Origin of the sequence: Desulfotruncus arcticus DSM 17038 (assembly GCF_900113335.1) — a bacterium.
GTDB lineage: Bacteria > Bacillota > Desulfotomaculia > Desulfotomaculales > Desulfallaceae > Desulfotruncus > Desulfotruncus arcticus.
The window spans coordinates 115,343-230,685 of sequence record NZ_FOOX01000003.1 but is presented as its reverse complement, the minus strand read 5'-3'; the positions used below and the strand labels follow the sequence as shown (position 1 = coordinate 230,685).

Sequence of the window (115,343 nt, the reverse complement as noted above, 5' to 3'; positions counted from 1 at the left end):
TTCGGGAAATACTTGTCAACCAGCACTTCATAGCACTTGGTACGTACTTCACCCGGAATATCACCAGGCTTCAGAGCACCAACAATGGCGTGGATAAAGCAACCGTCAACAAGACCACTTTCCATGGCAAACTTGCAGAGATATTCGTGGGAGCGGTGCATCGGGTTCCTGGTCTGGAACGCAACAACATTGGACCAGCCTTTTTCTTCAAACAGTTTCCTGGCTTCTGCCGGATACAGGTAGTATTTGGGGTACTTTTGAGGATATATGCCTTCGTTCAGAACCTTGATGGGGCCGCCCAGATTGAATTCGCCCTGCTTCATAACACTGGCCACACCGGGGTGTCCTTCGGCATCCAGAGTTGTGAATACTTCGCGGCACTCAGCTTCTTTGTCATAGGTGTAGATTTCTTCTACCAGCATGGTTGCATAAAGCTCTTCAGAAGCCCTGTCATAAAGGGCAACTTCCATGCCTTCTTTAAGGCCAATGGCATCTTTTTCTTCACCGGTGATGGACAGGGTAACCGGCATTGGCCACATGGTGCCATCACTCATTTTAAGGTCAAATACACACCCGGTGTAATCGTCTTTTTTCATGAAGCCTTTTAGAGGTGTAAAAGCACCAATACCAAGCATAAGGACATCTGATGTTTCCCTGGAACTCATGTACACCTTGGGCAGACCTTCCGCCCGCTTAATTTCAGCTTCTCTTGCCTCGCCATTAAGCAGCAGGGGCATAAGTTTCCCTTCCGGGCCGTGTGGTTTGGGTAATGCCATAAATGTTTTCCCTCCTAATTGTTTTTTATTTTAATTTTGCAACCAAGGAACAATAATGTTCCTAATGAAAACCCAATCTCCCAATTTGAAAACTTTTCTCCCTAATTGCTATCTAATTATTTTAAATTAAGGAATCCGGCTTTTTTTATTTTTGTCAGCCGGTTGCTAATTAGTTTTACAAATTGCTGTTATAATAAGATGTTGTTACTATAAAAACCTTATTAAATGAAATTAGACACAAATTCATATGTTCCTTCTTTTTTATTCAGGAAAAAATTTATAATTTTTTGTGGCGAAAAGCACAACCAATACCATTGTGAATCTATGCACATATAAGGCGCAAACCTTTTCTTGATTTTATTTTTTTGTATACACATTCACATCACTTTAAATATAGCATGAATCTATATTATTGACAAGCCTTAACAGCCCTCGCCAGTAAGCAAACCAAGATTCACGAGGACATCAAAATGATGTCCTCGCATACTTTTCAATATAGCCCTGTAATAATTCACTTTGGCCGTTTTCCAAAAATTCTTTCATCACTCTGGGACGACGAATCCTCGCACCTTCACTCACAACGCTTAAAACAAGATGGTTTACGTAAGGCACAAAGGTATATTGGCTTTCAACTATATCCATCGGCACAAATAACGTTTCAAGCTGGCCGATATCAGCAGACAATAAATGAATTAACTCGGCAGGCTTTTTATTTTGCCCACTTTTTACCTGTACCCGGTCACACTCAGGCATTTGATATTCCACTATTTCAGCAGGCAGTTCAATGCCATGCTGATTGCGGTAATTCTCCGCCAGATTTCTCATATTACGAAGTGCCTGTTCATTTGATTTCGGCTTACCCATTAACCCAAATATACGACAGGTAAAAGGCCTAACTTCATATACACTGCATTCATTATGCTCATCAAGAAACGGGCACCGCTGGTTAATATCCACAAGTTCCAGAAAATAATACCGAACAGCAGCAGACAATATTTCAGGCCATTTTTCCGGCATATTCTTGTTAACATGACGGAACATGTTAAGGTATTCTATAATGTAGGCCGGCTGCGGCACAGTACAACAGGTGGCACAGCGGTCACATTCGGTTTCCGGAACTTGTTCATAAACCTTGTTCAATTGGTCAAACAAGCCGTTTTCCTCGGCCTGGCTTACAGCTTGATGCAACTTAATCAGCGGCAGCATTTTATTAACACCATCCTTTCTACAATCACTGGATTATCTATTGCAACAATAACAAGTTTGAGGAAAGGAGACACACCTCCGCCTCTTAGGTCGTCGAAGACATGTCCCCAATTAGATGCACAACTTGTCCTTTATACATTATATAATAAAGTGTACAATAAAAAACACCCCGAAAGGGTGTTATTTATTTACATGCTTTACGGAATATTTTAGCTGCATCTTTATACTATTGTTATAAACCGGTGGAATAAGTTATTATTATTGTAATCTAATTGCAATTTATTTTTGGCAATTTGGCGAGGGCTAAACCGATGATTTTATTTAGTTTTTTGTTTATTATCTCCGGCCTCGGTACTGTAACCACCGGAGCATTACTATTGACGCTGCATATAGCCGGTACAGGAAAATGGCCTGGCGTTAGACCTCAACACTGGGATGCCAGAGTGAAAAAAATTGTCCTGGCAACAGGTAGCGGCATGCTATTAACTATAATTGGCATCCTGGCAGGCTATGGTATTTAATTATGATGGCAGCCGCCTTCATGATGGTGATCATCTCCATGGTGATGATTGCAACCCTGCGGCCGGCCCGTCAACTCGCCCCGGGCGAATCTGGCCACAACATCACTAATTTTACCACTGCCACCGCTGACAACATTTAAACCCGATTCCTCAAGCGCACTTAAAGCGTGCGCTCCAATGCCACCAACGATAACAGCATTTACAGCCTCGTCTTTCATTAAGCCGGCAAGACCGGAATGATTGTGCTGCAGGTTGTCTGCGGACACAATCTTTTGTGACACAATTTTATCTCCATCCAACTCAACAATAGTAAATTCCTTGCTCATGCCAAAATGCTGGTTAACATGGCCATATTCGGACGGAATAGCTATTTTCACTACCAATACAACTCCTTCTGTCAAATATTGAGCTATAGTTCATTATCATTTTAATTGTCGCCCCCCCCTTTTGTCAATAGAAAAAAGCGCACTTACCTACAGGCCACTGACAACCTATCTAATTACACTTTATTAAAGTATAAAAAAAATCCCACCCTTTATTTTGGGGTGGGTTGTTCTTTATTATACGCAACCGGTCGGTTTGGGTAAACCAGCTAGTTTACAAGCGCCCTTGGCTGGGCCGGACGGAAAGAGTTCATAGATCTGCTTCAGGCTGTATCCGGTTTGTTTGCACATTTTCCTTACCATCGGAGCTACCTGGAACTGCTTATAGTAATCACGCAGATAACGGATTACTTTCCAGTGATCTTCAGTAAGTTCCTTGATACCTTCACCTTCTGCAAACATAATAGCAACATCATCAGTCCACTCATCCGGGTTAACAACAAAACCGTCTTCATCAAGCTCGATTTGCTTTCCACCTATTTCGATAAAAGCCATAATCTCACCTCCGCATAATTTTGCATATAATTTTCTTATTCTCCCCTAAAAAATCTCTAATTATAATTTTTAGGGTTAAAAGCTTTTTGGCACTAGCAATATATTATCATTCTAGCAAGAGGAGTGCAACACATTCATGCACGAAAAACATCGTCTAAATTACTACTTGTTTTTTACAGTTTCATACTGTTGACCGAGGTTTAATCAGCATGTAATACTTTAAGACAATCCTCCTGTAGAACAACTTAATACGCGGGCAACTGGTAAAATATATACCCTGCCCGTTAGCTACTGCCCGTTAGCTACTGTCATGTTATGATAATTTCGACGCTCAATTTGATTTTTCCTTCAGATTGTGAAAAAAGCAGCTGCATATTTTTTCTTCAGCTGGTGAAAAAACAGCTACATTAAAATACAACTTTTCTTTAATATATAAATAAGGTACACTTTATACATGTGGGAGTGATTCATAAAAGTGATAGTGTTACAAGCAGCTCATATTGATAAATCTTTTGGCAGCGTTGACGTATTAAAAAACGCCACATTATCTGTGCGGGAAGGGGAACGGGTCGGCCTGGTTGGCCGTAACGGAGCAGGGAAAACCACCTTACTTAAAATTATTACCGGCAACCTTCAGCCCGATACAGGTGAGATAATTCGCCCCAGGGGCATTAGTATAGGGTATCTGGCCCAGGGCGGAGGACAGGAATCCAATCGCACAGTTTGGAATGAAATGCTGGACGTATTTGCCGGGTTAATTCAGCAGGAAAACCGGTTACGAGCGCTGGAAGCAAACATGAGCGCGCTGGATGTTTCATCCAACCAGACTTTATTCAATAAAGTTACCGAGGAATATACCCTCCTCCGCGAAAGTTTTAGTCGAAACGGCGGCTATGAATATGAGGCTGCCCTCCGCAGTGTTCTACACGGCCTTAAATTCACTGAAGAATACTATCAAATGATGGTCAATAATTTAAGCGGCGGTGAAAAAACCAGGTTGGCGCTGGCAAAATTGCTTTTGACCAAGCCCAATGTGCTGATTCTGGACGAACCAACGAACTATCTTGACCTTGAAACAATGGGCTGGCTTGAAAGATATCTTCAGTCTTATCCAGGCGCAATTCTTGCAGTTTCCCATGACCGCTACTTTTTAGATGCCTTGGCGCAGACAATATACGAACTTGAATTTTGCAGCCTGACGAAATATAACGGCAACTATTCCCGTTACCTGACAACTAAAGCAGAGGAACTGGAACGCCGGGCGAAACAATACAAAAAACAGCAGGAAGACATTGCGCGCCTGGAAGATTTTGTGCGCCGCAACATTGCCCGGGCTTCAACAACCGGCAGGGCCAAAAGCAAACAAAAATTACTTGAGAAAATTAAACCACTCGAAAAACCATCGTCGGATAATCATAAGATCTCATTAGCTTTGGAAGCAGCTCGCCATAGCGGCAAGGAAGTCCTTATTGCCAAAGAATTAAGTGTAGGCTACAACGGGAAGCCGGTTAGCCGCAATATCAATTTCACCATTTACCGTGGCGAACGGGTTGCCCTACTGGGACCTAACGGAACTGGCAAGACTACACTTTTAAAAACTGTAGCCGGTGTTTTAACACCGCTAGCAGGAACAATCAGAAAGGGATATCATGTTCTGGAAAATTACTACGACCAGGAACAAACCAACCTGAATTACGGCAATCAGGTTATCAATGAATTATGGGATGATTTTCCGGATTTTAATGAACAAGACATACGCGCGGTACTGGGTAGGTTTCTTTTCACGGGTGACGATGGTTACAAATTGGTCGGCGACTTAAGTGGCGGTGAAAAATCAAGGTTAGCCTTAGCCAAGCTTATCTGCGGGAAAGCCAATTTATTACTGCTGGACGAACCCACCAGTCACCTGGACATATTAAGCAATGAGGCACTGGAAGAGGCACTGTCAGGTTTTGAGGGCACACTCTTATTTATTTCTCATGATCGTTACTTTATAAACAAAATAGCAACTAGGGTTTTCGAATTAACTGAAACCGGAATTCAAAGCTTCCAGGGTAATTTTAACTATTATCAAAGTAAAAAAGCAGATTTGACCACATTGCACTCTACAGAAGGGAAAACGGTAACCGAGGGGAAAAGCACTTATCTCCGCCGCAAAGAGGTTCAACGTGAGGAAAGAAAAAAACTGCGCCGGTATGCAGAATTAGAAGCTTTGATCTGCTCATTGGAAGAAGAAATTAAAGCTTTGGAAAATGAATTATACGAGCCGGAAATATACAACGACCATGAAGCATATAGGCAAAAAAATAGTACCATGGAAAAACTCCGCCAGAAACTGGAAAACTGTATGGGTGAATGGGTTAAGCTGTCGGATACGATTACAGACGGATAAAAGGGACATTCTTCAAAGAGCTGTCCCTCCAACTTACTTTATTTCATTGAAAACAGAAATAAGCTGGCTCCAGGAGTCCACCACAAAATCAGAGCCGGCAGCTTCCAATTCGCCTCGTTCCGCCATACCCCAGGTTACCCCTACCGTAACCACTCCGGCATTATGTCCTGATTCTATATCAAAGTAACTGTCACCCACAAAAACCGCCTGACGGGGGCTTGCCCCAAAGTATTCCAGACAGCGCAGCACCGGCTGAGGGTCCGGCTTTGGTTTATCCACATCTTCCAATGACACAAGGTGGTCAAAATAACGATCCAAGCCTGTTACTTCAGTACCTCGCACCGCCATGATCCGACGTTTGGAAGTAACAACCCCCATACCTTTCACTAAAGGCTTAATTTGTGCCAGTGCCGGTATTGTATCTGGAAAAACACTTATAAAATCATCATGAATTTGCAATTGGTATTGGATATAACAATCAAAAAAATCCCGCCATTTTTCCCCTGCAAATTGCATGCAGGCCTCTCGTAACGGCAGGCCTACTGTCTTCATCACCGCGCCGTTTTGCCAGGGTATACCAAACTGCTTAAAAGCATGCCTGAATGAATTTTCAATAAGCGGCAGCGAATCAAGCAAAGTTCCGTCTAAATCAAATAACACATAATCTCTGGGCATAATTCATCTCCTGAAACAAGTTTTAACATATCAATTATATCAGAATGTTATCCCTTATTAACCCTTAAAACCCTTATCTGATAAAAAAAACACGCTCATTCAACTCCCTTAATGCATCGGCCGGATATAGCTTTCTCAAGCGCAAAATCACAACTCAACTTTGGACAACACACTTTTACATGTTATAATACAATTGTGTGCAATAATTGGATATTCGGACAAATTGTCCTTACATTTATCACAATGCATACAGAACCCTAAGGGAGGCGGTATAATTGTCTAAGTTGGTTTACGAAAAAGCAGCTGAACTCGGTAAAAGCATCATGGAATCCGACGAACTTAAAGAAGTTAAGCGAGCAGAAAATGCAATGATAGGGGACCCTAATGCCCAGGCCTTATTGAAAAGATTTCATGAACTACAACAGCTACAGAAAGAAAAGCAGAAAAAGGGGCAGACTCTGACCAAAGAAGAAACCCGTGAATATGAGGGTGTTCAGTTAAAGTTTATGGAAAACAAAACAATTAAAAATTTCTCTGAAGCCCAAAATAATTTTCAAGAAATGATGAATCAGATCATGAAAATAATTAAGGAATCAGGCCGCGAAACCGAAAAAGACAAGGAATAATTTTCTGAAATATAAAAGCCCCGCCATATCCCGGCAGGGTTTTTATATTTTAAAAAAGGCAGTTATTTATTGGCACTTTTTGCAGTATTAGTACTACCGTCCTGCCGCAGCAGCGGCTGACAGTATTTATATAGCACCTGATTAAAAAGCGTAATGTGGTGCAGTTCATCAACGATTATTCTTTCCAGTATAGTCTTAATATATGGATCATCAATGATGCTTTGGTGCCTCCGGTAGTTGGCTATAGCTGCCCATTCGCTGGCAATATCAGCGGAAATACGATCACAAAGGGCTGTGCCGTAGATTATAAATGATGCGCTCCAGTATGTTTCCACGTTATTTTGCCCTATGGTTCTAAACCGTGGGTCAACTCCCAGCTTGACAATGGTTTCGGCAAGCATTTCCTGGTGATGCATCTCTACAAGAGCTATACAGGACAACAGATCAGATATTTCTTTATACTCCTGCTCCAGTACGTAGTGGTGATAAAGGTACTGGGTAATGGCGGTAGTTTCGCTAACCTGACCGGCATAATCCTCCAATAACAATTGAGCATAATATGCATTTGGCTTTGTCACCCGGACCTCGGGATACGGCGCCTGATAGGCGCATTTAACAAGGGCCGGAGTAACACAGCCGCCATCTTTGACTGCAATGTTTGACATACCAAGATTCCCCCAATAATTGTTTTACAAAATACATATTAAGAAGAGTCCGTTGTTATACCGTTGGCTTATTACGATTAAAAAAGCTGCTGCACTATGAACTATTTAGCTCGTTTTGCAACAACTTCTTTTATTTGGTAAATAATGAAATTTCAAAGGCTTTCAATTATTCCGCCGGTCCATAAGGACGAAAAACCCTTTTATTTTTGTGCTACAAACTTTGCCCAAGAACACCTTGACAATCAACTCTAATGATGCTACCTTTATTTCGGACCTATGTTCAAAATAAAGGTGATGATAAGTAATGTTTTATATAGATGAACCGAAGTGTGCGGGTTGTGGAAAATGCATTAAAACCTGTCAGCAGGGAGCAATTAAATTTACCAATCAAAAAGCTAATATTAACAATAAACTATGTAGTGAATGCGGTATGTGTTATGAAATATGTCCTAATGGCGCTGTTGTTAAGGTTAAACTACCCGAAAAAAAATATCAAGAGGCTTCAAAAAATGTTCAAACCAAAACAAACACAGGTGTTTCAATAGGATCAAGACATACCGGCATCGTCACCAATCTTGCGGATATGTTTCAGGTGATTTATGATTTATTTGTTTCAAGGGTACAAAACCGGGCTTCAAACAAAAGCGGTCAATATAATCAATGTGGTTACCATCGCGGAAAAGGTTTGGGTCAAAAAAGGCGCGGGCGTAGAAAAGGGAGATTCTTTTAGGGTCATGACACCCATGAATATATACCTTTAACCTAACTGCGGTTATTACAACTTAATTATGGACATATGTAATTTTTTTGTTTTCATAAATTTAAGCTTGGGAACAATTCCAGATAGGTATGGAGGATAAACAATGCTGACACAAATTCGTCCATAAAGTCGTTACCCACACTTAACTCAAGATAAGTTATTTTCTCAGCCAGCATTTCAGCGTCGTCCCGCAACTCCCTTGAAAACAGGATCATTTTGGCACCCATTACTGAACTGTTACTGATGTATTTGTACCTGTCCATGGGAAGTCGGGAAACATGCCTATTCTTATAGCATCCGGCAGAATTATATACCGGCCGAACCCGCCGGCTATATATACCTGTTCAATTGCCTTCATTGGCAGCCCGACCATTTTTAGCATCGCCATGATACCTGCAAACGCAGGCCCAGCTTTTAAAGACCCGGCTGGGTGTATTGAAAAACACCTGGAACAGTTGGGAAAATAAGATACTCAGAATCAAGGATAACCAAAATGGAGCAGTGACTATAAGTGACTATGGTTTTTTGTAACAAGCTGCCCGATTTTTTACGGCGGCTTGTTTACATGATACCCCGCACCCTTTATCCGAATCGGTAAACTGGCGCTGGATCAACACACCAGCCCCGAAAAGATTGGAACAAATTTTATAGGAAAACCCTACGCCAGGGAGTAAAAAAAGATGAAAATCAATTTCAAATTAACCGGCAAACGAACCAATAAAGTCAAACAAAACGGGCCCCAAATACCTTGTTCAGGAATAACGCAACCAAGTAATAAAGACGAAGAAAAACTTAAACACTTACTGGATATGATCAACTGCTATCATAAATCTAATAGAACTAAACAACAAAAATAGTTCCAGGTTTGAATTGCATTAATCCAATTGAGAATAAACCGATTGAGGATCAACTTAATATTTCAATTTTAAAAAAGGAGTTTTGAGATAAGAGACGAATATTTATTTTGAACAAATGTTAAAAAAACAGGAGGGATAATTCAAAATGTCAAAGCTTATTGATAATGTTAAAGAGGTATTTAACAAAACAGCTATTTATGCTGTGGCAACAGCTTCTAAGAATGGGTTGCCAAATGTGGTACCAATCCATTATGTCAAATTATATGATGAAGAAGATACTATCTTACTGGTTGATAATTTTATGAATAAAACTACAAAAAATCTAAACGAAAACCCTTGGATTGCCATAAGTGTATGGGATTATGATAGAAAACAAGCTTTTCAAATTAAAGGCGAAGCGAATATTATCACGTCGGGAAAAGTCTTTGATGATGCAGTCTCCTGGGTTCAAAAAACTATGCCTCAATTGCAGCCTAAGTCTGCAATTCTTCTTAAAGTGACCAATGTATTTAATTGTCAACCGGGACCGGATATCGGCAAGGAACTGTAAATAATTACTCAATTAGCAAAGGCCTGGACAATTCACCAGGCCTTTGCTAATTCGCTTCCCCCTGCACGGGCGGGGTAACCGGCCCGGCCCGTAGAAACCACCATTGTAGCGATCAGTACCAATAATATGCAATCAATGAGTGCATATTAAAATAGATAAGGGCCCTACCACAAAACTTACATTTTGTAGCAGGACCCTAATTTCTATTATTATTGTTATTTTACACAAATTATGGTACCAAAGCCGGTATTCCCATTAAAGGCCAAACCACCAGTGCGAATATAGCCACTGTCACCAGGGCCAAAATAGTGAAGGGGATACCTACCATAAAGAACTGACCGGGCGTAAACTGCTTAGACTGGTACGCAATGGCGTTGGGAGCAGCTCCCACCAGCAGCATATAAGGCAATGCTGCCATGGCCAGCGAAGAAAAAAGAATCAGGTATGGGTTAACGTGCAGGTATCCGGCAATAACCAGCGCTACCGGCATCGTTATAGCGATAGCCGCCACGTTCATAATAAAGTTGGTCAGCATAACCACCAGGAAAGCGATTGCAGTTACAAATACCAGCCAGTGCGCATTTTGGAACATAGCCAGCCAGTGAACCGCCATCCACTCAGCCGCGCCGGTTTCCCACAGAGCGGTACCGATACTCATTGCGCCACCGAACAGCAGTACTATATTCCAGGGTACGTTCTTTTCCAGGTCTTCCACGGTGAACAACTTGGTCAGGAACATAATCAGTACCGCTACCAGCATGGGAATGCACCTGCTCATATCTTTGATAGCCGGTACAAATTGCTGTACCGCCAGGACGGCTATTACAGCAAGTGCCAATGCTATGACAAAAATCTCTTTCCCTGATACCGGACCCAGCTGTACATACATTTCATTCACTCTTTTGCGCAGCCCGGCAATTTGTTTCTGCTCAGGCTTATAGAACACAAAGCATAGCAGGAACCAGGTTACTATCACCATGGCATACCCAAAAGGCGCCATGGTCAGAGAGTACTGCATGAAACCAACTGAATTTCCGGTAAACTGCTGAAAAAATCCCAGGGCCACGGGGCCGCGGGCAGCGCCCAGCAGAGTAACCATACTGCCGGCGCCGGCAGCATAAGCCATACCTATAAACATTGCTTTACCAAAGTTGCTTGGCTCATCTTCCTTGCCATACAGACTCATAACCACAAGCATCAGCGGGAACATGGTGGCCGCTACAGCTGTGTGGGCCATTAAGTGCGTTAGCGCAGCTGTTACCAGAAACACACCCAGCAGTATTTTTCTTGAATCTTCACCAGCCACTGAAAGCATTTTAAAGGCCAGTCGAGTTGTTACACCGGCTTTGGTAAACGCCAAACCCAACAAAAGCGAACCAAGAATAAACAAAACAGAAGTATCCATAAACGGTGCAAACGCCTGTGTTGCTCCACGAATGGAGAAAGCGGCCTGGATAACGCCGATGGCGATACTTGTTACCCCTATGGGCACTACCTCGAATACCCACCAGATTCCCGCCAGCAGGAACAGCCCTATGGCTAATTGACCCTGCCGGGAAAGATCGAATACCTTACCCATTGGATCCACTGCCGAGGGCAACTGTGGCAAGAAATAAAATAAAGCAAAAAGTCCTATTCCCAGCAAAGCAAATGCTATTCTGCGCCACTCTTCGGACAGGCTATTGATCTTAGCCACCTCAACGGGTGCACCAACGGTTGCTTGTGTGGTGTTATTCATTATCACACCCACCCTTCCGAAAAAAAATTTTAAAATTATTAGTTCGTTAAATAATTAACTTGCAATCTTATAGTGAAATAGATCACTTGCATTTCTAAGTTTTGCACTACGTTTTTATATTTGCCTGTTATGTATTACCCCCCTTTCACCATTAAATATCTTTGAACCACATAATTGCCGGTACGGGAAGCTCTTTTCGCTTGTGCAATATGTAACTTTCCTGTATTATATTCTAATCCCGGCTCCATTGCAACTATTTTTTGTCACCACCAGTGAAAAATTACACAAATGTTTTTTCCATACATACCCAACGCAATTAAAGCAATGATATTCAGGAAGGAAATTAACCAAACTTACTGAAATAAACCTTGGAGGCTTTGCTTTTAAGCCAAAAAATTTATAGGGAGTAATTTAAAAATGAATAAAAAAGTTCTGGCTCTGCTTAGTACAGGTCACGTCGTAACTGATCTCAACCAGGGTGCATTACCAATGATGCTGGCTTTTTTGCAGCCAGCCTTTTCACTCACCCAACTGCAGGTAGGCATTGTGATGCTGGCGTTTAATCTGAGTTCATCCGTAATTCAACCCGTTTTTGGTGTTTTGAGCGATCGTTTTACTGCTTACTGGTTAATCCCAACCGGCTGCCTCCTGGCAGGCCTGGGCATGTCTCTGACAGGTTTTAGCCCCAATTATCACATGCTGCTTTTAGCAGCTCTCGTCAGCGGCCTGGGAATTGCAGCCTTCCATCCCGAAAGTTCAAAGTATTCTCGTTTTGCCAGCGGGCCGCGCAAGGCTACCGGCATGTCCCTATTTTCCGTAGGAGGTAACGCCGGGTTTGCAGCCGGACCGGTGCTGGCTACGTATTTCTTTGGATTAGCCGGGTTAAGGGGCTCAAGCGGCTTCTTGGCATTAAACGGTCTAATGGCTTTAATACTCTTGTTTTACCTTTCCACAATAACTGGAACTGGACCCCAAAAAACCAGGGTAACAGCTACAGATTATCATCAGGATAACTTACCTGAACCGGCGGACCCGTTAACCTTTAAATTGCTTTTACCTGTAATACTTTTGGTGCTGGTTGTAATTATGCGGTCCTGGGTTCATTTTGGACTTGTTACTTACTTGCCCCAGTATTATGTTCATTACTTGCACAGAAGCGAAACATATGCAGCCACACTAACCTCAGTATTCTTATTTGCCGGAGCTTTCGGCACACTGACAGGAGGCCCGCTGGCCGACAGGTGGGGTCTTAAAAATGTTGTAGTTACTTCCATGGCTTTAATGATTCCTTTATTATACCTTTTCGTTAGGCTTGGCAGTGACTGGACACCTGCCGTGGTAGCAATGCTGGGCTTTATTATCATATCCACATTTGCCGTCACCGTTGTTTTCAGCCAGGAGCTCTTGCCTAATAACGTAGGCCTTGCATCTGGATTAATCATGGGGTTTGCCATCGGTATGGGCGGAGTAGGTGCCACGTTGCTGGGTTACATCGCTGACCTATGGGGATTGCCCGCGGTTTTCCAGGTGATGATGGTTTTTCCCGTAATAGGCTTAATTCTGGCCCTTTTTTTACCGGGAAAAAAAGAAATTACCCGAAGAAACCTCGCAGAGGGGTAAAATTTTTTATTTTCACCTTTCAATTAGGGGCATTCCTCAAAGAGGATGTCCCTTTTCCTTAGTATCATTAAAATAATTAAATACCCGACAGTTAATCTGGTGCTTAGTTTTATAGTTTGACAGTTTAGCTTGATAATTAAGAGTCACTTAATACATCTACAATATAATTTTCGCTTTCAATATATCTGCACATATCCCCAATGGTTATATTATTGGGGTCGTAATCAACTTTAACCTTTTCCTCATGCATATTTACATCTATAAATAGAACCCCTGAGTATTTGTGGATAGCGTTCATCACATTTATCCGGTCCTCCGGGGTATTCATACCTTTAACTTCAAAAAGCACAGATTTCACAACCGGCACCCCCATGTGGTTATATTCTGACATGTTATTAATAGCTTTCTCATATGGATAAACCTTATACAGCATTTTTTATTTACTATGCAGGAAATGCCGGAAGGCTTGTCAAATAAAACTAAAAATGAATATCTATTCATTAGTTAAGGGAAGGTGTAATTATTGAGCTTTAAAACAATACTTTATGAAGTTAATGAAAACAAGATAGCTACTATTACGCTAAACAGGCCGGAGAATTTCAACGCCATCAGCAAAGAACTGGCAGGAGAGTTTGGTCGGGCACTACAGCTTGCCGGACAGGATGAGACTGTTAGAGTTCTGATCATAACAGGCAGCGGTAAAGCTTTTTGCGCAGGAGGAGATTTAGCCTGGCTTATGTCTTCGGACGATAATCTGAAAAAGAGGGAAATATTAGATCACGCCAGCCGTGTGGCCACCCTATTGGACAGTTTCACCAAACCGGTTATTGCTGCAGTTAATGGTACAGTTGCAGGCGCCGGAACAGCCATAGCACTGGCCTGTGACATAGTTATAGCGTCAGACCAGGCTAAATTCGCGCCCAATTTTGTAAATATCGCGGCGGTGCCGGACAGTGGTGCTTCGTGGTTCTTACCCAGAAAGGTGGGCTACCATAAGGCGGCAGAATTAATGCTGACAGGGCAATTATTGGATGCTCAGGAAGCATTAAGGCTTGGCATATTTAACCGGGTGGTGCCGGGTGCAGAGTTTGCCGGTTACGTGGAAAAACTGGCCTTAAGGCTTGCCACAGGACCCCAAAATGCCATTAGTTACATAAAACAAATGTTGAAACTGAGCTCCCGGAATACGCTTGCTTCTCAATTGGAGATTGAGGCTTCTCTACAATTAATGGCTTTGTCGGACAGCGATTTTCAAGAGGGTGTTCAGGCGTTTCTGCAAAAAAGAAAGCCTAACTTTAAATAAAGCAGGCCTTAAAAGTTTTTAGCCCGCTGCATCTAAGCGGGCTTATTTTAATCTTACCTCTGATTATATCTACTGAGTATACCTTCATATTATTGGGGACATACCTCGTACCTAAAACCACGACCACCAAGAAGAGGTGTGTCCCCTTTCCTTTATACCTTCATAGAAAGTGAAATTCTGCCGCTGCCGGCCTCCACTGACAGCACCTTTACTGTAACGGTGTCACCAACGGACACTACATCCAAGGGATGGCGCACATATTCCCGGCTCATTTCAGATATATGAACCAAACCGTCATTTTTAACCCCTATATCAACAAAGGCCCCGAAATCTACAACATTGCGCACTGCCCCTTTTAAAACCATCCCTTGTTTGAGGTCATCAATGTTTAGGATATCTGTTCTAAACAACGGTGGCGGCAATTCTTCACGAGGATCACGTCCGGGACGGGATAAAGCGTCCTTCACATCCTTTAGGGTGGGAACACCGGCATCCAGCTCTGCGGCAATTTCTTCTACGTTTAATCGCGCCAGCTTAGCCCTCAGGGATGTGCTTCCAATCATTTCCGGACCTGCTTCAATTAATTCAAGCAATTTGCCGGCCAGCTTATAGGACTCCGGATGAATAGGCGTGGCATCCAGCGGGTTTTTACCGCCTCTAATCCTTAAAAAGCCCGCACACTGTTCCATTGTTTTGGGTCCCAGCCTCGGTACTTTGGCCAACTGCCGTCGATTGATAAACTTTCCTTCCAATTCCCGATATTTTACTATATTTTCCGCAACAACAGCGTTAATTCCAGCCACATATTTAAGCAGGGCAGTGGAAGCAGTATTTAAATCCACCCCCACGTAATTGACCGCTGATTCAACAACTTTGGCCAGGTTCTCATCCAGCTTTTTCGGAGCCACATCATGCTGGTACTGACCAACGCCTATGGCCCTGGGCTCGATTTTTACCAGTTCGGCCAGCGGGTCCTCCAGGCGTCTCGCGATGGAAACCGCGCTGCGGGCCGTAACATCAAGCTGCGGAAACTCACCCGCGGCAAGCTTCGATGCCGAGTAGACGCTGGCTCCGGCTTCACTTACAATTACATAAGCCAGTGCTTCTCCTTGCCGCTCCTTGATAAAATCGGCTACAAATTGCTCGGTTTCGCGGGAGGCAGTACCATTTCCTATTGCAATAGCCTGCACTGCGTATTTATCTACCAGGCGGGTAAACTCAGCCTTGGCCTCTACAACCTTTTTTTGGGGTGGTGTGGGGTAAACCACTCCGGTTTCCAATAGTTTGCCGGTTTCATCCACTACAGCCCATTTACAGCCTGTACGGTAGGCCGGGTCCACCCCCAACACCACTTTGCCCGGAACAGGCGGCTGCAGCAAAAGGCTGCGCAGGTTGCGGGCAAACACTACCAGAGCCTGTTCTTCAGCCCTTTCAGTTAACTCATTGCGGACGTCCCGTTCCACAGCCGGAGCCACCAGCCTTTTATAGGCATCCACCACAGCCCTTTCCGCCAATACGGTTGTAATGGAATTTTGCTTAATAAAGCGTCGCTGCAGCCAGGTCAGGACTTCTTCCTGGTCCAACTCAATTGAAACCTTGAGTATGTCCTCTCTCTCCCCGCGGTTAATGGCAAGCACTCTGTGCGGCGCGACATTTAAAACAGGTTCCCGGTAATCATAATACATCTTGTAAACGGAATCGGAGCCGGAGTCCTTGGCCCGACTGACCAAGTACCCTTTTTTCCTGGTATAATTGCGCAGCCAACCACGCACATCGGGATCATCGGCCACTTGCTCCGCCACAATGTCCAGAGCCCCCTGAAGGGCTTCCTCAACAGAAGGAACGCCCTCTGACAGATATAGGGTTGCTTCATGCTCGGGGTTGCCTGATGCAGGAAAAGATAGAATGTATTCCGCCAGCGGCTCCAGACCCTTTTCCCTGGCCAGTCCGGCCCTGGTCCTGCGCTTTTGCCTGAACGGGCGGTAAATATCTTCAACTTCCGCCTGCTTAGCGGCAGTCATTACCCTCTTTCTGATTTCATCAGTGAGCTTGCCCTGCTCTTCAATAAGCCTAAGCACTTCGGTCTTGCGCTGCTCCAAATTCCTGTAATAGCTGACCAGTTCTTCCACACGCCTGATCTGCACTTCGTCCAGTTCTCCGGTAACTTCTTTGCGGTAACGGGCGATAAAAGGGACTGTGTTGCCTGCATCAAGCAATTTGACAGTGCCTTCCACTTTTTTACGGGGTAATCCAGATTCCCGGACTATTATTTCCAAAATACCTGCAGGTAAAGAATCCAACTAATGTCACCTCTCGAAACCAAACTACCTAATATTTTAATGTTTTTGGATCATGTTTAAAACCAGTATATTATAAAAAACAAGAAAACGCTTGTTTTTATCCTCCCGCCGGTACTTACCGCAGCAACATGAGGATCTTGCCATATTTGTGGTAAAAACCTCCCAAAGTCAAACAAACCCGGGTAGGAAAACCCCGGGAACTGATAAATGAGTATTGTGCTATTGCTTTTCATCATTTTCAGCCAGCAGCTCGGGCGGAAAGTTCCGAAAAATTCGGGAAGCGTTTATTGTTCCCGAAGGGTTTTCCATACTATCAACAATCCCCGGGCTGTCCTTCTTGATATCCTGATTAGAACTGCTTTTCTTTTTGTTCATATGAATCCCCTCTCGTATTTTTTAATACTATAGCCCAATAGTTTTTTTGTATTCTATTTAAACTTAGAAAATTATTTATATATTATCTAATGTTAGCGCCCCAGCCAACCAAGCCGCCGTATAACTTTGCCCAACAACCCGTATTCCAGGCTTACCGCTGCTTCCGGGCACATTTCGTGGCAGCAGTAACATCTGATACAAGCCCGGTCGTTAATAACAGCACGACCACCAACAATTGTCACCGCACCCTGGGGACAAGCACGACGGCAGGTTGCACACCCCGTGCAACGCTCACCCGGAACCGGACGGGGTGACAATGCCTGCTTAACCACAGGCGCCCACATCGATTGGTACCAGGCCAGCCTGTCCAAACCTCTGGCATCTCTGGAGACACCCTCAGGTTTTTTAAAGTCATCGACAGCAACATCCTCAACCGGTACCCCTGCAACAGCAATATCTTCAGCCCGCCCGGTCCACCAGGACCTCGCTGCCGCGGCACGCAACATCGGCACTGTCATAGGATCCATACCGGTAATTCTACAGGCAACAACATCCATAGCAACCGGATCTGCTGATGCCATGACTATTCCCAGCGGCCTGGGTTTCCCGTGCAGGCCGGGGCCGTCACCCTCCAATGCTAATATACCATCCATTAGATAAAGCACCGGCTTCAGGGCCCCAATAATATCAAGCAGCATTTCTGCAAACTGGTCACCGGTCTGCAGCTTGGCGTGGTAACCTGCTTTGGCTAATCCAGGTATGACCCCGAACATAATCTTGGTTGCCCCGGTTAAAGTGGTAAACATATGTGTCTTTAATTTAGGGACGGCAATGATAACGTCGCTCTCTATAACTGGTTTGATGACTTCCAGCCGCTTTATCAGTTTTCCTTCAGGATGGGGTAGCCCCACCACGGCAGGATCCCGGTTCAACGCGACAATACCCTTTCTTTCAAGTTCAGCCAGACCGGCTGCTTCATAAGCTCTGCTTAAGCCTGAAACAGTATAAGGTACCGGCCCGGGACTGTCCGCCACCACAGGCCTGCCTCCCGCCTCTTTGACGAGCAAGGCCAGCGCCCGAACCACAGACGGGTGCGTAGTAACAGCTTTTTCCGGCGGGGTAGCGCTAAGCATATTGACTTTCAATAAAACTCGCATACCTGGTTTTACAAACCTGGTGATCCCACCCAACAAATCTATACAGCGCCGAACCTCATCCTCCACGCGTCCCTCTTTATAACTGTTGCACCTGGCAATTCCGACCATCCCACTCACTAATAACATCCTCTCGTAGGCATAATTTCTACCCTATAATAACTCAAATTAGCTTAAGTTCTTTGTTAAATTTCATGTGATTGTATTTACATTACCAGCAAATCCATGTACAATTCTTGGAAACCAGTTTGACTGATAAATTACAAAGAAGGGGGCATATGATGAGCGTAAGGATTGGTATTAACGGCTTCGGTAGAATAGGAAGAAACGTTTTCAGGGTGTGCCAGCACAGGAAGGCGGAATTGGAAATTGTAGCAGTCAACGACCTTACCTCACCGGCAACCCTGGCCCATCTTTTAAAATACGATTCAGTGCACGGGAAGATAAACGCGGCGGTTTATGCTGATGAAGTAAATTTAATGGTTAATGATCAAAAGATTAAAGTATTTAATTATAAAAATCCTGCAGATATTCCCTGGGGGGAACCGGGGGTTGACATTGTTATTGAAGCCACCGGCAGATTTGTAGATAGGGAAAACGCAAGCTTGCATTTAAAATCCGGTGTCAAAAAAGTAATTATCAGCGCCCCGGGGAAAAAAGTTGATGCAACCATTGTTATGGGAGTAAACCAAAACATTTACGAGCATGAAAAACATGATGTAATATCAAATGCATCCTGCACAACCAATTGTCTGGCACCAATTGTAAAAGTTTTATACCAGAATTTTGGCATCGAGTACGGTATGATGACCACAGTGCACTCTTATACCAACGACCAGCAAATTTTAGATCTTCCCCACAAGGATTTAAGAAGGGCCAGGGCAGCAGCGCTTTCAATTATCCCAACTACTACCGGTGCCGCAAAGGCTGTGGGGAAAGTGCTGCCGGAGCTGGCGGGAAAACTTAACGGCTTTGCCATCCGGGTGCCAACTCCCAACGTGTCCATGGTAGATTTTGTAGCCCAGATTGAAAAAGCAACCGAAGCTCCTGAAGTAAACGCAGCGTTGCTTAACGCGGCAGAAGGAGAACTTAAAGGTATCCTGGGCTTTTCCGATGAACCCCTGGTATCCAGGGACTATTATGGAGACAGCAGGTCCAGTATCGTTGACGGGCTGTCAACTATGGTCATGGGAGGCAAACTGGTTAAGGTAATGGCCTGGTACGATAATGAGTGGGGTTATTCCTGCAGAGTAGTGGATCTGGCAGAATACTTGGCTGATTTTTTTTAATACTAAGTGAGAAAATAGTTCTGTAAGCACGGGGGAATAAAAAAAATGAAATACAGGCAGGGAACTACAGGGCGGGTTTTCGTAGCCCGGGTCGATCATGGAGAAGATCTTTTAGCTGAATTGAAAAATTTAGCTGATCATGAAAAAATAGAAGCGGGAATACTTTACGTCATCGGTGCGGTTAAAGAAGCAGCACTGGTGGTTGGACCCGCTGAATGCACCAAACCACCTGTTCCGGTTTGGCGCAAAATTGATGATTGCCGTGAAATGCTGGGCGTTGGAACTATGTTCCGCGACAACGGTGAGCCAGTGTTCCATTTACACAGCAGCTTGGGTAAAGGTGATACAGTATTAACAGGTTGTATTAGAGACGATTCGGAAGTATACCTGGTATGTGAGGTTATTATTGTCGAAATCACAGGAACGGGGGCAATAAAAACTTTTGACGCAGCCTCAGGCTTTAAAATGTTGGATTTTTAAAATAATGTGACTAACATAACACCGGCGACGTGGGCAGACTCACAGCTTACCCCATTGATTATAGATATAATTAAACCAGGTCAACTAACCAGGGGGGTGCTCATATGGATTTTTTTACCATTAAAAAGTGTTTTAATTGCCCCAATCGCCTGTTTGAATTAGATTTGCTGGAAGATGAATTCAGGAAAGTTATGTCTGCGTTAAAAGTAAATGAACGTTTGGCTGCCAGAGTAAATTCTTCCAGGCCAATGCACCACCAGATGTTTCACCTGGCTCTGGCCGGGTGTCCCAACGCTTGCAGCCAACCACAGATCAAAGATTTTGGTATTATAGGACAAGCTGTTCCTGAGGTTGATGGCAACTGCAACGGTTGCGGAACTTGCGCCAATGTCTGTCCGGAAAACGCTATATCAATTGAGGATCAAAAAGCCGGCATTAACCGAAAACTATGTTTAAATTGCGGACAATGTATCCGAGCCTGCCCAATAGAAGCAATGCTGGCTACAAAGTCCGGTTTTCAAGTATTGGCCGGCGGTAAGCTTGGACGTCATCCTCGCCTTGCTTCCAACCTGATTAATTTCACTAACGATGCCGGGGCGACAAAATCCCTGGAATTATGTTTAGATTTACTGTTTAATGAGGGACAGCCGGGTGAGCGTTTCGGTGATGTAATTGAAAGAACCGGTTTTAAACTTACCCCTCATCCTAATTAGCTGTCATCATAGCTTTAAAAACTGGCGGCAATCTCTTTAAATAGCAACCAATCATTCCCGCTGACTTGAGCGCCGCGCCTGGCCATCAACATATTGGCCGGATGCGCGGCGATGTCATACAGCGTGGTGAAAGCGGGCATAAAATCTACCCGCGTCATTAGCCTGTGCAGCATATCGCGGTATTGCCACAGGCTTAAATTGGTTCCCTTCAGATCCCAGTGCCGGTAACAGTGGAAACCAATTACAATGTATTTACCCCATATACTGTGGTCAAAGATATATTGTAAAAGATCGGTAGCGATGTGGCAGCGCCGCCATTTTTCACTCACTTCTATGGCTCCCATTTCCACCAAACTATCATGAAAACCCCAGTAGTGTTCATCATCCGGCTTATGGAAAGCTATATAACCAACAATAGTATTGTGACAGCGGGCAATATAAACCCGTCCCAGGGGAAGCCCACAAATGCGCAGCAGGGCTTGCAGCTGTATATCAGGAGGACGAAAATTACCCAACTGCCGGCATATTTGCAAGGTTTGCAATTTTTCACCTTCCACAGGACCTTCGATAACCGCACCGCGCCGGAATATAGGAAAAGCCGGCGCAGTGTTATACAAAATCTTTGTCTGATCAACCAAGGCGGTATTTTTCAACAGGATACCCAATGCCACAAGCCATCCCTTCTTTCCCCAAATTATAATATTATTTGCATCACCAGCTATTCATCTGTTAATTTTTCATATACAAACCTTCTCCCAAGGAGCGGTGGAATGATACCACCAGTTCAATCATTTCTTCACTGGAAATTTCCTTTAAAACCACCCATTTGTAAACAGCGTATTTAATAACGGACAGTATGGAGTGGCAGATGGGCTCAAGGGGTAGATTGCGAAAAAAACCGTACTTGATGCCGTAAGCAATGTTTTGTTCCACAAACTTCAAATACCGGTCGTCAAATTCCTTTAAACACTGGTCAACCGCCGGGCTAATGCCCACCACCCGGACATAAATTTCCGACAGCTCAGGATGACTTGCAAATACCTGCATAACCACTCGCTTGCTTTCCACAAATCGTTTATTAACATCCTGCTCCCGGTGGAAATAATCATTGACGTGATCAATTATTTGGTCCAAAAAATCTGTCAGCAGCGTCTTTAAAAGATCTTCCTTGTCAGTAAAATAACGGTAAAACGTGCTGGTGCCATAGCCCGAAGCGTCAATAATATCCCGAACCGGTGTATTAATATAGCCCTTTTGCGCAAATAACTCCGCAGCACAATCAATAATCCTCTGCTTTTTTGCTTCCATTTTTAAACGTACTTTTTTTGATGGCATAGGTACCATTAACAGTCCAGTCCCTTTTGGTAAAGAAGGAATATTCCTTCCGTTTTTAATTATATTATAGCATCGTTATTTTAAGGTCAATATATAATTGATGCTAATAGTTTAATTTATTCTTTTTTTTATCACGGCAACTATTTTTTAAAAAAAGGATTTTTACCGGTAGAGAGAAATATTAAGATAAAGGCTTCCTGATTAATCTCGTTAACCGCCGCTAAGACTCCCGCCTCTACAGGCGGGAGTTAAGCGGCGATAAACTCGAAATAAGTGCGACTAAGGTTCAGGTGGGGTTAAAACCCCACCTGAACCAAGTCTTCTTTATTGGAAAGAGGGTACCCCATGCAGCAAACCAAAGAAGAACGGGTGCACGAAGTTTTTGAAACAATTTATAACAAATATGACTTTATGAACTCGGTTATCAGCTTTCAGCGCCATAAAGCCTGGCGGAAAGATACAATGCGCCGCATGAACGTAAAAAGGAACCAATGGGCGCTTGATGTCTGCTGCGGAACAGCGGACTGGACTATTGCCCTAGCTGACGCCGTAGGACCCAAGGGAACTGTTTACGGGTTGGACTTCAGCCGGAATATGCTTAAAATAGGCCAGGAGAAAGTTAACGCTGCACAGCTACGCCAGGTAGAACTCATCCACGGCAACGCTATGCAATTGCCTTTTTCCGACAGCATCTTTGATTACGTTACCATCGGTTTTGGGCTCCGCAACGTTCCTGACTATATGCAGGTATTAAAAGAAATGAGCCGTGTGGCCAAACCTGGTGGCAAGGTTGTCTGCCTGGAAACATCACAACCCGGTTTGCCGGTGTTCAAGCAGGTTTACTATGCTTACTTCCGGTTTGTTATGCCGCTGCTGGGGAAGCTTTTTGCAAGCAGCTACGACCAGTATTCCTGGCTGCAGGAATCAGCCAGGAATTTTCCGGACAGCAAGGAGTTAGCTGAAATGTTCCGTTTGGCCGGGCTCGAAAAAATTGAAGTCAAGTCTTATTCCGGCGGGGTTGCAGCCATGCACATGGGCATTAAACCTTAGCTGCGATATTACTAATTTTTACCACTTATTCAAAGGGTATTTTGACTTTTTAACGGGTACCATACACCATAAGAGGGGAATTCAAATTGCCCAAACCAAAAAAGAATACTATGACCAACAAAGAAAGTGAAACCATCAACCAGGGCTTAACCAGAAAAGAGGAACTGAACAGAGTAAGGGGTTACACTAAAATTGTGGATCCGGAACGCAGTCCGGAAAACAAATAAGGCAAAGCGCCCGCAGCAGGGCGCTTTAATTCGAGTTTTTGATCAAATCTTCTATCTGTGCTAAAATTTAAACATATGTACAAAACTAAAAGATTGGCAGGTGGGATCTATGAGTTTTTTTGATGAAATCAGGGAGAGTATTTTATGGGACTTCCGTCTGGAAGACGAATTTAAAAACAGGCGAATTGGCTATGCTTTTGTGATTGATGTTTGCAATAAAAACCCTGTGTTAGCCATCTACATGATTAAAGAACATCTTAGCAAAACTCAACCGCTGTTGGACCAACCACCCGTGGAATTAATGATTAAGGCTATAGAGGAACAGGGCGGCAACATTAATCAGGACCGCTTATTCAATATTAATTCCGAGCTGCGAAACTGGCTGGAAGAAAATATTTTTAGTTAATAAAATCGTAAAATATGGATTTTGCGATAAAGTTTATGTTATAATTAATTTGTTAATAGTTTATTTATTAAAAAAATGGGGCGATGTTTTATGAAACTAACCGAAGAAGAAAAAAAAGCGGCAGCTGAAGCTACCCAAACAATCTTGCAAGGACTTGACCAGGGCGATAAGGGACACATCATACCCGTGTTGCAGCAGGTCCAGGGTAAGCTGGGTTACGTTCCACAAATCGCCATGGAAGAGGTGGCCGCCCATTTCGGTGTGCCGCCCGTAGACATTTACGGAATAATTACATTTTATAACCAGTTCCGTCTTACACCTCCCGGCAAAAACCAGGTAAAGATTTGTATGGGTACCGCCTGTCACATGAGAGGCGCCCACATTATTCAGGAGTCCTGGGAACGCCGGCTGAATATTAAAGTTGGAGAAACCACCGAGGACCGTGAATATAGTTTGGAACGGGTGGCCTGTGTGGGCTGCTGCACCATGGCTCCGGTAGTTGTCATCAACGAGGAGGTACACGGTAAGATCACACCTACCAGGGTTGACGGGTTGTTGTTCTCCCATCAACTGGATAAGCGGAAAATGAAAGAAGGCGATGCCAACAATGGGTAACAATAATAATGCTGCTGTTGTTTCGGCCGCTTTTGAACAATTAAAAGCCGCCGCCCAACAAAAATGGGAACAATTGCACTCCAAGCCACTTATTTTGGTGGGCGCCGCCACCTGCGGCCGCGCCGCCGGAGCGTTAAGCCTGCTTGAAGAAGTACAAACCGAACTCCAAAAACTTCAGTTGGAGGCCAATGTACTGGAAGTGGGCTGTATGGGACACTGTTACGCCGAGCCGGTGATGGTTATTTATAATGAAGGATTCCCTACCATTTGCTATGGCTACGTTAAAGAGGGCGTTGGCGCCAGGATAATCCGCGACTACCTTACCGAAGGCGACCCGGGCATCGAGTTTGCGCTGGCGGCCATTGAACCCAACGATTTTTTCCCAACCTTCCAGGACTTCCCCCGCGGCGTCTATGAAAATAAAATAGTCATGGAACAGTGCGGTTTTATTGACCCCCGGGATATTGACCATTACATTGCCACGGGCGGATACAGCGCACTGGTTAAAGCGCTGGAAACTACACCTGAAGAAACAATCGAAACTGTAAAAGCTTCCGGGCTGCGGGGGCGCGGTGGTGCAGGTTTTCCCACCGGAGTCAAGTGGGAAACTTGCCGCAGTTCCGCGGGCGATCAAAAATATGTCATCTGCAACGCAGATGAAGGTGATCCCGGCGCATTTATGGACAGGACTATCCTTGAATCCAACCCGCACCTGTTAATCGAAGGCCTGGCTATTGCCGCCCGGGCCACCGGTGCCGAAAAAGGCTATGTATATATCAGGGCCGAGTATCCCCTGGCCGTAGAGCGGGTCGCCCTGGCAGTCCAAACAGCCAAAGAAAAAGGTCTGCTGGGCGAATCAATCCTGGGCAGTGATTTTAACTTTAACATTGAGCTGTTCCAGGGCTCAGGTGCTTTCGTTTGTGGTGAAGAAACCGCACTGATCGCATCGATGGAAGGCCAGCCCGGCATTCCCAGACACCGTCCGCCATTTCCGGCAATATCCGGGCTCTGGGGTCAACCAACCGTTATCAACAACGTTAAATCACTGTCTTACGTGCCTCATATTATTAACAGAGGAGCCGAGTGGTTTAGGAGTAACGGCACGGAAAAGAGCCCGGGCACGGCTATTTTCGCACTGGCCGGAAAAGTGGTAAACACCGGCCTGGCTGAAGTGCCTATGAGCACTACCTTGCGCGAGCTCATTTTTGATGTGGGCAGCGGCATAGCCAACGGCAAGAATTTTAAAGCTGTGCAAATCGGCGGGCCGTCCGGTGGCTGCCTGCCCGAAGAGGCCATGGATACACCTATTGACTTTGACTCTTTAACCAAAGCCGGTGCCATGATGGGATCAGGCGGCATGGTGGTGCTGGACGAGGATGACTGCATGGTGGAAATCGCCAGGTTTTTCCTTGATTTCACCCAAAAAGAATCCTGCGGCAAGTGTACTTTCTGCCGTTTAGGCACCAAGCATATGCTGGACATTCTGGAGAGAATCACCAAGGGACAGGGCAAACCTGAGGATATTGATATGCTGATGGAGTTGGCTTCCAAAGTTAAGGAAGGGTCACTTTGCAACCTGGGTAAAACAGCACCTAACCCGGTGCTAAGCACCCTTAAATATTTCCGTGCGGAATACGAAGCCCACATCAATGAAGGCCGGTGTCCCTCGCTGATGTGTAAAGATTTAATAGCCTATTATATACTGCCGGACAAGTGCGAACGCTCCTGCGACGCCTGCGTGGGAAGCTGCCCGGTGGAAGCAATATATGACAACGAAGACCGCATCAAGGTTATCAACCAGGAGAAATGCGTAAAATGCGACAGCTGCATGGTAGCCTGCCCGCCTCAATATAAGGCCGTGATCAAAGTTTCTCCCCCTTATAAGGTAACTGAAATGGATCAAGAGAGGGGGAAAAAATAATGAGAGAAATAACTATTACCATTGACGACAGGCTAATAAGCGCCCGCGAGGGTGACATACTATTATGGGCAGCCCTGGACAACGGTGTATACATCCCCCACCTGTGCGCCCACCGGGAAGAGCTTAAACACCCTTCAGCATCCTGCCGGCTGTGTTTCGTGGAGGTGCAGGGACGCCCCATGCCGGTTCCGGCCTGCACTGTAAAGGTATCCGACGGGTTAGTGGTCAATACCCGCAGCGAAAGGGTTGACGCTCTAGTGGCGGCCGGGTTTGAGCTAATTATGTCCAACCACCGGCTGGATTGCAAAAATTGTGCTGCCAACGGCAACTGCGGGTTACAGCGAATTGCCAAAGAACGCAAATTAAGATTAAAGCCGAAAAACCTGCCGGTTCTGGAAAGAGACCTGCAGGTAGACAGCAGCGCCGACGGCATCGTTTACGATCCCAATAAATGTGTCCTTTGCGGGCATTGCATACGCTCCTGCCGCAGCGACGGAAAAGGTATTTTAGGCTTTACCCGGCGCGGCTATGATCGAATCGTCACCACCTTCGGGGACGTACCGTTGGGAGAAAGCGGCTGCAACAGCTGCGGTGCATGCGCCAGCGCCTGCCCCGTGGGAGCCTTTGCCCCAAAATAATAAATAGAGCCCTCTGCTGAGATTATATTGCAGAGGGCTTTCCTTATAGTTCTTACTTGGTTATTACTTAGTTTTTACGAACGCTAAAGCATTTAAGTGTATCGATTTTCCAGCAGGTCATGCCTACCTTTCCGTCATACTGCCCTTGTGTTGGAGCAAGCTCAAGCACTAGTGGAATATGATCCGTGACAACTTTTTCTTCCTCACTTGTTGCGCTAACCGGAACCACGGCGTGGTGACTGTCGGTATATTGCAAATCACCGACCCGGGGGCCGTCTAATATAGCCACAAGACTTGTTTTTAAATCCTTGATAATCTGATTCAGCGCGTCTTTTAAAAAATTTTCATCTTCCGCTAAAAGTGAAATGGCCCCAAGATCAGCATTTCCCAGAGCAAAAAACCACATACCAAGGAAATAACCTTTTCCCCTGCTATCCAGCAAGTTCCAAAATGTTATAGCATCTTCGCTTGCTATAGCTACCAAGAAATTATTAACAACCCCTGCGCCATTATCGGAATACGTCAAAAACTTCACCCCGTAAAATATCATTTATAGTTACAAATCTTATATGATGTTAAACTATAAAGCAAGCGTTATTTACTCCTGGCGAGGCTGTATTATTTTACTCACAGCGGGGTTAAGTTCGGGCAAGTCTACATACCGCCTAACTGTAGGAACCATCCGCCGGGAAATGGACGTCAGCAGCTCGCTGGGGGGAGCATATGCATTAGCCCTCTTTTTAACTTTGGCTTTTTTTTTCCGGACCTTTTTTACTTTTACCTGCTGAGCCGGTACCGCAGAAATGACTTCCACAGGTTCAAGGGCCGCTGCAGCTTCAAAAACAGCCTCAACTTCCAAGGAAGTTGTTTTAGTTTCCAAACCGACCGTTAAGTCATTAGCCTTAGCGTCTTCATCACCTTTTCGGTCATTGTTATCCGCAATGTTATTATTAATAGATAACTTCTTAAGTTGTTCCCGCAGGCTGCCTGCTTCCGACATCACCAGTTTCAGTCTGAGGACATCATCAGGCCTGCCGCCCTGTTCAGCGGCCCGGTCAATTAAATCCGAACTTAACACCATCCAATCAAACAAGCTCTCAAAATTTTTGTCTATATCTTCCATCAATGACCTTGCCTTTTTGACCAATGTCAAGCCAAGCCAGGCCTGCTCCTCCAATAAGCTTTGCAGTTCCTGTCTTTCGCTGTTACAAAGCTTACCCATCCGGGTCCCCAACTCCTCAAGGCGAAGAATGACTTCTTCATACCTTCTAAACAACATCCCAGCACCTCCGTTAGCGTTTCTTCAATAACCATATAATAGTAGATTTTAGACATTTTTACATAATTTACCTGCCTATGCAAAAAAAATTATGCTAAATTATTTTTTTTCTTAATCTCTTCCTCGTCACCAATGCGCTTATTATTAAAAAAACCACGCAGCAGAACAACCCCTAACCAAACTCCTGATATGCCTGTAACCACCGGATCAGCAAAAAAGCTAAAGGGGAAAGCGTTTCCGCCGGACTGCAGCCAATAGGGACCCGGCACTATGCTTAAAATGGCCGCGGGTATACCCTGCAGCACCAGCAAGTCCTTGTTGATCTTAACCTCAATCACCCAACCCCAAAAACGTCCCAGTTCAATTAACATTCCCGCCAGTACTGCGGTGGCGGATAAGAATATAGAAATCCCCCATTCACCTTCTCTGCCGGGAATACTCATATATTTGCTATAATAAAAAAAAGTATATACAAGCAAGAAAACTGCAACTCCTATTATTAGCTGCCCAGCGGCATATCGCTCTTTTTTCAACTATCATCACCCTGCCTTGGTACTAGTTATAGGTCAGGCATTGGTCTGCGCCTAACCATAGGAGGCCAAAGATTTTTTGAATCTAGTGTTTGAAATGCAGTTAAGAAACGGGTTCTAAGTTCAGGATACTGCTGGCTTAATCCTGAAACCAAACTTTTCATCTCTTCCCTTTTTGTTTCACCATTTACCGGGCAAAGGCTCTTTACAACCGGCAAATTCTCTCTGCCAGCAAAAGTCTCTACTGTCTGCCCTGTAAGGTAAATCATCGGTCTGATTAAAGTAATTCCACTCCTGTCCATAAATGTAACAGGTGAAAAAGTCCTGAATTGGCCGGTAAAGATCAGGCTCATAAAAAATGTTTCAATGGCGTCGTCCAAATGATGACCCAGGGCCAATTTGTTTAAGCCAAGGTCCCGGGCGGTATTATTTATTGCACCCCTGCGTAAATTTGCACACAGCGCACACGGGTTTTTTTCATTACGATCATAAAAAACCACTTCACCAATATCTGTTATTTTATTAGTAAAGGGCACGTCCCGCTCCTGACAGAATCTTTCCATTACATCAATTTCCACCGGCCATCCCGGGTTTACATAAATGGCGTGGAGCCGGTAGTCTACAGGCACTTCACGACGGATTAAATTTAGCACATGGAGAAGCGCCATGCTATCTTTTCCACCGGACAGCCCTACGGCTATTTTGTCCCCGTCTTCAATCATACCATAATTAGTAATAGCTCGTTTAACTTTACCTTTGAACCATTTTAAATAAGAATCTTTCATTTTTAAAGCCACCTTTATAAAACCGGTAATTTTCGCCCGCCCCACGGACATTATTGGCGAAAGGCCCTGCAGTGATAACTGATTTAGGATATCTACCGGTTGTCTGGGATGCTGGTTGGGGAAAAAAGGTATATAATAATGATGCCAATAAAGAAGACTTGGTTCAGGTGGGTTTTTGACCCCACCTGAACCTTAGTCGCACTTATTTCGAGTTTATCGCCGCTTAACTTCCGCCTATTGAGGCGGGAGTCTTAGCGGCGGTTAACGAGATAAACTGGTAAAAAGATTACTCTTTATGGTAACATAACTGCTTCAAGCATGTTAAATTAAAAGGATGGAATAACAATGAATTATAATCTATGTGTTGTGCAATTTGACCGCAGTACCCGCGAACCTGACATAAACGCACATAAAATGATACAAATAATCAAGGAAGTCAAGGAAGCCGATTTTATACTGCTGCCGGAAGACTGGCTTGGACCTCTTGTCGTTGATGAAGACTACCACATGTCGGTTATTGATCAACTGCAAAATTCATTGCCCTCCGAGGATACTTTATTAGTATCTGGAGCACAATACCTTCGGCAGCCGGAAGTAATTATATCCACAGGTGCGTTTGTTACTAAAAAAAGAACAGTTTTTTACGATAAAATCTTTCCTTCCCATGCCATCGGTGAAAGAAATTTTGTCACTCCCGGAACAAAACAGCCTGTCTTTGAACACAGGGGTATAATAGTATCTGCAGTTGTTTGCGTGGATTTATTTTACCCTGAAATTGCAAGGGAAATGGCACTCAGGGGAGCACAAATTATTTTTAATCCCGCCAACATCCCTGCCGGCCGCATGGACCTCTGGCAGCACATAGGTATCACGCGGGCTGCGGAAAATACTGTTTTCCTGGCTATGGCCAACAACACTCGGACCAGTTACCCCGACGGTCGCAGGGTAGCAGGCGGAAGCTTTGTTGCCGGTCCTGACGGAATGTTTTTCAGTACGGCAGGCAACGAACCCGGTTTGCTGAACACAGTAATAGATATTTCAATGATTGAGCGAGTTCGCTATCGCTGGAAATATCTTGCTGATATAGAGGATAAGCGACACACCCCCTATTCGGAGAATTAACGGTCAGGGAACAGGATAACTGGACCAAATTATAACAGAGTTTGCTCTTTGTGAAAACATCTCGCTTTAACCCGATAAACCTCCGTCTTAAATAAATAAAACCCCTTAATTAGGGGCTTTATTTACTGCATTATGCTTGGGCGATCCAGTTGGAGCCACTGTTATTGTCCCAGTTATTGGCACTGTCTTTAAAACAAAAGGTGATGGTGTGGTTTTTCATCGGAACAGCCTTTTCCCAACCCCTGGTTGTACGGTCCATCCCTATGGTAGTCACATCCCTCCAGTTTTGGGGGTCACCGTAACCACAATGGATAAAAACCCTGTCAGCTCCGGACTTGCTTAGTAACCCATCATAAGTAATATTAATTTGATTACCAAAGGTCGGATTTACTTCAACGCATCTTTCCATGTCTTTCCAAGACTGCAAATGCAACACCTCCATTTGTTTTTAATTTAAAACCGGAAACATTAATTATATTGCTTTTTTTTATTTCATTTATACGTGGAAAAATGTAATATGTAGTTACACATGCTGAATAGTGACAATATATATAATACAGTTTTCAATATACTAGAAAGGGTTAACCAATGAACTGGATACTATCTTTTTTGCTCAACGCACTGGCAGTGGTTTTAGCAGACCGTTTAATTGACGGAATTTATATTTCAGGTATACTACCAGCGTTTATGGCGGGGGCCGCCCTCGGTATTGTTAACACTTTTTTACGCCCCGTGCTGGTCTTGCTGACCTTGCCATTTAGTATGCTATCTTTGGGGTTATTCATATTTATTATCAATGCATTAACATTTACTATAGCTTCCTGGCTGGTACCCGGTTTCGATGTGCTTAGTTTTGGAGGTGCCTTCTGGGGTGCCATTATAACCGGAGTTATTAGCTGGTTGCTCAACCTAATTTTCAGAGAAAGCCGCTAGAGAGCCGATACAACCTTTTGAAATTTGGCAGAAAAGTGATAGAATAACCTCAACATCAGGTTCATATTAAGCTGTTATGAATGGACCAGCAACTCCAAAACCAAATTTTTGGGAGGTTTGGTCCCATGATCGTCAAGGTAAAAGGAATCGCATATGATATGTCGGGCAGCCCTATTATTTTGCTTACAGACCCGACAGAACAAAAAGTACTGCCTATCTGGATAGGGTTGCTGGAAGCCCATTCCATCGCTCTGGCCATGGAGGAATCACCTCCGCCAAGGCCGATGACGCACGACATAACCCTGACCATCTGCCGAACGCTGGGGGCAGAAGTAACCAAAGTTGAAATAACTCAGATTAGGGACAATACTTTTTTTGCCGAGCTATACCTGTCTGCTGGTAAGGATGATTTTTTGATTGACCTCCGTCCCAGCGATGCCATCGCCCTTGCCATCAGGGCGGAAATTCCCATTAGCATTTCAGAAGCCTTACAGGAACAAATGATGGACATAAAACAGATTTTTGATGAGGAAACTCAACAGGAAATGGATAAACTTCTGGATGAGTATAAAAAGTCATTGCATTAAGAAAAAAACAAAGGCCATTAGCCTTTGTTTTTTTCTTAATGCTTTATTCTTTCGGTAAATTGTCATTGTGGAGCGAAGCGACGTGGCAATCTTTTGATGCCTTGCAGCTTTAGCTGGCATCAACCGGCATATCTATGCATACTGCAGTTCCCTTACCTCCGTTGCTGCGAAGTTTTATTTTGCCGCCATGGGACCCAACTATCCTCTCACATATAGTTAGCCCCAGGCCAACTCCACTGGACTTGTTGCTGATAAAAGGATCAAATATATTTTCTTTAATTTTGGCATCAACCCCCATGCCATTATCTTCCAATATAACATAAACCCGACCTTGATTTTCCGTAGTGATTATACGTAATCTACCCCCGCCCGGCATGGCATCAAGCGCGTTTTCAATAACATTTCCAAATACCGTATGCATTTTTTCCCGGTCTACGTATACGTTGGGTAAAGAAGAATAGTCTTTGATAATCACAACATCCGGGTCCATTATCGGCCCCAGTGTCCTAACAACCTCATCCATTAAATCGTTAATATCAACCCATTCCCGCTGCAAATGTATATCACCGGAAAGGCATAACAAAAATCGTATAGTTTTTTCCATTTTCTTAATCGAACAGTCCATTTGTTCAAGGTCCTGCTGAGCCATAACCCCCGAGGTAAAATTTCTGGCCAGTGAATAAAAGGACATTTTTAAGCCTGACAGAGGATTTCTTAATTCCTTGGCCATCACAGACGAAACTGAGCCCAATAATTGCATTTGCCGGTCACCGCCAGCGCCATTTGAGGGGGCCGTACTGTTATTTTTAGCCTTACGGTCGCTGCCCGAAACAGCCAATCCGTCAAGCTGCCAGCTGATCTTTTTAATCTTAATATTTCTAATTGCGGGAGAAAGCAAATTGGCTACCATTTCAAGAATTTGCATATCTTTATCGCTAAAATCCCCATCCTCCGGTTTGCGGCCAAGATGAATGCTGCCCAAAATCTGATGTCCGTTCCGTATTGGTGCCCCAGCGGTATATAATATACTCATTGGCTCGAGAACCTGGACGTAAAAAGGATGTTTCTTAATTTGTTCCAATTTAAAAACTTGTGAGGATCTCCATGGCCTTCCAGTACCCTTTATTTTTTTCAGTAAGTAATTTGTCCCCGCCCGGTTGCTTAGATTTGTCAAAGCCATGTCTTCAACGCCTACCCCAGCTTTTAAATTAAACCTGCTCTTTTCATTGATATACAAAGAACCTATTTCGTAAGTTAATATATCCGACAGGTAGGCATGTATGGTTTCAAACATATTCCTTAATGGTAAGCTCGACGTTATAACTCTGCTGATCTCCAGCAGGGTAGACAGCTCCCCGGGTGAAAGTCCGGCACTTTTTCCAGACAACTTAACCACCCTCATCACGTAATAGTTTGCAATTTTACTTTATCATTGCATTTCACATGGAAAGGTGTCAATAAAACGCCTGCGAACGGTCACATACTTACCTCTTTTGGCTCTTAGCAAGAATGAATCGCTTACTTTTTTTCTACAGACTGGCTGAAATTAGCGTTTTTTGCCTGCGCACGGATTCTAGCAACATCAACCTGAATATTTTAACCACCATATCGGTGTTAAGGTTGTTTTCACGGGCTTGTTCCTTCACTCGATTCATAATTTCGGCCTCACGGGTTTGGTCAATTACCTCACATGTATCCTTTTTTAAATCTGCCACCCGATCCACCAGCCTCTGGCGCATAGTTAGCAAGTACAATATTTCATCATCCACAAGGTCAATTTTTCCCCTTAGTTGTTGTATATTGGAGTAGCCTGATCCCTGATACTGCTGATAGCTCTTCATACCCTCGCAGGCGGGATAACAGCCCAGAAATTTTATCCATAAGGTATTATTGGAGAGGGCCTCTACTGCTTCTGCCACCACCGGGTCGTCAACCCGCCCAACCAAGTCGATAAAGAAGATGTAATCACCTAATTTGCTGCCTGCGGGCCTGGATTCGATACGGGTAAGGTTGATTGCCCGCAAGGAAAATTCCCTCAATATCCGGGATAGTGCGCCTGGGTGATCAAGAACAGCGAGTGCCAGTGATGTCTTGGCCGGGACAGCCGGAACCGGGTTATCCCTGCTTATGACAAGAAATCTGGTAACGTTATCATTATTACTCTGAATATCGGAGCTCAACAACTCTAACGCATATGTCGCCGCCGCATTATCTGAGCCAATAGCTGCTGCATTAAGCGGCGCACTGGCAACTGCCAGAGCTGCCGCTGCCGTACTGGCAGTCTCTACCAGTTGTGCGCCGGGCAAATGTTCAGCAATAAATTTCCGGCACTGGGCCAGCGCCTGAGGATGAGAATAAACTTTTTCAATCCCGGCCAGAACTGTTCCGGGACGGGCCAGGAGGTGGTGACGTACCGGGAGCAAAAGCTCGGCATTTACATAGATCCCTTCGCAAGACAGTAATAAGTCCAGAGTTTCCCCAACAGAACCTTCAGTTGAATTCTCCACCGGCACTATCCCCATATCCAAAAATCCATCATCAACCTGTTGAAATACAGACGACAGGCTGTAGCAGCACACCGGTTGGCACTCGTGCTCGGCTGCATAACGTAATGCCATTGTGTGAGAATAAGTTCCCTCAGGTCCAAGGTAACCGAGCTTAGTCATAATTAACGCCCCCTTTTAAAGTACCCTGCCCACTGCGGATGCCAGTGGCCGAAGCCCAGCCATTAGCGAATCAAACGCTACAGGATCAAGTGATTGCGGCCCGTCACAGAGCGCCATCTGTGGGTCCGGGTGCACCTCGACGATGAGCCCGTCGGCGCCGGACGCCAGGGCCGCCCTGGACATGGGCCCTACCAGCTCCCGCTTGCCTGTTGCGTGGCTGGGATCAACAATAACGGGCAAGTGCGTTAATGTTTTGGCCAGAGCAACAGCACTGAGGTCCAATGTATTCCTGGTGCTGTTTTCAAAAGTACGGATACCGCGCTCACAAAGTATTACATTTTCATTGCCTGAAGCAATGATATATTCAGCCGCCATCAGCCACTCCTCAACTGTCGCTGATAATCCCCTTTTAAGTAAAACCGGCTTATTTACTTTTCCGGCCAATTGCAGCAGCCGGAAATTTTGCATATTCCTGGCGCCGATTTGAATCATATCGACGTAATTAACCGCCATACTGAGACTTTCCTCATCAATTACTTCGGTTACCGTAGCCAGGCCGGTTTCTTCCGCAGCCTCGGCCAGAAGGCGCAGCCCTTCTTCCTCCAAACCCTGGAAGCTATATGGTGAAGTCCTGGGCTTGTAGGCCCCGCCGCGCAGTACAGTGGCGCCGGACTTGCAAACCGCCCTGGCGGCAGTAACCAGTTGGTCTTTACTCTCAACCGCACATGGTCCCGCCACAACGACCAACCCCTGACCGCCAATCTTTACGGGTCCCACCTGTACCACTGAGTTTTCTTCCTTGTACTCCCGGCTAACCAGCTTATATGGTTTCATTACCCGCATTACCTTCTCAACTCCCGGCAGTGCTTCAATATTGGACATCGCAACGGAATGTTTGTCTCCGACCGCGCCAATCACTATTCTTTTGACCCCTGTGATCATGTGGGTCTGAAAACCTCTGTCATGCAGCCATTCGTTGACCTTGTCAATTTGCTCCTTAGCGGTGTTTACTTTCATTACTACTACCATGCCAATCCCTCCATAAAATATAATAACCCGCCACTCATCCCTGGCAGGGACGAAAGTGGACGGGTTACTTCCGCGGTACCACCCTGTTTGACCCGACAAAATATCGAGTCCGCTTAATCTAAGGTACGGGAAAATATATTCCCCCCGGTAAAAACACAAAAACCTCTCATCCCAGGGACGAGAGGCTAAGCCACCGCGTTACCACCCCGGTTGACCCGCATATCTAAATACGGGACCACCTCGGCTGAAAGTACGGGAATAATATTCCGATACCCCCTTCCTTATAACGTGGGAAGAACACGTCCTAACCTACTTTCCCTTTCAGGGTTTCAGCCGGCTTCTCCGAGGAGAACTTCGGACGGTCATAACCCGAGAGTGCTTCCAGTCGACGACACTCTCTCCCTGGGGGCCTGTTACCTACCTACTTTTCCTCTTCATCAAATTTAAATAAATTATTGACGTTTTTAATATAGCATTTTGCAAACAAATTTGCAAGTTTTAAAATCAGTGTATGGTAAAATAAACTGTATGAGCATAAACAAACTCAATGCTTTTTGCTTTTATTTGGAGATTATTAAAACACTATTATTTAATGAGATCTTTGGATTAAATTCCACTGGGAGGTAAACCATGACAGAAATCATCAACCTTGAACCTTTTTTTAGCCCACAGTCAGTAGCACTGATTGGAGTTTCTTCCCGTACCGGGCCAGGAACCTTCAACGTGCTGGAACAGATATTGAACAGTGGCTACCGCGGAAAAATATATCCTGTTAATCCCCGGGGCGGCAGCATCCTTGGCGTACCGGCTTACCGCTCGGTTAAAGATATCAGCCATTCCGTTGACCTGGCCATAATTTCCACTCCGCGTTCAGCCGTCCCCGAAGTGGTTGGGCAGTGCGTTGAAAAAGGCATCACTGCAGTGATTGTTATAACTCAGGGGTTTTCAGACGCAGATGACGAAGCGGGCCAGCGGATGCATAACGAAATTGTAGAGGCCGTAAGGGGTACCGCTACAAGAGTGGTAGGACCCAATACTTTAGGTGTAATCAATAATTTTATTAATTTTAAATCCGCTTTCTTAGAGTTTACCACCAGCACCGTCCCCGTGGGATTTATCTGCCAATCCGGGATATTCCTGGCAGCGGCCAAAGACTTTACCGGCGGCATCGGTATAGGCGTTGATATTGGCAATACCTCAGACGTCGGATTTATAGAATGTATGGAATATATGGCCCAAAACCCGCTGATTAAAGTTATTAATTTACATATTGAGGGCTTGCAGAACGGGCGCCGTTTCATGGAGGCGGCACGTAGAATTACCCCCCTAAAACCTATTCTGGCTTTAAAAACCGGCAGCAGCGAGGAAGGGTCCCGTGCCGCCAGTTCCCATAGCGGATCATTGGCCGGAGAAGACGCCGTGTTTTCCGCAGCCTTTAACCAAAGTGGGATTATCAGGGTGGCGGGAGCTTCCCAACTGGCAGAATTAAATCGGACTCTGTGGACTTACGGCAAGATGGCGGGCAAAAGGATAGGCGTAATAACTATCAGCGGCGGCGCAGGCATCATGGCAGTGGACGCCTGCAGCAAGTATGGATTGCAAACTGCCAGCTATGCGCCTGAAACCATTGCGGTACTGGAGGAGGTTTTTCCTGACTGGATGAAGGCCGGAAACCCGGCTGATATTTGGCCTGCGGGTATGGCCAGGGGATATCATAAAATCGTTGCTCTGGCTTTAAACAGTGTATTGGCCGACAGCGGGGTAGACGCAGTTTTATGCATTACACCGGCTTACCTTGACCCAGCTGAAGACCCGCTTAATATAGTAGACACGGTCAATGAAACTGTCGCCAAACACCCGGACAAGCCAACAGCGATGTGGTTTTTCGGCCCCCACAAACAAAAGTATGCTGAAAAATTTAACGAAGCAGAGTTGGTAGTGGCGTACGGCTCCCCCGAGAGCGCAATGTATTGTCTATCTGAGCTTTACAAGTACCATAACATGATTAAAAACAAAGCATACGAAACAACAACATTACCGCCAACCGGCAGCGTTAATCTAAAACTTTCTACATTAAGTGCCGCACCCGTTGCGCTGAATGAAAAGGCATTGGATATTATTGAAAGCTGCGGCATACCGGCTGTTAATCGCAGGCTTGCCAGCTCGGAAGACGAAGCGGTAAAACTGGCGGGCGAAATCGGTTATCCGGTCGTAATGAAAATTTCTTCCCCGGACATTACTCACAAATCCGATGCCGGGGGCGTAAGGCTGGGCATTAGCTCTGAAGCGGAATTAATGCAAGCCTACCGGGAAATGATGGAAATCATACCCCAAAAGGTACCCGGAGCCCGAATTAAAGGCGTTTTACTCCAAAAATCGGTGAGCGAAGGCACAGAAGTTATCCTGGGCGGTAAAAGGGACCCCCAATTCGGGCCGGTGCTGGTTTTCGGAATGGGCGGTATTTATGCAGAGATAATGCGGGACGTGGCATTCCGGGTGGCCCCCGTTACAAAGCGGGAAGCCGTTGAGATGATTAAAGAAACCAAAGCATATAAAATTATCTCCGGCGCCCGGGGTAAAAAAACCGGCAATATCGAAGCTTTAGCCCAATGCATAGTAAAGCTGGGCGAATTACTTGGCAACCAGCCCGAAATAACAGAGGTGGACATCAACCCCCTGCTGGTAAAGCCGGAAGGGTGTATCGCCCTGGACGCCAGAATGGTGATTGATTAAACAGAAGAACCTTAGGCCACGTGACTATATCTCACATAGCCTAAGGTTCTTTAAAAAAGTTTATGGCTGCATCAACAGCATTTTCCGCCTGTTTCCCCCGGGGGAGCTGATAAAGAAGACTTGGTTCAGGTGGGGTTTTGACCCCACCTGAACCTTAGTCGCACTTATTTCGAGTTTATCGCCGCTAAGACTCCCGCCTGTAGAGGCGGGAGTCCTAGCGGCGGTTAACGAGATAAAACCGGATCGCCACGTTTTAAGCTTTCCTTTTCCAACCAAGCTGAGCGGCTTAACAGGAAGGTTAGGAGTACAGCCACTATAAAACGTCCCAGTAATATCACTACACCGTTGGCCCCTACAGCTATAAATAAGGCGGTGTCTTCAACTACAGCATGACAAACCGACAAAAAAACATTGATGAGAAAAAGATCCTTCCAACTTAAACGACCGCTGCGCGCTTCCTCAATCAACACCCCGGCCCCGTAAGCAATGCCAAATATTATACCAACCAGCAGCGGAAAAGCAGCCTCACGGGACAGACGAAAAACACCAACCACCGGAGCCATCCCTTGGGCAATTCGATCCAAGATTTTTAAATCTCTGGCAACCTCCAGAACCAGCATTATCGGTATGACAATCATAGCCATCATAGCTATATTATGAACTACTCCCAGCGAGGCCTCTCGCGCAAATCCGGCCCAATCCAAACATAGCACCTTCTTTATTCTTAGAAAATAGCTTAAAAATTACAGCATAAGGTTTAATAATATCCCGGACAGCACTGCCATAGTAATACGAAAAGCTGTGATTAATGCTGCGTTTACGCCGGTACGCCCTGATACAGCCGATTCAATCGGCAGCGAATGGGATAAAAGCAGCATGGTAGCAATAATTGTTATTTCCCGGTGGGAAAGTCCAAGTGAGGATATTGCCCCGATAGCTGCATAAAGGTTGATTAGTTTCCCCAGCACCAATACCAGTGAAGCCTCACCGGGAAGACCAAACATATGCATTACCGGTGCGAATAAACCCGCTACCAAATCCAGAACCGGTGTGTATTTTAAAAAGGTAACCACCAGGTAAACAGGAACCACTACCTTTGTTAGCGTCCAGGTAGTGGAAAAACCCCGGTTCAACCCCCTTTTTAATGTTCCTGCAGTAATCATTCCGGCAACCCCTTAGATCGTTTAGTAATAGCTTTCTACAAAAAATCTTATTTTACCTTCATCTGTTAAATTACTTAAGTCAGGGACTATTCAAAACTTTTCATAGGCGGCACAGGCAGGAAAAACCATCTCTCAGGTAAAATATAGATAGGAATTAGGCCTTGACAGGGATGTGATTGCTATGGAAAGAAACGTGGCCAAACACGTACTGGCCGATGTTCTATGGGTAACCCACCAGTCCCGGGGACATCGGGAGGCCAAATATATTTATGATTTATTGAGGCGGTCCTATCGGGCAAGGCAAATGGAATGGCATGAAGAATGTCTTCAACTGGCCTGGACGCAATACTGTCACTGGGTCAGCGCCGGTAGTCCCAATAGGTTAAATGAAGTCAAACGCAAAGGGCGCCACAACAAAAAATTAGGTGATTTAGCATATCCTATTCGTTTGGAAAAAAGGGGCCGAAATGAGTGGGAGTTCGCCTGGCCGGGAGAAGTACTAAACCTTTCAGACAAGTTCGATCTGGGGATTAATTATTTGGAAGCAGGCGATATGAAAAAAGCAAGAGAGGTGTTTAAAAGTCTGCTGGGTGAATGCCCCTATTTTATAGACGCCTTAAACCACCTTGCAATTACAGAGTGGAACACCGGCAATCTGGCGGCAGCTGAGGATTTATACACAAAAGCGTACAATGTGGGGCGTTCTGTTTTGTCTGAAGACTTTAAAGGTAAGTTACCCTGGTCCTGGACCGATAACCGTCCCTACTTAAGAACACTGCACGGCCTGTCTCTGGTAAAATTAAGGCGTGGCGATATAGCCGGAACTAAAGAATTACTTAACCGGATATTAAAACTGGACCCGGACGACCACCTGGGAGTACGCATGATACTGGAGGATATAAAAAATGGCACAGCGCCATGGAATGAATAAGCCACAACCTTATTTGAATTAATACATAGGAGGAGATTATTATGACCAGCGGACAAGCTTGGGAAAGAATTAGTTTTATAAATTCCCACAAGCTGTGTTTAGCAGGTTTATTACACGCCCCGGGCGGGCCTTCAGGTCCGGTGGTGATTGTCTGTCACGGCTTCACCGGCAGCAAAGAAGGCGGCGGCAGGGCCCAAGCTATGGGAGAGGAACTGGGGAACCGGGGTTTTAATGTTTTTCTGTTTGACTTTAGTGGCAACGGCCAAAGTGAAGGGTTATTCGAAAGAATAACCCTATCCGGCCAGATTGATGATTTAAACAGCGCGGTGGACTGGTGTACCTCGGCAGGAATGGGTCCCGTTTTTACAGTAGGGCGCAGCTTTGGCGGAACTACTGTAATCTGCCATGCTGCGGGCGATCAAAGGGTATCAGGAGTATGTACCTGGGCGGCCCCGGCCAGTCTAAAGGACATATTCACAGAATTTGTCGAAGGCCCGGTGGACGAAAGCGGCGATATGTACGCTCTGGCCGGAGATGAAGGTATTGTTTACCTGCGCAGGTCTTTCTTTGACGACCTCGACCGGTTTGACGTACCCCAGCAGGCCGGGAAAATTGCACCAAGACCATTACTGATTATCCACGGGGAAAAAGACAACGTTGTTCCCCCTGAGGATGCCGGTTTAATTTTCCAAAACGCCGGTGAACCAAGGGAACTCCTTTATATTCCAGGCGCCGACCACCAATTTTCAAATCATACCCGCAAGGTATGGGACACAATGTTCGACTGGCTGGATAGGATCAAACTTTCCGATAAAAAAGACTTGGTTCAGGTGGGATTTTTGACCCCATCTGAACCTTAGTCGCACTTATTTCGAGCTTACAGCCTGTTAATCCCCGACCTAAGAAGGCGGGGTCTTACAGGCTGTGCGAAGATAATACATAAAAAGGAGTTAATCATTGTGGGTAGATTAAAAAAGGCTTTATCTATGGTCGCTGCCCTGACAATTTTTTTCCTGATGTTGCCACAGGCTTTGGCCTCCGGCTTTCCTGACACAAAGGGTCACTGGGCCGAACCTGAAATTAAAACCATGGCCGAAAAAGGGATCATTGGCGGTTACCCCGACGGAAATTTCTATCCCTCAAAAAACGTTTCCAGGCGAGAGCTGGCCAAAATTGTTTTTTCCCTTTTTCCTCAAGCCACCGGGCTGGAAACCGGCAAAGTTGCAACATATCCCGACTACCCTGACGTATCCCAGGGTTGGGGCCAGAACTATTTACAAGCCGCGGAACTGTTTTTACCCGGCTATACCGACGGGACTTTTAAGCCCGACCAGCCTGCCACCAGGCACGAGGTTGCACTGCTGGCGCTAACCTCGTCTCTGATAAACAATAACAAATACCGGATGGATGATAATAAACTGATTATAGAAATGCCTTTGCCAGACAGTTCATCGTGGAAAACACTAGTTGGTTTCCGGGAGTTTCAAGACCTGCCGGAAAAATACAGCAAATCCACAGCTTACTTCCAAGACGATCCGTATAAAACGGATTTTTACCAATTCGCAGGATACTTTTACAGTGATCTTAACCCGGAAGCATTACTGGCCGGCAAAAAAATCTTAACGGGTTACGGCGATGGAAGGCTTAGTCTGGATAATGGTGTAACACGGGCTGAAACCGTGGTAATAATCAACCGCATATTAGCAGCTGATTTCAGTAATTCGGACAAATTTCTGCTTGAACCCGCCGGCAAGGTTTACAGAACACGCACCGTCCGGGTAAATGCCGCAGGTGCGAATAGTGAGCTTGACCAACTTGGTTTGTTTTACAAAAATAAATATCAAGATCCATTGACGCGGGCCAGGATGGTTTATAATTTTATGATTCATAGTTTTAATTATGATTGGGAGGCAAGGGAAGGAGTTAGCTCTTACGCTGTCCAGGGGGTTTCCGAAGTAATGAACAGCGGCAGGGCCCTGGAGCAAGAACTGGCCCAGTTTTATGCTACCTTAGCGGGCAAAGCCGGGTTGCAGGCAATAACCGTTAGCGGTAAAGCAATAAATTCCGGAGACACCGGTGATCACACCTGGGTGGAATTAAACTTGGCAGGAAAGAAGATTGAAGTTGACCCAACTTATGGAGTATGTACCGGAGACCTGTTTTTTAATAACTTTGATTACTGGCGCAATCAGGGCTACCAATGGAATCGAAAATAAGGAAAGGAAAGTTGTGTGTTTGAATGAAAATAGACGAACTGGCCATGCTGCTGGTTGAATACCAATCGTTATCATTAACCACCAATCAGAAGGCCGAACAGATTTTACCGGAAGAAGACTTTTCCTTTTTACTAATGCTGGCCATGGCAAAACAGAGGAATGGCAACAGCGGCACACCAGGCAAGCCGGTAGAAATAACAACGGGTAACATTTTTCCTGAATTGTATACAGTTAATCAAACAGGAGCCAAGTATTCAGCAGCAACCAGCAAAACTAAAAATACCGAAACTCAGCCTGTTCCCGGGAAAACCGGCTCAATTGAAGCAATAATAGAAAATATCTCCCAAAAGCATGGCGTTGATCCGACACTGGTTAAGGCTGTAATCAAAGTGGAATCGGGTTTTAATCCTCGTGCTGTTTCACCCTCGGGAGCCATGGGTTTAATGCAATTAATGCCTGCTACAGCAGCATCGCTGGGGGTAAAAGACCCTTTTGACCCTGTTCAAAATATAGACGGCGGGGTTCGCTACATTAAAAAGATGCTGAACAGGTATAACGGAAACACAGCTTTAGCCCTTGCAGCCTACAACGCCGGACCCGGCGCGGTGGACCGCGCCGGAGGAATCCCGGATTACCGGGAAACCCAAAATTACGTTCAAAAGGTATTAAAACAGCAGCTTAATACAATAGCTTGATAACTAATTAGTTATCAAGCTATTGTCAGCGTTTAGCTCTTTTTTCCGGCGGGCAGGTATTTCAGTCCGTTACGCAGCGCCCTTGGTTTAAAGCCAAATATTTTTTCTACAGCATCAATGTCTGTGATGTTAGGTACTTCCATCTGTTTTAGCTCCACAGGAGTTACGGGAGGATCTGGTAAAATACTGCCCATAAGTGGTACAATCAAACGCATTAGGAACATAGGTACATAAATCTTATAACGTTTTTCTCCCAACCGTTCCATCAGGCGATCCAACATCTGCGAGTAACTAAGATGCTCCGGTCCCCCCAATTCGATTAATTGTCCGGACATATTGCCATTTTCACCAATCAAACACAGGCAGCGCACAATGTCTTCCACAGCAATAGGCTGAAACAATGTTGCACCTTTACCCGGAACCGGCACAACGGGACCAGGTACATACTTAAATGACTGCATCATCCGGTCAAAAAAATTAAAGCCGTCTCCATAGATAATTGAAGAGCGCACAATAGTCCAACATAAGCCGCTTTGTCTAACCGCTTCCTCCCCGCGCCACTTTGAATAGACATATTTATACTTGGGGTTATCGCAGGCGCCAATTGCACTCATATGGATAAAGTGCTTTACTCCGGCCTGACCGGCGGCAATGACAAGGTTCAATGTCCCCTCTACGTTAACATGCTCGAACGTACTTTGGCCCTGTTCCCTGATCACGGCAACAAGGTGAAAAATCTTATCAGCACCCTTGCATGCAGCTGAAACAGCCGCAGAATCATTAATATCACCGCGGACTAGCTCAACACCTGAGGGTAGCAGTTCCTTGCCATTTTTGGGGGAGCGTACCAGGCAGCGTACTTTGTGACCTTTTTCAACCAAAGCTCTAACCAGATATCTTCCAACCAGGCCTGTACCCCCGGTTACCAGAATCACAAAACCCCCTCCAGTCGTCAGGGTTACATAGTTAGCTATATATTTGTTATTAAACCGTTAAATTCCTTTATTTTTTTAGAATTACTGTAAAAACCGGTGAATAATCAGCGGGGTAACAAAGGTTTCCACCAGGGCGGCCAGTACCAGCAAGGGCAAGACCACTGAAGTATATGTTGTTACCACCCGGCCCCAAACCGGCTTTCCCCGGCTGCGTAACCTTCTATAATAAAAACTGGACCCGCAAGCGATAAATAGCGCACTCAGCTCGGGAATTCCGTGGGGAATCAAACCAAAGAGCCAGATTTCAAAGGTATAGTGATTAAAAAGCAGTGCCTGCATTTTAGCTGCAAAACCGCTAATTAACCCGTTCAGCAATAAAACCAGCACAGGCCAAATGTTATAGGTAATTATACCCAGCACCAATGCGGTAAAACTTACAACAGCATTACGAGTTAAAATATATAAAAAAATATTGTCCGGCAAACCGCCTCCTATAATGATTTTGCGCACTTCGGCATAATACTCGGCGGCCCTGTCTTGTAACAATACCGCCACAATATATCCGGCATAAACAGCAGTTACAAAAATAGCTAAACATATTAAAATATCACGCCGGTAGTTTTTTAGGCCACGCAATTCATTATCAACCAGAGAAAACATCAATACCCCCCAATTCACTCGCGATTATTAACTACTTTAATAAAGAAGACTTGGTTCAGGTGGGGTTTTGACCCCACCTGAACCTTAGTCGCACTTATTTCGAGTTTATCGCCGCTAAGACTCCCGCCTGTAAAGGCGGGAGTCTTAGCGGCGGTTAACGAGATCAATTAAGCCATTGCCCGATGCAATGGCTTAATTAGTATTATTTCCCTTTAAGAAAATATACATAACCCTATGCTCTCCTTGGGGCTTTAGCCCTGTCACCGCCCTTCAACTTTTTGCGCTCCGGTTCGAATTTATCGCAAAGTTGAACCATTTCAAGCTGGTAACTGGTTCTTCCATGGATTTCACCGTAAGGAACCCCGGGAGTCCTGGCCAGATCCAACACCCGAGCGAAGTCAAGCTGCAGTTGACGGCAAACGTAATACAAGAGACATTGGCCCGGCTGCAGGTCGCGTCCCTGAAAAAACCAAAACTGCAGTGCTTTTTTCTTGCCCCCCGGCTGATAATAAGTTGTAACCCGCTTCATTGCAGGGATGGAACCAAAGTCGACGGCCACTTGCATATCTTCCACGTAAACCATCCAACGGCCTTCGGCCAGATACCAAATATCGCCCATTTTTAGTCACCCCTGGTAAGATACGATAACAGGCGCTATTTTCCTGCCTGCAAACTGCAAAAATAGCCAACCTATTTTTTATTTTTATTAATTTTAATTGCCAAAAGAAATTTATTAACTTATACTAATTAATCATCGAAAATATACGCCCGGTTTCATTATGAGGTGAAAAAATGCAAATAACAATTATCGGGGCCGGTAAAGTTGGCAAGGAAATAGCTACTCGTTTACTGCAGGAAGGCCACGATTTAATTATTATCGACAAGGATGAGACCAGACTTCAAAAAATTGAGGAGGATTACGACTGCCTTTGCATCAGGGGCAGCGGCTCAGCAGCCAAAACTCTGAGTTCCAAGGTCATTGCCAGCAGCGACTTGCTTATTGCGGTAACAAACAGCGACGAAGTTAACATGATCGCCTGCATGACAGCCAAGCGGATTGGCATACCGCGAGCTATCGCCAGGGTCAGAGATCCCGATTATTCCAAAGATTTAATAATTAGCAAAGAAGACCTGGGCGTAGATTTGATTATCAATCCCGATTACTCGGCGGCAATGGAAATTAACCGCCTGTTAACCCTGGCTTTACCGGTTAACATGGAACCATTTGCACAGGGCAGAGTACAAATGGTTGATATTGTAGTTGATGAGAAAATGACTATATTTTCTCATCAAAGACTTATGGATATGGATATTCCCAGATCACTTTTGATCGTAGCCATATCCCGCAACGGTGATATGCTTATCCCGGGCGGCTCCGACGTAGTGTTGCCCGGCGATATCATTTATTTATTAGGCCACTCCGACGTAGTTAATAAATTTTGTACAAAAGTGAAAAAAAATAAACAAAAAGTACAAAGCGTCATGATTTTGGGAGGCGGGAGAATCGGCTTTTATCTTGCCGAAAAACTTTGTTCCAAAGGCATGAAGGTAAAAGTTATTGAACGTGATAAGAAAAAAAGCCGCGAACTGGCTGAAGAATTGCCGGGAGCGCTGATCCTGTGCGCCGATGGCTCAGATATGGAACTCCTTAAAAGAGAAGGAATCAAAGATATTGACGGGTTTGTCACCGTTACTGGTCTGGATGAGGAAAACTTGCTTTTAGGGCTTCTGGCCAAACAAATGGGCGCTAAAAGAGTAATCGCCAAAGTCAGCAGGCCAGGTTACGCCCCTTTGGTGGAGCAACTGGGGGTTGATTCCGCGATTAGCCCGCGTTTAATCACGGCCGGTGAAATACTTCGGTTTATCAAAGGCGGAAGATTGCTGTCACTATACCTGCTGCTAAACGAAAAAGCAGAGGTAATGGAGTTAATCGTACAACCCGGCAGTAAATTGTCCGGGCGCCCGCTGCACAAGTCGGGCTTGCCCTCGGGCACAATTATAGGAGCCATTATGAGAAAAAATAAGGTAATCATACCCCAGGGTGATGACGTAATCAAAGACCTTGACCGGATTGTAGTTTTTGCACTTGGCCATAACGTTCATATAGTAGAGTCCCTATGCGGTCTTGGAGGAAGCTAAACAATGAATACTGCATTGATACTGCGTACGCTGGGACTGGTCTTACTTTGTGAAGCAGGGGCAATGCTGCCTTCTTTAGGAATTGCACTGTTTTTAAACGAAGCTGATTACATGGCTTTTGCCATTTCCATTTTTTTTGTTGTCATTATTGGGTTTACCCTGGCCCGTACCCGCATCGAATCCAGCGAAGTCGGGTACAGGGAAGGTTTTATCATCGCCACCGCAGGGTGGTTGTTTTTGGCGCTGTTCGGCGCCTTCCCGTTTATCATATCAGGAGCCATTCCCGGTTTTATTGATGCATTTTTTGAAACAATGTCCGGTTTCACTACCACCGGTGCTTCAGTTTTAACTGATATTGAAAGCCTTTCCCGAAGTATTCTATTCTGGCGCAGCATTACCCACTGGCTGGGCGGCATGGGGATTATTGTTCTCACCCTGGCACTGATACCTTCATTAAAAATCGCCGGCATGAAACTATTCCGGGCTGAAGTGCCGGGACCGGCCAAAAGCAAGGTGCTTCCCCGTGTGGCACAAACTTCCCGGGTGTTATATAAGCTATATTTAATGATAACGGTAGCAGAAGTACTCGCCTTAAAAATAGCCGGTCTTTCCTGGTTTGACTCCTTTATTCAAACCTTTGGAACCGTGGCTACAGGTGGTTTTTCCAATAAAAATGCCAGCATTGCCGCTTTTGGCAACCCGGCAGTGGAATATATTATAGTTTTTTTTATGTTCCTTTGCGGTATGAACTTTGCGCTGCATTTTCATGCCCTGCGCGGAAACTTTCGTCCTCTTTGGCAAGATCCTGAAACCCGGATGTACACCTTTGTTACAATGGCCGCTATAATTTTAATCTGCATTAACCTGATAACTGCTCAAGGTTACGGAATTGAAGCGGCTTTTCGTCACTCAATCTTTCAAAGCGTTTCCATTCTCACCACCACCGGGTTTGCCACTGCCGATTATAACCAGTGGCCTGCTTTTAGCCAGGGGGTACTGTTTCTGCTCATGTTCATCGGTGGGTGCGCCGGTTCTACCTCTGGAGGAATGAAGAATGTCCGCTACCTGATCCTGTTTAAAAATGCTTCCCGCGAAATTACCAAAATGATCCATCCCAAAGCGGTAATACCTATTCGTCTGGGCAAGGATGTCATCCCGGAGGAACTGGTGGAAAGCGTAATTTCTTTCTTTTTCCTTTACCTTGCTATCTTACTGGCTTCAACACTACTCATAACTGCCATGGGCATTGATTTAATCAGTTCTATTTCGGCAGTAGCGGCAACACTGGGAAATATAGGACCGGGCTTCGGATTGGTAGGCCCGGCCACCAACTATGCAGCTATTCCGGCAGCGGGAAAGTTGCTGCTTACACTGTGTATGTTAGTGGGAAGATTGGAGATATATACCGTTCTGGTGGTTTTCTCCGCCCGGCTGTGGCGCTCTTAAGAAGTTTGTCGACTTGGCCCGGCGACTGGTTTTATATAGGAGGCAACGGTTAAAAACCGTTGCCTCCTATTAGATTTACCACTTACTAATTAATACTGCTGTTAAAATCATAATGTGACTATTAGACTGAATTTTATTAATTTTCTGTCAGTTATGTACTAATATATAATGGACTAAAATTTTACAGGGGGTGATTAAATGCCTTAGTTTTCTCTATAAAAACGATACGGTTGCGATTGTATCACATAAGTACGTAAACATGGTTGGTTCTATAATTTTTTTACTCAATAATTTGGACTGTTAACTTTCTTATTATATTAGTAATTTCATATCTGATTCGCCAAAAGTATCGTTCTAACTTATCTTTTTCCTACATTACTTAGTTCCTCAATAAAAAACGGAGGTGTAATAAATGTCCACCAATCAACCCAGTTTAACCACTGCCTGGTTGAAGGTTTTCGCCGGAACCGGTGTTAACCTGTGCCTGGGTGTGCTTTATACCTGGAGCGTTTTCGCGGCTGCGCTAAGATCACAGCTTGGCTGGTCCGCTACTGAATCCCAATTTCCCTATACTCTGGCCTGCCTGATCTTTGCAGCCAGCATGATCCCCGGCGGCCGCCTGGTCGACAAAATTGGCCCGCGCTGGGTCGTCACTGTAGGCGCCCTTTTTGTCGGCGCGGGTATGTACATTAGCGGCGCATCAGTTACTTTAACAAGCATTACCATCGGTTTCGGCCTGTTTGTCGGCATAGCCATGGGCTTGGGTTACGCCGCTCCCACCCCTGCCGCGGTCAAATGGTTCCAGCCTCATAAGAGGGGTTTAATCGCCGGCCTGGTGGTTGCCGGCTTTGGCGGCGCTTCAATATACACTGCGCCATTAACCAACTATCTCTTGACAACTTATGGCGTTAAAGGAACCTTCTTTTATCTGGGATCACTTTTCTTTATAGTAATGATCCTTTTGGCTCAATACCTATCAGTTCCGCCAGCAGGTTATATACCATACGGCGGACCTCCACCGAAGTCAAATGGCAGTACCCCAGTGGCATCCAAGAAAGACTATTCACCCGCTGAAATGGTCAAAACCCCGCAGTTTTACCTGCTCTGGCTGATGTTCCTATTTGGCGCCTCGGCAGGTTTGATGATCATCGGCCACCTGGCCACCATCTCCAATGTACAGGGCGGTATAACCTGGGGCTTCGTCCTGGTGGCTGTGCTGGCTATAGCCAACGCCGGCGGGCGGATTTTCTTCGGCTGGTTGTCCGATAAACTCGGACGAAGCAAAACCATGTTCGTAGTGTTTGCCATCCAGGCAATCAATATGTTCTTGTTTGCTACCTATACCAGCGGCGCAACCCTTTTAATCGGTTCGGTCCTCACCGGCGCAGCTTACGGCGCCTGCTTATCGCTGTTCCCGTCAGCTGTATTTGACTACTTCGGCTTAAAGAACGGCGGCCTGAACTACAGCTTCGTATTTACAGCCTGGGGTGTTGCAGCGTTAATAGGTCCTATCATTGCCGGCCGTGCATTGGACCTCACCCAGAGCTACCAGGGCGGCTACACCATCTCCGCCATCCTGATGATTGTAGCGGCGATTCTGGCCCTTATTACCAAGGCACCTAAGCCATTGGAGATGCCTATGGATAACAGAGTAACAGGTTAAATTGGAAAGGGGACACACCTGCTGAAGCTGGGTAATTCTTTGGGGACAGGAATGTCCCCAATTGATTAGGGTAAGGTATAAAGTATTAAAATGCGCGCGCTAAGGGAACTGATTAAGCGCGCGTTTTTTACTATAAAATGTTTTTAAGATTGATCTTTTCCTTTTCCGGAATATGCTCCAGCATCTGCTTTAACACTGAGGCTTCTCCGGAAGCCAGTGACCTGTCCTTCAGATCAATGTATTTGGTCACGCGGGCGATGGCCATATCAATATTATCAATTTCCTGGTGGTCAATTACCATGGCCCACCACCCTTTGTGGGTAGACCATTTTTCTTGCACCTGATGCATGCCCTTGCCGGCAGCGTCCCAGTTACCTGCCGCTATGTTTTTTTCCAGGCTTCCAAAACCCGTCATCATTTGCCGAGTGTCACTTTCCAGGGCATTAACGGTGTAAATACCAAAAGCAAGAACAGCTATTAATACAGCAATAACAGCAACGTATACTTTCATACAGAACCCCCACCGGAATTGGCTTTAAGCTGGTAGAAAAGCTTTCCCGCCGTGTCAAGACTGGCAAAAAAGACCTTTTTAAAATCATTAATGCCAAATTTATTCAGTTCCGTCTTCAACCAATCCTCATTCAGATTAATTTTCTTTAAGTTTTCTTTTACCACCTTACCATCCATAACCACGGTAACGGGCATGCCCTCGTACTTGGTTTCCAGCTTTAAATCTTCCGGCTGTACAGCCCGCTTCTGGGATTTAGGGATTACACTGAGCTGCCCGTTGGTTTCCAATATGGCAAACTCTACATCTGCTATATTAGGGTAATCCTTGGAGCGCAGCTGCTCTAAAAGGTCATTAATATTATAGCGCAGGTACCTTAATTCCTTCTCCACCAGCTTGCCGTTTGCCACCAGTACACTGGGACGACCGCAAAAAACTGTCCGGGCTTTTTCACTTTTTAACGATATATAGGATAAAGTGACCTGGGCGGCCATTAAGATGACTATAGGAATGATCCCACTCAACAGGGGAATTCCGGTGTTTTGCATGGGAATGGCCGCCAAATCGGCGATCATCAGCGCCACCACCAGTTCAAAGGGCTGCAGCTGCCCTATTTCCCGCTTACCCATTACCCGCATAACAATTACTATGGCTGCATAAAGGATAACTGTTCTAATTATTATAAGCAGCATGTAAGCATCACCCGTTTTTAATAGTGTTTAAAAGTTTTCGGCCCACCTTACCAGAGGCAGTTCAATTGTTCCCACCATATGCTGCTGGTCCGGCCTTACCCTTACGGTGTAGCCAAAGGTTCCCTGGGTTAAGGGGACCTTTCCCACATATTTATATATCCCGTCGCCTACTTGCTCCTTCAATTCCATGGGCAGCGAGTCCAGACCGCAGATATAGCTTCCCCGGTCACTGCCCAGAGTGATTTCCACAACTACATCCTGCGAAGAAATTGGTCCCAGTTTAACCACCGATTCAACCATAAGTTCTTCGCCTTCGACCATATCCCACCTGCCGTTGGTATTGGTTCGTTCCACCTTGACGTGATGCCAGTTTTCCTTCATAAATCTTTTAAACCGGTCGACCTGCCTGGCAACCTGAAAACCCGCTTCCGTAAAAGCCACCCCCCGGTCAATCAAAGGTACATAAAAACGATCAGTATATTCCGATACCATCCTGGTAGTACTGAATCTGGTTATGATAGTCTTGATTGATTCCTTCATTCTACCTACCCATTGAACGGGAATACCGTTTTGACGGTCGTAATACAACGGTATTACTTTGTCTTCCAGGCATTTATACAGGTAAAAACTATCGTTCATGTCCTGATCTGCTTCTTTTAAATGCATATTACCCGGCCCCCCGATGGCAAAACCGTTTTTACCGTTATAGGCTTCCGGCCACCAACCGTCCAGCACGCTACAGTGCAGCACGCCATTCATAGCAGCTTTCATCCCGCTGGTACCGCTTGCCTCCATCGGCCAGCGCGGCGTATTCAACCAAACATCTACGCCATGGACCAAGTGTCTGGCTACATTTATGTCATAATTTTCAAGGAAGACAATTTTCCCCCGGAACGGTTCTTCCCTGGAGTAATCTAAAATCTTTTTAATTAATTCTTGTCCAGCTTGATCTGCGGGATGGGATTTCCCTGCAAAGATTATTTGTGCCGGGCGATCAAGGTTATTCAGCAGCGCAGCTAATCGATCAGGTTCTTTGAATAATAAAGTCGCCCGTTTATAGGTGGCATATCTACGGGCAAAACCTATGGTCAGGGCATGCGACAGCAGAATATCTTCTGCTTCAGCAACCAGCCCCAATTGCTCATGATTGCGAACCCTGTTTGCCCTAACCTTATCCCTGGCGTATTGAATAACTTTATCTTTTAATTGCGAGTGTGTTTCCCAAACTACCTCATCAGGGATTTGGTCAACCCGGCTTAAAACAGCAGGTTCAGTTACATGATTTTGCCAGTCTTCTCCCAGATAACGGTCAAAAACCTCTTTCCAGGCTTCCGCTATCCAGGTCCTGGCATGAACTCCGTTAGTCACAGAAGTAATTGGCACCTCTTCAACAGGCAGTGACGGGTAAAAGCGATGGAACATCTGCCGGGTCACTTCTCCGTGCAATCTACTGACCCCATTGCAATAACCGGACATCCTGATAGCCAGCAAGGTCATATTGAATTGTCTGTGTTCAAAATCCCAACCAAGATCAATCAGCGTCTGGCAGCTCATTCCGTTATCCCGGCAGAGACTACCAAGATATTTTTCCACCAGTTCCTTAGTGAAAACATCATGCCCCGCGGGAACGGGGGTATGCGTGGTAAAAATGGTATTTGAGCGAACCGCTTCCCTGGCAGTGGAATACGGAACACCATCAGACACCATCTCCCTTAGCCGCTCCAGGGTCAAAAATGCGGAGTGCCCTTCATTTATATGCCACACCCGGGAATTGACACCAAGTGCCCTTAACGCCCTGACGCCGCCGGCACCCAACATCAATTCCTGCATTATCCGCATTTCACGCCCCCCTCCGTAGAGCTGTGAAGTTATAGCCCTGTCCTCTTTGGAATTGACGGGCAGGTCGGTGTCCAATAAGATAATCCGCACCAGTCCGACCTTGATCTCCCAAACCCTGGCATGTACCGTACGTTCAGGGTACTCAACCGCCACAGTGATTTCCAGACCGCTTTCTGCAATCAACGGTTTTATGGGCATCTCATTAAAATTAAGGTCCGGATAAACAACCTCCTGTCTGCCCTCCCGGTTGATCAGCTGTTTGAAATAGCCATGCTTATACAGCAATCCTACCCCAACAAAAGGCAGACCCAGGTCGCTGGCTGCCTTGGCATGGTCACCGGCCAGAATACCCAGTCCGCCTGAATAAATCGGACAAGATTCATGCAGACCGAATTCCGCAGAAAAATAAGCTATTGTCCGGTCCCTGTAGTCAGGATTGGTACGGTGAAACCATTTCTCCTCATGCATGTATTGGTCATATTCGGCCATAACCTCATTATATTTTTTAAGATACTCCTGGTTGGCCGCTGCTTTTTCCAGGCTTTCCCTATCAATCCGCAACAGGAATTGAACCGGGTTGTGTTCAACCTGATCCCACAAACGGGGGTTAATTTCCCCGAATAAATCCCGTGCCGGCCGGTTCCAGCTAAACCACAGGTTATAAGAAAGCTCTCGCAGGCGCTGGACCGGTTCCGGCAGCGGCGGGTTTACCGAAACTTTGCGGAAATAAAACATTCGATGACCTCCGTAATCTAATTTTAGGGCATTTTTATTTTATCCCTGGAAACCGACCAAAATGCACCGGCAAAATAAAAACCGGCCCGCGTTAAAAATAACGCAGACCGGGTTTTCAGTGCTCAAAATATTAAAATTTTATTGCAACATTAACCGCAAGTTTGTTAAGTAAGTTTGTTAACAAATTAGTGTTTAGTTTTGATTAACCCCAGGAATCCCTACGCTTGGACCGATAGCAATCCGGGCAATATACCGGCCTGCTGCCGTTGGGCTGGAAAGGCACACTGGTCATTTGTCCACATTGGTCGCACACAACTTCATACATCTTTCTCTCTCTGGGCGCCCTGGCACGGGAATTATTTTGCTGACGGCGAGACCTGCGGCATTCCGGGCAGCGGGATGGTTCATTTTCAAAGCCCTTTTCGGCATAAAATTCCTGCTCGCCAGCCGTAAATACAAATTCCCCACCACAATCCCTACAAACTAAAGTCTTGTCAGAAAAAACCATTGTCCTGCTATTGTCCCCCTTATGAATTAGTCTTTACAATGGAACCTTTATTGATGATTCTCCAATTCATAAGCAGGAACGGGACTCACCACAAAAAATTCCATTAGTATGTCAATATCATATGGGAATTTGAATAAAATTACAACCTATGAAAAAAAAATTTTTGACTTTATAAGCTAAATATTTTCCAAGTATTAAGTTATTCTTCTTGCTTTAAGAATAGCAGACCATTTTCTTTCTTTTCCGTTGTCTGCCTCTGCACCCTCCGGACCGGATTCCCCGGTAACAGCAACTTCTTTTTTGGCAGGCAACAATTCAAGGGTTGCCGGAACCAATGCGGGAATAGAACGAGATTCCTTTTCAATCCGGTGTTTGAGATTTCGTACGGTATTCTCCAACTTCTCAACTTGTTCCCTGGAAGCCTTCTTTTTTTCCGCTGCAACCAGGCATTCCAAATCCCTGAGTCTACTGCGCAGTTTAAAATTACTGGACCTTAAAAAATCAATTTCACCCGTCATTTCCAAAAACTTTTCATTGCTGAAAAGAGCGTTTTCCAATTGATCGATCCTTTCCCGGTAAATCAGGTTGGTTCTGCCCAGAGCTTCATTTTCAACTTTATAGGACTTTAATTGCTGATCTTTTTCCTGTCCCATAACACCGCTGGCAAGCCTGTACGTAAGCAGTGAACCAACAGCAGCGCCCGCTCCCAACCAGGTTATAATCATAGTACCCTCTACCAGCACATCTTTCACCTCGTATATCAGTTTTTATAAATTACTTATTCTATGTATTTTTGTTAATTCCTTCCATAAATTAGTTTTGTATAATGTATACATTTTTTTGACCCAGGCAGGATGAAGAAGATCCATGCAGAATTTCAATAATTATACTAACCATAAGGGAGAGACAAAAATGAAGTTTGTAAAACTACCGGTGGAGGCGCAAAAAATCATCGCAAACCCCACCCACGAAGAATTAAAAGCACTGGCTCAGGACGGATGTCGAAAAACTGTTTACGATAGTGCAAGTTTTATCTCCGGTGTTCGCAATCGGAGCGCCAAAAAAACATTTATAGCCGAGGACGGGGTTCCTCTGGGCGTTGACCAGCAGGGCATCTCTGTCGAAGAAGCAACCAGAATTGCCGCTGAGGTTCATAAATACCTTAAAAACCAGGAGATTATCCGGCTGGATCGCCGCATGGGCTTACACCGCGACTTTAGCCTGCACTGCCGTCTATATATAACCTCCAGATTTGCACGTATTCCCTTAAAGTGGAATATCATGCTATTCCCGCCCGTTGATTCCGAAGCTGATCCGGATTTAGTAAGCATTTACATACCTGAATGGCCCGAACGGGTAATATTTTGCCACCCCCTGGCCGGAGTCACCTATATCCTTGGCACCGATTATTTCGGTGAAGCCAAAAAGTCTTTCCTGCGCATGGCCATGTTCCGCTGTAAGCAGGCTGGTGGGCTTGGTTTCCACGCAGGCAGCAAAGTATTAAGAGTAAAAGAGGAAACTGGAGAACTGAAGGATGTCGGTTTCCTGCTCTTCGGATTGAGCGGCACCGGAAAAACTACACTGACCATGCACGACCATAACCTGCAGGAACCCGAGAGAGCCATTATCAGGCAAGACGATGTCGTAATGATGAACCCGCAAGGCTATTGTTATGGGACTGAAAACGGCTTTTATATTAAAACCGAAGGCTTGGACGAGTCACAGAAAGTTCTTTACAAAGCGGCGCAAAGTCCGGAAGCGATATTTGAAAACGTAAAAGTAACTGACAACGGCTTAATTGATTTTGATAACAACGAACTGACTTCCAACGGTAGAGGCGTAATCCGTCGTGAAGATGTTTGGGGAGTTGACCAAAGCATCGACCTGGAAAAAGCCCATCGCTTGATATTCATTACCCGTCACGACAAAATTGTACCTCCCGTGGCAAGGCTAAACCCTGCACAGGCTGCGGCTTTCTTTATGCTGGGAGAATCTATCGAAACTTCAGCCGGCGACCCAACCAAGGCAGGACAATCCAAACGTGAAGTCGGCACCAACCCGTTCATCGTTGGTTTGGAAGGGGAAGAAGGGAACCGGCTGTTGGAAATATTGGAGGTCAACCCGGACATTGAGTGCTACCTCCTTAACACCGGCAGTGTGGGTATGGGCGGAAACCGCCCTGGAATTAAAATAAGCATCAGCGCATCCACCAACATTTTAAAACACATTGCCAGGGGTGATATTAAGTGGAAACAGGACCAGGACTGGGGATATCAGGTTCCGGAATTAATTCCGGAAATGGATATGCATGCTTATGACCCTGCAACTTATTACACGAAGGAAGATTACCATGATATGGTGGAACAACTCAGAGAAGAAAGAATGAATTGGCTGGCCAAATACGGGGAATTAAAGCAGGAGATAAAACGGGCAATAGCCAAAGCCTAAATTATCGCGGCTAATCAAAGGGGACATTCCTCGAAAAGGTGTGCCCCCTTTCGTTATTCCCCCCAAGCTACCTCAAGCGCAAGGGGCGGGAGGACAGGGTCATCCACCCCTATACCGCTTTTTATTTCGGCCGGTGCCGCCCCCCCTCTCACAGGCATAATATTTCACTATCTGCCGGTGGCACTACGAATGGATGTCTAATTATAAAAAAAGGTACTATTATGATTTTGTCGAATAGTTTAGATTATTGATCTCGTTAACCGCCGCTAAGACTCCCGCCTCTACAGGCGGGAGTCTTAGCGGCGATAAACTCGAAATAAGTGCGACTAAGGTTCAGGTGGGGTCAAAACCCCACCTGAACCAAGTTTTCTTTATTAACATTGGAGGTAGACATGCCCTCGGAAAAAATTGCACTGATAACTGACAGCACCTGCGACCTACCAGGTGAAATACTGAACAAGCTCAACGCCTGGGTTTTGCCCCTGAAGATTATTTACCGGGACAAAATTTTTAATGACCGGGTTGACATTCAGCCTCACGAGGTGTACAGCAAAATGCCTGCTGAAGTCCCCACCACCTCAATGCCCACGCCGGAAGAGACCCGGACACTATTGGAGAAACTTAGCGCTGAAAATTTTACCCATGCTATCTCAATACATATCTCCAGCGGCCTTAGCGGCACTTACGAAACGATAAAAACCGTAGCACAACAGTTTAATAAACTAAAAGTGGAAGTGATAGATTCCCGCGCTCTTTCCCTGGCCCTGGGATTTCTGGTGCAGGAAGCCGGAAAATGTATTCAAAGCGGACTTAATTTCGATAGCATTATAGCCCGGGTTAACGAAGTGCAAAAAAAGGTAAGTGTTTTTTTTGTGGTTAAAACCCTGGAATACTTGAAAAAGGGCGGTAGAATCGGTTATGTTGAAGGAACAGTTGGTCAGATTCTCGATATCAAACCGATAATCTCCATCAATGAGGAAGGCAAGTATTTCAGCTGGGGCAAAGTCAGGGGCAGAAAAAAATCTATTAACAAATTGCTGGAGATTCTTAAAGAAAAAGCTTCTGGAAAAACAATTAACATTGCAGTCGCCCACGGGGACGCCGAAGAGGAAGCAAAAAACCTATTGGAAAGAATAAAGGTTATGCCAGAGTTTCAAATCAAGGAGTTTATGTTCGCGCAGTTAAGCCCGGTAATGGTTGTGCATACCGGTCCGGGATTGATTGGCGTGGCTTTTTACGAGGTACAATGAAAATTATTATTGACGCGGACGCATGTCCCAAGCAGGTTCTTCAGATATGCGCACAGGCAGCGCGTAAATACGGCATTTTGCTGCATACTGTGGCCAGTTTTAACCACAACATCATCTCCCACCACCATACCACTGTGGGAAACGGACCCCAGGAAACAGACCTGGCGGTAATTAACATGACTCAGGCCGGAGATATAGTGATTACCCAGGACTGGGGACTGGCCGCACTGGTACTGGGTAAAAACGCGGCGGCTGTTTCCCCTGCCGGCAGAATTTATCGTCCGGATACTATTGAATTTTTACTGGAGGAAAGAGAGATTAAAGCCCGTTTACGCAGGGGCGGGGGACGAACCAAAGGGCCCCGTAAACGCAAAACGAACGACGATGAACGTTTCGCCGCCGCATTGCACAAAGTAATCCGGGAACAAAAAGAATTATTTCAATAACGCCTCCATGATAGTCTTCTTCAGCTCTAAAAACCGGGGCGTTGTAATGATTTCCGCACTCCGGGGTCCGGGCAGGTCCACTTTTAAATGCAGTGCAACCCTGGCCGGACGGGGAGTAAGCACGTAAACCCGGCCGGATAGCAAAAGCGCCTCATCAATGTCATGCGTAACAAAAAAAATCGCCTGTCTGAAATTGGCCCAGATTTCCAGCAGCCAGAGCTGCATCCTGGTCCTGGTTATGGCGTCCAAAGCACCGAAGGGCTCGTCCAGCAATAAGACCGGGCGTCGTGCCAGAACTGTCCGCATCAGTGCCGCCCGCTGCCGCATTCCACCGGAGAGTTCAGACGGGTAACTGTTTTCAAAGCCGGCCAGGCCGAACAACGACATCAATTCCCGCGCTTCCCGCCTCGCCTCCTTCCTGCTTACCCCATCCACCTCCCGGGCCAAAATTACATTGTCAAGCAGTGATCGCCACGGCAGCAGCAGGTCTTTCTGCGGCATGTAGGAGACAACCTCCCCCGCACCAACCCCTTCCCGGCCGTTAAACAGCACTTTACCCCGGTCCGGCTCGGCCAGGCCGCAGATAATATTGAACAAGGTGCTTTTGCCGCAGCCGCTGGGCCCGATCAAACTAACAAACTCCCCTTGCCCTATCTGTGCCGACACCCCGTCCAATACAACCAGCCGCTTACCGTCCAGTTCATACGACTTCCCCACATCCTCCAATAAAATTACCAACTCTTCCCCTCCTTCGGGGTCAGGCTTAAACGTCCCTTTCTTTATTTCTCCGGTAAAAACTCGTTGGTATACGCCTTTTCTGTATCTATCATTTGGGGCAGCAGTTTGCGCTCATACATCCACCTGGCGTAACGCTCCCATACTTCACCCTTTTGTTCACCCCAGCGAGCTGCATCATCTTGATAGCGGGGGCTGAGGTATTCCTGGCTGGCCAGCACCAGTTTTGCATCTGATTCCGGCGCATATTTGAGCAGTATTTGCGCTGCCTCATCCGGGTGCTGCGCAGCATACTCATAGCCTTTAGCTGTAGCCCGCATAAATTTTTTAACCAGCTCCGGGTTTTCCGCAACCAGTTTTTCTCCGGTAATCAGCACCGGAGTGTAGTAATCCAGCGCCGGGTCAAGCTTGCGCAGTTCCAGGAAATTAAGGTCAATACCCCTTTGTTCGGCTTCAATGCCGGTCCAGCCGTAATAGATCCAGGCAAAATCAACATCACGCTCAATGGCGGTAAAGAAATCCGCGGTACCGATGTTGAAAATTTCCACTTTGGAAAAATCACCGCCATCGCCTTCCACCACAGCTTTTATCATTGCTTCCTCAGTGGGGGAGCCCCAACCTCCATAGCGTTTCCCTTCCATTTCTTTTGCCCTGGTGATGCCGGTTTCTTTTTTAGAAGCAAAACCGGAAGTATTATGCTGTATAACCGTGGCAATTGATACTACCGGCACGTCACTGGACCTGGCCAGGGTTACGTCCTCCTGGTAGCTTACTCCAAATTGCGCCTTGCCGGTGGCAACCAACTGAGTGGTCCCGCCTTCGGTTGGCTCCACTATCCTGGTATTAAGGCCTTCTTCTTTGTACCAGCCTTTATCCAGGGCCACATAAAGTCCGGTATGATTGGTGTTGGGTACCCAGTCAAGCATTACCGTTACATCCCGGGGCTCCGCTTTTGCGGCAGCATCTTCTTTGACGGCAGCCCCTTCTTTATTCCCGGCAGCACAACCTGCGTTAGCCAACAGGGCTAATGCCAGCAACAACACCATCGCATATTTTTTAACCATTATTCCTGCTCCTCTCCTTAAAATACCACGGCATGGCCAGCCTGGCCAAAAGAATAATTAGTACAAACAGCAGCAAACTAACTGAAGAGATCACAATGATAGCCGCAAACACCCGGTCTAATTGATAAGAATGGGAGGCCCTGGTCATAAATACCCCCAGGCCACTGCCGGCCCCCAGCCACTCACCGATCACCGCGCCCATAACAGCATAAGTGCCTGCGATCTTTAAGCCGGAAAAAAAAGAAGGCAGGGCGGCCGGGAACCGAACCGTTTTAATTATTTTCCAGTTACTTGCACCCATAACCCGCAATAAATCAACCATACCGGGCTCGGCCGCTTCCATGCCCTCCACCATACTAACCGCTATCGGGAAAAAACAAACCAACGCCACTACGATCACCTTGGGCAGCAGTCCCAGCCCGAACCAGATTAACAGCAGCGGAGCAATTGAGATAATCGGCACTGTTTGGGACAGCACCAGCAAAGGATAGATCCCCCGTTTGAACCAGGGGGAAGAATCCATGAGCACAGCCACCGCCGAGGCGAGAAAAACGGCTGCCAGCAGCCCGGACGCAGCTGCCATTAAGGTACTCTTGGAGTGATAAAGCAGCAGCGGCAGCATGTCTTTAAGGGCTGCAGCAACCTGCCACGGCGCAGGAAGCAGCCAGGCCTCGATTCCTGAAAAAGTTACTGCACCCTGCCAAATTGCAATCAGGGCAACAATACAAACCAGCGGAGCTGTAAATTTGTTACCGCGGGGCATTTCTATATTTACCAACCTTTTCTTCCATGGTAACCCCTTGCGGCGCATAATCAATTTTTACAATTGTCATAACCCGTTTTGCGCCGGCATCAATACACGCCTGCTGGGCGTTTTTAACAATATCCAACAGTTCGTCAAGCTCGCCCTCCATGGTGGTTTCCATCGGCCCGACCTCATATTTGACACCGGAGTGCTGAACCACTTCAATGGCCCTGTCAACAACCGCATAGCTGTTTCCGTCCGGCACCTGCGGCAAAACTTGAAAGCTTACATTAATTACTGCCATGCAATTCACCTCGCTGATTAATTTTTATCAACAACAGCAGGCCGGAATCAATAGTTATCTCCGCCCTGTCTGCAGCCAACCGGTTGCTGATTCCATAGGGGTTGCCGATAACAAATTCGGCATCACGCAAAGGCCATTTAGCCCCTGTCACGTTAATTCCCGTAACTTTCGCTGTCAATGGCAGCAGGGAAAACAATTCTCCCGCCGCACCTTCCACTACGGTGCGTTCACCGGGAGACACCAAACTAATATCGTTAAACTCGTTGACAATCCTCGCCCGCACACCCTGCTCCCTGGCAACCGCCAGCAGGTGGATGTTGGCCAGTGAATGATCAAACCTTGTCCCCAAGGCACCCAGGATTATTATCTCCCCGGGCTTGCCGGCCAGCGCCTCGGCCACGGCCAGGGCGGTATCGGTGTCGTCTTTTTCTGCCGGATGTTCCTTAATAACTGAACCAAGTTTTTTAAACTTATCCAGTAATCCGCGGTCAATGGAATCCATGTCACCGATGATCATATCAGGCACAATGCCTAAACTGTCGATATAGCGGGCGCCACCATCAACACAAATGACTCTGTCCTCCGGTTTAATCATTTCAGCCAGCCAGCTTGCCTCGCCGGCGCTGCCGCCGGTTACAACAACACAGCGCATTAAATACCTCCCAAAGTAAGTATTCAGAAGTCAGGAGTCAGGAGTCAGAATAATTATGAAGCAGTCGAATGCTTTAAAAAGACACCGAGATGCTAGGAAATCCTACTGAATTCTAACTACTGACTCCTGAATTCTAAATAAAAAACGCACCCCATAGGCCAGGTGCGCCTTTTAAGCATCAATCCTTTCCTACGCGGGCATTACCCCGATCAGGTTCATTGGGTCAGGTGCTCCCTTTGCCCTTTCTCAGCCCATCACATGAGCTCCCCAAGTATTATTTTATTATTTTTCATTTTTATGATTTTATGATAATTATATAGCTTTATAGCTTTCAGTCAACGGTATAATACTATTTATTAAAAGTATTCAGGAGTCAGGAGCCAGGACTCAGAATAATTATAAAGCAGTCGAATGCTTTAAAAAGACACCGAGATGCTAGGAAATCCTACTGAATTCTGACTACTGACTCCTGAATTCTAAATTAAACTTTATGCGCTGGCTTTAGTGTGCAAACGAGTGTTATTTGTTAATTCGCCCATAAATGAGACTAATTCCTCCGGTTTTAGCGACTGCTGACCGTCTGAAAGGGCCTGATCCGGGTTTGGGTGAACTTCCAGCATCACCCCGTCGGCGCCTGCGGCCATGGCTGCCCGGGCCACCGGCAGCACAAGCTCCCTCCGGCCCGTACCGTGACTGGGATCAGCTATCAGGGGCAGGTGAGATAATAGTTTTACCGCGGGTATAGCGTTAATATCAAAGGTATTGCGGGTATAGGTCTCAAAGCTGCGTATGCCCCGCTCGCAAAGGATAACTTCCCGGTTGCCCTCGGCCATAATATACTCGGCGGCCAGCAGCCATTCTTCCAGCGTCGCGGAGAGCCCGCGCTTAAGCATCACCGGAAATTTTAGCCGGCCCACTTCTTGCAGCAGCCCGAAGTTTTGCATGTTTCTGCTGCCAATTTGAATAATGTCGGTATAACGGCAGACATCGGAGATATGCGCTGCGTCCGTTAATTCAGTAATCACCGGCATACCGGCCGCCCGCCCGGCGTCTGCCAGAATACGCAGTCCAGCCACACCCAGGCCCTGAAAGGAATAGGGGGACGTGCGCGGCTTGTAAGCGCCACCCCGCAATATGTGTACGCCAAGTCTTTTTAATTTGCAGGCCAGCTTGACCATCATTTCCTCTTCTTCAACAGCGCAGGGCCCCGCGATAACAACAGGCGCGCCCCCACCGATGGTACAATCACCCACCCTGATAACGGTGTTTTCCACTTTGCTTTCCCGGCTGACAAGTTTATAATTGGGCAGCATTTTAGTTCACCTCCGGACCGGCCAAAGCTTGTTTGAGTTCCTCCACTTTTTTACAGACCTCGTCAACCAAGCCGGCTGAACCCGTTCGGCGGGAAACAATATTAACCAGGGCACTGCCCACCACCACTGCGTCGCAATGACGGGCAACTTTAACCGCCTGCTCCGGCCCGGAAATTCCAAAACCCACCGCTACGGGCAGCGGGCTATACTGTCGGACCGCACCGGTCATGGCGGAAAGATCGGTCATAATATTTTGCCGCTCCCCGGTTACACCCGTCACCGAAACGCAGTAAATAAATCCGCGGGCTCTGGCAGCAATCATTTGCAATCTCCCGGGCGGCGTGTTGGGCGTCACCAGCGGAATTAAATCCAGGCCGTTTTCGTCCAGTGCCTGCAGCAGCTCATCCGATTCCTCGGGCGGCAGATCAGGCACGATCAGTCCATTTCCTCCCGCCCTGGCCAGGTCGGCGGCAAATTTAGCCGGTCCATACTGCAGCACCGGGTTATAATAAGTCATCAGCACCAGGGGTATGTCGCTGCGGCTTCTAATCGCTTCAACCGCCTGAATTATACCTTGCACAGTGGCGCCTCCGGCCAGCGCCCGCTGGGAGGCAGCCTGAATGGTAGGCCCATCGGCCACCGGGTCTGAGAAGGGAACACCAAGTTCAAGCACGTCTGTCCCCGCTTCCGCCATAGCCACCGCCAATTCCACGGTGGTTTTTAAATCAGGATCACCGGCGGTGATATAAGCAATCAGGCCCTTCTGCCCTAAAGCAAGCACTTGCTCAAGTCTCGCCGTTATCCTGCTTTGGACCATTTTAGTCATTCAAGGACACCCCCATTTCCGTAGCAACGGTGTGCACATCTTTATCTCCACGGCCGGATAAATTAACAATAATCACGTTTTCCTTTGGCAATTCCCTGGCCAGGCGAATGGTTGCGGCCAGGGCGTGGCTGCTTTCCAGAGCGGGAATAATCCCTTCGGTACGACAAAGAACTTTAAATGCGTCCAGCGCCTCCCGGTCGGTGGCCGAAACATACTCGGCCCGCCCGGATTCTTTAAGGAAACTATGCTCCGGACCAACACCCGGGTAATCAAGCCCGGCCGAAATGGAGTGGACGGGAACTACCTGGCCGTCGCCGTCCTGAAGCAGGTAACTTAAAGAACCGTGCAATACCCCGGGTTTGCCTTTTGATAATGTGGCGGCGTGAAGATCGGTTTCCAGTCCGTGGCCGGCCGCCTCAACGCCAACCAACCGCACCTCCCGGTCCTCGATGAAGGGGTAAAATATACCCATAGAATTACTGCCGCCCCCAACGCAGGCAACCACGTAGTCAGGCAGCCGGCCGGCCTGTTCCAGAACCTGGCACCTGGCCTCGTCGCCGATCACCCGCTGAAAATCCCTGACGATCATTGGATAGGGATGGGGGCCCGCCACCGATCCAATCAGGTAATATGACGATGCTATATTGGTAACCCAATCCCGCATGGCCTCGTTCATTGCATCTTTAAGTGTTTTGCTGCCGGATGCCACAGGCACCACTTCGGCCCCCAGCAGTTTCATGCGGAACACGTTAAGGGATTGGCGCTGAATATCTTCTTCACCCATGTATACGGCGCACTCCAGGCCAAACATGGCCGCCACCGTGGCCGTGGCCACACCGTGCTGTCCCGCCCCGGTTTCGGCAATGATGCGTTTTTTTCCCATTCGGCGGGCCAGCAGCACCTGGCCTATGGTATTATTGATTTTATGTGCCCCGGTGTGATTAAGGTCTTCCCGTTTCAAGTAGATTTTGGCCCCGCCCAGCAATTCAGTCAACCCCCGGGCGAAGTACAGTGGGGACTGCCTGCCCACATAGTTGGCCAGATAATAACGATATTCTTCCTGAAAAGCGCTGTCATTGCGGACCTGTTCGTAAGCTTCTATTAACTCCTCCAGCGCCGGCATCAGTGTTTCGGGTACGAATTTGCCGCCGAACCGGCCATAATAGCCCCGCTCATCCGGTAATGCCAATGTCATCTATTAAACCCCCTTGGCCAGAGTGATAAACTCTTTTATTTTTTGCGCGTCCTTCTGCCCGTTCGTTTCAACCCCTCCGGAGACATCAACCGCATATGGCCTGACGGTTCGGACCGCCTCGCGCACATTGAAGGGGTTTAGCCCACCGGCCAATATCACCGGCTTCGGGCATGCTATATTTTCCAACAGAGACCAGTCGAAGGTTTTCCCGGTCCCCCCATAGCTTTTATCACAATAAGTATCAAATAAAAATGCGTCGTCTTTAAAGCCGTTCAAATCGGGTACCGGCTTGCCGTTGCCCACCCGCAGTGACCTGATTATCGGCAGGGCAAGATCTAAAGCATAGCCGGGCGGCTCGTCACCACTCAACTGAACAGCTGTGAGACCGCAGTGCCGGGCTATCTGCTCAATCTCCCCCGGCGGCGAGTTTACAAACACTCCTACCCGGGCGACAAATGGCGGCAGCTGGGCAATAATTGCGCGGGCCGTTTCCGGCTGGACCCTGCGACGACTGGGAGCAAAGACAAAACCCAACGCATCGGCTCCCGCCTCCACCGCCGCCAGGGCCATATCAACGCCGGTAATACCGCAAATTTTTACCTTAACCTGATAATCTTCGCTCATACCACGGCCACCTTCATCGCTTTGCCAACTCCCTTAAACCGCCTGACCCCATCCTGAAGATCACCTGAGGTCATTAACGACTCGCCCACCAGTATCGCGTCAGCACCATAGCTGCCCAGCGTTTCAACGTCTGTCCTGTTTTTTATTCCACTTTCGCTAACCACGGTAAAATGCGGCTTGTTGATATAACCAATTAATTCCCGTGTAGTTTTAAGATCAACCTGAAAAGACCGCAGATCCCGGTTATTAATCCCAATTATTGAAGCTTTGGCTGCTATCGCCCGTTCTATTTCATCGGGAGTGCGGGTTTCCACCAGCGCTTCCATGCCCAGCGCGCGGGTAGTTTCAATAAATTCTCCCAGTTCTTCGTCCGCCAGCGCTCCCGCTATCAACAACAAAGCGTCGGCTCCTAAAAAGCGGGACTCATAAATCTGATATAAATCTATAATAAAATCTTTTCTCAACAAAGGCTGCCGGGTCATCAGTCTGGCAGCGGCCAGATATTCCGCGGCACCACCGAAAAATTCCCTTTCGGTCAATACGGAAACCGCATCCGCTTCCGCCTCCCGGTAGGCGGCAATTGTTTCCATCAGGTTAAAATCCTTTATAATTATTCCCCTGGAGGGAGAGCGCCTCTTCACTTCGGCAATTAAGGCCACTTCCCCGGGATGCTGCAGCGCCGGACCAAACCCTACCGGAGCAAACGGCACTTCCGCCACCCACTCTTTCAGCTTTTCCAAAGGCAGGCGCTTCCTGCTATCTGCCACTTCTTCCCTTTTATGCCGCAGGATTTTTTCCAAAATGTTTTCGCTCATAGCCCCGCTGCCCTGGCTTCCCTGCAGCCCGCCGTAAACCTGACCATTTCTTCCAGTTTGGCCAGGGCGGCGCCGCTTTCAATGCTGCGTGACGCCAGGTCGACACCGACGGCAAAATCATTTGCCACTCCGGCCGCCATCAAACCCAGGGCTGCGTTAAGGACCACCGCATCATACTTGGGGCCTTTATCGCCTTTCAGCAACTTTAATATGATTGCGGCGTTTTCTTCGGGAGGTCCCCCGGCCAGCCGGTCGGCGCCGACAGGTGTAAAGCCGTAAACCGCCGGGTCCAGCTCATATTCATCAACACTTCCATCGCAAACTTCGCATACCAGTGCGGGTCCCACCGGTGAAACCTCATCCAGCCCACCGGCACCGTACACCACAAAAGCCCGCCTGGCGCCAAGCCGCACCAGCACTTCCGCCAGCACACGCACCAGCTTTGGACTGTACACGCCCAGCACCTGGGCCTGGGCACCCGCAGGGTTGGTCAGCGGGCCCAGGATGTTGAAAACAGTGCGGAAACCCAGTTCCCGGCGCGGTGCGGCGGCATACTTCATGGCCCCATGCAGCAAAGGCGCGAAAAGAAAGGCAATCCCCACCCGGTCCAGACAAACGCTAGCTTCATCCGGAGTAAGTTCCAGGTTAACCCCCAGGGCTTCCAGGACATCGGCACTGCCGCAGCGGCTGGATACCGAGCGGTTGCCGTGTTTGGCCACTTTAACTCCCGCCCCGGCCAGCACCAGCGCAGCAGCCGTGGAAATATTAAACGTATTGGATCCGTCCCCTCCGGTGCCGCACGTATCTACCAGCATAGGGTGCGAGCTGGCAACAGGCGTTGCTTTACTGCGCATCACCCTGGCAAAGCCTGTTATTTCGTCAATGGTCTCACCCTTCAATTTTAACGCGGTCAACAGTCCGGCGATTTGGGCCGGTGTTGCCCCGCCCTCCATAATTTGCTCCATCGCTCCGGCAGCTTCGGTTTCGGAAAGATTCTCACCGGCCACCACTTTGTTTAATAAATCTTTAATCACTCCACTCAGCTCCTCTCAACTCTTTTTAATATATCGTGATATTAAAATATTGCAGTTATCTTCGCGCAGCCTGTAAGACCCCGCCCTCTTAGGTCGGGGATTAACAAGCTGTAAGCTCGAAATAAGTGCGACTAAGGTAGATGGGGTTAAAACCCCCACCTGAACCAAGTCTTCTTTATTATAATTAATTTAAGCCTGCCCCCTTGAGGAAGTTGGCGAGGAGGTCGAGGCCGTATTCAGAGAGCATGGATTCCGGGTGGAATTGTACGCCTTCCACCGGCAGGTGCAGGTGACGCAGACCCATAATTTCTCCTTCTTCGGTCCAAGCGGTTACCTCTAATTCAGCGGGCAGCGTCTCCCTCTCTACAATCAGAGAATGGTAGCGAACCGCTTTAAAGGGAGACGGCAGCCCAGCAAAAACTGATTGGCCATCGTGATAGATTAAGGATATTTTGCCGTGCATGGGGGTTCTGGCTTTGACAACTCTGCCGCCAAAGGCCCGCCCAATGGCCTGCAGTCCCAGGCAAACCCCCAGGATGGGCATTTTGCCTGCATATTGTTGAATTGCCTGCAGCATAATCCCGGCCTCATCCGGGATTCCCGGTCCCGGTGAAAGTACCATGTAACCCGGGGCAAGGTCCAATATTTCCGGAATGGTAACCATATTGTTGCGCTTCACCAGAACATCCTCCCCCAGCAGGGAAAGATACTGCACCAAATTATAAGTAAACGAATCGTAATTATCAATCATCAACAGCACCGTAGGTCACCCCTTTCCCGGACAAATAAAAAAGCCGGCACTCAAATGAATGAGCGCCGGCTGTATATACGCCGGTCCGCACTCATCTCAGCTCCTCTCCAACTTAAAAAAACTCAACTAATCTCAACTAAACTCTCGTAAAAAATATTAACTTATTTAATTAATTTACTACTATTAACAGCAACTGTCAACGGTTTTTTTAATTTTCCAGGCCCAGTGTTTTAAACATGGCGCCGGCTTTGCGGGCCATCTCCTCGCATTCGCTCCGCGGTTTGGAATCAGCCACAATTCCGGCACCGGCCTGAATATAAGCTGTGTCGTCTTTAACCACCAGCGTCCGGATAGCGATGGCGGTATCAAGGTTTCCGTTGAACCCCAGATAACCCGCTGAACCGGCGTAAATCCCGCGCCGGGTTGGCTCAAGCTCATCAATTATCTCCATCGCCCTGACCTTGGGCGCACCGCTTACCGTACCGGCCGGGAAACAAGCTTTAAGCGCGTCCAGGGCACCAACCCCGGGTTTCGGAACACCTTCCACCCGGGAAACAATATGCATAACATGGGAGAAATACTCTATATCCATAAAACGTGGCACTTTGACACTGCCAGGCAGGGAGACCCGCCCCAGATCATTGCGCCCCAGGTCAACCAACATCAGGTGTTCGGCTCTCTCTTTTTCGTCTTCAAGCAGCTCAGCAGCCAGGCAGTTGTCTTCCTCCGGTGTTTTGCCCCTAGGGCGTGTGCCAGCTATCGGACAGGTGGTCAAAATCCCGTTTTCCGCCCGCACCAGCATTTCAGGTGAAGATCCAACAATTTTGATCTCACCCAAATTAAAGTAGAACATATAGGGGGACGGGTTAACGCTTCTGAGCCGCCTGTAAACGGCAAAAGCATCCCCCTTGAAACCAACGGAGTAACGGCGTGAAAGCACAACCTGGATAATATCGCCCGCCCGGATATACTCCAAAGCCTGTTCTATCCGCCGCATCATAGCCTCATCCGGCAGGTCAACATTTACTGTGCCGCTTAAAGTAAAATCTGTGGGCGTAGGCAGCGGGCTAAGCAACTTCTTGTCAATTTCCGCCAGTTTATCTATCGCCCGGCAGTAGGAAGCGGCGGGATTTCGCACCTCTACCGGCATATTGATAACAAAAGTGACGCTATTCCGGACATGATCGTAGATAACTACCGTTCCGGGCACAAACTGCATACAGTCCGGCAGTTCCAGCTTATCGACGGGTGTACCCGGCAGTTTTTCAACAAACCGAACGGCATCGTACGCCAGGTAGCCCACCGCCCCGCCGTAAAACCTGGGCAAGGATTTAATCCGGGGCACCCGGTAATTGCCAAGCAAACCTGTTAGCGCCTCTAAAGGCGGGCCATCGGCAGCTGCGGATCCATCGGGGTAAATAGCTTCCCCCTTGCCATCTTTAGAGCGGAACGTCACCAGAGGGTCCATGGCTATAAAAGAATACCTGCCCAAATGGCTCCCACCCTCCACGCTTTCCAGCAGACAACAGGGCCCATTACCCGACAATTTTAGAAACAAGGTAATGGGGGTTTCGGTATCCATCACCTTTTCGGTATAAACCTGAATCAAGTTGTAATTACGGCTCAGTTCGATATATTCATTTAAATCAGGGTAAATCATATTCACATCTCCCCCAGAAAAAATAAAAAACAGCACTCAAATGAGTACCGTTTTATAAACGACACCTACTCACCTAAGCTCTTAAAAAACTCTTCTCTGCTAAACTCAACTCTTTTTCCTGTCCTGAAAAACTTATTAAGTTACTTGTAACTGGCGCTCCGTTGGTTCCCTCCGTGCGCTGCGCAATTTTCCTTATATCTTTTATAGTTATTACCATAAAAAAGGTGTATCCCCTTTCCTTATAGTATTAATTAGAGTATAAGAAGTCAACCCCAATTTATTTGAAACAGGTGATATAGTTGTTTACAACATATATTTTGACTGTCAACTTAATTTCTTTTCTCCTGTTTGGCCTGGACAAGCGCCGGGCCAAACAAGGCAGGTGGCGTATTCCTGAAAAGACACTTTTCACACTGGCGCTGGTTGGGGGAACGCCGGGAGCCCTGGCCGGAATGCGCTTATTCCGGCATAAAACCCGCCATCGCGCATTTGCCCTGGGTCTGCCGGTAATTTTACTGGTACAATTATTGCTTGCATACTATTACTACTATATGTAATTCCATGTGCACAGGAGGGTTACCATGGGGTTTACCTATGAGCAATATCAAAAACTAATCTCGCCGGCATCAGTGGTCCTGGCAGGAGTCACCAGCCGGCTTGGCCAGGACAGCAACAACCCGCTGGAAATGCTGCTGAGTTCCGGCTATAAAGGTAAGATATACGCCGTAAACCCACACGCTGACGAGATCCTGGGCGTCAAAGTTCACCGCAGCGTATTGGAGCTGCCGGAGATTCCTGATCTGGCAGTTATTTGCGCGCCCAGGGATGTCGTACCTGCCATTTTTGAAGATTGCGCCCGCCGTGGCATTAAGCTTGTGATTATTGTAGCCCAGGGCTTTACAGACGGGGATGCCGCGGGACGGGAGCTGCAAAAACAAATCAGCCGGTTGTCCCGCAGGGAGAGTATTCGCGTTCTGGGGCCCAACACGCTGGGGATAGTCAATAATTTTGCGAGTTTTAGCACATCGTTTATGAAATTTATCAACCGGACAGGCCCGGTGGGAATATTGTGTCAGTCCGGCATTTTCATGACGGCATCGGAAATTTTTTCGGGCGGCATTGGCATTGGTATAGACACCGGCAATACTTCCGACCTTGATTTTGCCAATATGCTGCCCCATTTAGCCGCCGACCCCCGCATTGGTGTAATCAACCTGCACCTGGAAGGCATGGGCGACGGCCGTAAATTTATGGCTGCGGCAGCTGCCGCCTCCCGAAAAAAGCCGGTGCTGGCGCTAAAGACGGGACGCAGTAAAGCCGGCGCCCGGGCGGCCGGTTCCCATACGGGCTCACTTGCTGGTGAAGACGCGGTGTTTGACGCGGCACTAAAGCAGTCGGGGGTAATCCGGGTTATTGACGTTGAGGAGTTAAGCGATTACAACAGGGTTTTTCGCACCCTACCCCTGATGCGGGGTCCCCGGGTTGGCGTTGTCACCATTACCGGCGGCGGAGGCATCATTGCCGTTGACGCCTGTGCCCGTTATGGGCTAACGATTGCCGAATACAGCCCGCAAACCATGCAGGTGCTGAAAAAGTTTTTCCCCGATTGGATGGAACCGGGCAACCCGGTCGACATATGGCCGGCCAGCATGCTGCACGGCTACGGCAGCATTTATCGCCTTGTCCTGGAAACTGTCTTAAAGGATCCCGGAGTGGACGGGGTGATTTGTATCACCTCCGCCTGGACCGAGGATAATTTCCTGGATGTTTCAGACATAATCGCCGAAGCGGCCGGGTCCGCCTCAAAACCGGTTACACTATGGGCCCTGGGCAGCCGCTGGCAGGAATATGCCGCCAAATTGGAAAAGCAGGACACACTGGTGGTTTTCCCGTCGGCAAACAGAGCAGCCAGGTCCTTGGCCGCCTTATACCGGCAAAACTTGATTCAACAAAGGGAAATTCCCCACCAGAATTATAAACTTAAAAACAGCACAAACTTGCAGGTTAATCCAACTTACCAACCCAGTCTTTTGAATTACGGAGAAACAATGAATTTGTTAAAGCAATACGGCATTCCCGTGGCTGGTTGGTCAAAGGCCGCAACCGGGGAACAGGCAGTCCGGGCAGCCGAAGAATTAGGTTACCCGGTGGCGCTTAAAATTGACGGTAAAGGAATTGCTCACAAATCTGATATTGGCGGAGTAGCTTTAAATATCAGTACCGCCGAGGAATTGCTTTCCGCCTGGAAACAAATGATGAGCACCGTAAGGGCAGCGCTTCCAGAAGCGCAAATTGATGGGGTTATCATCCAAAAACATTTATCCGGAGGTACGGAGGTGCTTTTAGGAGCAAAACGGGACCCGCAATTCGGGCCGGTGGTACTTTGCGGAGCCGGGGGCATTTTTACCGAAATAATGAGCGATACTACTATGCGCATACCTCCTCTGACCCGTAATGAAATACTGGAAATGCTGCAGGAAATAAAACTATACCAGCTGCTGGAAGGTGCCAGGGGCAAGCCGGCTGCCGACATGGAGCAGCTAATCGGAACAATTACCGCCTTTTGCCGGTTAATCATGGAAGAACCAAGGATCGCCGAAATCGACATTAACCCACTGCTGGCCGGTCCACACAAAATTGCGGCACTGGATGCCCGAATCTATGTATATTAAAAAAAGCGCACAAGCGCTTTTTTTAGTTTTTAAATAAGTCGCCGCCAAGCAGGTAACACTAAACACAGAAACGGAAAAAAGGCTGGTGGCGAATAAATGCGCTTCTTTATTTTTATATTGGCTGCCCTGATGTTTTGGCCGGCCTCTAGCACGGCAGGAGACTTCTCCGATAATGACCACATACCGGGTCGCAATTATAAAGTGATGATTGGTGATCAATTATTAACGGTTACTTCACGACAGCCTTATCAGGACGATGAAATTTTTTTCCCCGATGGGCGCCATTACAGAATTAAGGATCACAAAGGTACAATATACCAGGCGGTTTCAATGGGCAAGGATAAAACCTTGCTTGGATTAAACGAGTATTTTGCCAACCTTGAAGCGGTTCCTGTTGCCACACAGGAACCGTCCGGGCGTCCTATTGCCATCTACCACACCCATACTGATGAATCTTATCTCCCATCTGATGGCAAAGCTTCTATTCCCTACCACGGCGGGATCTACCAGGTTGGGGAAAAGTTTAATCAAAAGCTTGAAGCTAACAATGTTAATACCAAGCTTGATAAAACACCCCATGACCCTCATGATGCAAACGCGTATATGCGTTCCCGGCGGACAGCTGTTAAACTGCTCAAAGAAAACCCGGCAGCTATGTTCGATATCCACCGTGACGGAGTGGATGACCCTAATGTTTACCGTGAAGATATTAAAGGTATTAAAATCAGCCAACTGCAGCTCATCGTTGGCAGACAAAACCCTAAAATGCACGCTAATTTGGATTTCGCCAAACGGCTGTTATCTTACTCCAACAAAAAGTATCCGGGCCTGGTAAAAAGTATTTATCTTGCCCATGGAAATTACAACCAGGATCTGCTTCCCACCGCCCTGCTGATCGAAGCCGGAACTTACACTAACTATAAGTCAACCGCTGAAGATGGTATAGCTCTGTTTGCCGGCATTGTGCCCGAAATGATGGGACTGATGAATCAACCCGGCCAACCGGCTCACCCCCCGGAATCAAACCGGGCACCGTTAAAAACTACTGCATTTATCATCATGCTGGTTTTAGTGGCGGGAGCAGCCTTTGTAGCCATTAATGCAGGTCCCGATGAGCTGGAAAAATTAAGACAACGAATTACCGGCCGGGTACCGATTGAAAAAGTACAACCCTATTTGGCAAGGGCCGGTGCAACACTGGACACCGGTGCCAATAGGATTAAAGAAAAATCGGCACACGTGTCCCGAAGAGCTTTCAAACACTGGTTGAAACAAGAGAAATAAACCTGAAGTTGGGAGAATTAAAGAAACACTGGTTAACCCGTGTCCCGATGAAATGCTACTGCCCCAGGACCTACTTATTGTGTGCGGGCCGGCGGAAAATCTGGCTGACCTGGAAAAATTGGCGGCGGGGAAATTCAAGGTCCGGTGACAACCCTTTCCGGTATGTAAAAAAGTTCACCCTCATGGGTGAACTTTATAGTTTAACGTTTATTCGCTTCTTTCAGGCTGTTTATTTGGTTTAACATTAGGGTTAATCTCTTTAGTCAGTGGCTTTGCAAATTCGTAGCTAAAACTGGTCGGGCTACCTTTCTTTTTAAATTTGTCTTTATCTTTCACCATAATCCCTCCTTTCTTCAGTCAGTATGACAAAAAAAGCTATAATTATACACTTATGAGATTAGGGGCATGGTCTTTTCAGTTGAATAGCATTTTTATCCTCCAGTATGATAAAATACATCAGATAAAACTACGGAGGTATGCACATGATTAATCCCATTGCCGTTAATATTGGCCCGGTACCCGTGAGGTGGTACGGAATTATTATGGCCTCTGCTTTTATAATCGGTATATACCTGGCTTACCGCAGGGCAGAGCGAAACAACATCGACCCCAACCATATACTAAACATGATTACGCTAATCATTCCGGCTTCAATTATAGGAGCGCGAATGTATTATGTGATTTTTGCCTGGGATAACTACCGCAACAATCCCATTGATGCTTTGGCCATCTGGCACGGAGGACTGGCCATTCATGGCGGCATTATCGGAGGGTTGCTGGCAGGGCTTTTTTACATTAGCCGGTATAAACTTCCTGTGTGGAAAATTGCAGACATATTGGCACCAAGTTTAATCCTGGGACAGGCCATCGGGAGATGGGGCAATTTTATCAACCAGGAAGCTCACGGGGGGCCGGTAACAGAACAATTTATCAGCCATTTTCCCGCCTTTATTAAAAACCAAATGTACATTAACGGCAGTTATTATCACCCTACTTTTCTTTATGAATCAATATGGAACTTTTTAGTGTTTTTATTTCTAATGTGGCGCTGGCCCCGGAAAAAAATTCAGGGGGAAATTGCCTTGCTGTACCTGATCCTGTATTCTGCAGGGCGGTTCTGGATTGAGGCAATGCGCACCGACAGTTTGATGCTCGGTCCCTTACGGGTGGCACAATTGGTTAGTATAGTGCTGATCATAACCGGAATTTCAGGCTTGTATTTTTTATATCGTAAAAAAAGCCACATTTAAACTTACAGGCCGGTTTAAAACCGGCCGTTTTAGTATATAAAAAAATTTTATCTCGTTAACCGCCGCTAAGACTCCCGCCTTTACAGGCGGGAGTTAAGCGGCGATAAACTCGAAATAAGTGCGACTAAGGTTCAGGTGGGGTTTTAACCTCACCTGAACCAAGTCTTCTTTATAAAAAAAACAACCCTGGTTTTAGGGTTGCAGCATTACATATAACTATTAATAAATTAGCGGAAAATTTTCATTCAGGTAAGTACTTCGACAGAATTCTATATAATCCTGCAAAATATAATTATTTTTTAAATACATCTTATACATTTCAATTAATTTCTTTGTAAAACGTATAAAGCATATTGATCTTTTTTTTTTGGCAAAATAATTATTGAGGTGATCATTTTGAAAATATTACAGCTTCTAGAAAGCATTATCGACACTGGTAAAGCGCCACAGCTTTTGCAAAGGGAAATAAATGTACTTGAAGTGAGCAATCTATGGCTTGAACTAGCTTATAGATACGATGTCATGGAAGAAACACAAATTTTATTAAACTATGTCGAAGATGCCGATTTAAAAGCCGTTTTGCAATTAGGAATTAAAAGGCTTAATAAACAAATCAACATGCTTGAGCAATGGATGAAAGATTACGCTATACCTACAGCGAATAGACATCGTGCCGTAGTTGCCGACGCCGTCAAACCAGAAGTTGTAACAGACAAATATATCTTTTTACGAATATTTTCCGGTATACAGTCATTTTTAAGTATTCATATCAATGCTTTTATACAAGCTCCCTCACCAAAATTAAGAGAAGTATTTAGAGAATTTTTATTAGAAGAAATTGGCATTTATGATAAAATTATTGAATACGGTAAGCTTAAAAATTGGATTTCCGAACCACCTGCTTTTAGAGTTTAACTGGTTCTTGGCCGTCGCGCAGTTTTTGGTATATTGACTGACCGGTATAATAATCTACTAAAGCTACTAAAGCCTGGGAGGTAGCCATAACATTAGGAATTTTCTCAGGTCCGTGGGAAAAAGCCCCATTATCCAACCGGAACTGCAATAATCCAGTTAACGGGTTGCCGCCATTTTTGACCCATGCGTCTCCGGTTGGATCTATACCCAGCATGGTCAGTGCTTGGATTACTTGAGCGCATGATTCCGCCGTGGGAATACCCCAGGCGCCAAATGACCCGTCATCGTTTTGTTGTTGTCTTAAATAAGCAAGGGCTTTTTGCACCGGATCGCAGGCAGCGTCCTGCCCAAGACAGGCCATGGCAATAATAGCCATAGCTGTCATATCAATATCTGATTCTTTTATTTCAGTGTCAATGCTAAATCCGCCGTCAGCGTTCTGATGTTCCACCAACCATTGTAATGCTTTTTCGCTATTAGGTATTTCCTGCCCTGCCGCATATAAGGAAATAACCCCCCAGATATGTGCGTTAACCATTCTAGCACCTTCACCGGACAGCGAATCGGCAAATTTACCATTAGCTTGTTGAGAGGCTATTTCACTTTCCAGCAGTTTTTTATTCCCATAAGCATTAGGACTTTTACCTGCTGCCAGCGCCCCTAAAATACTGCGCTGGTAATCGGTATTTTTAAATTCTGAGATCATTTCGCCCCTGGCAATTTGCGCTTCCCTTATTTTGGCAAATGAACCAACATCTTTACCGGCACCATAAAGCCCAATCATACCCCATTCCATAATTCCTTCATAATCAGACGCCAGCATCTCTTTTTCTAAAAATTGGGCCGTCTTGGTTATGGTTTTTGGCAATTCCAGGCTCTCCCGACCCGTACTGCCCGGCGCTGCGGACGGTAAAACAGTCAATGCCATGGCTACGATTAACAATGTTATTGATAAAATGCTTTTTTTAGTCTTCCTCATATCGACTCCTCCTTTAATTCATCAACTTTGAGGTATTCCACCTGCAATCTGTTTTTAAAGCGCTCCATGACCCTGATTAATTCCCGGCCCATAAACCACATAAATACTCCGTTGCCTACTCCATGCAAAGTATCAAACCAGATAGCGGCAGCATATGTAGCGGTAAAAGTTTGCCAAGTTAATGGATATATAAATGTAAGCCAGTGCCATGTATTCATGATCAGGCCATAAAAATAGCCCCAAAGCACGGCGAAAATCAGCAGCAGCAGGCGAGAAAGATTTTTCCCAAAATGCCGCCATAAACCAGCCGTTAACCCGGCCAGGCCCCAGGCCACCATCTGCCACGGAGTCCATGGTCCCAGCCCCAAAAAGAAACTGGACGTTAAAGCAGCCAGCGCGCCTACCGCAAATCCCGCCCCCGGGCCAAATACGTAACCGGATATGATTACTAAAAAAGTAGTTGGCTGGACATTGGGTATGACAGCAAAGGGCACTCTGCCCAAAGCAGCAATGGCTGACAATGTAGCCAGCAAAGCTATTTCCTTTGTGGAATGCCTTTTATTTTCCCAATATCCTAAAAAACCAAAAATGCTTAGTAATGCCAAGCCTAAAGCAATCAGGGACCAATTCAAATTCCAGTCCGGGTGGGCTTGAACTTGCAGAGCTATCAATATTAAAAAACTAATTACATAAATAATAAAAATAATTTTACCCCACTTCATAGCTACACCATTTAATTAGGTCTAAAGCATCCTGCAAGGTAATAACTCCATCATAAAATCCCCGGAACAATTTATTTATCTGTGAAGCGTAGTATAAAGAATTATTCATAACCTGCCGTTTCTTACCGTCGGCAACTATTTCTCCGTCAAACATTAATAACACACGGTGAGCATATTCCGACACGAATTCAATATCATGCGTCACCATAATGATAGCTACACCATCCGCCAGCAAATCCAGCAAAATCAATCCCAATTTTTCCTTCAGCAAAGAGTCCAACCCTCGCGTGGGTTCATCAAGCAATAGCAGTTGGGGCTTCAACACCAGCACCGACGCCAGGGCTACCCGCTGACGCTCCCCCCCGCTCAAATCCCTGGGATTGGCATCTTTAACATGGGCTAACGCCAACTTTTGCAAAGTTTTTTCCAGCAGATCCCCGGATTTAATACCTCTTACTGATAATCCAAAAGCCACTTCTTGATAAACCGTATCATGAAACAAATAATCATTGGGATTTTGGGACAGGTAGCCTACAGTGCCTGCCAACTCATCAACCCTCGTTTTACTGATGTTTTTACCGTGAAGGACAATTTTACCCTTCTGAGGACGCAGTAAACCGCAAATATTTTTTAGTAAAGTGCTTTTTCCACCCCCGTTTTCTCCAATCAAAGCTAAAAATTCCCCCGCCCGCACCTGCAAAGAAATGTCTTTTAAAGCAGGTTCCCAGGCTCCGGGATAAGAAAAAGAAATATTGCTAATCGCCAATAATTTATCCGGTTCATGAACCAATTTTCTATGTACCTCCGTATCACCCCCTGACAGAGAACCGGCGCTCCGCATGCCAGACCACATGGAACGCAGTTTCTGCCTGCCTTCACTAACGGTAAGAGGTATAACAGTACTTTTCGCACAGGCAAAAAATCGCGGCAACGGAGGTAAAAAAGGGCTTTTTCTTTGCAAGCCAAACCATACAGCTTCCTGGGGACTGGAATTATTAATCAACCGTCCCTCTTCCATAATCAACACCCTTTGGGCCAGGTGAAAACATCTTTCCAGTCGTTGTTCCACCAGTACCACAGTAAGGCCCAGATCCTCATTCATTCTCCTGATATTGGTAAGCAATTCCTCCGCGGCCACCGGGTCCAGTTGGGAAGTAGGCTCATCTAAAAGCAGCACTTTAGGCTGCATTGCCAGTATCGAAGCCAGTACCACTGTTTGTTTCTGGCCGCCGGAAAGATCATAAGTAGACATTTTTTTCAAAGAAGCAACATTTAAAAAATCCATTACTTCAGCTACCCGGCGTTTCATTTCCGCCAGGCCTATTCCGATATTTTCCAGACCAAACGCTATTTCTCTTTCAACATTTGTCATCACCAACTGCTGTTCAGGGTCCTGAAAAATAAAACCTATTTCCCCGGCCAGCTTTTTTTTGTCCCAATCCCTAACATTTTTTCCCTGACAGCACACTCTGCCGGATATCCTACCGCCGTAGAAGTCCGGCACCAGCCCGGACAGGGCTCTGAGCAAGGTAGATTTACCACATCCCGACCCTCCGACCAATAATACAAATTCACCTTCATTGATTTCCAGATTAACCCTGCATAAAGCCGGTTTGTTTACTCCCCCATAGTAGTAGGTTAGATTCTCCACTTCAAGTAAGGCCAATACACCCACCCCCAATTTAACAGCAACGGCAATGACAGGAAAACAATTAAAAAAACCATTACAATCATTTGCTCCGGCATCCCCCAAAGAGCGCCTAAACCGGGATAAAACTCAAAACACGCCCATTGCTTAACCATTAACACCACACCGGTCAATGCCGCAGCACCACTGGCCAACAGTACGATAATATCCCGAAGCTTTATTTTTTCCCTGGTATAATAACTGCGTCTTCCGCTGCCGTATGCCCGGCTTTGTATAGCCTCGGCGATGTTAAAGGCATTTTCCAAAGATGACATCAGCAGCACTTTGATTAATGGATAATAACTTGCTATCTTTTCCTTTAAATTACGGTGATCAAATTTTACTCCACGGGTTTGCTGCACTTCCTTAATATTTTTCAACTGTAAGACCAAATAAGGAATCATTCTGGTTGTCAGGGTCATCAGCATTACCGAACCCGGCGCCAACCGGGCAAAAAAGGAAAACGCCCGGTCGGGATTCATAGCCCGGTTATATAAAAAAAACGTTGTTATTATGACTATAAGCCGGAACCCCATATCAATCCCGTACAAAAGCGCTTCCAAAGTAAAAGTAACACATCCCACCACGGGTATGGCCGGACCGCTCCAAAGCACAGTATTCCCCAGTTTGTTAAACAGCGGGTTGATCAAAATAATCAACAATACCATGATGGTAAAAAATAGAATATATTTTTTATACTCAGAAAACCCTGCCAGCAGTTTTACTTTTATTAACAAAATAAGATAAAAAGCCAGTAATAAAACAGGGTGATTGCAAGCCAAAGTTAAAAACATCACCACGCTGAAATAGGCAATTAAAGCAACAGGATGCAGGGTTTGCAGGAACAATTTGGGGTCCTGGTAAAAGTACATGATTGTTTCACCTTCATAGATAGATTAAACTGCACCTAAATTGCATAAAAACAGCGGTAACCTAATTGGCCGGAACCGCTATAACTTGGCCATCCACCACAAGAGCGCCAAAATGTTGTTTCACCGCACCGGTGTTTTCAGTTAGAATCTTTACCGCGCTCTCCAACCCGTTTTGATCCAGACCGGTAACCAACCATACAGGGGAAGAATCACCCATGCCTGTGCCCGTGGCTATTATAGCCCCAACATTTTCATTAAATCGCCGTGATATTGTTCCATTTGTACTCAGGGCAGCAAAATAGTCCGAAGCAAGCTCTACAAACAAACCAGTTTTGTGGCGCTGCTTTTGCATTCCTTGCCAGTACGGGCTTTTTTCCAATTCGTGCCACAGGCCCACAACCAGGGTAATTTTTTTATTTTCAGCCAGCAAATCCTCATCGTATGGGTTTACTTCAATATCTTTAGCCCCCAGGTTGCGCAAATATAGTGCTAATTGTTGGCCCAGGCTTTCACATCCCGATGTAGCCAACACCATCGTTCCTGGATTAACACCGCGATAACCGCTGCGAAAGGGCTCCGGAAAGGCGCCGATCACGGCCGGGGTAAATACGGTAGAACCCCAATCATGGTAATCCCACCAAATAATCTCTCCGGAAACAGGCCGGTAATCCATTGCTCCCACCGCTGTAATGATCCCGTTCATATAATAAAACCAGTCCTTTTTCTTTTTATCGGCTCCCGTATAGCCTGAAGCCAGGCCATTGATAGATTCCACAAATCCTCCGCCATATTGGGTTTTTACTTGCAAATTATCCTGTAAAATACTCATCACCGATTCACCCGATGCCCGGGGAACCTCCCGGGCAAATATTTCCTCCCCGGCGAAATCACTGGTTACCCAGAGGCTGACTATAGGGCCGGATGATGGTTCGTTTGGAATAAACGTCGCCTCAGCACCCTCAGGTTCCTGCCGGGAGGTACTGTTTTCTTTTGGGGGGGTCTGGTGCCCACCCGGCTTCTGCGCCGTCTCTTCAGCCGATTTTACCGGCTGACGGCCATTTTCAGCCGGGTTTTCCGTTTCAATGACATTTTGTAAACCAGTGTCTTCATTAACAGCCGCATTTTGGTGGGGTGAATTTTCCTCACCGTTGTTTTTATCCAAAGCATCGCTGCCACAGCCGGCGCAGGCCAGGGCAGTCAACAGCAGCATTACCAGAAACAGCCGTTTCATATTCAGCCTCCTCTAAACCTATGAACACCTGCTGCTGCCCGCCGGGCAGCAGCAGGAAATATTACCTTAATTTAAGCAAACGGTAAATTATCACCGCAATCTGCGCGCGGTTGGAGGGAAGTTCCGGCCTAAATGTGCCGTCGGGATATCCGCTGACCAACTGTTTTTCCACTGCCGCTTGAACAGCTTCCCGCGCCCAGGGTGAAATTTTTTCCTGATCTTTAAACTCCGGCTCATGGCCGGCCGCTTGCAAATTCAAAGCCCGGACCAAAATGGCCGCAATTTGTTCCCGGCTGACGGTGTCTGCGGGATGGAAAGCTCTGTCACTAACTCCCTTGATGATTCCTTCCTTAACGGCAGCTTTAACCGGCCTCGCATACCAGCTATTCTCCTCAATGTCTGAGAAATTCAGCACATAATCAGCACTATCATCCAATTCCAATGCTTTCACCAGCATGGCGACAAATTCCGCTCTGGTAACCGGCCTGTCCGGATCAAATTTGTTCTCATCACCGGAAACAATACCTTTTACAGCCAGATACTCTATTTCTTTTTGAGCCCACCCATACGCATCGGAATCAATATCAGTAAAAAAGTCAATTTGTTTTTCCCGGATGAATACCGCAAATTTAGTAAAATGAGTAATTAATCCGGATATTTCTCCATTAGCTGCGTCAACCACCGACGGAACCGGCACCCAACATTTGGTTTGGGGGTTGTACCAGGCCACAATTGTATTTTCAGGATCGCTGAGATCTGTAAATTTAATCCTTAGAACAACCGGTTTGGCAAAACTGGTTCCTTCCGGACCGAAATTAAACACGGAAGACGCAAACCGGTAATTTATAGGCGCCTGAACATCAGCGTCGTTCTCTTCATCAACCTCGATAGCAGCATTAAGCTGCCAAGCTCCTTTTTCTACAGTGAGGCATACTTCACCGGCCTCATCACTTACATCTTCCTCATCCTCTTCAAACTTTAACTTCCAGGTAATATTTACCTGATTGTTCTGCAGTATTTTAGCCCATTGCTGCCGTTCTTGTTCCGGCATGATGTTTTCCGCACCAATAACAATAGTTGGGTCATCTAACAGATCCACAATCTGATAAAGCTCATTGTTGGAATAAGCCAATTCGGACCAATTTTCCACGAGCCGCCTCAATTGCTCTTTCACCTTTTCCCTAGCCTGCTGCAGAGCCTCCTGGCGTTCCGCGGGTATGTCAATTATAAGGTCAGCACCCGTAAGCGATTCACCATTCCCGAGATCATCTACGCTAACCGCCCAGTACCAGATAATTTCATCCCCATCTTGTACTTGATAATCAATGGCCGGTATGCCGGGTATATCTCCGTTTATTTTGTACTTCCAACCGGCAGTTCCGGACAGATCTTCGGCTATACCATCTATCTCATAAACGTAAGTGTTGCTATACCTGGCCTTGTAGGAAAGCCCCGTTTCCACCAGAGCATGAAAAATATCCGTTTTATCTTCATCCAGTTCCACTGTACCGCTGTAAAGTGTATTTTGATTTTTCCCGATCACTTTGACTCTGACTGAAACTGGCCCGCCATTATCACCGCTGCTGCCTTTTTCCTTAACGGTACAAGAAACTTCAGCGGGCACCAGCTCTGGATAATTTGGTCCATACTTCTCGGCGCGAATCTTAAGCTCTCCCGCCGCCGGAGTGTATTGCACCAGACTTTGCCCGCTGGCCATAATCTGTTCCCGGCCATTGATAATTAACCTGATATTATCCACCTGAAAATCGAACAACCCCTGGGACCAGTCATATTTCTTGGTAGGAATAGTAATATTAACCGTTTCTCCGGCCACGGGAGCCGCAGGCTGTAACTTTATCTCTGCAAAGCAAGTTATATCAGACCATGTAACCGTATCATAGGCACCAATGTAAAATACTATTTCATCACCGTCTTGCACGTTATAATCCCCGGGTCCCGATGAAAAAGCATCAACAGCTATGGCGCCATTGCGCACCACATAATACTTCCAGGAGGTACTAACATCTTTAGCTACATTTTCTCTCCCGCTTTCGCCCAAAATAACAGCAACCATTCCCCACTGATCGTAACTAATATTGTTCTCCCCGACCAATTCTTTTAGAGCATCCAGAGCGGTTCCCTCAATAGACACTTTCCCTGCCCGGAGGGTGCTGTTGTTGCCTTCCACCCTTATGCTCACTTGCGCCTTATCCGGCTCATTTCCCCCACTCGAGTTACCGTTGACTACAAAGTTGGAATAATCTATAGTCGGGCAATTCATCAGATCGGCTATAGCCAGCAAAGCTTGCCGCGTCGCCATCTCACTGCCCGCTTTACCGATTAAGTGACAAAAGGAACCATCCGACAGCCAAAAGCTAAACAAAGCATTGATTACGTTATTATCGCCATTATTCCATTTGGTTACATCCTCGCCACAAGCCACTAAACCTTGAATCACTTTAGCTATGCTTTCTGCGTTTTCATTACCGTAAGAAGCAAATCCGCCGGAGGTCAGTTGAACATCACGTAAATAATCAAGTGCCCGGTCAATTGACTCGTTCACGCCTCCCAGGTCAGTATGCTTGGCCAGGGCCATCAGCGCTACTCCGGTAACGTCCGGATCACCGGAATCACCGGAATTATCGAGCGAAAAGCCTCCGTCGCTTTTTTGTTGAATGATCAAGTAGTTAACAGCATCCGCAACATTATAACTAGCATTGGCTTTATCCAAAGCTAAAATGGAAAATATCGTATTGTTAACGGAACCTGAAAATCCTTCTCCCGGCTGCTGCATCTCAGAAAGTTCCCGTACCAGATCTCTGGGCGTATTATCCTGATCAATATAGTTTCCGGGATCCTTACCGGCAGCAAGCAAACCCAATATCGCAGAAGCGTAGTCCACAGGGCGTGAGCTTTCATCAAGCTCTATCGACCAGCCCGACAAGTCAAACCTGTCCAGTTCCCCCGCTTCCGATAATCCCACCACCTCTTCCCAGTTATCCAAGCCAGGCTTGTTTTGGTAGCAATATTCGACAACCGAATCCAGGGCATCTTCCAATGTTGCCGCATCAGCCGCGGCAGCGCTAAAACCAAATAATGTTCCCAACAATAAACAGAAAATTAAAATCAGATATGTTTTCTTAATCACTTTTAAAACTGCCTCCTCTTTGGTGATACAATACATATTCCCCAATTCCGCGTGATACTGAATCAAAAACAGTTTTTCCGATGAGGTAACCAACTTCGGTAGCCGGACCGGCATATGACAGTTTATCACCCCGCCCGGTGCAGGCCACCACAATGGCATCAGTATTGGTACCCGTCATCACCTTGCCGCCGGGCAAGGTAATTCCCTTCTCCATAAGCGCTCTAACCTTGGCCTCGGTAGCCGTGATAACTGCATTCACCATGGCCGGCCCGGTTAAATTTCCGTCTATGATCAGGATAATGTTAATTGTCCCCGGGCCGGACCAGCCGCATGTTTCTGCGGGTAACCCGGCCGCACAGCCGTTGCCCACCCCGGAGGTGCTGATTGACGCTACTTTTAATTTGTTTATTTCCGCATAGCTTATTTCTGTTTTATCCACAAAAATTGCCGTCATCAGCCCGATCACATCATCTTGCGGGTATAATTCCCGGGCTAGCTCCCGTAAGTCCCGTTCAGGGTCTCTGTCATCATACTTTTCGTCCACGGTGTGATTTATAATACAACTGGCCTGGTAGAGATCCCCTCCCATAACAGCTGAACTAAGCACGTTTAGTGGCGTGGATGACCTGACCATAAACGTATGGCACCCGGCAAGGTAAAATTTTATTCCCCCGATATCAACTTGTTTATTAAAATAAGACATCTCCATCTTAGTGCTCACAGCCCAAACCCCATTTTAAAAAAAATAATCCCCGCGAAACACCTAGAACGAGCTTTTAATTTTAAACCATTTTCAAAAGGATAGGTAAAGAAGCTACAACCGCGGGGATTAAAAAATAAACCCGGCTTCGCGGAAAGCCGGGTATTTTGATCGACAATAATCCAATTAAATTGAATTAAATGCAGACCACCTTTCACAGGAAGGGCTAACCGCGCGAGACGTTTAGGCAGGTTTCCTGACTCATGGTTCATCAGTTCATTCCGCCTTCCCAGGCATTACCCGCCCAGTGGCTATGGAATGTCCTCCCCAATTACAGTGGCCGGACCGTCCAGGATTCGCACCTGGTTCCCTTTTCTGCCCTGATTTATCATGGGCAACCTAAACTATATAAATTTTACCAATTGTAAACGTGTAAATTCTTTTTATTCTTACACTAAAATTTTGCAGCTAAAAATCCATAATATTTTGAAACTTTTCCTACAGCTTTATTGTAGCTAAAACACCGGTCAAAAATCAAAGTATAACAAATCTGTTTATTAAGTTTTTTTCCTGTATTTCATTATTATTGCTTAATTTCTCTTGAATTTTCTTAAAAATTATCGACTAACTATCGATAAATTATACAACTCAAGTGCCACCTTGAAAACCAACTGTGACCTTGTCGCCTTCCACGATAATGGGGACAGACTTCTCCGGTGCTATTTTAAGAAATTCCTTAAACAATGACTTGCTTGATAAGACATCATAATAAATATAAGGTATTCCTTTTCCCTCATAATAATCCTTGGCCGCCTGGCTAAAAGGGCACCCTGATTTACCATAAATGACGATTTTATCTTCCACCGGGACTCACCACCTTTTTAAAATTTGAGAGTATAGATCAATAATAGTAATGTATTTATTAAATCACCTCCTGCTTTTCCTTATGCTTAAAATTCTATCCCTTTTTGCGCCAAAATCCCTTGTCGCAAATGATGCTTAACTTCCCGTACTTCAATAGCAATATCTGCCATATTGGTTAATTCCTCCGGGGCATCCCGACCTGTCAACACTATTTCCAACTTCTCCGGTTTTATTTTAATTAACTCAATAACTTCTAATTTATCTATGAGCCCAAATTTTATGGAATATAAAATTTCATCTAAAATTATTAAGTCATAGTTACCGGATATCATATGTTCTTTTGCTTTTTGAAGTGCCTGGCATGCTGCCGCGCGGTGCTGCTCAATCGTGTCTTTCGTGGCAAATCTAACGAAACCAAGTCCCATCTGCTTTATAGTAAAATCAGCTCCCATTTTACCGGCTGCTATAAATTCGCCATAAACTTTAACACCTTTAATGAACTGTAGAATTAAAACCTTTTTACCCTCACCCCAAAACCTTAGCCCTTCTCCCAGGGCTGCTGTTGTTTTTCCCTTACCGTTCCCAGTATAAATAATAATGCGACCAGCTTGTTGATGCACATCCAGCCCTCCTAAATAATCAACCTCCGAAACATTTAAAAAGTTTTGCACCACTTTAATTTAAACGTTAACAAGCCCTGTAGATGCATTTTTTATTAATTTAAGCAACGCGCCTTGATCCCTGGGTAACGGTATATCACCGGCAAGTAAGCCACAAGTTACAAGTTCGCGGTATATATCAATTATCCACGTGGTTTGTAAACCACACCTATGCAACAATTCCTTTGATAAAAATATTTCTCCGGGTGTGCCCTCGCTGAGTATTGTACCGTCTTTGATTAAAAAAATATAATCAGCCCAGCCGTATGCCAAATCAACATCGTGAGTAGAAATAATAAGTGTTTTTCCCTGTTGGCTTAGCTTTTGCAGTAGGTTCATAATCTTCTGCGTCATTTGTGGGTCCAGGCCCGCCATTGGTTCATCAAAGATGATGACCTGTGGTTCCATGGCCAGTACACCTGCAATTGCCACTCTTTTTTTTTGGCCATAGCTTAAAAAATGAGTGGGCTTATTTTTTAGATCCTCAATTTCAGTTTCTTGCATGGCTTGTTCACACTTGGCCAAGGCCATCTCCCTGCTCCACCCCAGGTTTAGCGGGCCAAAAGCCACATCCTGCAGCACACTGGCAGAAAACAGCTGGCTATCGGGATCTTGAAAAACAATACCTATATTCTTGCGTAATTCCAAAAGAGAACGGTGCCTGTAATCTACTACATTGCCTTGAAATAAAATTTGTCCCCGTTTGGGGCGTAAGATACCGTTAAAATGTAAAAACAAAGTAGATTTACCGGCTCCGTTGGCGCCAAGTACAGCAATTTTTTGTCCCTCTTGTATTTTCATAGTTATACCATTTAACGCATTGGTACCATCAGAGTAGGTATATAGAACCTTATGAACTTCGATGATATTTTGTGTCATGCCAAACCTCCCGCGTTTAAGGAACAAACCACAAGCGCACCGTCAATAACGATAATTAAGCCAATGTTTCGCCAAGACCAGTGGCGTTGTTCTGTAAAAAAATGCAAATCCCCGTTATAACACCGCGAAGCCAGTGAATCATATATGGCCTGTGAATGCCGGTATGATTTAATAAACATAGACAAGAGCAACCGGCTCAAGGAATTAAATCCGGTAGGTGCAGTTTTATAACCTAGCCTGGATGATTGGGCAATATATATTTTCCCGGCCATATCTAAAAGAATAAAAATAAAACGGTAAATGAGCGTTATTAATTCTACCACCAACAAAGGCACCCGCAATCTTTTCATTATTAAAACAATGTCCGTAAGGGGGGTGGTTAGAGAAAGAAAATACAGACAGGATACAGCCCCCAGAGAACGCAATAAAAGATCCACCGCATTGTCCAAACTCTGATTTGTTACTCCAATGGTGTAATAGCCCAAACGGGTGGCCCAGATAAAATTACCTGATTCAGGAATTATAGATATTGCAACAGTTATTACACCAACAATTAAAAACAACCCCGGTATCAGCATAAGTTTTAAATAAAACCGCCAAGGCACACCAGATAATACGACCACCGCCAGGGACATCAAAAGGGTTATGGCCAAGCAAGTAATGGCAGTGTTTAAAGCAAAACATACCGTCAGGGTTCCGGCAAAAAAGATAAATTTTTCACCGGGATGAACATAGGAAAGTTTGTTATTATATGCATAATAATCCATTAATAACATAATTAATCCTGATCCACCTTTTTTCTACCTTTTAGATAGCCCAGATAATAACAAACAACACCTGCCCCCAATGCCCCTTGCAATACAAAAAGAAGACTCTCTATTTCCCCGCTCGGGGGCTCCCAAATAGAATTAAACCACGGCTCATATTCAGGCTGGATATCAGTAATGGCTTCTTCAGCTTTTCCATCGGCCCCCTCGAATTCAGCATTATTTTGATATACCAGTGGAAACACCACCAGTGCCACCACTACAAATAACAACAGCATATTTTTATTAACAATTGTTTTCATTTGCTTATGGCACCTTCCTGCGGTAATATGGATAGTTCTATCAGTTCATCTTTACTGTAAGTACACAGCAAATTAAAAACCAATATAGTTAAAATTCCTTCACTTATAGCCAATGGGATTTGTGTAAAGGCAAAAATGGAAGCAAATTTCCCCCAAGCTACCATAAAACCCCCTGCTGCATCCGGAAAAGCCCAAGCCAGTTGCAATGACGTCATGATGTATGTCGCCAAATCACCCAGCGCAGCACCCAGAAAAACGGCTAACCCCAGCGGAACCCCTACCTGCTTGCTTATTTTATAGACGCCGCATACCACCAGCGGGCCAATAACGGCCATTGAAAAAGCATTAGCACCTAAAGTGGTCAACCCTCCGTGGGCCAGTAAAAGCGCTTGAAATAAAAGAACAATGCTACCCAATACAGCCATAACAACGGGACCGAATAAAATCGTTCCCAAACCCACTCCCGTCGGGTGGGAACAGCTCCCAGTCACTGATGGTATCTTCAGGGCGGAAAGAGCAAAGGCAAATGCCCCGACAAAAGCCAAAAGCATTTTTAGTTTTGGATTCAAACTAACAATTCTATTGATCGAAATCAGACCCCATGCAAAAAAAGGGAGAGTAAATAAGTACCAAAATCCGCACCAGAAAGGTGGTAAAAACCCTTCCATAATATGCATAGCATACGCCGTATTGGGAGAAACAAAAGGTAACAAAAGTATGTAAATCAACACTATAATTTTAATCTTCCTAATTGGCATACCCACATTCCCCATTCCAATTGTTTACATAATATTTTTATATTTTTAAAATAATAAAAATAGTCTGGCAATGGGGCCGGTAGTTAGACACCAACCCCATCCGCCATGCGCTACGAAAGGTTAAACCTTTCTACCACAAAAAACTTACAAACAATGCAAAAGAGTTATGTTATCAGGAGGTCAAAGGCTGCCAAGGGTCCTTTAACCATAATTAGAAAATTTTCTATCAGGTAGTTATGATCCCGCTTTACATGTTTAAATAATATATACATTTCTCCTTCCGGCAACCATGCGGGTGCCGGTGGGCATCCTGACATTTAATCTCTTTCGTGCAAGGAAGCTGCATATCAAAGTACTCTTTAGTTAGTTGGCAACTTAAAATTAACGCTGTGCGTATAAAGTTTTTACAGCAGCATGGTCCGGTTTGATTGGCTAATGCGCTTATAATTCGGGAAACAACATGCATAGTAATAGCAGTTTCTTTATCTTTGGGACAAGCTGCTCCAAGAATTACACTAAAAGATGCACCGATTGCCACAGCCACACCACAAATACCGGTTAAACCACAATAAGCACCGACAGCTTGTTTTTGAGTTCGGTTAAAGGTTTCGATAATTTGGTTATCAGTTATCTTTATAGTCCCATGATTTTTTACAGCAGCTAAAAAGGAGCCGGCAGCAACCAAAGCATGCTCGCAACCCAGCATGGGAAGATGTGCTAATTTAATCATTGCTTCAGCTATATCAATTGGATTGCTACATTTAACAGAAAGTGTCAGTCGCAAGATAATTTCATAAGAGCTTTTCCCATGGCAATTATCACATATATAATGATTATTTGAGCAATAAACATAACCGGTTTCCTTTTGGCCGCAATACATACATATAAACTCTTGACCCATTTTAAGATAATCCAATTGATTGCCACACACTAAACAATTTTCCTTATTCTCTTTAAGGTGTTGACCTACACCTTGTTCAGTAGATCCTCAGCAACTATCCCCATAACCAGCTTTCTTAATAGTCAGTAGCAAAACCCTCCCCTCTTTTGGGGTAAAGAATTAGAAGATAAGTTAAAAATATATATAGTTACTTAGCTTATTAACTATCAAAGATTCAAAAAAGCCTAAACCATTTACATATGTTTCAATTGGCAAGCCCGTATAGTCAAACATTTCCAATAGCTCATAATCAGATATTTTCACCAATCCATTATCTATTAACAACATTTTTTCGCAATAACCAAACTTCTGACGGGCTTCTATTTTATCCCATTTAAGCGTTTTTTGAAAAATCAGCTTCCAGTTTTCCAACCATCCTCCTGTAAGAAAGAATGTTTTATTTAATGTGGACTGTTTCTCTACCTCCGGCCCCAATATCATATCAACACAATTTTGGGCTCCTATCAAAATGGCATTATTAGCTTCTATAATTTGTTCCATATCCGGGCAACATTTATTCCCATATATAACAAATGCGTTATTTGAATTACTTAGGAACTTATTAATTTCTGAGCATAATTTTTGCGGATCAACATGTAAAGTACAGTCTAAATATACTAACTCCGCTTCAATATCTATTTTATTAATAATATATTCGATCTCTCGCTTAAGAATTGAACAACACAAAATTGTTATCATTACACACACCCAATTTACTAGTTATGGTACACCCCCGGACAGTTTTCCGGATGTGCAGGGTATACGGCAATTAGGGTCTGGAGAGAATTTATGAATGTACGTTTATAGTGGCATCCTTGGGTAACGCCAGGTCAGCAGCTACTTCAACACCTTTAAGAATCCCCAAAGGCACTAAACAGGTAGGATGAGCCATGCCTTTTATAAGTGTCTTGTATATATTTGTTTCATGTAATTTACAAAAAAGTTCTTTATATACATCAATACTTTTTATGTCCCCGGCTACTTTTTTAATATTGGGACAATCCGTTTCAATATTAACCTCAACAACTCTTTTATTTATTTTTTTAACTGTTACTTTAGTAATAAAACCACATATGCCGGGGCTGATTTCTACAACTGCCATGTGCTGGCCTCCTTAATATTATCTCGTCCCCTCGGACAAACCATTATACATAGACCGCAAATGGCTTTCCCTAAAACTTGCTTGTTTCTTTCTAAATGCTCTCTACATAAACTGTAATTTAAATTGGGTCTGATCAGTCCACGTACCCACTTCCAGTCGTTAATTGCTTCCACCGGACAAATATTGATACATTTTTTACAATTACCGCATTTACTCGTTAAATAGGGCTTGTCACTGACCTTTAACGGTGCATCTGTTAATACTGTAGCCCAGCTTAAGCGCGGGCCGTAGTGTTCATTGATCAAAAGACCGCTTTTACCTACCCATCCCAAACCAGAGCATGTTGCAGCAGTTTTATGAGGGAAAAGAGGATAAAGTTTAGCGATAAAACGATTATCATCACGCATTGAATCAGGGGGGATGGCAAGACTTTTATATCCATAACTCTTTAATATGGAAACGACAGTTTTTTGAATAAGCTTAAGTTTTTTGTCAACGCCAATCAACTGGTTGGAATATGCCAATATTTTAGGAGTTTTAATTACCTCAACCGGAGAATGTTTTATAGCAATAGATATAGCACAGGAAAGATGTTGTAATTCATTGGCCAGCCCAACGCTAACATCCCCAAAGCCAACCAATGTTCCGCCCAATTTTATTATTAAATTTTTTAGATTCTCGGCTGTCAGCTCCCGAAGCCAAACTTTAGCCATAATTCCCTCCAGCATGCCCACAAATTTTCAGATAAACTATAAGCTTAGTCATCATTTGTGATTTTAATTACTACGTCTTTAGGTAGAGCCCCGCCCAATTCAACTTGAATAGTTTTTATAATTGCACATGGAACAGGACAATCGGAATTATGCAATCGTTTACTGGCTGCTTTGTAAATATAAGAATCAACAATACTACCAAATACGCCTTTTGAACAATCCACCTCAGCCAAATCTTCATTTAGATTACGTATGTCTGTACAAGCACTTATTATTTGGACATTAACCTTTAATTTATCAATTTTTTTAACTTTAATTACAGTTGTGAATCCACAAGCTCCAGCACGTACTTTGGCCTTAGCCATTTACTGGTTCCCCTCTCCCATTTCACGCCTGTATTTTGAATATAGCGTAGATTTTTTCAATTTATAATATAATATTAGTATTAGATGAACAAGTAGTTCGTGTTTCTGCTAACTGTTTTTTGTCCATAGTCAAGGGGTAACCATATTCTTAAACGGTGGTCAAACTTGGTGGATAATCGATCTGAAATTATCCACCAAGTTCATAACCAAGCGGCCTGCGTAATATTATTTATTTTTTCTAACCCATTTTTCTGCCCCATATTGCTTAACCGTATCTACCATGGCTTTAACATTAGCCACAGGGGCTTCGGGCCAGATATCACAACTGGGCCATACCGAATCAACGCTTGCCTCCATAGCATTGATAGTTGCCTGCGCTACATCATCAGGAGTCCCCAGCACCAAAACACTGTATGCATCGATATTGCCAAAAATCAAAGGATCATAGCCGATATCTTCCCTGCTCTTTTGCAGATTATTTTTGATTTCAACGCTAATGGCATCAGCACCGCTGGCCAACATATTTTTCATAACGATATTCGTGCTGCCACAGATATGCAATACATTAGGCGAACCAATATTAGCAAAAATCCTTTCTAAATGAGGATCAATCACCTGTTTGAAATTTCTCGGACTCAGCACATCCGTAGTAGCACCCATTTCCCTAATACAAATATAATCAGCACCTGCTTCACGGAATTTTGCCGCCATAGTGATAACAAGATCAGTAAGTACCTCCAGCATGCCATTTACCAGATCAGGTTTCTTAAATACCAGCTTAAACAAATCATTTAAATCCATAATCTGTCCTGCCATGGTAAATGGACCCAATAGCCAGCCGCAGACGGCTGCTTCATTTCCCACGTCGTTTTTTAACAGGTTTAAAGCTTCCAATACTACAGGGTAACGTCCTTTTTCCCATACCTTATCAGGTATTGTAAGTGTCTTCATCTCTTCTTCGTTATGAATTATTTTTTCTTTAATTGTTGGATAAAGTAGTTGGTTAACATCTTCATAAGCATTCATAACACAACCGAGGGCTTCGGCATCAACACACATATCATAAGGCACCACCACACTTTCCATACCGGTGGCCCGATACGTATAAGCAGCTGTTTTGGCCATCTTGACAGCGTCTCCATGCACAGTGGGGAATTTATATCCATGCTCTTCCAAGCTGGCTGTTAATACACTGCCCATACCACTAAAACAAGCCATTCTGTCCGCATCTTTATTAGTTAATATATTTAGAACTCTTTCTTTGGAATTCACGTTATCATCCTCCACCAATTAAATTATCTATGCAATTTTACCGCCGGGATTTTTGATTGACATGTCGTAAATTTCTTTTACATTAATTTTCACTACGGCCAACGGATCAGGAAGCCTGAGTCTATGCAGGTTTTCGCAAAACAAGTCATAAACAGGTCCGCTCGTAACCAGTTCCGCATTTCCGCAAAACCGGTATCCGGCAAGAGAGTTTCTGTCAGCAACAACAACAGCCACATTATGGTTATTTTGTATATTGTTATAGGTTTTTTTACCTACAATTTCCGCAAAAGCAATAGTATTATCATCCAGCACGGTAGTGGACCCTTTAGGTGCGACGCTTGGCACTCCGTTACTATCCACAGTGGCGATAAAACACTGGTTTTGCGTAACCATTTCCTTCATCTCTTGACTAATCAAGACCATAGTAGTCCCTCCCGTCACTAGGAAAGCTGTTTGGCAAAGTCGCCGAAGAATTTATACAGCGGGTGATTTTCATTATCAGGCAGCTTACCCGTTTCGTTATATACCATGGTGGCCTGCATTAGGCAGGCAGTAGCTACTGCAGGTATGATTTTAGGCAGGTTGACTACCGGGCCGCTGAATAAAAGGTCGGACCAGAAGAAAGCTGCCAGACCCTGCGCAGTAGAATTCATTGCCGTAAATCCGTCGGAACCCCACATCTCGCGGGCATTTTTCCACATATAAGTTCCGTTTGACGATGCTACGCCACATGGATAGCCAAACTCTTCTTTGACCATTTTACTGGCAATACAGGAAAATGAAGTGGAAGGTAAATTCATTACCGAGGTATCAACAAGTACGGTTTCAAAAGTACCTTCGCCAACTGAATTAAGCATATTCTTTAACCCTGTTACCCGCCCTTTAGGGGAAGGGTCATCCTGATTATATGCTTGCAACACAACGTGTTTAATTCCCATTTCCTTTAATTTGGTCACTTGTCCGGGAATATCCTTATCCCACGGTGTGATGCTATTATAAAGTAAAATATCCTGTAAACCTTTCTTGCAGCAATATTCCGCCGCCTCTAAACGGGCTTTTTCCACCCACATATCAATGCCGAACGGCCGGTCACTGATGCTAGTGTAGAAATCAACATATTCTTTCATTTCATCAGCCGATGTGGCAACCAGTGCTACCAGGGCCGGCACACCGGTTTGGTCGGAAAGCTCTTCCATCTTCTTTACATATTCTGTTGCCTTTTGCCGGTCAAATTTCTTTTCTTTCCTGCTCTCAAGTATACGGTCCCCGTTGTGGAACATAGATGCTATTAGCAGCGGTGGGTTATTACCCGGTTGCCCGCCTATTTTCCAGCTACCTAACTGAAATACTTTTTGTTCACTACTTAAAGTTAGCATTATTGACACTCCTTCCAGAAATTATCTCTTGGGTATTTTATCAAGGATATGTTGTATGCTGGGGAACTTATGGGTGGCATGGGGAAATGCCATCGCCAGGGCAAATCTATCCTGAAAGTCCGGTTCCACAGCCGTTTCCACAAACTCTACACTGTGGGCGACTTCCATTGCTTCCTTGCGTTTCCCTCTGTCCAGCAGGGCAAGCTTGGCACCGTCACCGGCAGCATTCCCGACCGCCTGCACTTTTTCCAGCTCACAGTCCGGGAACATACCCATCGTAAGAGCGCTTTCACGATCAATATAACTACCAAATGCGCCGGCCAGGGTAACACTATCCACCTTGTTCACTCCATATTTCTCCATTAAGTATTCAGCACCACAATAAAGTGCCGCCTTGGCCAGCTGAACGGCCCTAACGTCGCCCTGGGTAATGGTAACATCTTTACCAATTGAAGTTTCCTTGGCCCAAGCTAAAACATACTCGGGTCTGCCGTCTTCGCCTTTGCGAACACGGGGCGTCTTAGCTTCTAATTGTTTTAAATTAAACCTACCACTTTTATTGATAATTCCCGTTTTGAATAATTCAGCTATGATATCAATAATGGCAGAACCACAAATACCTTTAGCATCAGTTTTTTCAATATCCGGATACCATTCTTCTTTACCAATAACTTTATACGTAGGTTCCAGGCTTTCCGGATCAATTAGAATTCTTTCAATTGCTCCCGGTGCCGCCCGCATACCAAATTTAATTTGGGCGCCTTCCAGTGCCGGACCGGTAGCGCAAGAAGTACACATTAACTTTTTACTGTTGCCCACATCAATTTCACCGTTGGTTCCAATGTCAATAACCAGCCTAATTTCTTTATCTTGCTTATAGGGCTCCTCGGCAATCAAAACACTTACGTTGTCCGGACCGACAAATCCCGCTTCCACCGGCAAGGTGTGAACATTGGCGCATCTATTTACTTTTATTCCCAAATCCCTGGCCTTAATATCCAGGGAGCTTTTAACCCCCGCAGTAAAAGGTGAGCGCCCTACAAATTTCGGATCAATATTTAAGGCAATGTGTTGCATTACTGTATTGAAAACCAAAGTTACTTCCAGAATATCATTGGGTGTCATATCGATTTTTTTGGTCATTCTTGCAGCCAAAGTGTTTAACCCTTCAATAATTGCATTGTGCATTTTTTCCATACCATCATCATTCATCATATGATAAGTTATCCGGGACAAAACATCTTCGCCGTATCTAACCTGTGGGTTCATCATCGAATCACGCACTAAAGTTTCACCCGTTTTAAGGTCGCACAGGTAAGCTGCCACGGTAGTTGTACCAATATCAACGGCCAAGCCGACACATTTCTCCACCAGTCCGGACTCAACGTGTATTATTTCTTTATCATTCCAAACGGTTGCGGTTACATTCCAATTACCATCTCTTATTACATTTGGCAACTGGTTGAGACAGAAATAATCAATACCTAAATTGGGAGGCAAATTATATTTTTTGTGTAACGCCTCCGCCAGGCGCTCATAATCTCCTGTATGATCTTCCAATGTAGCCGGTTTCAACTCGACATAATATTTGGTAACCGCGGGATCAAGGTTGAAAACACGCCCCTCTTTCCCAATTTCCAACACCACCTGAGTCGCCCCGCGGCTTTCCTCCGGAACAAATACCAGTATATCTCCCTGCACTTTAGCTATGCACGCCAGACGGTAACCGTCCCCAATCATTTCCTCAGTTATAAATTTACCTTCCTCTTCGGGCTGAAACGGTGAAAGATTGCCCATCTTGGAATCAATATTGAACTTTTCAAAAAAACCTTCTTCAATTTTTACTTTGCATTTACCGCACTTTTTAGCCCCGCCGCAAACAGCTTCTATGTCGACACCCAATTCCCGGGAAGCCTCAAGCAATGTTTTTCCTTCTTCAACACGCCCTCTTCTTCCCGAAGGCTGAAAAATTACCTGATAGGTACTCATGATATTCCTCCCTTGTGCAAAATACATGAAAACTCAAAATGATCTATTACTAAATGTTTTAGTATAATTAACAAGATATTCGCCTTTGCTTATAACACTATAGTTGAATTGTCCCTGCCCCCTTAATGGGGGCAGGCGTTTAAACTGCAAATTTTATCAGGATTAAGAAATATCCTTTAGGGAGGATACCATATTAATGGCATCCTGAAGGGCATTGCTTGCGTTGGGAGCATAGCCGTCTGCCCCCCACTTGCCGGCGATTTCTTCAGTAACCGGCGCACCACCGATCATTATCTTAGCTTTAGGATTCTTTTCCTTTATCTGCTTAATAATATCCTTCATACCTACCATAGTGGTAGTCATCATAGCAGACAGGGCTACAATTTCGGAATCGGTTTTTAGTTGTTCTTCCACAAACTTTTCCAAGGGAACATCCCTGCCAAGATCATGAACAGTAAAACCAGCTGCATCAAACATCATCTTCACGATATTCTTTCCAATATCATGCACGTCACCCTGCACCACGCCCATAACTACCTGACCTTTTACTCTGGCGTTTGCTTCATCACCTTTTAACAGGGGACGAAGTATATGAAGGCCCGCATACATGGCATCGGCACACATTAAAAGTTCCGGCACGAAATATTCTTGCTCTTCATAAAGCCTACCACATTCCTGCATACCCACAACCAGCCCGTCAAACACAGCCTTGTGTGGATCAAGCTTCTCTTCCAATGCTATGTTTACTGTCTCTACGATACCTTCTTCATCATAATTAACGACTCCGTCCGCTAATGCTTTCAACAGTTCTTGTTCCCTTTCCGGTGTCAAATAAAACATCTCCTTTCAGCTATTTATTCACGTTATTATTTAAATGGCTTATTTATAAACACCATAAGTTTTAGCAGCTTCTACCATAGCCATGGCATTAAGTATTGTACCGTTGGGTGGATATTCACAACCGGGAGCCAGAATAAACTTGCCATCGGTGACTTTAAATGTTTCAATGCACTGCCTACATGCTTCCATTGTCTGCTGGTAATCATAAGAAAGAGCCATCTCCGAAGGTGTTACATACCCAATGGTTATAATTTGGTTGCCCCATTTTTGGGCATGTTCTTCCCAAGTTTTACAATCATCTGCCGGGTAAGCATGTGAGATAGCTACTGGATCAAGCCATTTTTGCTGAGCATCAAAATAGATACCATTACCACAGTTATGCAGCGTTACCGGCAATCCAGTCGCTCTCATTGCATCCATTACCTTTTTCGCAGGCTCTCCTTCTATTTTTTCCCACATTTTCTTTCTCATAATTGTCTGGGATGCGTACAGAGTATCCAACATTAATGCGTGGCAGCCTGCTTCAGCCATTGCCTTGGCATACTCGCACAAAACATCCGCAATGACATCTTCGGCGTACAATACGGCATCAGGCTTTTTAAGACAATCCATGAATACCTGTTCATGGCCACGCATGGCCGATAAAACTCCTAAAGGTCCGTAAATGAACCCACAAAGGGCTACTTCCTTACCTATCCTTTTGGACAGAATATTAATAACTTGTAAAACATAGCTCATTCTAGGTGTTTCGCGGGGATTAATTCTCTCTATTTTATAGTAATCTTCAACGGACTTAACTACTGGTACAGTTGTATCAGAGTAGGCCGTGCTTCGAATGGGATAAACAACTTTTTGCCCAAAATCAGCTGCTTCTACTGACAGGTCAATTAATAATGTAAGCGCGTCATCCCCTACCAGTTTCTGCCCCTGGATTAAAGATTCCGCACACTCTTCCGGGTCTGTAGACCATTTGGGGTAGTCAACTCCCAATACCCTGCGGGAAGCACCGTTAAATAATGCACACACAGGTACCCGGTCCGGTTTTTTGCCACTTAAAACCGCTGCTGTCCTTTCGAGACCTGTCATTTCTTGGCCTTGAAATAAAGACGCCACCATCATACCTCCCAAATTATTTTTTAATAATTCTGGATATTGACTTAATAAAAAATCTTCTAAACATTATACCTGCATTCTTCTCTGAGCTCCCCTTAATTCAATAGAAGAAGGCCTGTATATATCACCTCCTCCATGTTATTAAGGCTGAATGGCAGTTCCGCTCTCTCGGCTGTTTTAATAACGTCAATCCCCATCGCTTCCGCACTCGGACGAGACTGCGTCGGGTTCCTACAGGGTAAACCTGATCCGATCCCAACACATTCATCACAAATACGACAAGTTGATGCGCTTAGACCTGCCGAAAGGTAAAACCCCAGCTCAAGAGCTTTCTTTTCCAAATAACCCAACAGCAACTGAGTATCCCGTTCAGCCTTAATTAATGATTTTTCGTCTGCCCCCGCAGATTTAACCTGTACTACCAAGGCAACAGAGTATTTAGATAAAACCTCCCTAAATTTTGCTACCGGCATGGTGTTGGGGGGACAACGCAAATTATTGTTATAATTCGGGCAGTAGGGAACCTGACATTTAAGCCGGACCCTTTCGTCCACAACTATTTGGCTGGCTGGTATTAGAACTGCTTTATAGGCGCCCTCTAGTACAGCATAGTCTATAAGACCGTTGATTTTTTTCAACATGTGATAAAACCTAACCCTCCTTTATTTAAACAGTTAACTTTTTATACAGTTCCGGCAATTTGACGGGCAGTAATTCTATATTATCAATAACTATATAACCGATTGAACCAATAATTTTTTCCAGGTATTCCTTGCCCTTACTGTCTACGGTAATACAAAATGGTGTTATTAGTTTCATTCTGGCTTCACTGATAGCTACCCTGGAATCTTCCTGGGCATACAGCAATTCATCGTGCTGGATCCATGCTTTAAGATCATTTGTATCAAACTCCGCACGGTAGCCCTCGTCATAAGGTCTCCCATCACTAAGCAGGATAAGCAGTCTTACTGATGCTTCGATTTTTTCAAGTTTTCGTATAGCGTGACGAACAGCCGCTCCAAGACGGGTTTGCCCCCCGCTCCTAAAGCCACCAAAACGCTGTTTAACTTCCGTGTTATAACTCTCATTAAACTCTTTAACAATGTAAAAGTTAACTCTTTCCCGGCCCTCGCTGTTAAAACCATAAATCGCGTACTTATCCCCTAAGATTTCCAGAGCCTCCGCCATAATAACAACTGATTCTTTTTCCACGTCTAAAATCGTTTTACCGCTTTCCAACCTTTGGTCAGTCGAATCACTTAAATCTACCAGAAAGGCTACAGCAACATCCCTGACGCGTTTATCTCTCCTGATATAAAACCCCCCGGGCGAGGCCACACCTCTCTTTTTGTCTATCCAGGTTTCTACTATTGCGTCTAAATCTTCCTGATCCCCATCCTCTTGCCTGCGATAGCGCCTAAACCTGTCCGGCCTCAACAAGGCAAAATACCTTTTTAAAGAAGAAACCAAGCCATAATAAGTTGACAAAGTGTCTCGCACAAAATAAGCAGAACTTGGTCTTAATTCAATTTCCAAGACGCGTGTCCAATCAGGTTTGTAACCCAATAAAGTACAGTCCCATTCATCGTAATATTCAATAGCTTTATATGATTCGCTTTCTTCTTGTAATAATTTCTTAATTAGGTCTTTTAAATGGCTTATTAGCTGATTTTTTTTAGCAGCATTTAGATCACTTAAAGCCTTGGTGCCGGAATAATTATCATTACTTAATAATCCAGACCAAGAGTATTCACTTTCTACTTCTTTAGATGCAGCAATCAACTCAGGACATAATTTCCCCCTATGCAGCACATAATGACATGGTTTGTATAAGTTAATATTACCTATTTTATTTTTTATATATAAATACCACTTTGTTGCCAAAATTAAGCTGTCCTTAACTGATGCATCCTTATTAATTATAGTACTGAAAGTTCTAACATAATAATTGTTATTGTCTTTTATTTTATTTAGCTTATTTACAGATAAATCAATAATTGTCTTTAATGAGCTGGCAAGTAAATCACTACCTTCCAAATCTAATAGATCAGGCATACCAGTGCAATCCAGCTCTTTTTCAATTCCAGGGTATCTTTTTTGTAGTGCCATTTCTACCCTGGCATCTTCAATATATTCAAACAGATCTTTAATCAAATCGTAGTTATCAAACATTTTGAAATAGTCATACAACCCAGCGATATTTTTTGATTTTAAAATATTAAATGCATTGGCAATGTAAGTTATTTCATCATCAGTTATTTCATATGTACCTTCCAGTATATGGGCTATTTCATGGATAAGAAAAGACTTGTATAATTTTATGTTGTCCTCCACCGTAGGGTAAACGCTTAAAAATCTGGGAAGATAAATTCTTTTACCGTCACCGGTGGCATAATTTACACTTTGCTCAGTTAATTGCTTCGGCAATAAGGCAGCAGGCTTTATAATTATTTCCTTGTTAAAAAATGCTGTCGCATAATATGTTAAACTTTTAGTCACATCTTCCAAAGAAATACCCTGTCTAAATGATATTAAAAATCTTTTACTTTCTCTTGTCTGCAGAGCAACATTCTCACAAAATCTTGTTTCTTCGTTTGAGAACTCTTCAAGCACATGACGATACCAGTTCGCATATTCATGAACGTTTAATTCTTCAAAAGCCAGCTCGCTGGAGTTTACCAAAGCTTTAGCCGCTTTCTTACTATTATTGCTGATATTCAACACAATATCAGCCCATATTACCAACCCATCAATTTTTATCTTGGGTATCACTTGGCAACTGGATTTTATGAAACATATAGCTATATCCAAGTCAATCGAATAGATTTTTCCCATCCAAGCAGGCCATATTTTCAACATTCTCTTAAAGTTATGTTCACCCATATTCTGTATGAGTGATGGTGTGGCATCAAAATATGCTATGGCCAATCCTTTATCATTAAATGATAACTTTTTACCGCAGTTCATCCAATCAGCAAATATACTAAATGATATACTCGACCATAAACTACCCGCTTTAAAATATGCTTCGCCAAGACGGGTGTCAACTTTGGCAAGAAAGAGCCCTTCATTAAACCAATCGGTTATTTCTTTATCGCTTAAAAAACGATTTATAATAGGCAATGTCTTAAAAAATTCAACTGAAGCAAGCCAATTTTCCATATTAAGTTCCAGACACATATTTATAAGCATTAATTTTTTTTGTTTATTTACTTTTTTAAATATTTCGCAACTGTTTTTGATAACCCAATTACAAGTATTTAAATTGTATCTACTTAATGCTGCACAAAATTGCGCCCACAACATAAATGCATTATTTTCCAAGACCCCTTGCATAGCGGGACTATAATTCAACCAATTCCAAAGAGTCTCCCAGGGTATGCCCATTATTTCGTAAGTTTTATTTAACCACACACGCAAAAAGCTTGGGTCTTTTGTTTGTATAACCGTTTCTACAGCGTCTTTAAAAATGTCCGCAGCCTTAATATTTTTACTATCTCTTAGAGCATCATTAACCTTATCAAATATTTTTTTTGTCTCATCACAAGAACATATATGTAAAGTTAAGAGATTATCTATTTGTTTTTTATATTCTCGCTGTGTCACGATACACCTCAACTCAATTGAAAATAGATACTGTTACTTCCTCCAAGCTTTTTTGAATGGAATGGTCATCTGTAAGGGGATTAATCATAGCCACTTTTATCGACTCAGGCACTGAAATATTTTGATTAATTAATTGCGCCGCGTAGATAATTAGCCTGGTGCTAACCCCTTCTTCCAACCCCTTATTTTTTAGACTTCTGATTTTACCTGCCAACTCCACAAGCTTTTCAGCTAATGGTTCGTTAATACCAGATTCTTTACAAACAATTTCTTTTTCTTTTTCCCTGGGTGGAAAACCAAATTCCAGGGAGACAAATCTCTGTTTGGTACTTTGTTTTAAATCCTTTAAAATAGTTTGATAACCCGGGTTATAAGATACTACCAGCAAAAACTCCTCTGGCGCCTCGATCATTTCACCTTTCTTTTCTAAAGGAAGAATACGCCTGTCGTCTGTTAGGGGGTGAATGACCACAATAGTGTCCTTGCGCGCCTCAACCACTTCATCCAGGTAAAAAATTGCTCCTCTTTTCACGGCAATAGTCAATGGACCATCGACCCACTCTGTTTGGTCACCTTTTAACAAATACCTTCCTACCAAATCCGACGTAGTTAAATCTTCGTGACAGGCTACAGTAACCAATGGGCGGTTTAGTTGAAAAGCCATATACTCCAAAAACCTGGTTTTTCCGCAACCTGTAGGTCCCTTCAGTAGTACCGGTAATTTCTTCTTAGCTGCTGATTCAAAAAGTTCAACCTCATTGTTTACGGGTAAATAGAAAGGTTGTTTTTTATGTTTAAATTCACCAATTTTATAAGTAGACAAGTTTTGACACCTCTTTTAATAGATATAGATACTATTACTGCTCAATTTCTTTTAATTTTTGTTCCAGTTCTTTTCTTTGAACATCCTTGCCAATAAATATAAACTTGTTTTCTTCTACGCTTTTCATTTGTTTAAATGATATATTGCCTTCAACATAATCAAAATTCTCATAATTTTGGCCGTTATTAAATATTCCTTTGGCTCGAATTATATTTCCATACTTTCCACCATTAATATCATTAAGCAATACATCAATTTTGTTACGATCATAAAAGGAATTTTTATTAGTTACAGCAAAAGAATCAAAGCTATGATCAAAATGCAAATGTAAAAAATGTTCACCTTGTTTTTTCTCCACTTCAGGCAAATTTGCTTCACAATTAACTGCATGGATTATTATTGCAGATTGATTGTATTTTCTAATTTCTTCTTCAACAGTAACCAAGGTTTCAGGAGTAACCAAATCAACTTTATTAATCATTACAATATCTGAATTAGCCAGTTGATCAGTATAAAAATCGCCAAATAAGCCACTATGAATATTCGGTAAAAATCTGTCGGCGTCTACAATACCAATGATGGCCTCTATTTCCAAACCCAGCTTTTTCTGGATAGGTTCCAGCGCTTCAAGAATTCCAGAAGGAACAGCTAAACCCGAAGGCTCGATAATTAACCTTTCAGGATTAATTTTGGTTTTAATTTCCGTTACAGCTCTCACAAAATCATTAGCTAGAGTGCAACAAATACAACCACTTGGCAATTCTACCATGTCGATGCTTTCACCACGTTGAATCAACTCTGCATCAATACCTATGTCTCCAAATTCATTAACCAATACAGCATTGAAAGAATCTTTTTTTTGTAAAATATTACAAATACATGTAGTTTTACCGGCACCCAAAAAGCCGCAAACTATTTTTATTTTCATATTTCTCACCTCTTGTATATTTGTACAATTGAAATTTTCTCTTACTAAATATTTAGCTAAAAAAAATGAATGTTTGAATTTTTCTGTCTTTAAATCATGATATATTACACTGACAAATAATTCAAGAAAAATCATACGCCACAAAAAGTCAAATTTCGATATATTACGCCATACATCTTGTTTCTTTTTTAATTTGATTCATAATATCAATGGCAATTTTCAAAGCATGATGAGCATCTTGCCCGTAGCCACTTGCCCCCCATCTCCTGGCGACTCTTTCTGTGACCGGGGCACCACCTATTAAAACCTTTAATTCAGGAGTCTTTTCTTTAATCTTTTTTATAATCTTACGCATTTCAATCATTGTTGTACTCATCATAGTCGAAAGGCATAGTATATCAGGTTGTATTTCATCATATTTTTTAATAAATTCTTCAATAGGAACATCTCTTCCCAGATCATAAACCCAAAACCCAGAAATTTGTAACATCATTTTTACAATGTTTTTTCCTATGTCATGAATATCTCCATACACTACTCCAATAAGCACCTTACCTTTTATTGGTATATCTCTATCCTTTACTGACTTTGTTAGCATTCCAAGACCCTTGTAAAGTACATCTGCACATAAAAGCATCTCTGGTATAAAATACACCTGATCTTCATATAGTTTACCCACCTCTTCCATCCCAGGCACTAATCCATCAAAAATTGCCTTATAGGGATCGAATCCTAACTCCAGCCACTGTCTAACTGTTATTTCCATTTGCTGATCATCAAAAAAAATAACAGCATCCTTAAACTGTTGGAGTATTTCCTTCTCACAATTAGCCAACGACTTCATTGTTTCAGCCTCCTTTCATAATTATTGTTTTTAATTGAATATTTTGTAAAATGATAAAGAAATTTTTTTAATAAAGCAAAGAATTATTATTCTTAAAAAATTCAATTAATTTAATTATATATTTTACCTCATTAGCCTTAAAGTTTCTTAAAGACCTAAGCACAACTTGTACATTTGGGTCGCCCAAGACTTCAAGAACATCCTGACTAAGCGTGGCCAGCAAATCTTCAACATCCTTAGTTTCCATAAGGAGATATGATGAAGATGTATTTAAATTTTTTGCTAAAATATCTAAAGTTTCCAAAGTAGGAGTTGTCTGCCCATTCTCTATCTGGCTAATTAAACCCGGTGATAAATTGGCATTTTCAGCTAATGCTGTAATTGTTAATCCCCTATCCATACGGATTTGTCTCATCCTACTGCCAAGACTATTTACATTATCATTTTTGTCTAAAAAGTACTTAATAGTAATATTTAATCCTTCAGATATTTTTTTTAAGTTATCCAAATCAGGAACTTCAAGACCTTTTTCATATTTTGCCAATTGATTTATCGAAATATCACATATTTCAGATAGATCCTCCAAGCTTAATCCTCTACTGTTTCGCATATATTTTAGTTTTTTTCCCGTTAGAACATCTTCTTCAGCTCCCATCAAATAACTTACAGGGATATTTAAAGTAGCACTTATTTCTTTAAGTACTTGGATAGAAGGTTTACGAATATTCCTTTCAATTGAACTAAGGTAAGAAGGGGAAATTCCTATATCGTCTGCAAGATCTTTTAATGTATAACCTCTTTCCACCCTAAAATCTCGTATTATTTGACCAAAGCTCAATTTTTTACACTCCTAGCCTTACAAAATTATAATGTTTTACGATTTCATACTATCTTCAGTATATCAAATTTTTAGCCTTTCCTGTTCAAAATATTGGAGTATTGTTGAAAATCCAGCCTAATCTGTCACCAGTAGGGGACGAACCGCTGCGGAAGAGATAAACAAAGGATAAAGACAACTATTTATCATTGCTAAATAATAGGTCGGAATTTTTTTAAAAGGGCTGTTTAATTTATCTATTATTGAAGGAAATATTGCTTCTAAGGTATAATTTAGAAAACAACCGGAAGGTGAAAGGATTATACTATGTCTTTTTCCCAGTCTGCTATTGACAACCACATTTTTGCCCTGGATATCGGTACCAGGACCGTTATCGGGCTCGTCGGACATATGGAAGGAAAAAACTTTAGAGTTATCGCCGAAGAAATGGTTGAACATGAAAGCCGCTCAATGTTTGACGGGCAAATACACGATATTCCCCAGGTTGCTGAAGTGGTCGCTCAGGTAAAATCCGGTCTTGAAAAAAAAACCGGCCTGAATCTGAATAAGGTAGCCGTTGCTGCGGCAGGCCGTTCTTTAAAAACTGTCCGCTGCACAGCGGAATTGGAGCATGACGCCAACAAAGAGATTGAACTGGTAGACATCCGCAGCATTGAATTAGCAGCTTTAAGGACAGCCCATCGGGATCTCGAATCCGGCAATATTGCTGATTATTATTGCGTTGGGCATTGTGTCATTACCTATCTGCTTGACAACATGCCCGTCTCCAATTTATTTGGTCACCGCGCAGCCAAAATTGGTGTGGAAATTGTGGCTACATTTTTGCCCGTATCCGTGGTCAACAGTCTTTACGCAGTATTGCACAGAGTAAATTTAGAACCAGTCAACCTAACCCTGGAACCCATCGCAGCAATTGATGTCGCCATCCCTGCCAGTTTCCGACTGCTAAACCTGGCCCTGGTTGATATTGGAGCGGGCACTTCTGACATAGCTATTACCCGGGATGGAAGCATTATCGCTTACGGCATGGTGCCCATGGCCGGTGATGAGGTTACTGAACCCATTGTAGAGCAGTTGCTGGTTGAATTTAACGAAGCTGAAAGAATTAAAAGGTTGGCCGGCAGTTGCGATGAAATGGCTTATACAGATATACTGGGAGCAACAGGCAACATAACCAAAAAAGATTTTTTGCCAATAATTGAACCCGCCCTGGACCGGCTGGCGGATGCCATCAGCTCCAATATTCTGGATTTAAACGGAGGCATTCCACCCAAATCGGTTTTTTGTATCGGAGGAGGCGCCAAAGCCCCCCAACTGGCGGACAAGCTTGCCCAAAAACTGCAAATGGACCCGGAAAGAGTGGTAATGCGGGACAGAAGCCACTTGCGTAATGTTGCTTTTAACGAGAAAAGTTTTTTGCCCGGGCCGGAAGGGGTTACCGTAGTTGGTATTGCCACAATTGCCCTGACCAGGATGGGCTATGAATTTATGTCGGTGCGGGTAAATAGTAGTGAGTACAAGCTTTTTAACACCCGGGAAATAAATGTATCACAAGCCCTCGGCTTAATCAGGTTTGATCCCCGCAACCTAATTGGTAAAAACGGTAAAAATCTTAAATTCTACTTTAATGGAAAAGAACACCTTGTTTATGGCGAATTGGGCGAACCGGCCCGAATTTATATTAATAACAAAGAAGCAAATTTGCAATCGTCGGTAAAAGACGGAGACGATATCATGGTCATCAAGGCAGTGGACGGCAGGGATGCTTCAGCCAGAGTTTCAGACTTTATACCCCAATCAAGCGAAATTACCTTTAAATTAAACGGCACCGACAGAAACTGGAGACCCAAGGCCTTATTAAACGGTGCCGAAGCCGGACCAAACACACTGATAAAAACCGGCGACAGCCTTGAATTCAACGCTAACCCCACCGTTGGACAGATAGCACAGGCTTATAACATTAACGTCATTGACAAAATATTAATCAACGGGCGAATTTCTAACGCTCAGGATAAGATCAGCACCGGTAATAATGTTGAAATCATTTCTCCGGTTGAAAATATTACAGGGATAACTATCACCGTTAACGGTGAAAAGTTGGTCTTGAATAAAACGAAAGCCATTTTTGTTGACATTTTTAATTTAATCGATATAGATACCACTAATCCCCAAGGCTTTCTGATTATGAAGCTGAACGAAGAACAAGCCCATTACACCGACCCTGTTCAGAATGGTGATAGCATTGAAGTTTTTTGGTCCGATCAAGAAACAGAACCCTTTTAAACAAAGAAATAAAAAAGCGCTGAATTGCGCCATTTTATTGTAAATACTGTTCTTGCACCATATGCATAAAAGAGTTGACCACCCGTGGATCAAATTGAGTTCCGGAGTTGGACTTGATTTCCTCAATCGCTTTTTCCAATGGAAAAGCTTTTCTATAACTGCGGTCCGAGGTCATAGCGTCAAAAGAATCCGCTACCGCAAGCACCCGGCTTAGTAAAGGTATTTTATTCCCCTTTAGCTTGGAGGGATACCCTCCACCGTCATATCGTTCGTGGTGATGCTTGATTACCTGTAGGATTTCTTTCATATTTTTCATGGATTCCAGTATATTCACTCCGATTATGGGGTGCGTTTTGATCACTTCATATTCCTGCTCTGTAAGTTTGCCTGGTTTGGTGAGAATTTCCTCGGGTACTCCTATTTTCCCTACATCATGCAATAACCCTGCTAAATAAGCAACATTCGCGGTTTCATTATCCGTCCCCATGTTGATGCAAATTTGTTGGGCATACTCAGCCACCTTTTCCGAGTGCCACCGCGTACAGTTATCTCTGGCAGCTATGGCATTGGCAAATGCCCTCATTGTTTCCATGTGCTGTTGTATCAACTGGTTGCCGGTTTCCATCAATACCCGGTTTATTTCTTCCAGTTGCTTTTTCTTTTTGCGATAGGGAGTCAAGTCGTGAAAAACACCACAGGCGCCTATAATTTTACCCGTGGTATCTTTTAAGATTGTCGTCCAAACACGACATATCACCAATTCTGTGGAATTGGATCGCAGTGTTAGTTCTGTGACAACGTCCCTCCCGCTATGTAAGGTTTCCATTATCGGGTCTAAGGAATAACTATCTTCACTCTCCAAATCCTGATAAAAAACATGTTTGACATGCCTGTTGATTATATTCTGATGGCGAATAAGCCTGTGTTTGCTCAAAATATCATTGCAGCCCACAATTACCCCATTAGTATCAACAACCAGCACGCCGCAGGGAGATGCTTTGATTATTAAATTCCTTAACCCGTCAAACTTCATGAACTCCCTAATTCTGTTTTCATCCCCGGAAAGCAAGTTTACACCCCAGATCAAGTACGTTTATATTTTAACACCAGGCATTATTTGCCCAAACAATAAAGAAGACTTGGTTCAGGTGGGGTTTTGACCCCACCTGAACCTTAGTCGCACTTATTTCGAGTTTATCGCCGCTTAACTCCCGCCTGTAGAGGCGGGAGTCTTAGCGGCGGTTAACGAGATCAAATTTTTTTCATTTTTTTTGATTTCTATAATCAGTCCAAAAATCCTTTTAATTTAGCTATTAATCTTAATGAATTTTTAAGCTGTCGCAACCTCCAAAACCAGGCACTGCTTGCCCTTACGACCATTTTATGGTAAGCTTCCTATATGGATTTTCCCCATATTTCGCCGGGGAGGTATATTTTTGCCCAGAACAACAAAAAATGCAACACCAAAAAAAGAAACAAATTTCAAATATGACATTGCCGGGCTGGCACTGATTGCTCTGGCTTTAATCGGCTTTGCAGGTGTCTTTACCAGCTCAGTCGGCCAAGTGGGATTATTGATCAAGCAAGGGCTGGCCATACTAACCGGTAAGGGTTACGCTGTCTTTTTAATTGTACTGATCGTGTCAGGCATTAAAATAATGAAGCGTGACAGCTGGCAAGTTAACGCCCGTTTTTGGGGTTTTGTAGTTTTATTCGGCAGCCTGCAGATATTTTTGCACAGGCACATTTACCTCTCTCAATCCTTTGAAGCAGGCCTGCGGGGCGAGGGAGGGGGCTTAATCGGCGCTGCACTTGGGTCTGTGTTCAAATATTGTTTTGGGACAGTAGGAACAAATATCATGCTGGTATTTCTCACCCTGGTGGGTGTTACTTTGTGTACCGCAAGTTCGGTTAAAGACCTGGGGGGAATCTCATGGCATAAGCTAAGAGCTTCGGCAGTAGGCACATGGCAGGCCATTATAAACTTTGTTTTTGTTGAGGCTGATGAGGATGAGGATAAAGAACAGTCCGGCCTTGGGAATAAAATCAAAAAGAAATTTAAAAAAAATCCGGATCCGCCCGGCTTACCGGAGTCTACTGAACTACCTGTGATAGAAATCACCCACAACGGAAATGAAGACGGATTAGTCAAGGAGGAAATCAATACCCCCGACCGGGAAAATACAACTGATGAGCCCCAATTGCCTGTGGAGAATACGTTTAGTAAAGGACAGGAATATCACCTGCCGCCTCTTTCCCTGCTAAATCAGGGCTCCAGTTCAAGTGGGAAAAATTCCGGTAAAGATATTAATCAAAAAATAACAACTCTGGAGCAAACCCTGGAGAGTTTCGGCATCAAGGCCAAGGTCACCCACGTAGCCGTAGGTCCGTCAATTACCAGATATGAATTACAGCCGCCGGCCGGAGTAAAAGTGAGTAAAATTGTCGGTCTATCCGACGATATAGCACTGGGTATGGCTACCACGGGTGTGCGCATTGAAGCACCTATCCCGGGTAAAGCCGCTGTTGGCATTGAAGTTCCTAATGACGAAATATCAACCGTGTCACTGCGGGAGCTTCTGGAATGCAAAAATTTCACCGGGTCAACGTCCCGCCTTACAGTGGCACTGGGGAAAGATATCGCCGGGACACCGGTGATTGCAGATTTGGCCAAAATGCCCCACCTGCTCATTGCCGGGGCTACCGGCTCGGGTAAAAGTGTCTGCGTCAACACTCTGATCAGCAGCATCCTGTTCAAAGCCACCCCGGAAGATGTAAAATTCCTCATGGTTGACCCTAAAATGGTGGAACTGGCCAATTACAACGATATCCCCCACCTGGTCAGCCCGGTGGTGACAGACGCCAAGAAAGCTGCAGGAGCGCTGCGCTGGGCAGTCAGGGAAATGGAATCCCGTTACGACCTCTTTGCAGCCGCAGGGGTTAGGGATATAACCCGCTACAATGCCATGTTCGAGGAAAATGAAAATGAGCCGGGACAGACCCCGCTTCCTTATATTGTTGTTATCATTGATGAGCTGGCTGATTTAATGATGGTGGCACCGGCCGATGTGGAGGACTCCATCTGTCGACTGGCCCAGATGGCCCGGGCCGCGGGCCTGCACCTGGTGGTGGCGACCCAGCGCCCGTCGGTAGATGTAATTACCGGTTTGATTAAAGCCAACATACCTTCACGCATATCCTTTGCCGTATCCAGCCAAATGGACTCCCGCACCATCCTTGACATGGGCGGAGCGGAAAAGCTGCTGGGTAAAGGAGACATGCTTTTCTATCCGGTGGGCGCCTCCAAGCCCATACGGGTGCAGGGCGCTTTTCTCTCCGACCGGGAAGTTGAAAACCTGGTTGACTTTCTTAAAGACCAGGCTAGGCCGGTATACAACGAAGCTGTTTTACAGGAACAGCCGGGTGGCGGAGAAAACGTGGGAACCGAAGAAGAATCCGACGAACTGCTTCCCCAGGCTACCAAACTTTTTATCGAAAGCGGTACGGCGTCTATATCAATGCTGCAGCGAAGGCTGCATATAGGCTATTCCAGGGCAGCCAGGCTGGTCGACATTATGGAAAGGAGAGGCATCGTCGGCGGATTTGAGGGAAGCAAACCAAGGTCGGTATTAATGACCATGGAACAATACCAGCAGGTTTTTGAAAACACTTCCGCCAGGCAGGAAACAAAAACCGTGGCATCATAAGAATTGTGTCAGCAACCCCGCCCCCTTGACATCCTCTTGACATAATTTAATAAGGAGAATGAATTATTGGCTGATAGATTAAATATTCATTTATACAAATTACTCAGCGCCTTCTCCATGGCTATGGATTATAACCGCTATGGCATGATGCGTCATCACCAGCGGGTGGCGCTGCTTGCGCTGTACATGGCTGAAGAATTACAACTGTCTGCGGAAGAATACCTGCCTTTGTTTTGCAGCGCCATCATACACGATGCCGGATCCAGTACCTTCCGTGAAAAAGCCAGCCTGGAATATTTTGAAGTTAATAATCCCTGGAAACACTGTGAAAGGGGTTACAAACTGCTCAACTCGGTTAGGATATTAAAGCCGCTGGCCGACATCGTTCGCTACCACCATGACAATTGGAACGGCCAAAACCTATCCGGTCTCTCGGGTGACTCGATACCCCTGGCCAGTCGTATCATTTACTTGACTGACCGCGTTGACGTTTTATCACAAAAGCCGGGAAATATTCTTGATCACCGGGATGAAATAGTTAAAAAAATTCAATCCAAATCCGGAACCATGTTTGACCCCGGGCTGGTAGAGGCATTTAGCCGTATAGCCCAAAAAGAATGCCTGTGGCTGGATTTAACCAACCAGTTTATCCAATCCCGGCTGGAACTAAAATTAGGCAATTGCCCGGTAACCGTTAATCAGGACGAAATAACCGGCATCAGTCTTATTTTTTCTCAAATTATTGACGGAAAAAGCCCTTTTACTTTCAGACATTCCCGGCTTGTGGCTGAAGTCGCAAAATTACTGGCAGAGAAAACAGGCTTTGACCGGGAACAACAAAATAACATGTATGTCGCCGGCTTGCTTCACGATCTGGGTAAACTCAGCATTCCGGATGAAATATTGGAAAAGCCTGGCAAATTGAATAGTGTTGAGTATAATCTCATCAAACAGCATACTTATATTACTTATCAGATTCTGAGCAATATTGACTGTTTTGAAGACATTAACAGCTGGGCATCTTATCATCATGAAAAATTAGATGGAACGGGCTATCCATTTCGCCTGGCGGGTAAGGACCTGCCACACGGGTCACGTATGATGGCGGTTGCCGATATTTTCAGTGCCCTGGTTGAAGACCGCCCTTACCGTAAGGGAATGTCCAGGAACGAAATCGAAAAAATTTTAACCGGACAAGTTAAAACGCAGGCCATCGATGGAGAAATAGTTGATTTACTCTTGAATCATTACAGAGAAGCTGAAGATCTGAAAGAAATAACCTGGGGACGGGAAGAAACTTAATATAAACGTGGAGGTTTTCAATGCTCTCAGCAAGCGATTATCAGTACCTGTACCAAATCACAGCAAAATCCACACCATTGACTGAGGACTGCGGATTACTTTGCGGAAAAACCTGCTGCCGTCCTGGTAAAAATAACGAGCTTGGCATGTATCTATTCCCGGGTGAGGAAGTAATGTTTACCAGGCAGGAAGATTGGTTATTTTGGGAGGAACAAGATCCTGCTGAGCAGCAATTCCCCGCATCCTGGCCCAACCCGGTCTTTTTTGTGCGCTGCAACGGACACTGCCCCAGGGAAGCCCGCCCTCTTGCCTGTCGTTTTTTCCCCCTTACACCTCATCTACAGTTAAATGGGGAATTGCTAATGATTTATGAGACCCTTGATTTGCCGTACAGATGCCCGCTGATCACACAGAGCAAACCCCTGCATCAGGGTTTTACACGCGTAGCTACAGCAGCCTGGAAGATTATGTTGAAGGACCACCGAATATATGAGCTGGTGGAAGAGGATTCCCGCTACCGGGAGGAAAACAATCTGCCGGTGCAAGTAGTACTGGGTTAATTATCATTATCCACCATTCGTACAAGCAGCGAGGCGAGAACCCTTTTCTCGTTTTCACCGGCCCCAACCCAAAGTTCATTGAGCAGCTTTTGCTCCCGGTTGCCCGGATCTACTTTATTGGCCAGAAAGTCTCCCACCCGGTAAGCGATTTCATCAATCGTTTTTTCAGACATACCTATGAATTCAGCTGCGTTAATGGCCTGGTTCAGCATTTTTTTCCACTGCCCCCAGGTTGTTTCTATTTCCAAAACATCACCCCAGGTTTATTTTTTTCCCCAGGTGAAAATTTATTCTTTAAATCACCCCGTCGCGTTTTAATAATTCCAG

Annotated in this window: 118 protein-coding genes, 2 pseudogenes and 2 riboswitches (2 of these 122 running past the window's edge); of the genes and pseudogenes, 41 read left to right on the top strand and 79 right to left on the bottom strand. The window is 45.0% G+C overall.

All coding sequences use genetic code 11. The features are described from left to right. Together sat and BM056_RS05890 are read right to left on the bottom strand one after the other, a co-directional pair. Positions 1 to 776, bottom strand: partial view of a sulfate adenylyltransferase gene (gene sat, locus BM056_RS05895; RefSeq protein WP_092469666.1) — the 5' portion only. The gene continues 463 nt to the left of window position 1, outside the view; 776 of the gene's 1,239 nt are visible here — the first part of the coding sequence; its start codon is at positions 774 to 776; its stop codon lies beyond the left edge, outside the window. A 465-nt stretch (positions 777 to 1,241) separates the two neighbouring features. Then, positions 1,242 to 1,982, bottom strand: coding sequence for a YkgJ family cysteine cluster protein (locus tag BM056_RS05890; RefSeq protein ID WP_092469664.1), 741 nt, complete (start codon positions 1,980 to 1,982; stop codon positions 1,242 to 1,244). A 311-nt stretch (positions 1,983 to 2,293) separates the two neighbouring features. Between BM056_RS05890 and BM056_RS05885 the strand changes: the two genes are divergently transcribed. Then, positions 2,294 to 2,503 (top strand): hypothetical protein, encoded by a 210-nt coding sequence (locus BM056_RS05885; protein WP_092469662.1) that lies wholly within the window; start codon positions 2,294 to 2,296, stop codon positions 2,501 to 2,503. On the opposite strand, the gene BM056_RS05880 is transcribed toward BM056_RS05885, so the two are convergent. Together BM056_RS05880 and BM056_RS05875 are read right to left on the bottom strand one after the other, a co-directional pair. After that, the gene (locus BM056_RS05880; protein ID WP_092469952.1) at positions 2,500 to 2,880 is read right to left on the bottom strand and encodes a NifB/NifX family molybdenum-iron cluster-binding protein; all 381 of its coding nucleotides are present in this window, start codon (positions 2,878 to 2,880) and stop codon (positions 2,500 to 2,502) included. The genes BM056_RS05885 and BM056_RS05880 overlap by 4 nt on opposite strands. Positions 2,881 to 3,063: 183 nt before the next feature. Beyond that, complete coding sequence (locus BM056_RS05875; protein ID WP_092469660.1) at positions 3,064 to 3,381, bottom strand: TusE/DsrC/DsvC family sulfur relay protein; 318 nt, start codon at positions 3,379 to 3,381, stop codon at positions 3,064 to 3,066. Positions 3,382 to 3,856: 475 nt separating this feature from the next. On the opposite strand from BM056_RS05875, the gene BM056_RS05870 reads away from it, so the two are divergent. Further along, on the top strand, positions 3,857 to 5,773 hold the full coding sequence (locus BM056_RS05870) for an ABC-F family ATP-binding cassette domain-containing protein (protein WP_092469659.1): 1,917 nt from the start codon (positions 3,857 to 3,859) through the stop codon (positions 5,771 to 5,773). A gap of 33 nt (positions 5,774 to 5,806) precedes the next feature. On the opposite strand, the gene BM056_RS05865 is transcribed toward BM056_RS05870, so the two are convergent. Next, positions 5,807 to 6,448 (bottom strand): HAD-IA family hydrolase, encoded by a 642-nt coding sequence (locus BM056_RS05865; protein WP_092469657.1) that lies wholly within the window; start codon positions 6,446 to 6,448, stop codon positions 5,807 to 5,809. 275 nt (positions 6,449 to 6,723) lie between these two features. On the opposite strand from BM056_RS05865, the gene BM056_RS05860 reads away from it, so the two are divergent. Then, on the top strand, positions 6,724 to 7,074 hold the full coding sequence (locus tag BM056_RS05860) for a YlbF/YmcA family competence regulator (RefSeq protein WP_092469655.1): 351 nt from the start codon (positions 6,724 to 6,726) through the stop codon (positions 7,072 to 7,074). A gap of 62 nt (positions 7,075 to 7,136) precedes the next feature. On the opposite strand, the gene BM056_RS05855 is transcribed toward BM056_RS05860, so the two are convergent. Beyond that, complete coding sequence (locus BM056_RS05855; protein ID WP_092469653.1) at positions 7,137 to 7,739, bottom strand: ferritin-like domain-containing protein; 603 nt, start codon at positions 7,737 to 7,739, stop codon at positions 7,137 to 7,139. A 304-nt stretch (positions 7,740 to 8,043) separates the two neighbouring features. On the opposite strand from BM056_RS05855, the gene BM056_RS05850 reads away from it, so the two are divergent. Further along, positions 8,044 to 8,469 carry a DUF362 domain-containing protein gene (locus tag BM056_RS05850; protein ID WP_092469651.1) on the top strand — a complete coding sequence of 142 codons (426 nt, stop codon included), beginning with the start codon at positions 8,044 to 8,046 and terminating at the stop codon, positions 8,467 to 8,469. A gap of 83 nt (positions 8,470 to 8,552) precedes the next feature. On the opposite strand, the pseudogene BM056_RS05845 reads toward BM056_RS05850, so the two are convergent. Next, a pseudogene (locus tag BM056_RS05845) lies at positions 8,553 to 8,857 on the bottom strand (ASKHA domain-containing protein). A gap of 644 nt (positions 8,858 to 9,501) precedes the next feature. On the opposite strand from BM056_RS05845, the gene BM056_RS05840 reads away from it, so the two are divergent. Next, a complete protein-coding gene (locus tag BM056_RS05840) occupies positions 9,502 to 9,906 on the top strand; it encodes a pyridoxamine 5'-phosphate oxidase family protein (protein ID WP_092469650.1) in 405 nt (134 codons plus the stop codon). A 229-nt stretch (positions 9,907 to 10,135) separates the two neighbouring features. On the opposite strand, the gene BM056_RS05835 is transcribed toward BM056_RS05840, so the two are convergent. Next, complete coding sequence (locus BM056_RS05835; RefSeq protein ID WP_092469648.1) at positions 10,136 to 11,644, bottom strand: SLC13 family permease; 1,509 nt, start codon at positions 11,642 to 11,644, stop codon at positions 10,136 to 10,138. 417 nt (positions 11,645 to 12,061) lie between these two features. Here BM056_RS05835 and BM056_RS05830 point away from each other — a divergent pair, with 417 nt between their 5' ends. Continuing rightward, complete coding sequence (locus BM056_RS05830; RefSeq protein WP_092469646.1) at positions 12,062 to 13,264, top strand: MFS transporter; 1,203 nt, start codon at positions 12,062 to 12,064, stop codon at positions 13,262 to 13,264. A gap of 136 nt (positions 13,265 to 13,400) precedes the next feature. Here BM056_RS05830 and BM056_RS05825 read toward each other — a convergent pair whose 3' ends face one another. Then, positions 13,401 to 13,622, bottom strand: coding sequence for a heavy-metal-associated domain-containing protein (locus BM056_RS05825; protein WP_092469644.1), 222 nt, complete (start codon positions 13,620 to 13,622; stop codon positions 13,401 to 13,403). 165 nt (positions 13,623 to 13,787) lie between these two features. On the opposite strand from BM056_RS05825, the gene BM056_RS05820 reads away from it, so the two are divergent. Beyond that, the gene (locus BM056_RS05820; RefSeq protein ID WP_092469642.1) at positions 13,788 to 14,567 is read left to right on the top strand and encodes an enoyl-CoA hydratase/isomerase family protein; all 780 of its coding nucleotides are present in this window, start codon (positions 13,788 to 13,790) and stop codon (positions 14,565 to 14,567) included. A gap of 152 nt (positions 14,568 to 14,719) precedes the next feature. Here the strand turns inward: BM056_RS05820 and BM056_RS05815 are convergent, their stop codons facing one another. The 3 genes from BM056_RS05815 to BM056_RS05810 all read right to left on the bottom strand — a co-directional run bounded on the left by BM056_RS05815 (position 14,720) and on the right by BM056_RS05810 (position 18,507). After that, positions 14,720 to 16,867 carry a Tex family protein gene (locus BM056_RS05815; RefSeq protein ID WP_435050951.1) on the bottom strand — a complete coding sequence of 716 codons (2,148 nt, stop codon included), beginning with the start codon at positions 16,865 to 16,867 and terminating at the stop codon, positions 14,720 to 14,722. Between the two features lie 219 nt (positions 16,868 to 17,086). Next, a complete protein-coding gene (locus BM056_RS26095) occupies positions 17,087 to 17,242 on the bottom strand; it encodes a hypothetical protein (RefSeq protein ID WP_165613398.1) in 156 nt (51 codons plus the stop codon). Positions 17,243 to 17,334: 92 nt separating this feature from the next. Further along, the gene (locus BM056_RS05810) at positions 17,335 to 18,507 is read right to left on the bottom strand and encodes a DUF362 domain-containing protein (RefSeq protein WP_238456334.1); all 1,173 of its coding nucleotides are present in this window, start codon (positions 18,505 to 18,507) and stop codon (positions 17,335 to 17,337) included. 170 nt (positions 18,508 to 18,677) lie between these two features. On the opposite strand from BM056_RS05810, the gene gap reads away from it, so the two are divergent. The 3 genes from gap (at position 18,678) to BM056_RS05795 (ending at position 20,878) form a co-directional block, all read left to right on the top strand. Beyond that, entirely contained in the window at positions 18,678 to 19,685 is a 1,008-nt protein-coding gene (gap, locus tag BM056_RS05805) for a type I glyceraldehyde-3-phosphate dehydrogenase (protein ID WP_092469638.1), read from the top strand. A gap of 45 nt (positions 19,686 to 19,730) precedes the next feature. Then, positions 19,731 to 20,165 carry a PPC domain-containing DNA-binding protein gene (locus tag BM056_RS05800; protein WP_092469636.1) on the top strand — a complete coding sequence of 145 codons (435 nt, stop codon included), beginning with the start codon at positions 19,731 to 19,733 and terminating at the stop codon, positions 20,163 to 20,165. A gap of 104 nt (positions 20,166 to 20,269) precedes the next feature. Further along, on the top strand, positions 20,270 to 20,878 hold the full coding sequence (locus tag BM056_RS05795; protein ID WP_092469635.1) for a 4Fe-4S binding protein: 609 nt from the start codon (positions 20,270 to 20,272) through the stop codon (positions 20,876 to 20,878). Positions 20,879 to 20,892: 14 nt separating this feature from the next. Here BM056_RS05795 and BM056_RS05790 read toward each other — a convergent pair whose 3' ends face one another. Then, a complete protein-coding gene (locus BM056_RS05790) occupies positions 20,893 to 21,549 on the bottom strand; it encodes a GNAT family N-acetyltransferase (protein ID WP_092469633.1) in 657 nt (218 codons plus the stop codon). A 58-nt stretch (positions 21,550 to 21,607) separates the two neighbouring features. Continuing rightward, positions 21,608 to 22,186, bottom strand: a complete 579-nt coding sequence (locus BM056_RS05785) for a TetR/AcrR family transcriptional regulator (protein WP_238456325.1) — start codon at positions 22,184 to 22,186, stop codon at positions 21,608 to 21,610. Positions 22,187 to 22,558: 372 nt separating this feature from the next. Here BM056_RS05785 and BM056_RS05780 point away from each other — a divergent pair, with 372 nt between their 5' ends. The 6 genes from BM056_RS05780 (at position 22,559) to BM056_RS05760 (ending at position 27,070) form a co-directional block, all read left to right on the top strand. Further along, entirely contained in the window at positions 22,559 to 23,263 is a 705-nt protein-coding gene (locus BM056_RS05780; protein WP_092469631.1) for a demethylmenaquinone methyltransferase, read from the top strand. 86 nt (positions 23,264 to 23,349) lie between these two features. Next, positions 23,350 to 23,490, top strand: a complete 141-nt coding sequence (locus BM056_RS26090; protein WP_165613385.1) for a hypothetical protein — start codon at positions 23,350 to 23,352, stop codon at positions 23,488 to 23,490. Between the two features lie 109 nt (positions 23,491 to 23,599). Beyond that, a complete protein-coding gene (locus BM056_RS05775) occupies positions 23,600 to 23,896 on the top strand; it encodes a DVU0772 family protein (protein WP_092469629.1) in 297 nt (98 codons plus the stop codon). A gap of 90 nt (positions 23,897 to 23,986) precedes the next feature. Beyond that, positions 23,987 to 24,511 (top strand): NADH-quinone oxidoreductase subunit NuoE, encoded by a 525-nt coding sequence (gene nuoE / locus BM056_RS05770; protein ID WP_092469627.1) that lies wholly within the window; start codon positions 23,987 to 23,989, stop codon positions 24,509 to 24,511. Beyond that, positions 24,504 to 26,432: an NADH-quinone oxidoreductase subunit NuoF gene (locus tag BM056_RS05765; RefSeq protein ID WP_092469624.1), complete on the top strand. Its 1,929-nt coding sequence runs from the start codon at positions 24,504 to 24,506 to the stop codon at positions 26,430 to 26,432. The genes nuoE and BM056_RS05765 overlap by 8 nt, the downstream gene beginning before the upstream one ends. Further along, complete coding sequence (locus BM056_RS05760) at positions 26,432 to 27,070, top strand: 2Fe-2S iron-sulfur cluster-binding protein (RefSeq protein WP_165613396.1); 639 nt, start codon at positions 26,432 to 26,434, stop codon at positions 27,068 to 27,070. The genes BM056_RS05765 and BM056_RS05760 overlap by 1 nt, the downstream gene beginning before the upstream one ends. Before the next feature lie 67 nt (positions 27,071 to 27,137). Here BM056_RS05760 and BM056_RS05755 read toward each other — a convergent pair whose 3' ends face one another. Further along, the gene (locus tag BM056_RS05755; protein WP_092469620.1) at positions 27,138 to 27,596 is read right to left on the bottom strand and encodes a hypothetical protein; all 459 of its coding nucleotides are present in this window, start codon (positions 27,594 to 27,596) and stop codon (positions 27,138 to 27,140) included. A 72-nt stretch (positions 27,597 to 27,668) separates the two neighbouring features. Next, the gene (locus BM056_RS05750; protein ID WP_092469618.1) at positions 27,669 to 28,349 is read right to left on the bottom strand and encodes a hypothetical protein; all 681 of its coding nucleotides are present in this window, start codon (positions 28,347 to 28,349) and stop codon (positions 27,669 to 27,671) included. Between the two features lie 415 nt (positions 28,350 to 28,764). Between BM056_RS05750 and BM056_RS27590 the strand changes: the two genes are divergently transcribed. Beyond that, on the top strand, positions 28,765 to 28,908 hold the full coding sequence (locus BM056_RS27590; protein WP_353740143.1) for a tetratricopeptide repeat protein: 144 nt from the start codon (positions 28,765 to 28,767) through the stop codon (positions 28,906 to 28,908). On the opposite strand, the gene BM056_RS05740 is transcribed toward BM056_RS27590, so the two are convergent. Then, positions 28,909 to 29,664 carry a tRNA lysidine(34) synthetase gene (locus tag BM056_RS05740; protein ID WP_092469946.1) on the bottom strand — a complete coding sequence of 252 codons (756 nt, stop codon included), beginning with the start codon at positions 29,662 to 29,664 and terminating at the stop codon, positions 28,909 to 28,911. It abuts the gene before it with no gap. A gap of 53 nt (positions 29,665 to 29,717) precedes the next feature. Between BM056_RS05740 and BM056_RS27190 the strand changes: the two genes are divergently transcribed. Next, positions 29,718 to 29,843: a hypothetical protein gene (locus BM056_RS27190; RefSeq protein WP_274377523.1), complete on the top strand. Its 126-nt coding sequence runs from the start codon at positions 29,718 to 29,720 to the stop codon at positions 29,841 to 29,843. 166 nt (positions 29,844 to 30,009) lie between these two features. Then, positions 30,010 to 30,786 (top strand): carbon-nitrogen hydrolase family protein, encoded by a 777-nt coding sequence (locus BM056_RS05735; RefSeq protein ID WP_092469614.1) that lies wholly within the window; start codon positions 30,010 to 30,012, stop codon positions 30,784 to 30,786. A gap of 130 nt (positions 30,787 to 30,916) precedes the next feature. On the opposite strand, the gene BM056_RS05730 is transcribed toward BM056_RS05735, so the two are convergent. Then, positions 30,917 to 31,222 carry a carbohydrate-binding protein gene (locus tag BM056_RS05730; RefSeq protein WP_238456333.1) on the bottom strand — a complete coding sequence of 102 codons (306 nt, stop codon included), beginning with the start codon at positions 31,220 to 31,222 and terminating at the stop codon, positions 30,917 to 30,919. 152 nt (positions 31,223 to 31,374) lie between these two features. Between BM056_RS05730 and BM056_RS05725 the strand changes: the two genes are divergently transcribed. Together BM056_RS05725 and BM056_RS05720 are read left to right on the top strand one after the other, a co-directional pair. Continuing rightward, a complete protein-coding gene (locus tag BM056_RS05725) occupies positions 31,375 to 31,719 on the top strand; it encodes a phage holin family protein (protein ID WP_092469610.1) in 345 nt (114 codons plus the stop codon). 125 nt (positions 31,720 to 31,844) lie between these two features. Beyond that, complete coding sequence (locus BM056_RS05720) at positions 31,845 to 32,306, top strand: bifunctional nuclease family protein (RefSeq protein ID WP_092469608.1); 462 nt, start codon at positions 31,845 to 31,847, stop codon at positions 32,304 to 32,306. A gap of 109 nt (positions 32,307 to 32,415) precedes the next feature. Here BM056_RS05720 and BM056_RS05715 read toward each other — a convergent pair whose 3' ends face one another. The 3 genes from BM056_RS05715 to aroF (BM056_RS05705) form a co-directional block, all read right to left on the bottom strand. Beyond that, positions 32,416 to 33,693, bottom strand: a complete 1,278-nt coding sequence (locus BM056_RS05715; RefSeq protein WP_165613395.1) for a GAF domain-containing sensor histidine kinase — start codon at positions 33,691 to 33,693, stop codon at positions 32,416 to 32,418. Positions 33,694 to 33,835: 142 nt separating this feature from the next. Continuing rightward, the gene (gene pheA / locus BM056_RS05710) at positions 33,836 to 34,972 is read right to left on the bottom strand and encodes a prephenate dehydratase (RefSeq protein ID WP_092469604.1); all 1,137 of its coding nucleotides are present in this window, start codon (positions 34,970 to 34,972) and stop codon (positions 33,836 to 33,838) included. A 15-nt stretch (positions 34,973 to 34,987) separates the two neighbouring features. Beyond that, complete coding sequence (aroF, locus tag BM056_RS05705) at positions 34,988 to 36,001, bottom strand: 3-deoxy-7-phosphoheptulonate synthase (protein ID WP_092469944.1); 1,014 nt, start codon at positions 35,999 to 36,001, stop codon at positions 34,988 to 34,990. A 630-nt stretch (positions 36,002 to 36,631) separates the two neighbouring features. Between aroF (BM056_RS05705) and BM056_RS05700 the strand changes: the two genes are divergently transcribed. Continuing rightward, entirely contained in the window at positions 36,632 to 38,734 is a 2,103-nt protein-coding gene (locus BM056_RS05700) for an acetate--CoA ligase family protein (protein WP_092469602.1), read from the top strand. A 224-nt stretch (positions 38,735 to 38,958) separates the two neighbouring features. On the opposite strand, the gene BM056_RS05695 is transcribed toward BM056_RS05700, so the two are convergent. Both BM056_RS05695 and BM056_RS05690 read right to left on the bottom strand, forming a co-directional pair. After that, positions 38,959 to 39,438: a nucleoside recognition domain-containing protein gene (locus BM056_RS05695; RefSeq protein WP_092469600.1), complete on the bottom strand. Its 480-nt coding sequence runs from the start codon at positions 39,436 to 39,438 to the stop codon at positions 38,959 to 38,961. 39 nt (positions 39,439 to 39,477) lie between these two features. Then, positions 39,478 to 39,897, bottom strand: a complete 420-nt coding sequence (locus BM056_RS05690; RefSeq protein ID WP_092469598.1) for a nucleoside recognition domain-containing protein — start codon at positions 39,895 to 39,897, stop codon at positions 39,478 to 39,480. A 181-nt stretch (positions 39,898 to 40,078) separates the two neighbouring features. Here BM056_RS05690 and BM056_RS05685 point away from each other — a divergent pair, with 181 nt between their 5' ends. The 4 genes from BM056_RS05685 to BM056_RS27185 all read left to right on the top strand — a co-directional run bounded on the left by BM056_RS05685 (position 40,079) and on the right by BM056_RS27185 (position 43,739). Continuing rightward, a complete protein-coding gene (locus tag BM056_RS05685; RefSeq protein WP_092469597.1) occupies positions 40,079 to 40,828 on the top strand; it encodes a tetratricopeptide repeat protein in 750 nt (249 codons plus the stop codon). Positions 40,829 to 40,869: 41 nt separating this feature from the next. Beyond that, positions 40,870 to 41,688 (top strand): alpha/beta hydrolase, encoded by an 819-nt coding sequence (locus BM056_RS05680; RefSeq protein WP_092469595.1) that lies wholly within the window; start codon positions 40,870 to 40,872, stop codon positions 41,686 to 41,688. Between the two features lie 99 nt (positions 41,689 to 41,787). Beyond that, positions 41,788 to 43,044, top strand: a complete 1,257-nt coding sequence (locus BM056_RS05675; protein WP_092469594.1) for an S-layer homology domain-containing protein — start codon at positions 41,788 to 41,790, stop codon at positions 43,042 to 43,044. Between the two features lie 23 nt (positions 43,045 to 43,067). After that, complete coding sequence (locus tag BM056_RS27185) at positions 43,068 to 43,739, top strand: lytic transglycosylase domain-containing protein (RefSeq protein WP_092469592.1); 672 nt, start codon at positions 43,068 to 43,070, stop codon at positions 43,737 to 43,739. A 32-nt stretch (positions 43,740 to 43,771) separates the two neighbouring features. On the opposite strand, the gene BM056_RS05665 is transcribed toward BM056_RS27185, so the two are convergent. From BM056_RS05665 to BM056_RS05655, 3 genes are all read right to left on the bottom strand, one after another. Further along, positions 43,772 to 44,674, bottom strand: a complete 903-nt coding sequence (locus BM056_RS05665; protein WP_092469591.1) for an SDR family oxidoreductase — start codon at positions 44,672 to 44,674, stop codon at positions 43,772 to 43,774. A gap of 81 nt (positions 44,675 to 44,755) precedes the next feature. Continuing rightward, positions 44,756 to 45,334 (bottom strand): stage II sporulation protein M, encoded by a 579-nt coding sequence (locus BM056_RS05660; RefSeq protein WP_092469589.1) that lies wholly within the window; start codon positions 45,332 to 45,334, stop codon positions 44,756 to 44,758. Between the two features lie 232 nt (positions 45,335 to 45,566). Further along, positions 45,567 to 45,953: a hypothetical protein gene (locus BM056_RS05655; RefSeq protein ID WP_092469587.1), complete on the bottom strand. Its 387-nt coding sequence runs from the start codon at positions 45,951 to 45,953 to the stop codon at positions 45,567 to 45,569. 173 nt (positions 45,954 to 46,126) lie between these two features. Between BM056_RS05655 and trkA the strand changes: the two genes are divergently transcribed. The 3 genes from trkA to BM056_RS05640 all read left to right on the top strand — a co-directional run bounded on the left by trkA (position 46,127) and on the right by BM056_RS05640 (position 50,582). Next, a complete protein-coding gene (gene trkA / locus BM056_RS05650; protein WP_092469585.1) occupies positions 46,127 to 47,473 on the top strand; it encodes a Trk system potassium transporter TrkA in 1,347 nt (448 codons plus the stop codon). Positions 47,474 to 47,476: 3 nt separating this feature from the next. Next, a complete protein-coding gene (locus BM056_RS05645; protein ID WP_092469583.1) occupies positions 47,477 to 48,919 on the top strand; it encodes a TrkH family potassium uptake protein in 1,443 nt (480 codons plus the stop codon). A gap of 412 nt (positions 48,920 to 49,331) precedes the next feature. After that, positions 49,332 to 50,582: an L-lactate MFS transporter gene (locus tag BM056_RS05640; RefSeq protein WP_092469581.1), complete on the top strand. Its 1,251-nt coding sequence runs from the start codon at positions 49,332 to 49,334 to the stop codon at positions 50,580 to 50,582. Positions 50,583 to 50,712: 130 nt separating this feature from the next. On the opposite strand, the gene BM056_RS05635 is transcribed toward BM056_RS05640, so the two are convergent. From BM056_RS05635 to BM056_RS05615, 5 genes are all read right to left on the bottom strand, one after another. Then, positions 50,713 to 51,093, bottom strand: coding sequence for a DUF4363 family protein (locus BM056_RS05635; protein ID WP_092469579.1), 381 nt, complete (start codon positions 51,091 to 51,093; stop codon positions 50,713 to 50,715). After that, entirely contained in the window at positions 51,090 to 51,782 is a 693-nt protein-coding gene (locus BM056_RS05630; protein ID WP_092469577.1) for a YetF domain-containing protein, read from the bottom strand. The genes BM056_RS05635 and BM056_RS05630 overlap by 4 nt, the downstream gene beginning before the upstream one ends. Before the next feature lie 27 nt (positions 51,783 to 51,809). Further along, complete coding sequence (gene glgP, locus BM056_RS05625; protein WP_092469576.1) at positions 51,810 to 54,356, bottom strand: alpha-glucan family phosphorylase; 2,547 nt, start codon at positions 54,354 to 54,356, stop codon at positions 51,810 to 51,812. Positions 54,357 to 54,558: 202 nt separating this feature from the next. Next, the gene (locus tag BM056_RS05620) at positions 54,559 to 54,864 is read right to left on the bottom strand and encodes a zinc-ribbon domain containing protein (protein ID WP_092469574.1); all 306 of its coding nucleotides are present in this window, start codon (positions 54,862 to 54,864) and stop codon (positions 54,559 to 54,561) included. A 194-nt stretch (positions 54,865 to 55,058) separates the two neighbouring features. Next, the gene (locus tag BM056_RS05615) at positions 55,059 to 55,607 is read right to left on the bottom strand and encodes a hypothetical protein (protein ID WP_092469572.1); all 549 of its coding nucleotides are present in this window, start codon (positions 55,605 to 55,607) and stop codon (positions 55,059 to 55,061) included. A gap of 169 nt (positions 55,608 to 55,776) precedes the next feature. Here BM056_RS05615 and BM056_RS05610 point away from each other — a divergent pair, with 169 nt between their 5' ends. The 3 genes from BM056_RS05610 to BM056_RS05600 all read left to right on the top strand — a co-directional run bounded on the left by BM056_RS05610 (position 55,777) and on the right by BM056_RS05600 (position 59,008). Further along, on the top strand, positions 55,777 to 57,312 hold the full coding sequence (locus tag BM056_RS05610) for a phosphoenolpyruvate carboxykinase (ATP) (protein WP_092469570.1): 1,536 nt from the start codon (positions 55,777 to 55,779) through the stop codon (positions 57,310 to 57,312). Between the two features lie 392 nt (positions 57,313 to 57,704). Next, positions 57,705 to 58,562, top strand: coding sequence for a DegV family protein (locus tag BM056_RS05605; protein ID WP_092469568.1), 858 nt, complete (start codon positions 57,705 to 57,707; stop codon positions 58,560 to 58,562). Beyond that, entirely contained in the window at positions 58,559 to 59,008 is a 450-nt protein-coding gene (locus BM056_RS05600; RefSeq protein WP_092469566.1) for a YaiI/YqxD family protein, read from the top strand. Before BM056_RS05605 ends, BM056_RS05600 begins: the two co-directional genes overlap by 4 nt. On the opposite strand, the gene BM056_RS05595 is transcribed toward BM056_RS05600, so the two are convergent. The 13 genes from BM056_RS05595 to trpE form a co-directional block, all read right to left on the bottom strand. Next, the gene (locus BM056_RS05595; protein ID WP_092469564.1) at positions 58,997 to 59,746 is read right to left on the bottom strand and encodes an ABC transporter ATP-binding protein; all 750 of its coding nucleotides are present in this window, start codon (positions 59,744 to 59,746) and stop codon (positions 58,997 to 58,999) included. The two genes, BM056_RS05600 and BM056_RS05595, sit on opposite strands and share 12 nt — an antisense overlap. A 41-nt stretch (positions 59,747 to 59,787) precedes the next feature. After that, positions 59,788 to 60,807: an ABC transporter substrate-binding protein gene (locus BM056_RS05590; protein WP_092469562.1), complete on the bottom strand. Its 1,020-nt coding sequence runs from the start codon at positions 60,805 to 60,807 to the stop codon at positions 59,788 to 59,790. Further along, the gene (locus tag BM056_RS05585; protein WP_092469560.1) at positions 60,800 to 61,570 is read right to left on the bottom strand and encodes an ABC transporter permease; all 771 of its coding nucleotides are present in this window, start codon (positions 61,568 to 61,570) and stop codon (positions 60,800 to 60,802) included. The genes BM056_RS05590 and BM056_RS05585 overlap by 8 nt, the downstream gene beginning before the upstream one ends. Continuing rightward, the gene (locus BM056_RS05580) at positions 61,557 to 61,856 is read right to left on the bottom strand and encodes a thiamine-binding protein (RefSeq protein WP_092469558.1); all 300 of its coding nucleotides are present in this window, start codon (positions 61,854 to 61,856) and stop codon (positions 61,557 to 61,559) included. The genes BM056_RS05585 and BM056_RS05580 overlap by 14 nt, the downstream gene beginning before the upstream one ends. Continuing rightward, on the bottom strand, positions 61,843 to 62,508 hold the full coding sequence (locus BM056_RS05575; protein ID WP_092469556.1) for a thiamine diphosphokinase: 666 nt from the start codon (positions 62,506 to 62,508) through the stop codon (positions 61,843 to 61,845). The genes BM056_RS05580 and BM056_RS05575 overlap by 14 nt, the downstream gene beginning before the upstream one ends. A gap of 169 nt (positions 62,509 to 62,677) precedes the next feature. Then, a riboswitch (TPP riboswitch) is annotated at positions 62,678 to 62,788 on the bottom strand. Between the two features lie 208 nt (positions 62,789 to 62,996). Further along, positions 62,997 to 63,818, bottom strand: a complete 822-nt coding sequence (aroF, locus tag BM056_RS05570; protein ID WP_165613410.1) for a 3-deoxy-7-phosphoheptulonate synthase — start codon at positions 63,816 to 63,818, stop codon at positions 62,997 to 62,999. Positions 63,819 to 63,822: 4 nt separating this feature from the next. Then, positions 63,823 to 64,647 carry a tryptophan synthase subunit alpha gene (trpA, locus tag BM056_RS05565; RefSeq protein ID WP_207648142.1) on the bottom strand — a complete coding sequence of 275 codons (825 nt, stop codon included), beginning with the start codon at positions 64,645 to 64,647 and terminating at the stop codon, positions 63,823 to 63,825. Further along, entirely contained in the window at positions 64,640 to 65,842 is a 1,203-nt protein-coding gene (gene trpB / locus BM056_RS05560; RefSeq protein ID WP_092469552.1) for a tryptophan synthase subunit beta, read from the bottom strand. The genes trpA and trpB overlap by 8 nt, the downstream gene beginning before the upstream one ends. Positions 65,843 to 65,845: 3 nt before the next feature. Beyond that, positions 65,846 to 66,466, bottom strand: coding sequence for a phosphoribosylanthranilate isomerase (locus tag BM056_RS05555; protein WP_092469550.1), 621 nt, complete (start codon positions 66,464 to 66,466; stop codon positions 65,846 to 65,848). Beyond that, positions 66,463 to 67,281, bottom strand: a complete 819-nt coding sequence (gene trpC, locus BM056_RS05550) for an indole-3-glycerol phosphate synthase TrpC (protein WP_092469548.1) — start codon at positions 67,279 to 67,281, stop codon at positions 66,463 to 66,465. The genes BM056_RS05555 and trpC overlap by 4 nt, the downstream gene beginning before the upstream one ends. Then, positions 67,278 to 68,315 (bottom strand): anthranilate phosphoribosyltransferase, encoded by a 1,038-nt coding sequence (gene trpD, locus BM056_RS05545; protein WP_092469546.1) that lies wholly within the window; start codon positions 68,313 to 68,315, stop codon positions 67,278 to 67,280. The genes trpC and trpD overlap by 4 nt, the downstream gene beginning before the upstream one ends. Before the next feature lie 184 nt (positions 68,316 to 68,499). Further along, on the bottom strand, positions 68,500 to 69,075 hold the full coding sequence (locus BM056_RS05540) for an anthranilate synthase component II (protein WP_092469544.1): 576 nt from the start codon (positions 69,073 to 69,075) through the stop codon (positions 68,500 to 68,502). A gap of 199 nt (positions 69,076 to 69,274) precedes the next feature. Further along, positions 69,275 to 70,726 carry an anthranilate synthase component I gene (gene trpE, locus BM056_RS05535; protein WP_092469542.1) on the bottom strand — a complete coding sequence of 484 codons (1,452 nt, stop codon included), beginning with the start codon at positions 70,724 to 70,726 and terminating at the stop codon, positions 69,275 to 69,277. A 299-nt stretch (positions 70,727 to 71,025) separates the two neighbouring features. On the opposite strand from trpE, the gene BM056_RS05530 reads away from it, so the two are divergent. The 3 genes from BM056_RS05530 to spoIIP all read left to right on the top strand — a co-directional run bounded on the left by BM056_RS05530 (position 71,026) and on the right by spoIIP (position 74,682). Continuing rightward, complete coding sequence (locus tag BM056_RS05530; protein ID WP_092469540.1) at positions 71,026 to 71,283, top strand: DUF1294 domain-containing protein; 258 nt, start codon at positions 71,026 to 71,028, stop codon at positions 71,281 to 71,283. Between the two features lie 24 nt (positions 71,284 to 71,307). Next, positions 71,308 to 73,398: an acetate--CoA ligase family protein gene (locus tag BM056_RS05525; protein WP_092469537.1), complete on the top strand. Its 2,091-nt coding sequence runs from the start codon at positions 71,308 to 71,310 to the stop codon at positions 73,396 to 73,398. A 96-nt stretch (positions 73,399 to 73,494) separates the two neighbouring features. Further along, entirely contained in the window at positions 73,495 to 74,682 is a 1,188-nt protein-coding gene (gene spoIIP / locus BM056_RS05520; RefSeq protein WP_092469535.1) for a stage II sporulation protein P, read from the top strand. A 207-nt stretch (positions 74,683 to 74,889) separates the two neighbouring features. On the opposite strand, the gene BM056_RS27180 is transcribed toward spoIIP, so the two are convergent. Continuing rightward, positions 74,890 to 75,018 carry a hypothetical protein gene (locus tag BM056_RS27180; RefSeq protein ID WP_274377522.1) on the bottom strand — a complete coding sequence of 43 codons (129 nt, stop codon included), beginning with the start codon at positions 75,016 to 75,018 and terminating at the stop codon, positions 74,890 to 74,892. A gap of 146 nt (positions 75,019 to 75,164) precedes the next feature. Between BM056_RS27180 and lgt the strand changes: the two genes are divergently transcribed. Together lgt and BM056_RS05510 are read left to right on the top strand one after the other, a co-directional pair. Next, positions 75,165 to 75,932, top strand: coding sequence for a prolipoprotein diacylglyceryl transferase (gene lgt / locus BM056_RS05515; RefSeq protein ID WP_092469532.1), 768 nt, complete (start codon positions 75,165 to 75,167; stop codon positions 75,930 to 75,932). A 396-nt stretch (positions 75,933 to 76,328) separates the two neighbouring features. Then, positions 76,329 to 76,847 carry a DUF3231 family protein gene (locus BM056_RS05510; RefSeq protein WP_165613394.1) on the top strand — a complete coding sequence of 173 codons (519 nt, stop codon included), beginning with the start codon at positions 76,329 to 76,331 and terminating at the stop codon, positions 76,845 to 76,847. Here the strand turns inward: BM056_RS05510 and BM056_RS05505 are convergent. From BM056_RS05505 to BM056_RS05355, 31 genes and pseudogenes are all read right to left on the bottom strand, one after another. Next, positions 76,837 to 77,826, bottom strand: coding sequence for a prenyltransferase/squalene oxidase repeat-containing protein (locus tag BM056_RS05505; protein WP_092469528.1), 990 nt, complete (start codon positions 77,824 to 77,826; stop codon positions 76,837 to 76,839). The two genes, BM056_RS05510 and BM056_RS05505, sit on opposite strands and share 11 nt — an antisense overlap. Next, positions 77,823 to 78,548, bottom strand: coding sequence for an ECF transporter S component (locus BM056_RS05500; protein ID WP_092469526.1), 726 nt, complete (start codon positions 78,546 to 78,548; stop codon positions 77,823 to 77,825). Before BM056_RS05500 ends, BM056_RS05505 begins: the two co-directional genes overlap by 4 nt. Next, positions 78,535 to 80,214 (bottom strand): ABC transporter ATP-binding protein, encoded by a 1,680-nt coding sequence (locus tag BM056_RS05495; protein WP_092469524.1) that lies wholly within the window; start codon positions 80,212 to 80,214, stop codon positions 78,535 to 78,537. Before BM056_RS05495 ends, BM056_RS05500 begins: the two co-directional genes overlap by 14 nt. Beyond that, a complete protein-coding gene (locus tag BM056_RS05490; RefSeq protein ID WP_092469522.1) occupies positions 80,187 to 81,107 on the bottom strand; it encodes an energy-coupling factor transporter transmembrane component T in 921 nt (306 codons plus the stop codon). Before BM056_RS05490 ends, BM056_RS05495 begins: the two co-directional genes overlap by 28 nt. 61 nt (positions 81,108 to 81,168) lie before the next feature. Next, complete coding sequence (locus tag BM056_RS05485; RefSeq protein WP_092469520.1) at positions 81,169 to 82,338, bottom strand: DUF4430 domain-containing protein; 1,170 nt, start codon at positions 82,336 to 82,338, stop codon at positions 81,169 to 81,171. Positions 82,339 to 82,399: 61 nt separating this feature from the next. Continuing rightward, positions 82,400 to 85,486 carry an S-layer homology domain-containing protein gene (locus BM056_RS05480; protein ID WP_165613393.1) on the bottom strand — a complete coding sequence of 1,029 codons (3,087 nt, stop codon included), beginning with the start codon at positions 85,484 to 85,486 and terminating at the stop codon, positions 82,400 to 82,402. After that, positions 85,479 to 86,207, bottom strand: a complete 729-nt coding sequence (locus BM056_RS05475; RefSeq protein ID WP_238456324.1) for an adenosylcobinamide amidohydrolase — start codon at positions 86,205 to 86,207, stop codon at positions 85,479 to 85,481. The genes BM056_RS05480 and BM056_RS05475 overlap by 8 nt, the downstream gene beginning before the upstream one ends. Beyond that, the gene (locus BM056_RS26085; RefSeq protein WP_165613392.1) at positions 86,204 to 86,458 is read right to left on the bottom strand and encodes a hypothetical protein; all 255 of its coding nucleotides are present in this window, start codon (positions 86,456 to 86,458) and stop codon (positions 86,204 to 86,206) included. The genes BM056_RS05475 and BM056_RS26085 overlap by 4 nt, the downstream gene beginning before the upstream one ends. Next, positions 86,416 to 86,604, bottom strand: a riboswitch (cobalamin riboswitch). It overlaps the preceding gene by 43 nt. Before the next feature lie 230 nt (positions 86,605 to 86,834). Further along, complete coding sequence (uxx1, locus tag BM056_RS05465) at positions 86,835 to 87,050, bottom strand: UXX-star selenoprotein family 1 (protein ID WP_092469514.1); 216 nt, start codon at positions 87,048 to 87,050, stop codon at positions 86,835 to 86,837. 86 nt (positions 87,051 to 87,136) lie between these two features. Next, the gene (gene cobO / locus BM056_RS05460; RefSeq protein WP_238456323.1) at positions 87,137 to 87,721 is read right to left on the bottom strand and encodes a cob(I)yrinic acid a,c-diamide adenosyltransferase; all 585 of its coding nucleotides are present in this window, start codon (positions 87,719 to 87,721) and stop codon (positions 87,137 to 87,139) included. A gap of 9 nt (positions 87,722 to 87,730) precedes the next feature. Further along, positions 87,731 to 88,588, bottom strand: a complete 858-nt coding sequence (locus tag BM056_RS05455; RefSeq protein WP_092469510.1) for an energy-coupling factor ABC transporter ATP-binding protein — start codon at positions 88,586 to 88,588, stop codon at positions 87,731 to 87,733. Further along, a complete protein-coding gene (gene cbiQ / locus BM056_RS05450; RefSeq protein WP_092469508.1) occupies positions 88,585 to 89,364 on the bottom strand; it encodes a cobalt ECF transporter T component CbiQ in 780 nt (259 codons plus the stop codon). Before cbiQ ends, BM056_RS05455 begins: the two co-directional genes overlap by 4 nt. A gap of 2 nt (positions 89,365 to 89,366) precedes the next feature. Then, positions 89,367 to 89,657 (bottom strand): energy-coupling factor ABC transporter substrate-binding protein, encoded by a 291-nt coding sequence (locus tag BM056_RS05445; protein ID WP_092469506.1) that lies wholly within the window; start codon positions 89,655 to 89,657, stop codon positions 89,367 to 89,369. Beyond that, the gene (locus BM056_RS05440) at positions 89,654 to 90,415 is read right to left on the bottom strand and encodes an energy-coupling factor ABC transporter permease (RefSeq protein WP_092469504.1); all 762 of its coding nucleotides are present in this window, start codon (positions 90,413 to 90,415) and stop codon (positions 89,654 to 89,656) included. Before BM056_RS05440 ends, BM056_RS05445 begins: the two co-directional genes overlap by 4 nt. A gap of 247 nt (positions 90,416 to 90,662) precedes the next feature. After that, positions 90,663 to 91,403 (bottom strand): annotated as a pseudogene (locus BM056_RS05435) (DUF5714 domain-containing protein); the annotation flags it as partial. A gap of 84 nt (positions 91,404 to 91,487) precedes the next feature. Further along, complete coding sequence (locus BM056_RS05430; protein ID WP_092469500.1) at positions 91,488 to 92,054, bottom strand: DUF1638 domain-containing protein; 567 nt, start codon at positions 92,052 to 92,054, stop codon at positions 91,488 to 91,490. Positions 92,055 to 92,142: 88 nt separating this feature from the next. Next, complete coding sequence (locus BM056_RS05425; protein ID WP_092469497.1) at positions 92,143 to 92,457, bottom strand: DUF6951 family protein; 315 nt, start codon at positions 92,455 to 92,457, stop codon at positions 92,143 to 92,145. Further along, positions 92,445 to 93,170 (bottom strand): 4Fe-4S double cluster binding domain-containing protein, encoded by a 726-nt coding sequence (locus BM056_RS05420; RefSeq protein WP_092469495.1) that lies wholly within the window; start codon positions 93,168 to 93,170, stop codon positions 92,445 to 92,447. Before BM056_RS05420 ends, BM056_RS05425 begins: the two co-directional genes overlap by 13 nt. 44 nt (positions 93,171 to 93,214) lie before the next feature. Next, the gene (locus BM056_RS05415; protein ID WP_092469493.1) at positions 93,215 to 93,535 is read right to left on the bottom strand and encodes a DUF6951 family protein; all 321 of its coding nucleotides are present in this window, start codon (positions 93,533 to 93,535) and stop codon (positions 93,215 to 93,217) included. Positions 93,536 to 93,760: 225 nt separating this feature from the next. Beyond that, positions 93,761 to 94,807: a uroporphyrinogen decarboxylase family protein gene (locus BM056_RS05410; protein ID WP_238456321.1), complete on the bottom strand. Its 1,047-nt coding sequence runs from the start codon at positions 94,805 to 94,807 to the stop codon at positions 93,761 to 93,763. A 27-nt stretch (positions 94,808 to 94,834) separates the two neighbouring features. Next, entirely contained in the window at positions 94,835 to 95,230 is a 396-nt protein-coding gene (locus BM056_RS05405) for a pyridoxamine 5'-phosphate oxidase family protein (protein ID WP_092469491.1), read from the bottom strand. Between the two features lie 17 nt (positions 95,231 to 95,247). After that, positions 95,248 to 96,183: a tetrahydromethanopterin S-methyltransferase subunit H family protein gene (locus BM056_RS05400; protein ID WP_092469489.1), complete on the bottom strand. Its 936-nt coding sequence runs from the start codon at positions 96,181 to 96,183 to the stop codon at positions 95,248 to 95,250. Positions 96,184 to 96,204: 21 nt separating this feature from the next. Further along, positions 96,205 to 98,172: an ASKHA domain-containing protein gene (locus BM056_RS05395; RefSeq protein ID WP_092469487.1), complete on the bottom strand. Its 1,968-nt coding sequence runs from the start codon at positions 98,170 to 98,172 to the stop codon at positions 96,205 to 96,207. 162 nt (positions 98,173 to 98,334) lie between these two features. Next, positions 98,335 to 99,012, bottom strand: a complete 678-nt coding sequence (locus tag BM056_RS05390; RefSeq protein ID WP_092469485.1) for a corrinoid protein — start codon at positions 99,010 to 99,012, stop codon at positions 98,335 to 98,337. 39 nt (positions 99,013 to 99,051) lie between these two features. Next, positions 99,052 to 100,125 carry a uroporphyrinogen decarboxylase family protein gene (locus BM056_RS05385; RefSeq protein ID WP_165613391.1) on the bottom strand — a complete coding sequence of 358 codons (1,074 nt, stop codon included), beginning with the start codon at positions 100,123 to 100,125 and terminating at the stop codon, positions 99,052 to 99,054. Positions 100,126 to 100,220: 95 nt separating this feature from the next. Then, complete coding sequence (locus tag BM056_RS05380) at positions 100,221 to 100,766, bottom strand: DUF2284 domain-containing protein (RefSeq protein ID WP_092469481.1); 546 nt, start codon at positions 100,764 to 100,766, stop codon at positions 100,221 to 100,223. 25 nt (positions 100,767 to 100,791) lie between these two features. Continuing rightward, positions 100,792 to 103,731 (bottom strand): nitric oxide reductase activation protein NorD, encoded by a 2,940-nt coding sequence (locus BM056_RS05375; RefSeq protein WP_092469479.1) that lies wholly within the window; start codon positions 103,729 to 103,731, stop codon positions 100,792 to 100,794. Positions 103,732 to 103,744: 13 nt separating this feature from the next. Further along, positions 103,745 to 104,554 (bottom strand): CbbQ/NirQ/NorQ/GpvN family protein, encoded by an 810-nt coding sequence (locus tag BM056_RS05370; protein WP_092469476.1) that lies wholly within the window; start codon positions 104,552 to 104,554, stop codon positions 103,745 to 103,747. A 34-nt stretch (positions 104,555 to 104,588) separates the two neighbouring features. Beyond that, positions 104,589 to 105,617 carry a CobW family GTP-binding protein gene (locus BM056_RS05365; protein WP_092469474.1) on the bottom strand — a complete coding sequence of 343 codons (1,029 nt, stop codon included), beginning with the start codon at positions 105,615 to 105,617 and terminating at the stop codon, positions 104,589 to 104,591. Between the two features lie 28 nt (positions 105,618 to 105,645). Further along, on the bottom strand, positions 105,646 to 106,326 hold the full coding sequence (locus BM056_RS05360; protein ID WP_092469472.1) for a cobalamin B12-binding domain-containing protein: 681 nt from the start codon (positions 106,324 to 106,326) through the stop codon (positions 105,646 to 105,648). A gap of 67 nt (positions 106,327 to 106,393) precedes the next feature. Continuing rightward, complete coding sequence (locus tag BM056_RS05355; RefSeq protein ID WP_092469469.1) at positions 106,394 to 107,164, bottom strand: helix-turn-helix domain-containing protein; 771 nt, start codon at positions 107,162 to 107,164, stop codon at positions 106,394 to 106,396. A 306-nt stretch (positions 107,165 to 107,470) separates the two neighbouring features. Here BM056_RS05355 and BM056_RS05350 point away from each other — a divergent pair, with 306 nt between their 5' ends. Next, complete coding sequence (locus BM056_RS05350; protein ID WP_092469467.1) at positions 107,471 to 109,447, top strand: cell division protein FtsA; 1,977 nt, start codon at positions 107,471 to 107,473, stop codon at positions 109,445 to 109,447. Between the two features lie 34 nt (positions 109,448 to 109,481). Here the strand turns inward: BM056_RS05350 and BM056_RS05345 are convergent, their stop codons facing one another. Beyond that, positions 109,482 to 110,534: an HD domain-containing phosphohydrolase gene (locus BM056_RS05345; RefSeq protein ID WP_131820728.1), complete on the bottom strand. Its 1,053-nt coding sequence runs from the start codon at positions 110,532 to 110,534 to the stop codon at positions 109,482 to 109,484. A gap of 349 nt (positions 110,535 to 110,883) precedes the next feature. Between BM056_RS05345 and BM056_RS05340 the strand changes: the two genes are divergently transcribed. The 3 genes from BM056_RS05340 (at position 110,884) to BM056_RS05330 (ending at position 115,016) form a co-directional block, all read left to right on the top strand. After that, positions 110,884 to 113,154, top strand: a complete 2,271-nt coding sequence (locus BM056_RS05340) for an FtsK/SpoIIIE family DNA translocase (RefSeq protein ID WP_092469463.1) — start codon at positions 110,884 to 110,886, stop codon at positions 113,152 to 113,154. Between the two features lie 66 nt (positions 113,155 to 113,220). Beyond that, on the top strand, positions 113,221 to 114,456 hold the full coding sequence (locus BM056_RS05335) for an HD-GYP domain-containing protein (RefSeq protein WP_238456320.1): 1,236 nt from the start codon (positions 113,221 to 113,223) through the stop codon (positions 114,454 to 114,456). 20 nt (positions 114,457 to 114,476) lie between these two features. Next, complete coding sequence (locus BM056_RS05330) at positions 114,477 to 115,016, top strand: hypothetical protein (protein ID WP_092469461.1); 540 nt, start codon at positions 114,477 to 114,479, stop codon at positions 115,014 to 115,016. On the opposite strand, the gene BM056_RS05325 is transcribed toward BM056_RS05330, so the two are convergent. Both BM056_RS05325 and BM056_RS05320 read right to left on the bottom strand, forming a co-directional pair. Then, positions 115,013 to 115,264: a DUF3243 domain-containing protein gene (locus BM056_RS05325; protein WP_092469459.1), complete on the bottom strand. Its 252-nt coding sequence runs from the start codon at positions 115,262 to 115,264 to the stop codon at positions 115,013 to 115,015. The genes BM056_RS05330 and BM056_RS05325 overlap by 4 nt on opposite strands. A gap of 46 nt (positions 115,265 to 115,310) precedes the next feature. Beyond that, a protein-coding gene (locus BM056_RS05320) for a CaiB/BaiF CoA transferase family protein (protein ID WP_092469457.1) crosses the window boundary here: on the bottom strand, positions 115,311 to 115,343 show its end. It continues 1,131 nt past the right edge of the window; 33 of the gene's 1,164 nt are visible here — the last part of the coding sequence; its start codon lies beyond the right edge, outside the window; its stop codon occupies positions 115,311 to 115,313.

What these genes read in the sequence shown, in the direction of transcription:
- BM056_RS05720 (WP_092469608.1), top strand. Translation starts at nt 31,845, where the DNA reads ATGATCGTCAAGGTAAAAGGAATCGCATATGATATGTCGGGCAGCCCT.
- BM056_RS05690 (WP_092469598.1), bottom strand. Translation starts at nt 39,897, where the DNA reads ATGATTACTGCAGGAACATTAAAAAGGGGGTTGAACCGGGGTTTTTCC.
- glgP (WP_092469576.1), bottom strand. Translation starts at nt 54,356, where the DNA reads ATGTTTTATTTCCGCAAAGTTTCGGTAAACCCGCCGCTGCCGGAACCG.
- BM056_RS05455 (WP_092469510.1), bottom strand. Translation starts at nt 88,588, where the DNA reads ATGACACAAAATATCATCGAAGTTCATAAGGTTCTATATACCTACTCT.
- BM056_RS05395 (WP_092469487.1), bottom strand. Translation starts at nt 98,172, where the DNA reads ATGAGTACCTATCAGGTAATTTTTCAGCCTTCGGGAAGAAGAGGGCGT.
- BM056_RS05580 (WP_092469558.1), bottom strand. Translation starts at nt 61,856, where the DNA reads ATGGCAGTAATTAATGTAAGCTTTCAAGTTTTGCCGCAGGTGCCGGAC.
- BM056_RS05885 (WP_092469662.1), top strand. Translation starts at nt 2,294, where the DNA reads ATGATTTTATTTAGTTTTTTGTTTATTATCTCCGGCCTCGGTACTGTA.
- BM056_RS05620 (WP_092469574.1), bottom strand. Translation starts at nt 54,864, where the DNA reads ATGGTTTTTTCTGACAAGACTTTAGTTTGTAGGGATTGTGGTGGGGAA.
- BM056_RS05765 (WP_092469624.1), top strand. Translation starts at nt 24,504, where the DNA reads ATGGGTAACAATAATAATGCTGCTGTTGTTTCGGCCGCTTTTGAACAA.
- BM056_RS05850 (WP_092469651.1), top strand. Translation starts at nt 8,044, where the DNA reads ATGTTTTATATAGATGAACCGAAGTGTGCGGGTTGTGGAAAATGCATT.
- BM056_RS05415 (WP_092469493.1), bottom strand. Translation starts at nt 93,535, where the DNA reads ATGGCTAAGGCCAAAGTACGTGCTGGAGCTTGTGGATTCACAACTGTA.
- BM056_RS05425 (WP_092469497.1), bottom strand. Translation starts at nt 92,457, where the DNA reads ATGGCAGTTGTAGAAATCAGCCCCGGCATATGTGGTTTTATTACTAAA.
- BM056_RS05360 (WP_092469472.1), bottom strand. Translation starts at nt 106,326, where the DNA reads ATGAAGTCGTTGGCTAATTGTGAGAAGGAAATACTCCAACAGTTTAAG.
- BM056_RS05405 (WP_092469491.1), bottom strand. Translation starts at nt 95,230, where the DNA reads ATGGTCTTGATTAGTCAAGAGATGAAGGAAATGGTTACGCAAAACCAG.
- spoIIP (WP_092469535.1), top strand. Translation starts at nt 73,495, where the DNA reads ATGCGCTTCTTTATTTTTATATTGGCTGCCCTGATGTTTTGGCCGGCC.
- BM056_RS05830 (WP_092469646.1), top strand. Translation starts at nt 12,062, where the DNA reads ATGAATAAAAAAGTTCTGGCTCTGCTTAGTACAGGTCACGTCGTAACT.
- BM056_RS05635 (WP_092469579.1), bottom strand. Translation starts at nt 51,093, where the DNA reads ATGAAAGTATACGTTGCTGTTATTGCTGTATTAATAGCTGTTCTTGCT.
- BM056_RS05700 (WP_092469602.1), top strand. Translation starts at nt 36,632, where the DNA reads ATGACAGAAATCATCAACCTTGAACCTTTTTTTAGCCCACAGTCAGTA.
- trpA (WP_207648142.1), bottom strand. Translation starts at nt 64,647, where the DNA reads ATGACTAAAATGGTCCAAAGCAGGATAACGGCGAGACTTGAGCAAGTG.
- trpC (WP_092469548.1), bottom strand. Translation starts at nt 67,281, where the DNA reads ATGAGCGAAAACATTTTGGAAAAAATCCTGCGGCATAAAAGGGAAGAA.
- BM056_RS05760 (WP_165613396.1), top strand. Translation starts at nt 26,432, where the DNA reads ATGAGAGAAATAACTATTACCATTGACGACAGGCTAATAAGCGCCCGC.
- BM056_RS05810 (WP_238456334.1), bottom strand. Translation starts at nt 18,507, where the DNA reads ATGGTCGGAATTGCCAGGTGCAACAGTTATAAAGAGGGACGCGTGGAG.
- nuoE (WP_092469627.1), top strand. Translation starts at nt 23,987, where the DNA reads ATGAAACTAACCGAAGAAGAAAAAAAAGCGGCAGCTGAAGCTACCCAA.
- BM056_RS05575 (WP_092469556.1), bottom strand. Translation starts at nt 62,508, where the DNA reads ATGCGCTGTGTTGTTGTAACCGGCGGCAGCGCCGGCGAGGCAAGCTGG.
- lgt (WP_092469532.1), top strand. Translation starts at nt 75,165, where the DNA reads ATGATTAATCCCATTGCCGTTAATATTGGCCCGGTACCCGTGAGGTGG.
- BM056_RS05835 (WP_092469648.1), bottom strand. Translation starts at nt 11,644, where the DNA reads ATGAATAACACCACACAAGCAACCGTTGGTGCACCCGTTGAGGTGGCT.
- gap (WP_092469638.1), top strand. Translation starts at nt 18,678, where the DNA reads ATGAGCGTAAGGATTGGTATTAACGGCTTCGGTAGAATAGGAAGAAAC.
- BM056_RS05400 (WP_092469489.1), bottom strand. Translation starts at nt 96,183, where the DNA reads ATGCTAACTTTAAGTAGTGAACAAAAAGTATTTCAGTTAGGTAGCTGG.
- BM056_RS05365 (WP_092469474.1), bottom strand. Translation starts at nt 105,617, where the DNA reads ATGATTTTTCTTGAATTATTTGTCAGTGTAATATATCATGATTTAAAG.
- BM056_RS05330 (WP_092469461.1), top strand. Translation starts at nt 114,477, where the DNA reads ATGCTCTCAGCAAGCGATTATCAGTACCTGTACCAAATCACAGCAAAA.
- BM056_RS05630 (WP_092469577.1), bottom strand. Translation starts at nt 51,782, where the DNA reads ATGCTGCTTATAATAATTAGAACAGTTATCCTTTATGCAGCCATAGTA.
- BM056_RS26095 (WP_165613398.1), bottom strand. Translation starts at nt 17,242, where the DNA reads ATGAACAAAAAGAAAAGCAGTTCTAATCAGGATATCAAGAAGGACAGC.
- BM056_RS05640 (WP_092469581.1), top strand. Translation starts at nt 49,332, where the DNA reads ATGTCCACCAATCAACCCAGTTTAACCACTGCCTGGTTGAAGGTTTTC.
- BM056_RS05785 (WP_238456325.1), bottom strand. Translation starts at nt 22,186, where the DNA reads ATGGAAGCAAAAAAGCAGAGGATTATTGATTGTGCTGCGGAGTTATTT.
- BM056_RS05865 (WP_092469657.1), bottom strand. Translation starts at nt 6,448, where the DNA reads ATGCCCAGAGATTATGTGTTATTTGATTTAGACGGAACTTTGCTTGAT.
- BM056_RS05505 (WP_092469528.1), bottom strand. Translation starts at nt 77,826, where the DNA reads ATGAGGAAGACTAAAAAAAGCATTTTATCAATAACATTGTTAATCGTA.
- BM056_RS05780 (WP_092469631.1), top strand. Translation starts at nt 22,559, where the DNA reads ATGCAGCAAACCAAAGAAGAACGGGTGCACGAAGTTTTTGAAACAATT.
- BM056_RS05680 (WP_092469595.1), top strand. Translation starts at nt 40,870, where the DNA reads ATGACCAGCGGACAAGCTTGGGAAAGAATTAGTTTTATAAATTCCCAC.
- BM056_RS05445 (WP_092469506.1), bottom strand. Translation starts at nt 89,657, where the DNA reads ATGAAAACAATTGTTAATAAAAATATGCTGTTGTTATTTGTAGTGGTG.
- BM056_RS05490 (WP_092469522.1), bottom strand. Translation starts at nt 81,107, where the DNA reads ATGTACTTTTACCAGGACCCCAAATTGTTCCTGCAAACCCTGCATCCT.
- BM056_RS05525 (WP_092469537.1), top strand. Translation starts at nt 71,308, where the DNA reads ATGGGGTTTACCTATGAGCAATATCAAAAACTAATCTCGCCGGCATCA.
- BM056_RS05660 (WP_092469589.1), bottom strand. Translation starts at nt 45,334, where the DNA reads ATGTTTTCTCTGGTTGATAATGAATTGCGTGGCCTAAAAAACTACCGG.
- BM056_RS05440 (WP_092469504.1), bottom strand. Translation starts at nt 90,415, where the DNA reads ATGCCAATTAGGAAGATTAAAATTATAGTGTTGATTTACATACTTTTG.
- BM056_RS05735 (WP_092469614.1), top strand. Translation starts at nt 30,010, where the DNA reads ATGAATTATAATCTATGTGTTGTGCAATTTGACCGCAGTACCCGCGAA.
- BM056_RS05555 (WP_092469550.1), bottom strand. Translation starts at nt 66,466, where the DNA reads ATGAGCGAAGATTATCAGGTTAAGGTAAAAATTTGCGGTATTACCGGC.
- trkA (WP_092469585.1), top strand. Translation starts at nt 46,127, where the DNA reads ATGCAAATAACAATTATCGGGGCCGGTAAAGTTGGCAAGGAAATAGCT.
- BM056_RS05655 (WP_092469587.1), bottom strand. Translation starts at nt 45,953, where the DNA reads ATGGGCGATATTTGGTATCTGGCCGAAGGCCGTTGGATGGTTTACGTG.
- BM056_RS05685 (WP_092469597.1), top strand. Translation starts at nt 40,079, where the DNA reads ATGGAAAGAAACGTGGCCAAACACGTACTGGCCGATGTTCTATGGGTA.
- BM056_RS05740 (WP_092469946.1), bottom strand. Translation starts at nt 29,664, where the DNA reads ATGAAAGATTCTTATTTAAAATGGTTCAAAGGTAAAGTTAAACGAGCT.
- pheA (WP_092469604.1), bottom strand. Translation starts at nt 34,972, where the DNA reads ATGACTAAGCTCGGTTACCTTGGACCTGAGGGAACTTATTCTCACACA.
- BM056_RS05420 (WP_092469495.1), bottom strand. Translation starts at nt 93,170, where the DNA reads ATGGCTAAAGTTTGGCTTCGGGAGCTGACAGCCGAGAATCTAAAAAAT.
- BM056_RS27185 (WP_092469592.1), top strand. Translation starts at nt 43,068, where the DNA reads ATGAAAATAGACGAACTGGCCATGCTGCTGGTTGAATACCAATCGTTA.
- BM056_RS05890 (WP_092469664.1), bottom strand. Translation starts at nt 1,982, where the DNA reads ATGCTGCCGCTGATTAAGTTGCATCAAGCTGTAAGCCAGGCCGAGGAA.
- BM056_RS05725 (WP_092469610.1), top strand. Translation starts at nt 31,375, where the DNA reads ATGAACTGGATACTATCTTTTTTGCTCAACGCACTGGCAGTGGTTTTA.
- aroF (WP_092469944.1), bottom strand. Translation starts at nt 36,001, where the DNA reads ATGGTAGTAGTAATGAAAGTAAACACCGCTAAGGAGCAAATTGACAAG.
- BM056_RS05750 (WP_092469618.1), bottom strand. Translation starts at nt 28,349, where the DNA reads ATGTTGTTTAGAAGGTATGAAGAAGTCATTCTTCGCCTTGAGGAGTTG.
- BM056_RS05610 (WP_092469570.1), top strand. Translation starts at nt 55,777, where the DNA reads ATGAAGTTTGTAAAACTACCGGTGGAGGCGCAAAAAATCATCGCAAAC.
- BM056_RS05605 (WP_092469568.1), top strand. Translation starts at nt 57,705, where the DNA reads ATGCCCTCGGAAAAAATTGCACTGATAACTGACAGCACCTGCGACCTA.
- BM056_RS05350 (WP_092469467.1), top strand. Translation starts at nt 107,471, where the DNA reads ATGTCTTTTTCCCAGTCTGCTATTGACAACCACATTTTTGCCCTGGAT.
- BM056_RS05380 (WP_092469481.1), bottom strand. Translation starts at nt 100,766, where the DNA reads ATGTTGAAAAAAATCAACGGTCTTATAGACTATGCTGTACTAGAGGGC.
- BM056_RS05500 (WP_092469526.1), bottom strand. Translation starts at nt 78,548, where the DNA reads ATGAAGTGGGGTAAAATTATTTTTATTATTTATGTAATTAGTTTTTTA.
- BM056_RS05840 (WP_092469650.1), top strand. Translation starts at nt 9,502, where the DNA reads ATGTCAAAGCTTATTGATAATGTTAAAGAGGTATTTAACAAAACAGCT.
- BM056_RS05430 (WP_092469500.1), bottom strand. Translation starts at nt 92,054, where the DNA reads ATGATAACAATTTTGTGTTGTTCAATTCTTAAGCGAGAGATCGAATAT.
- BM056_RS05600 (WP_092469566.1), top strand. Translation starts at nt 58,559, where the DNA reads ATGAAAATTATTATTGACGCGGACGCATGTCCCAAGCAGGTTCTTCAG.
- BM056_RS05390 (WP_092469485.1), bottom strand. Translation starts at nt 99,012, where the DNA reads ATGTTTTATTTGACACCGGAAAGGGAACAAGAACTGTTGAAAGCATTA.
- BM056_RS05775 (WP_092469629.1), top strand. Translation starts at nt 23,600, where the DNA reads ATGAGTTTTTTTGATGAAATCAGGGAGAGTATTTTATGGGACTTCCGT.
- BM056_RS05800 (WP_092469636.1), top strand. Translation starts at nt 19,731, where the DNA reads ATGAAATACAGGCAGGGAACTACAGGGCGGGTTTTCGTAGCCCGGGTC.
- cbiQ (WP_092469508.1), bottom strand. Translation starts at nt 89,364, where the DNA reads ATGTTATTAATGGATTATTATGCATATAATAACAAACTTTCCTATGTT.
- BM056_RS05855 (WP_092469653.1), bottom strand. Translation starts at nt 7,739, where the DNA reads ATGTCAAACATTGCAGTCAAAGATGGCGGCTGTGTTACTCCGGCCCTT.
- BM056_RS05875 (WP_092469660.1), bottom strand. Translation starts at nt 3,381, where the DNA reads ATGGCTTTTATCGAAATAGGTGGAAAGCAAATCGAGCTTGATGAAGAC.
- BM056_RS05485 (WP_092469520.1), bottom strand. Translation starts at nt 82,338, where the DNA reads ATGAAACGGCTGTTTCTGGTAATGCTGCTGTTGACTGCCCTGGCCTGC.
- BM056_RS05795 (WP_092469635.1), top strand. Translation starts at nt 20,270, where the DNA reads ATGGATTTTTTTACCATTAAAAAGTGTTTTAATTGCCCCAATCGCCTG.
- BM056_RS05645 (WP_092469583.1), top strand. Translation starts at nt 47,477, where the DNA reads ATGAATACTGCATTGATACTGCGTACGCTGGGACTGGTCTTACTTTGT.
- BM056_RS26085 (WP_165613392.1), bottom strand. Translation starts at nt 86,458, where the DNA reads ATGAACCATGAGTCAGGAAACCTGCCTAAACGTCTCGCGCGGTTAGCC.
- trpE (WP_092469542.1), bottom strand. Translation starts at nt 70,726, where the DNA reads ATGATTTACCCTGATTTAAATGAATATATCGAACTGAGCCGTAATTAC.
- trpB (WP_092469552.1), bottom strand. Translation starts at nt 65,842, where the DNA reads ATGACATTGGCATTACCGGATGAGCGGGGCTATTATGGCCGGTTCGGC.
- BM056_RS05585 (WP_092469560.1), bottom strand. Translation starts at nt 61,570, where the DNA reads ATGCCCCGCGGTAACAAATTTACAGCTCCGCTGGTTTGTATTGTTGCC.
- BM056_RS05590 (WP_092469562.1), bottom strand. Translation starts at nt 60,807, where the DNA reads ATGGTTAAAAAATATGCGATGGTGTTGTTGCTGGCATTAGCCCTGTTG.